This is a genomic window from Bacillus sp. Root131 (genome assembly GCF_001429475.1).
GTDB classification, from domain to species: Bacteria; Bacillota; Bacilli; order Bacillales; family Bacillaceae_G; genus Bacillus_A; species Bacillus_A thuringiensis_S.
The window spans coordinates 1-115343 of sequence record NZ_LMJQ01000044.1 but is presented as its reverse complement, the minus strand read 5'-3'; the positions used below and the strand labels follow the sequence as shown (position 1 = coordinate 115343).

The window sequence follows — 115343 nt, the reverse complement described above, 5'->3', positions numbered from 1 at the left end:
AATTATTGCGATAGGAGTAGGTAGTATCTTTATTTCGCGTCTAAATATCTCTCTAGGAGAAAAGTGGGCATGGTTACATACATATATTTTATCTATTCTAATCCCCTCACTATATATATGGTTAATTAAAGATATTAACATAGTAGGATTATATTTAATTTCTAGTATTATTACAGGCTACATAACATTCATAAGTGCAAATTACGTTTTACAATCCAATGAGTTATTCCAAACGATGAAGCAATACGCAACGGTAGACGCATTGACAGGTCTAGGAAACGTAAGACAGTTTGATTTAGAGATGAATCGTCATATTAGTAATAAGAACATGAAAAATGATTCGCTTTGTTTACTACTTATAGATATTGACCACTTTAAGTATGTAAATGATACGTACGGGCATCCTGCAGGGGACGAAGTGTTAAAACAAGTAGGATGTATTTTACGAGAAACTTCACAATTTCCAGATTTGGCTTTTCGAAAGGGTGGAGAGGAGTTTGCGCTTTTGATACCGAATAAGGGATTAGCTTACGGAATTCGTATGGGCGAGCAAATTCGTATAGCTGTTGAAAGTCACCCATTTCAATTGTTAGATGGAACAAAAATAAAAATTACGGTTTCGGTAGGGGTTTCAGAGTATGAAGGGTCATCAGAGCAATTTATTCAAGCGGCGGATGATGCGTTATACTACTCGAAACGAAATGGTAGAAATAAGGTCAGCTCTGCATCTTAAAGATAAGATGACCAGAAGACATAAAGCTTATAAAAAACACTCACAGAGGCAATGTATGAACCTTGTGAGTGTTTTTATTTATATATTAGACAAGTTCTTTTGATACAACGAATTTACGATATGCACCATGGTGAGTTGGACCTACGTATTCGTTAATTTTGAATGAGTAACGAATAGCAGCTGTGATGAATTCTTTAGCAGTTTTTACTGCTTCTTTCACAGGTTTTCCTTTTGCAAGTTCTGCTGTAATTGCAGCAGAATATGTACAACCTGCACCGTGTGTATTGGTTGTATCGATTTTTTCTGATTCTAGAAGATCGAATGTTTCTCCATCATATAGGACGTCGATTGCAGTTTCCGTACCAAGTTTGCTTCCACCTTTAATTAGTACGTATTTGGCACCTAAAGCGTGGATTTTCTTCGCTGCTTCTTTCATGTCCTCAAGAGAATTAATTTTCACACCGCTTAATTGGTAAGCTTCAAATAAGTTTGGTGTTACAACTAATGCCTTTGGCACAAGAACGTCACGTAAGCAATCGTTCGTTTCAGGATGTAATGCTTCATCTGCACCTTTACATACCATAACAGGGTCAACTACTACATTTTTGAAATTGTGCTTTTCGATTGTTTCTGCAACCATTTCAATAATTTCTACTGATCCAAGCATACCTGTTTTTAAAGCGTCTACGCCAACACCTTCAATTGTTGTTTCTAATTGTGGTTTTAATGTAGAAGCTGGGATTGGAAATACGTTATGTGCCCAACCGTTATGTGGATCCATCGTTACGATTGTTGTAAGAGATGTCATTCCGTATACGCCAAGTTCTTGGAATGTTTTTAAATCTGCTTGTATACCAGCACCGCCACTTGTGTCAGAACCAGCGATAGTAAGTGCTTTATTTAATGTCATTATGAAAGCCCCCTCAAGTGATATAATGAAAACTATGTTTTCACCATTATATCAATGTTACGAATAAGTACAAAGTGAAAAGTAGATGATTTATTTTAAGAGCTATTTAAAATCTTGTATGCAGGAGACTGAGTATGTTTCGAGATAATCGTACAAATGAATTAGTTATATTAAAGGAAATTGCAGAAACATTAAATACATCAAATGATACATATCATGTATTGCAAGCAGTACTAGAAAAATTGCTCAGTGTAACAGGTTTAACGACAGGCTGGATTTTTCTTGCGGATGAAAATGGGAAGTATACGAAGGTGATCGATTACCAGTTACCAGAGGCACTTAAATATGAAAATAAACGCCCGATGTGTGAAGGTGAGTGTTGGTGTTTACGCGGCTTCGTAGATGGGAAATTAGAGAGAGCCGTTAATATTATTGAATGTAAAAGAATTAATAATGCAATTGAATATAATTGGGGAGATACAGAAGGAATTCTTCATCATGCTACGGTTCCTTTAAAGGCTGGAGGAGAGAAATTTGGTGTTTTAAATGTAGCTAGCCCAGGTAAAACACATTTTTCGGAAGAAGAATTAGTATTGCTCCAATCAGTTGCTTTCCAAATCGGGACGGCTTTAAAGCGAACAAAATTATATGAAAATGAAAAGCGAAGAGCACATTACTATGTGAAATTGGAGCGGTTTATTCAAGCTTTAAAAACGATTCATAAGTTTAATGTATTATCTGAAAAGGTGGTAAATCACGTAGGTGAAGTATTTCAGTGGAATCAAGTGGCGTTTTTTATTAGGGAAGAAATAGAGTTATCTTTGCGAGCTTCTTATGGGCAGGAAGAGTTACAAGAGGATGTAAAAGAAGCGGCAAAGAAGGCGTTAGAACAAGGTGAGCTAGCTCTATTAAAACGTGTAAATGGAGTTGTTATTGCTACGCCAATACATATTCAAAATCATATATTTGGTGTTTTATGTGTTAGTTTAAATAATGGAGAATTTGATGTTAATACAATAGATATAATTCAAGCATTATCGAATCACGTTTCATTAATAATAGAGAATCTAAGGTTAAACGAACAGCGCCGTGAACTCGTACGACTGGAAGAAAGAAACCGATTAGCAAGGGATTTACATGATTCTGTTTCGCAAAAATTATTTTCATTAACCTTTATGACAAAAGGGGCTGAGGCCGTTTTAAAAGGTCAAAATGAAAAGGTTGACCAATCTTTGCATGAGATGCGGGAACTAGCGCAAGGAGCTTTAAAGGAAATGAGAACATTAATTTGGCAGCTTCGTCCGGCAGGATTAGAAAAAGGTTTATTACCAGCTTTAAAGCAGTACGGTGAAAACTTGGGACTGAAAATTCGGGAACAAGTTACAGGTGTTCGTGATTTACCGCGTGTAGTAGAGGAAGCGTTATGGAGAATTGGACAAGAAGCTTTGAATAACGTAAGTAAACATGCGAATGTCAGAGAATCAACGATTTATTTCAAAGTGACAGAGAAGAATGTATCATTAGAAATAGTCGATCAAGGAAACGGCTTTGTAGAAAAGGATATAAAAGAGAAGAAATCACTCGGCATGACTACGATGCGTGAAAGAGTAGAATTAGTTGGTGGAACAATTAAAATTGTAAGTAGTAAGAAGCGAACGAGCGTAAAAGTAAATGTACCATTATGATGTGAAAATGAGGGAAGTTTGTGAAAATAAAAGTATTGTTAGTCGATGATCATACAGTCGTTTTAAAAGGATTAGCATTTTTCTTAAGTACACAGGAAGATTTAACGTTAGTTGGAGAAGCAAATAATGGGAAAGAAGCGTTAGTGAAAGTAGGGGAGACGAATCCAGATGTTGTATTAATGGATTTATATATGCCCGAAATGGATGGTGTCGAGGCGACGGCGTGCATCAAAAAAGAATATCCGAATGTGAAAGTAATTGTATTAACTAGCTTTTCTGATCAGGCGCATGTTTTACCAGCGTTAAGGGCGGGGGCAAGTGGGTATATTTTAAAAGATGTAGAACCGGATCAGCTTGTTGAAGCTATTCGAAGCGCATATAAAGGTAATATTCAATTACATCCGGATATAGCAAATACTCTTCTCTCTCAAACACTACCTGTGGAAGAAAAGGAAGAAGAACCTTCTATTCAAGTGGATGTGCTAACGGCGAGAGAAAATGAAGTGCTGCAGCTATTAGCGAAAGGGATGAGTAATAAAGAGATCGCTTCTGTTTTAGTTATTACAGAAAAAACGGTAAAAGCTCATGTAAGTAGTATTTTGAGTAAGTTGAATTTATCTGATCGCACGCAAGCGGCGTTATATGCAGTGAAAAATGGAATTGTATAAGACAAAAGTCGTAAGACCTAGTTCGCCTTTAGAAGGTGGACTTTTTTTATGGAAAAATACGTCTATGTGAGGACGAAAATGTATTGATATAAAGATAAAATATGTTTGTAAGCAACAAAACAACAATTACAAGGGATACCTTTTTTGAAAGCATATAACAACATAAGAGTGAGTACTAGGAGGAAGAAATAATGGCAACAGTTTTATTTGTTAAAGCAAACAACCGTCCAGCGGAACAAGCAGTTAGTGTAAAATTATATGAGGCATTTTTAGCGAACTATAAAGAAGCACACCCAAATGATACAGTAGTAGAACTTGATTTATATAAAGAAGAATTACCATATGTAGGTGTAGACATGATCAATGGTACATTTAAGGCAGGTAAAGGATTTGATTTAACAGAAGAAGAGGCAAAAGCAGTAGCAGTTGCTGATAAGTATTTAAATCAATTTCTAGAAGCTGATAAAATTGTTTTCGGCTTCCCATTATGGAACTTAACGATTCCAGCAGTGTTACACACATATATTGATTATTTAAACCGTGCTGGTAAAACGTTCAAATATACACCAGAAGGTCCAGTTGGTTTAATTGGAGATAAGAAGATTGCATTATTAAACGCGCGCGGCGGCGTATATTCAGAAGGTCCAGCAGCTGAGGTAGAAATGGCTGTTAAATATGTAGCAAGCATGATGGGCTTCTTCGGTGCAACAAACATGGAAACAGTAGTTATTGAAGGACATAACCAATTCCCAGATAAAGCAGAAGAAATCATTGCTGCAGGTCTTGAAGAAGCAGCTAAAGTAGCAAGTAAATTTTAATTTAAATTATAATCGTCACTCAAAGAAACAGCATTAACGTTTATGTTAATGCTGTTTCTTTATATTTTCAGCTCGTCAGCAAGCTTTTCTAATGTATTTCGATCTTGTATATAATATGTTCGGCCTTCTTTTTTTAAATAATTTTGTTGGCAAAACTGGTTTAATACATATAAAAGATGACGATAGCTGACATTTAAGTATTCTGCAGCCTCAGTATGCTTTTCTATATAACAATTATTTTGTTCTGTTAATAAAATAAAAGCAGCTAATCGATTTTCGAAAGGATAACTATAGTTTTTTGCGTAATTTTCAGTGCGAGTAATTGTCTTTTCTCCAATAAATTTGCATAAGTGCTGTAAAAACGTTGCATCTTGTAATACAAGTTGCTGACAATCTTTAAGAGGAAGTGCTAAACAAACACAATCTTCTAGTACTTCAACGGACTTGGTGATATTTTCTACTCCTATTAATCCTAATTCCCCGATAAAAGATGGTGCTTGAATAAAATTAATTAATGAAACTTTCCCGTTTTTATGATTCATATATATTTTTGCTTTCCCAGAAATTAAGTAATAGAGATAAGGGAGGGCGTTTCCTTCGCTACATATCATCTCTTTCGTTTGAAAAGAATGCAGCTCTACATATGGCAAGACATGAAATGAAAATAGGGTATGGAATTGATGGATTCGCATGTATTGATAAATTTCTTCTTCATTTTTGCTGATTTTCATATTTTCACCCCTATTTATAGTATGAGATATCTCCTATTATCTTTACAAGAAGGAATGATACGATTTATGTAAATTTGTTTTTGTAGAAAAGAGAGTGTGATGAATTTATGAAAAAATATAAAACATTACTATTTGATGTAGATGATACATTATTAGATTTCCAAAAGGCTGAAAAAGTAGCTTTACAGGTGCTTTTTGAAGAGAAGGGAATCCCTTTAACAGAGGAGATAGAGGCTCGTTATAAAAAAATAAATAAAGGTCTTTGGAATGCTTTTGAAAAAGGTGAACTATCACGTAATGAAGTTGTAAATAAACGATTCTCTATGTTGTTTAAAGAGTATGGAGAAGAAGTAGACGGTATATTATTCGAAAATAATTATCGTAGCTACTTAGAAGAAGGAAATCAACTCATGCAAGGTGCGTTTGAATTTATAAATCAAATTCAAGGGGAGTATGAGTTGTATATAGTGACAAATGGTGTTTCTAAGACGCAAGATAAACGTTTGCGTAATGCAGGGTTACATTCATTATTTAAAGATGTTTTTGTTTCGGAAGATACAGGTTTTCAAAAGCCGATGAAAGAGTATTTTGATTATGTTTTTGAACGGATTCCTAACTTTGCACCTGAAGAAGGGCTGATTATTGGGGATTCATTAAGTGCCGATATTAAAGGTGGATATGTAGCGGGAATTGATACTTGTTGGTTTAATCCAGAAAGGAAATTAAATGATAGTGGGATTATACCGACATATGAAGTGCATAATTTTGAAGAATTATACGCTCTATTAAAACAGTTTGTTTAATGAAAATAGATGATTGGGGTTTATTTTACATGAATCATTTTTTCTAAAGGTCTTTTTCGAGTTAGTATGGAATATATTTCTTTTGTTGCTTTATATGAAATTGTTAATGTTTATTTTAGAACATTCAGAAAAAACTGTTTGACATTAGGAAATTATTGCTATAAAATCAACGGTAATTGCATAGTCTTATCAAGAAAAGGTGGAGGGACAGGCCCGATGAAACCTTGGCAACAGCCGTATAACGGAATTGTGCCAAATCCTGCAGGTAGTAATCCTGAGAGATAAGAAAGAGCCTTTAGAGCGTGTTTTCAAACTGCTCCTTTCTTGTTTTCAGGAAAGGGGCAGTTTTTTATTTTGTATAAAAGAAAGGAGAATGAGAGATGGGAGAATCATGGGGAAAAGGAACGATTTGTGTGCAAGGTGGCTATACGCCAAAGAATGGTGAACCACGTGTTTTACCACTTTATCAAAGTACAACGTATAAATACGATACTTCGGATGATTTAGCAGCCCTATTTAACTTAGAGGCAGAAGGATATATTTATACGCGTATTGGAAACCCTACTCTAGCTGCATTTGAGCAGAAGTTATCAGATTTAGAAGGCGGGGTAGGAGCTGTTGCAACGGCTTCTGGGCAAGCGGCTATTATGCTCGCAGTTTTAAATATTTGTAGTAGTGGAGACCATTTACTTTGCTCTTCAACTGTTTACGGGGGAACGTTTAATTTATTTGGGGTGAGTTTACGTAAGCTTGGCATTGATGTTACGTTCTTTAATCCCAATTTAACGGCAGATGAAATTGCGGCACTTGCTAACGATAAGACGAAGCTCATTTATGCAGAATCATTAGGAAATCCAGCGATGAACGTTTTGAATTTTAAAGAATTTTCAGATGCAGCGAAAGAGTTAGAAGTGCCTTTTATCGTGGATAATACATTAGCAACTCCTTATTTATGCCAAGCATTTGAGCACGGAGCAAATATTATCGTTCATTCTACGACGAAATATATTGATGGTCATGCAAGCTCTTTAGGCGGCATTGTCATTGACGGAGGGAACTTCGATTGGACAAATGGGAAATATCCTGAACTTGTTGAACCGGATCCAAGTTATCACGGCGTAAGTTACGTTCAAAATTTTGGTGCAGCAGCTTATATTGTGAAGGCGCGTGTTCAATTATTAAGGGACTACGGAAACTGTATGAGCCCATTCAATGCGTATATTAGCAATATCGGCTTAGAAACGCTGCATTTAAGAATGGAGCGTCATAGTGAAAATGCTCTCGTAGTTGCTAAGTGGCTTGCTAACCATGAACGTATTGAATGGGTGAATTATCCTGGATTAGATAGCAATGAAAATTACTCGTTAGCACAAACGTATTTGAAAAAAGGTGCTAGTGGTGTTTTAACATTCGGCATTAAGGGCGGATTAGAAGCGGCGAAAGAATTTATCGCAAATGTAAAACTAGCAACTCTTGTAACGCATGTAGCGGATGCACGAACTTGCGTTATACATCCTGCTAGCACAACGCATAGACAATTAAGTGCTGAAGATCAGCGTCTAGCTGGCGTTACATCAGATTTAATTCGTTTATCTGTTGGCATAGAAGATGTTTCTGATATTATTGCAGATTTAGAAGCGGCGCTAGTCGGAGGCAAAGAACATGCCGATCATAATTGATAAAGATTTACCAGCTCGCAAAGTGTTGCAGAAGGAAAATATATTTGTAATGACGAAGGAGCGAGCAGAAACACAAGATATTCGGGCATTGAAAATTGCTATCTTAAATTTAATGCCTACAAAGCAAGAAACAGAAGCGCAATTACTTCGTTTAATTGGCAACACACCGTTGCAATTAGATGTTCATTTGCTTCATATGGAATCACATTTCTCTCGCAATGTAGCGCAGGACCATTTAATGAGCTTTTATAAAACATTTCGTGATATTGAAAATGAAAAATTTGACGGGCTCATTATAACAGGAGCACCAGTTGAAACTCTTTCTTTTGAAGAGGTAGATTATTGGGAAGAGCTTAAACGTATTATGGAGTATTCAAAAACGAATGTAACATCTACGCTCCATATTTGCTGGGGGGCACAGGCTGGCTTGTATTATCATTATGGTGTTCCAAAGTATCCTCTTAAGGAAAAAATGTTCGGTGTATTTGAACATGAAGTTTGCGAGCAACATGTGAAATTGTTACAAGGGTTTGATGAATTGTTTTTTGCTCCCCATTCTCGTCATACAGAAGTACGAGAGAGTGATATTAGAGAGGTGACAGACTTAACATTATTAGCAAATTCTGAGGAAGCGGGTGTTCACCTTGTCATTGGGCAAGAAGGAAGGCAAGTTTTTGCCCTTGGGCATAGTGAATATAGTTGTGATACGTTAAAGCAAGAATACGAACGAGATCGTGACAAGGGATTAAATATTGATGTGCCAAAAAACTATTTTAAACATAATAATCCAGATGAAAAGCCCCTTGTTAGGTGGAGGAGTCATGGGAATTTATTGTTTTCTAATTGGTTGAATTATTACGTGTATCAAGAAACCCCTTATATATTGTAAAGAAAGATTGTGTAACACGTGGCAACGTTTTCCTTGTAAAGATTAACCTTTATTTTTCCGAATGTTCGAAATACATTGTTTTTCAGATTTTTTATTCATATAATTTCATCTAAACACAATTTTTGAGGGGTGGACAGTACTATGAAAGAAATTCAAGTTGGTTTATTAGGTCTTGGGACAGTTGGGAGTGGTGTAGTTCGTATTATTACGGATCATCAAGAAAGACTCATACACCAAGTAGGTTGTCCAGTGAAGGTAACGAAAGTATTAGTGCAAAACATTGAGAAAGAGAGAGAAGTAGAGGTACCTTCTACTCTATTAACACAAGATGCAAATGAAATTTTAGATAATCCAAATATTGATGTTGTCATCGAAGTAATGGGTGGCATTGATGATGCAAAATTATATATTTTACAAGCTTTAAAAAGCGGAAAGCATGTTGTAACTGCAAATAAAGACTTAATGGCATTACATGGAGCTGAATTATTAGCGACAGCAAAAGATAATAAAACTGATCTCTTCTATGAAGCGAGTGTGGCAGGGGGAATTCCAATTCTACGCAGTATTGTAGAAGGACTCTCTTCAGATCTTATTACGAAAGTCATGGGAATTGTAAATGGAACGACAAATTTTATTTTGACGAAAATGTCAGACGAAGGGAGAGCATATAACGACGTGTTAAAAGAAGCCCAACAACTTGGATTTGCAGAAGCAGATCCAACATCAGATGTAGAAGGTTTAGATGCAGCAAGAAAAATGACGATTTTAGCTACTCTCGGTTTCTCTACAAATGTAGAGCTTGGAGATGTGAACGTAAAAGGAATTACCTCTATTACAGAGGAAGATATTGAATACAGTAAGAGCTTAGGTTATACAATTAAATTAATCGGTCTTGCAAAACGAGATGGTGAAAAATTGGAGGTTACGGTTGAACCAACTTTACTTCCAAATACACACCCTCTTGCGGCAGTACAAAATGAATATAACGCTGTGTATGTGTACGGTGAAGCAGTTGGGGAAACGATGTTTTATGGACCAGGGGCAGGAAGTTTACCGACAGCGACAGCTGTTGTTTCGGATTTAGTTGCTGTAATGCAAAATATTAGATTAGGGGTAACAGGAAATAGTGCTGTAGTCCCACAGTATCAAAAAGTATTAAAAGAGCCAGACGAAATAGTCGTGAAAAAGTTTTTAAGACTGCATGTAAAAGACGAAATTGGTGTATTTGCAAAAATTACTTCATTGTTCTCTGAGCGCGGAGTTAGCTTTGAGAAAATTATTCAAATGCCGCTTGAAGAGAAAGGAAAGGCTGAAATTGTAATTGTAACGCATCGTGCGTCTCTTGCTGATTATGATTATATTCTACATACGTTGCAAGGGTATGAAGAAATAGATTGTTTGAAAGCGAACTATCGAATTGAAGGGGATGCTAAGTAGTATCTCTTACCATAAAACAGAAAGAGCCTATTAAGCAGCTTGCTTAATAGGTTCTTTTCTATTTAAAATCTGTGTACCAACTTGAATAAATGCTTGGATAATCCAGCCTGTTGTAAAGGATAAGATGATGGTTCCAAAATAGATAGGTCCATCTAATAAAAAGCTTAAAGTTAAAAATAAAAAGGCTAATGAAATCTCTGTTCTTCTAAACGTCCATTTTTTCTTCTCAGCAACGGTTAAAACGAAAGCTTCTTGAGGCGCTGCGCAAAGGTTTGTAGAGACGTAAAGACCAATTCCAGCTCCAACGAATAGATTTCCGCAAATAAGTGTTATATATTTTGGAAGAGAGCGGATAGCGTCCATAATAGTTATAATGGAACCAATCCAATCAACAAAAAGAGAAATAAGAATCATCGTTACAATTGTACCGATTGTAATTTGTTTTTTATTCCAAAAGAGTACGATAAGTGTAAAGGCAAAGTTAATCATGAAAATCCAAAAACCAATACTTATCCCAAAATTTTGATATAGTGCAATAAAGAAGGAATCATAAGGGCTAAGTCCAAAGGAAGTAATTGTCGTCATCATATTAATACCGATGGCAAGAATGAGTAAACCGCCAATGAAAAATATATATTCTAATTTGAATCGAAGCATAGTTGTATATCCTTTCTAAATGTATTTGCTAGGAAAGGATATATTGTGGAAAGCTTACCAGGTCAAGAGAGAATTTTTGTGAGAAGGGGAAAGTGAGATGACAAATATAAGAAAGATTGCTGAACTTGCTGGAGTATCTGTTTCAACTGTTTCACGTGTACTAAATAATCATCCGTACGTAAATGAACAGAAACGAAAAGAAATTTTAGCGATTATAGAAGAATTAAATTACACGCAAAACGTGAATGCAATTCATTTAGTGAAAGGAAAAACGAATGTAATTGGCGTTTTATTGCCACACGTAAATGATCAATATTATAGCGCTATTATTGAGGGGATATCAAAAGAAACGGCAAAGAATAATTATAATATGATGCTTTGCCAGACAAATTATAGCGAAGAAAGAGAACTAGAAATTTTAAATATGTTAAAAATGAAAAAGCTTGATGGGGTTATTATTTGTTCTCGGGCAAATAGTAAGGAGAAGCTTGAAGAATATACGAAATTCGGCCCGATTGTTATGTGTGAAGAAATAGATTCAAAATGCATTTCAAGTGTCCATATTGATTACTACAAAGTATTTTCACGTGGGATGAAAAGCTTAATAGATGCCGGTCATACAAGTATTGGATATTGTATTGGAAGAAGTAATAGCGTTAATAGCCAAAGACGAAAGAGGGCGTATGAAGATTCGCTTCAACAGAGTATCGTAACACCGTTAGAGACCTGGAAATTTGAGGGGTGTTTTACAGTGGAAGATGGACGCAATGTAATTAGAGAATGGGCTCATATGTCAGTAAAACCGACGGCGTTCCTTGTATCTTGTAACCATATTGCAGCGGGGATGGTTACAGAAGCAAAAAAACAAGGAATTCGTATTCCAGAGGATATTACGATTATTGGGTGTGATGATCAAGAGGTGGCAGATATATTGGGTATAACGACGATTTCGCATTCTAGTAAAAACGTTGGATTGAAAGCGTTTGAATTATTATATGAAAAGATTAATGAAGAGAAATTAGATGTGAAGCATATAGAGTTATTACCAGAGTTAGTAGATAGAGAAACGACATAATTGAGAAGGTGTGAAAATCGCTTTTCAAAATTTCGTTTGGTATAATTATGGACAATCTATGAGGGCTAAAAGGGGTTTTGATATGAGATCAAAAGTAGTAAAAGTAATTCTACTCATTACAATTGCATCTTTCTGTTTATTTGCATATGGCTTTGTTTCAGGTGTAAATGATGTATTAAATCCGAAAGCTTCAAATTTAATTAAAAAGACCGATGTAGTGGCAAAAGAGAAAAAGAAAACGGGAACGTTACAAATCGTTAGTTTAGGTGATTCATTAACGCGTGGCGTTGGTGATAAAGAAGGAATTGGCTATGTTGGGCGAATGAAAGAGGATTTACAAAAAGATTATAAGCAAAAAATTGCATTAACAAATTTAGCAGTTAGTGGTGCAAAAATGCCCGATTTATTAAAACAAATTGAAAGTAATGGCGCTCAATATTCAATTAAGCAAGCAGATGTAATCGTGTTAACGATTGGTGGGAATGATTTGTTCCCAGGCTGGGAATCGCTTGGGAAGATAGATTTAGATACGTATCGTCCTGACACAGAAACGTTTCAAAATGAAGCAAAGAAAATTATAGAAGAAATTCGTAAATTAAATACAGATAGTCCGATTTTTTGGCTTGGTTTATACAATCCTTTTGAAGATGTAGAAGATTTAAAAGGGTCTTCAAACATTGTTGTGGACTGGAATGCATCTTTAGAGAAGTTAGCGCTAAACGATAAAAATGTGTATATTACACCGACATTTGATTTATTCCAAAACCGCGGAAAAGATTTATTATACTCTGATCATTTTCATCCGAACGAAGTAGGTTATACGTATATGGCAGAACGTTTAGTTCAAAATGTTGTAAGTAAATTAAAACTAGAACAAGGAGGGGTAAAATGACGACGATACTTTCCGTACGAGACTTGAAGAAGGTAATTGGAAAGAAGACTCTTGTAGAGGACATTTCCTTTGATGTAAAGAAAGGAGAAGTGTTCGGGTTCTTAGGACCAAATGGTGCTGGAAAGACGACTACCATTCGAATGTTAGTCGGATTGATTACGGCGACAGAAGGTACGATTTCTATCGGTGGTTATTCGATTAAGGACAATTTCAGAGAGGCGATGCGTCAAATTGGGAGTATCGTTGAAAACCCAGAGTTGTATACATATTTAACAGGATGGGAAAATTTAAAGCAATTTGCTCGTATGTTAGGTGATATATCAGATGAACGTATTATTGAAATTGCTGAAATGGTTCATTTAGATGAAAGAATTCATGACAAGGTAAAAACGTACTCACTTGGTATGAAACAACGCCTTGGAATTGCGCAGGCGCTCCTTGGGAATCCAAAATTGCTCATATTAGATGAGCCAACGAATGGTTTAGATCCAGCAGGGATTAGAGAACTTAGGGAATTTATACATAAGCTTGTAAAAGAAGAAAATATGAGCGTGTTTATTTCAAGTCACTTGCTAAGTGAAGTGCAAATGATATGCGATCGCGTTGCTATTATTCATAAAGGAAAGATGATAACAGTTGCCAAGGTTGAAGAATTAATTAAAACAGCAAGTGATCGTGTAGAATGGATTGTTACACCAATTTCTAAGGCGAAAGATATGTTAGAAGCAGCCGAAGAAGTAAGAGAAGTGAGTGTAGAAGGCGAGCGATTATTATGCCGCATGGATATTGCATCTATAAGTAGTTGGAATAAACACTTGGTAGAAAATGAAATAGATGTACATAGTGTTAAGGAGCTTGTATTTACGCTAGAAGATTTATTTATTGAACTCACAAGGGGTGAGCAGCATGCGTGAATTTGCGAATCTAGTTTTAAATGAATCAGAAAAGATTTACCGTAAGAAACGTATTTTTGTTGTTATGCTTATTTTAGCAATCTTAATCCCGCTTTTTGTGTATGCGCAGTATCGCGAAATAGAAACGACACAAAAAAGACTCGGTACAACTGATTGGAAGGTTTCATTGCAACAGCAAATTGTTGATTCTCAGAACCGGTTGAATAATTCTAGATTGCCAGAAGAATGGCGTGATTGGTTAAAGGTAAGAGTTGAACAACAACAATATTATTTAGATCATGATATTAATCCGATGGCGCCAGGTGCACCGACTTTTGTCAGAGCATTTATTGAACAAGGAATTACATTGTTTATTCCGCTTCTCGTAATGATTGTCGCCATTGATATCGTTTCTGGAGAACGAAGTGATGGGACGATGAAGATGTTACTTACGCGGCCGATTCGGCGCTGGAAAATACTCCTTAGTAAATACGTGACGATGTTATTTTTCATTTCGCTCATACTGCTCCTTGTAGGTTTGTTTGCTTACATATTATCAGGGCTTGTATTTGGATACTCGGGATGGAATTTACCTGTTTTAACAGGATTCGTCATTGATAAGGAAACGTTAAATACGAACTTTGTGCACCTTATTCCGCAGTGGCAATACATCTTAATGGCGTATGGACTAGCCTGGTTTGTTGCTATCGTTGTCGGAACTATATCATTTATGGTCTCTGTTTTAATTCGTAATACACCAGCTGGTATGGGCGTTATGCTAGCTGCATTAATTGCAGGCGGTATCTTAAGCTCATTCGCAACATCTTGGGAAGGCGCGAAATATATTTTTAGCGTGAATTTATCATTAACGGATTATTTATCAGGAAAATTACCTGCATTACAAGGCTTATCAATGGGATTTTCTTTGATGAATTTAACTGTTTGGGCAGTTGTTTCTCTTATTATTTCGTTCTTAGTATTTACAAAACAGGATATGTTGAATTAATTGGACAGGAAGTGAAAGCATGGAAAATGTTTTAAGAAATGATTGGGGACCATTACTGGCACCAGAATTTGAGAAAGAGTATTATCTTACTCTATCCAGTTTTTTGACAGAAGAATACAGCACGCATGTTGTTTATCCGAAGGTGGAAGATATTTTTAACGCTCTTCAGTATACAAGTTATGAAAATACAAAGGTTGTTATTTTAGGACAAGATCCGTATCATGGACCGAATCAAGCGCATGGTTTAAGCTTTTCTGTACAACCTGGTGTTAAAACACCACCATCATTGTTAAACATGTATAAAGAGCTTCGAGATGAATATGGTTATGAAATTCCGAATAACGGTTATTTAGTAAAATGGGCGGAGCAAGGAGTATTACTACTAAATACCGTATTAACAGTTCGTCAAAGTGAAGCAAATTCTCATAAGGGAAAAGGATGGGAGCACTTCACAGATCGTGTGATTCAACTGTTGAATGAACGTGAAAAGCCAGTTATTTTCATATTGTGGGGGCGCCATGCGCAGGCGAAGAAGAAGTTAATTACGAATCCGAATCATCATATTATCGAGTCTGTACATCCAAGTCCATTATCAGCAAGACGTGGTTTCTTTGGTAGTAAGCCATACTCTAAAGTAAATACGATTTTAGCTAATATGGGCGAAAGAGAAATTGATTGGGAAATTCCAAATTTATAAATAGAAAAGGTAGTTAACAGTCGTTAACTACCTTTTTATTATTATTGCTCGTTCTTTAATTTTGCATCTAGTACAAAAGTACCAAATGGGATAACTGATGAAACGAATGCTCCAAGTGCCCATAAAATAGATTTACGGTGTACGATTGTTACTTGAATTACTGCAAAGATGAATAGAATAAATAGAACACCATGAGCCATGCCTGTAATTTTAACAGCTGTTGCAAATCCTGCGAAATATTTCAATGGCATTGCTACAAATAATAGTAATAGGAAAGAAATACCCTCAACTAGTCCAATTGCTCTTAATCGTCCGATTGGTGTAGATAACATAAAGTAGCCTCCTTTAACGTATGCTTGTATATAGTAAATTTGTATTCTTTTTCAAAATAAAATAGTCTATTTTGTTTCATTATATACAAAAAGAAAGTTTACACTACGAGAATAGTGCAAAGTTCAAAATATAGTCACAAAAGCATGAGAATTTAAATAAAAACCTATTTGAAGTATTTGACTTCAAATAGGTTTTGTGAATGAAAATATTAAACAAGTACATCCGTTTTTAAAACAAATTTCTCTACAACTTTTGCAACACCATCGTTCATATTTGTATCTGTTACGTAATTTGCAATTTCTTTAATATCATCAGGTGCATTGCCCATTGCAACGCCAAGACCAGCAAATTCAATCATTGCTTGGTCGTTATAGCTATCGCCCATTGCGATAACTTCTTCACGCTTAATGCCAAGCTTTTGAATCAGTTTGTTTAAGCTCGTTCCTTTTGTAACACCGGCTTCAGTAAATTCTAAGAAGAATGGTTTCGAACGCATCACGCTTAATTGGCCTTCTAGTTGTTTTTGTAGTTTCTTTTCAACTTCAACAAGGCGTTCAGCTTCTTTATTCATTAATACTTTTACTACAGGCTCTTTAACTGCGGCTTTAAAGTCATCTACTACAACAATTGGCATACCAGTAATATCGCCCTCAATTTCAGTATAAGGATTATTTTCTTCCGTTACGATATCATCGCCCATATAAGTATGAATCCATACATCTTCAGTTTTACTAATTTCAAATAGGTTGTGAACGATTTCAGGAGATAGTGTACTACTAAAGATTTCTTCGTTTGTTTTACAGTTAATAATTTTTGCGCCATTAAAAGATAGAATGAAACTGCCGTATTCTTCTAAGCGAAGTTCTTTGGCTACATTGCGCATACCAAACGTTGGACGTCCAGAAGCAAGTACAACCTTTACCCCTTGCTCTTGTGCAGTCATTAACGCTTCTTTCGTACGAGGTGAAATAGTATGGTCATCACGTAATAAAGTATCATCTAAATCTAAAACAATCATTTTATAAGTCATATAGAAAATTCCTTTCTTTAATTGAAATCAAAATACATGTTCATGAAGATGTTGAGGAATAATAGTAAGACATCAAACCTCTTTGAAAAGAAGTAGATAAATCATTATGAGTGTGTTGCTCATAATATCGGTTAATAATCATTGGGGATGGATAAAACCCCAATGATTCAAGTTTGATTTTATCGTAACAACTCTAAAGGTAGAGTGCAATAATGGAAGTTTTCCAATTTACGATATTTGTTTTGCTGTGGAACGAGAAAATAGTATTTCTAGCAAAATGGCCATTACAGATCCAAGAACGAGACCGTTACTTAAAAACGATGCTAGAAATGGTGGAAGTGTGGAATATGCTCCTGCTGGAACAAACATAACTCCGACTCCTGTGAAGATTGAAAGACCGGCTACTTTAAATAATCGTTCTTTATCCTGGACAGTTTCGTATTCTCGAAAGGCAAGGCCAATCATGCTTGCGAATACAGGATAAATAGCGGCATAACCAACTGCAACAGGGATTGCTGCAAAGAATGAAGTGATCTTTGGAAATATACTAACGACAATAATAAAGCTTGACCCTAATATAAACGGGAGACGTTTATAAATATTAGTCGTTGCAATAAAACCTGCTGATCCAGAAATAGCGACAGGCCCAATAGCTGAAAATAGGCCGCCTAGCAATTGGTTGATTCCTGTTATAATGCCAGCTTGTTTAAAACGATCTGGTGCTGCATTCTTTTCATACTTAGAGACAATCCTTTGCACAACACGAATACTTGCTAACATATTTGTTAGAAGTAATAGTGTAACGAAAACGACCGTAATTGCCATGTTCCATTCAATACGAGGCATTCCGAAAACAAATAGAGACGGAAAACGGATTATATCTGTCACAGGCGTTACTGGATTTGATAACCCGAAGCATGCGAATAATATCCAGCCGCATACGATACTGAAAAGAACAGAATATTGTCCAATAATAGGTAGCTTCATGATGAAAAAGGATAGTAAAATAACAATGAGTGAAAGAATAAATACGTTAGGTTGTACTTCTGTATGTTTTCCATCAAGGCCAAACATTCCCTTTAAGAAGGAGCCACTAAGCTGCGCAACAAGAAGAAATAAATATGTTCCAATGACTGTCGGTGTAAAATAGCGAACGAGTTTATCAATAAGTCCAAAAGCGCTAAGAATAATACAAATAATACCGCTTAATAGGAAAGCATATTGAAGAACTTTAAGTGTCTCATTGTTTGATCCAAATAATACGACGCCTAAACTTGCGTAAAGGGAGAAAATTCCCCACCAAAGTCCAGCAGGACCTTCTTGAATAGGAAGTTTATGCCCAAATATAGCTTGCAAGAGACCAGCAAAGCCTAGAACAAATAATGTTCTTTGTACGAATGCGATAGCTTCAGCGCCATCAAGACCATAACTAGTTGCGACACTAATTGGTACAATAAGGCTTCCAGCTAAAATAAATAGTGCCCATTGTAAGGCGGAAAGAAATGTCTTCATTATATCAACCTCTTTCATAGATTCCGTATCTAGTATATACGTATTTTATTTCCACTGGCAAAGATTGTAGATAGAGAAAAGAGTTGAAATACGGTATGAATGCACGTAAGCAATTATGGATCGCAGTTATATGTATGACTTTTGTTGTAATTCTAGGAACGATAGGATTTATGACAATTGAAGAGATTAGTTTGTTTCAAGCATTTTGGATGACGATGATTACTGTATTGACTGTTGGATACGGAGATGCTGTTCCTGTAACGCAAGCGGGGAAAGTATTTGCGCTCCTTATTATTCCTGTTGGCGTAGGTATTGTTACGTATGCAATTGGGGTAGTGGCAGCTATGATTATTGAAGGGAATTTATTTCATGCAGTGCGGAGGGAGAAGATGGATAAACAAATAGCGCAGTTGAAAAATCATATTATAGTATGTGGTTGCGGTAGAGTGGGGCTTCAAGTTGTACATGAATTGCAAGAAAAGAAAATTCCATTTGTTGTTGTCGATAAAGATGAAAGTGTATTAGAGAAGGGAAAGCTTTTGTATATACATGGAGATGCGACGGAGGATCAAGTTTTACATCATGCTGGAATTTCAAAAGCGGCTGGTTTAGTTGCTATCGTAGCAAATGATGCTGAAAATGTATTTATTACATTAACAGCAAGAGGATTAAACGATGCAATTAAAATTGTGGCGAGATCTGAAAAGCCAGAAACTGAAGAGAAATTAAGGCGTGCGGGTGCAAATAAAGTTATTAATCCATCCAGTATGGCAGGAATTCATATTGCAAAAGGTATTGCGAATCCATTAACAGTTCATTATATTGATACAGTGCTGTATGGGATAGAACAGTCATTTGTCATTGAAGAAATTTTAGTTGGAAAAGATTCAATATTAGTTGGTAAATCGTTACTAGAGAGTGATGTGAGGAATCAGTTTGATGTAACGATATTAGCGATTTTGAGAAATGGGGATATTATACATAATCCAACGGGGCAGGAAAAACTGCAAGAACATGATATGATAATAGTATTTGGTTTAGTAGAGAAGCTGAAGCAATTTGAGAAAGAACTACAAAGTACGAGGTGATAAGGAATGCAAATATCGAGCGATAAGATTTTAAATAAAATGGCGAATGAAATTGCAAAGGCAAAAAGTAGTGAAGGACAAAAATCAAAAGATCATTTATTAGTTGTGCGTGCTTTATGCGATTTACTATTAGATGAACAGGTTGAATCTTCTACGTATAGGGAGCCGCAAATTCAATCGCAAGTAATTGGATCGCAGCCTATAAAGACAGTTCAACCAGTTATGCCAGTTTCTGGAGAACCTGTGTATATTAAAGAAGAAGGTGCAAATGGTAATTCTTTATTTGATTTTTAAGGATTAAATCGTTTGGCTTATATGAAAAAATTGCTTATGATAAAAGTAAAAAAGGGGAATTAAGATGAAAATTTTCTTTTTACTAGGTTGTATTGCAGCGGGGCTATCTGTTGCGTTAGGAGCCTTTGGAGCACACGGTTTAGAAAATAAAATTTCTGCGAAAATGTTAGAAGTTTGGAAAACAGGTGTTACATATCAAATGTTTCATGCAGGTGGACTATTCGTAGTTTCTTTATTGATGGATAAGGTTCAATCATCACTTTTAACTACTGCTGGTTGGCTTATGGTAGCTGGGATTATTATGTTTTCAGGCAGTTTGTATGCATTAAGTACGACAGGTATTAAGTTCTTTGGCCCAATTACGCCTCTTGGTGGCGTAGCGTTTATTGTAGCATGGATTTTAGTCGGAACTGCAGTTGTAAAAGGCTTATAAAAAAACAAAAGCTGGCATATGCCAGCTTTTTTTATGGTCTTGGAGCATAAGTTGCTTGTTGACTAGGTAAGTACGTAATTTCTTCGGGGAATTCCACATAATCTAAGTAAATCATTAATAGTAAAAAACGTTTCCCTGATTGTGGCTCACTAATTACAATATGATCGCGACCAGCTGCTTCGATAATACCTGTATACGATTGGGTACCGAGTGAGCTACCACGTTCATAAGTCATTACAACCGTAGCTTGCTTACCCTTGTTTAAACGAAGGATATTTTCAATATAGGATTGTTCTAATGGTAACATGCCTTGAGAAACGGCATATTGAGCTTGCGCCGCTTGTTGTTGCATTGCTTGCTGTTGTTGTGGAGTCATTTGCTGCGGTTGTACATAAGTTCCAGATGGTTGATAAAATCCAGTTCCGTAATACGGGTTTTGTTGCTGTGCCATTCAAAAATCCCTCCTTATTATCAATCCTTAATAAACGCTAGGACAATCTTCGCCAGATGGCTGGAAGAAGCAGTGCTTTTTGAAGCGACCAGAGTTTTGTTGATTATACCAAGTTGACGGACAAGGGCCTTCAGGTCTAAAAAACCATAAGGCAAAATTTGCAGGCCAAAAGCGTTGTCCCTGAATCGTTCGCCTTGCTAAAGCAATATCTTGTTCCCTTGCACGTTGATAAAAATACCCTTTTTGTGTTGCCTCAAAACCACCAGGATTTTGATACACCATTTGACGTAAATTACGTATTTTTTTAAAATCTAAACAATTTCCACGGACACGATTTACCCCAACGTTCCCGACCATCAACATCCCCTGTTGTCCTTCTCCTTCGGCTTCAGCACGCATCAGTCTAGCTAATAACTTTACATCTTCTTCGTTATAAGCAATAACGCCCATTATGTGTCACCTCTCTTTTTGGAATACCTTGTGGAAAGAGGTTTATCCCGCATTAACGGGCAGTAAGACTCCCACCTTAAAATTGGGCTGGAGCAAAGAAGGTGGGTGGGAGATCAAACTGCCCGTAAAAGCCCGATTAGTTCAACTAATAATCAGTGGGGATGAACAAAACCCCCACTGATTAAAGTTTCACTTTATCTCTAGATGAAGTGTGTAACAATTACTAGTTCATACGTATGAGGAAAAGGACTCAGATATGACAACCAAACGAAGTTTTACATGGAGAGAAGAAAATAAAAAAAGCTAGCGTGAGCTAGCTTTTCATCATTATTAAAATACTTTAGACCATAAGTTTGAGAAGAAATCTCCAATAGAGCGCATTGATAATACAAACCAATTTGCTTTTTCAACTTCTTCTGTCGTTTTTGCAGTAGCTTTCATACTTTTACTACCGTCTAAGAAACCATATTTATCAGTTGATTCTAAAGTAATTGAGCCTACTTTGGTATCTTTCTTAACAGGAGCAACTAAATGTCCATCTTCAGCAAGGGATTTATCTAATTCAGTCCCAATTTTATAAGGCTCTTTGCTACCTTTTTTCGCAATTACTGTTATTTCTTTTTCGGGTGCAACAGTTACTTGGTCTTCTTTCCCTTTTACTACAGAGATTGTATTGTTTTTATTAACTTTTAATTTTTGTTTTTCAAAGTTATTAAATCCATGTTCGATTAATTCACGAGATTCTGTGAAGCGTTCATCCATTGATTTTGTTTTAATAATAACCGAGATAAGACGAACATCACCACGTTTCGCTGTAATAGTGAACCCATATCCAGCGGTATCAGAACTACCAGTTTTTAAACCGTCCGTTCCATCATAAGAGAAGGCAGCGCCTGGTAACATCCAGTTCCAGTTTTCCATACGAATTGGTTTTGGATGATTGTCTGGGAAGTTTCTAAATCTTTGTTTTGTATCCTCTAGCATTTCTGGATACTTTGTAATAATCGTTTTTGCAAGAATACCCATATCGCGAGCTGACATGGAGTTTTCTCCGGTCGGATCTGTTCCTTCAGGATGTTTTCCTTTTAAATCAGCATTATTTAACCCGGTAGAGTTTACAAATTTATATTTCTTTAACCCTACCTTTTTTGCATGTTCATTTGCAAGATTTAAGAAGTTTTTCTCACTTCCTGCAAGAAGTTCTGCTAAAGCAATACTAGATCCATTTGCAGAGAATATAACAATAGAATGATATAATTCTCTTACAGTATATTGACGTCCTTTTTCGAACGGTACATTAGAGAATTCATTATTACGAGAGACTTCATAAGCGTAATCAGAAATATTTACTTTCGTATCCCAAGTGATTTTTCCTTCTTTAATTGCTTCTAAAACAGCGTAAACAACAATTAATTTTGACATACTAGCAATAGCTAGCAATTCATCTGGATTTTGCTCGTGAAGTATTTTTCCTGTATCTGCATCAAATAAAAGTGCAGCAGCAGCCTCAATATGTATTTTTTCTTCCGCATGGGATGTTGTTACTACTAAGGAAGGAATTGACAATACAAGCAATAGTAAAATAGACAAGATTTTTTTCATATAGATTATCACCTTCGCATCGTTATTTAGCATATAGCTCGTATCATTTTAGCATAAATTTGGATATAGAAAGGTTACAATTTTGTAAGGTATTTGAAAGAGATTTGTCGATTTTTGTTCAAATTTGCGGAGAAAAGCAGTTTTTTGAGGAGAAATATGGAGGGTAATAAAAAAAGGAACGAATTTCGTTCCTTTTTCACGATTTATATGTGTAAAAATTTCTCTACCTTTTCGTCTGGTAAAATGTTTCCAACGAAAAATGTTCCGAATTCACCATAACGAGCACTTACTTCATCGAAGCGCATTTCATATATAAGTTTTTTAAATTGAAGAACATCGTCAGCGAATAATGTTACGCCCCACTCAAAATCGTCGAATCCAACTGACCCTGAAATAACTTGGCGTACCTTACCTGCGTACTGGCGACCAATTTTACTATGACTGTACATCATTTTCTTACGTTCTTCCATAGGAAGCATGTACCAGTTGTCATCACCTTGGCGACGCTTGTCCATTGGGTAGAAGCAAATGTGATTTGCTTTTGGTAGTTCTGGATATAAGCGAGCTAAGATTTGTGGGTTTTGATATGGATCTTCATCAGCTGGAAGGTAGTTGCTTAGTTCAACAACAGATACGTAAGAGTATGCAGGAACCATATATTCAGCTAATGTTGTTTTATTCAATTCTGTCTCAATTTCATTTAACTCTTCCATTGTTGGACGTAAAATCATAAGCATAATATCAGCTTTTTGGCCAACAACTGTATACATTGCATGACTACCTTTTTTCGCAGTAGATACTTCGTTCCATTTTTCAACGACATTTAAAAATTCAGACACAGCTTGTCCGCGTTCGTCGCTAGATAATGTTTTCCATGCAGCCCAATCAATAGAACGTAAATCATGTAAACAATACCAGCCATCTAACGTTGTTGTTGCTTCACTCATTCTATTCACCTCAGTTAATGATAGTTTTACACGTTAACTATAGCATATATAGTTTTAAAATCATCTATATAAAGCTTTGGCGCATAAAATTGTCACATTTAAATTTACTTGAAAATAGGAGGAGATAAGGATTAAAGGGGATTTATTTTTAGGCTGAATTTTATGAAAATATAATCATTTTCATTTTATCTATTTTTTGGGAGCTATAAGTTTAAAATATAGAAGAAAAGCAGTATTCTTAAAGATAGAGTTTTTTAACATATGTAGGAGGGTTTATTCGTGAGCAACTTATTTACAACAGTAAAAGAAAAAGTTCAAGGAAAAGGCATTTCTATCGTACTTCCTGAAGGAACTGATGAAAGAATTTTAGGCGCTGCAGAGCGTTTAGCAAAAGAAGAGTTAGTAAAACCAATCTTAGTTGGTAATAAGGAAGAAATTAGCGCAAAAGCTGCTAGCATGAATTTAACATTAGCAGGCGTTGATATTTATGACCCAGCTACATATGAAGAAATGGATGCAATGGTAGCATCTTTCGTTGAACGCCGTAAAGGTAAAGCAACTGAAGAAGACGCTCGCAAAATCCTTAAAGACGAAAACTACTTCGGTACAATGCTTGTATACATGGGCAAAGCACACGGTTTAGTAAGTGGTGCAGCTCACTCTACAGCTGATACAGTTCGTCCAGCACTTCAAATCATTAAAACAAAACCAGGCGTTACAAAAACTTCTGGCGTATTCATCATGGTACGTGAAGAAGAGAAATATGTATTCGCTGATTGCGCAATTAACATTGCACCAAACAGCCAAGATTTAGCTGAAATTGGTATCGAGAGTGCAAAAACTGCTGAATTATTCGGTATTGACCCACGCGTTGCTATGTTAAGCTTCTCTACAAAAGGTTCTGCGAAATCTCCAGAAACAGAAAAAGTTGTAGAAGCAACTCGCATTGCAAAAGAAATGGCTCCTGAATTAACTTTAGATGGAGAATTCCAATTCGATGCTGCATTCGTACCATCTGTAGCTGAGAAAAAAGCTCCAGGTTCTACAATTAAAGGTGATGCTAACGTATTCGTATTCCCAAGCTTAGAAGCTGGTAATATCGGTTACAAAATCGCTCAACGTTTAGGTAACTTCGAAGCAGTAGGACCAATCTTACAAGGTTTAAACATGCCTGTAAATGACCTATCTCGTGGATGTAACGAAGAAGAAGTGTACAAGTTAGCTTTAATTACAGCAGCTCAAGCACTTTAATTCTATAATGAATTGAAATAAAGACCGTCGCTATAATAGCGACGGTCTTTATTTTTCTAAGCCAAGTGCTTTATTGTTACGATCAATAATCCGTTGTAAATTCGTCTCATATAAAGGGATTTCATCTATTGTTAATTGAGATGGTGTTAACTTCGGAGCGAATTGCTGCAATGTTTTTAAAAGGCGCATCATTAAATCTTGTACTGTAATGGTTTCGCCAAGTAATTCTGAAAGTGAAGCCATTGTACTCGGTACAATTTCAGGATACGTAAAGCGTGTTTCTTCTCCTTGAATGGCTAGGTTATAGAAATCACGAACGAGTGCGGCACGCTCAGAGCCACTTCCTGTAGCACAAAGATAAATTTGGACAGCGACACCCCCGCGAATACGGCGCTGTGAAATGCCAGCGAATTTTTGATCGCGAATACTTAAGTCATAGCTACCAGGACAGTAAGAACCTACAATTTCTTTTGCCTCGATAGTAACGTCGTAATCCTTTAACATCTCCTTAATTAAATGCCACATCGTATCGTATCCAAGATCAATATCGATACCTTTTTCTGTTTCTTGGAATAAAAGTGATACGTTTAAAACACCTTCATCAAGCACGACTGCAAGCCCGCCAGAATTACGAACAATAACATTGAAGTTGTTCTTTTTTAACAAGGAAATGCCTTCTTCTAAGTGTGGTAGGCGTGAATCTTGAATGCCAAGAACAATTGTATTGTGATGAACCCAAGAACGCATTGTTGCAGCTGATTGACCATTTCCAATGCTTGTGCACAGTGTGTCATCCATTGCGAATGACTGCAATGCATGGAATGTTGGTCCCAAACTAGATTGATCTACAATACGCCACTCTGGCTGAGATAAAATGGAACGGGAATTGCTCATATAACTAACCCCTTATCTTTAAAATGACAATCTCTATTATAGCAAAAAAATGAAGAATAGAGTTTTCTCATATATAAAGGGGAAGTTTAGATGTGAAAGAATAAAAAGGATGCATTATATGCATCCTTTTTATTCTGCAATTTTTTCTAAATTACCGTTTCGATCCATTCGGAAAGATGTTTGAGAACGTTCTTCGTCATCCATGATTGCCAACTTACGAGCTCGGTTCATAATGTTCATAAGTGTTTCGTAATCTTCTTGTACAGTATGAGATTGCTTTTCTAATTTTTCTAGTTTCTTTTCTAGTTCTTCATTTCGAAGGATTTGTGCTTTAATTTCTTGTTTCAATCTCGTATTCTCGTTTTCAAGAGCTGTTACTTTTATATTTGAGGATCCAACTGTTTGTAAGAAATAAATAACATCTTGCATTGTCATAGAGCTTTTTGCAACAGGAACGGTAGATTCTTGATATGGAATAGCTTCTTTATATTGTACAATTGATTCCTCTTGTACGAATTCTTCATAATCAGTTATCGAATCTGAAGCTGGTGGTGTATAAAGTAAACGTTTTTTCGCTTGCTCACCGCTTGCAGCGCGCATTTTATCTTTACGATGTTTTTTTGCTAGTTGAAGAGCTTGTTCATAGCTATAGCGAACGACAGCATTCCAGCGGAAACCACAAGCAGCGGATGTACGATTTAACTGATCCCCTACTTCCTCAAATGCATTTAATTGCGTACTTCCTTCTCGAACATGACGAAGTACCGTTTCAGCAAGTAATAAATCATCCTCATCTGTCCAAGCATCTTGTCTTACTTTCATAGATTCAACTCCCTTTCTTTTTATGAACTTCCTATTTTTATAATGGGCAAAAAAATAAACTTTTATACAAAGCTTTTAAAAATATGGTAGATTTCGATGAAAGGTAAAAATTTTCCCATGAATGGTGAGCGCTTCTGTAGGAGAGCATATAAATATGTAGCATTATGTAGAGAATAGGCCCTGTAGGGAAACTTGCAACGAGCTTCAAAGAACGGTAAAATACCATTTAGTGTTTATTTTTAAATGTACTTGAGAAAAGTTTAAAATAGAGGAAGTGTTATATAATGGGAAACGAATTTCGCGTGTGCGATGACTGTCAGGCAACGAACGTTAAAACGTTAGTTCCGAAGTTAAAAAAAGTAGATTCATGTGCAACGATTGAAGTTGGATGTCAGTCTTACTGTGGTCCTGGTCGTAAAAAATCATTCGCATTTGTAAATAACCGTCCAGTTGCGGCTCCAACAGAAGATGAGTTAATCGTAAAAATTGAAGCAAAGTTAAATAAGTAAGAAAAAGAAGAGTGAAAAGATTACTCTTCTTTTTTATGCCCATAAGAGGAACGATTTATTCTGCGAAAGTGCTCTTGTGTGGACGAACGTTTTCTAAAGGATGGATATAACTTTTGTATTAAAGTTCTAATTTATATAAATTTGTATTTCAAAATAATGGTTGACAGTCTTTTAAAGCGATAGGTAGAATAGAAGTGTCTGATTCTGAGAATCATTATCAGGAAAATAACAATTCACCTAATTTTTTTATTACTATTTGAGAATAAATTTCATTTTAATAAATATATGTTGTTGGTTAGGATGGTTGAGGGATGGAAGCGAGCGCAAGCAGTATAGAACAGCAAGAAGAGAATGTTAAAGAGATTAAGAGCAGACCGCTCATTGCTTCTATTATTTTAGTAGCGGGTACAGTTTTGTTAGCTTTAAGCATGGCAGTTTCTATTTCTTTTGGGGCTGCAGATATTAGTTTAAAGACTGTATGGCAAGCTGTATTTCAGTTTGATGGATCTATTACACATCATAACGTAATTCAAGAGCTTCGCATGCCTAGAGCAATAGGGGGCGTAGTTGCAGGTGCCTTTTTAGCGGTATCAGGAGCAATTATGCAAGGCATGACGCGAAATCCACTTGCTTCACCATCGTTAATGGGGATTACAGATGGTGCAGTATTTGGAATTGCAATTATGTATGCATTTTTTCCTAATTCACCTTATTTGATGTTTGTTATTGCATCTTTTATTGGAGCTGCGTTTGGTGCAAGCATTGTATATGGAATTGGGTCTTCTTCACCAGGTGGATTAACACCTGTGAAATTAGCTTTAGCAGGTGCAGCTATTAGTGCTTTATTAGGGGCAATTTCATCTGGAATTGCATTGTATTTTAATCTTGCTCAAGAGGTGAGCATGTGGAATGCAGGCGGAGTTGCTGGAGTGAAATGGCAAAGTATTAATATGTTAGTGCCAATTGGCCTTGTTTGTCTTTTTATCGCAATTATGATGTCGAGATATATTACAATTTTGAGCTTCGGTGAAGAAATTGCGATTGGACTTGGTCAAAATACGACATTAATTAAATTTATCGGAACAGTACTTGTTCTTGTTTTAACGGGTTCCGCAGTTTCCATGGCAGGATCAGTTGGATTTGTTGGTCTTGTAATCCCGCATATGACTCGTTTCCTTGTAGGCTCGGACTATAGATGGGTTATTCCATGTTCTGCGGTCTTAGGCGGGCTGTTAATTGAATGTGCAGATATGTTATCTCGCGTTATTAACCCGCCATTTGAAACGCCAATTGGAGCAATTACAGCGCTAATTGGGGTTCCATTCTTCCTCTACTTAGCACGTAATGAAGGGAGAGGAAAGATGTGAGGACGAGTGTCTTAACAAAAAAGAACATTTCTATATTAACGATTTTAGTAGGACTAATCGTTTCTATATTTCTTATTAGTTTAAATACAGGAACTTTTAAAATACCGCCAATGGACGTATTAAAGTCATTGGTTGGAATAGGGGCTGAAGATCAGTCTGTTATTTTATTTGAATTCCGCATGCCGCGTATGGTGATTGCTATACTAGTCGGATCTGCTTTAGCGATGTCAGGTGCGATTTTGCAAGGATTATCACGAAATCCACTTGCTGATCCAGGTATTATCGGTATTAACGCTGGAGCGGGATTAACAGTTGTTATATTCGTCTACTTTTTCTTTGGAAAAGTTGGGACTGGTACATTTTTATCTGTATTTATCCTTCCATTCTTCGCGTTGGTTGGTGCAATATTAGCGGCGGTTATTATTTATTTACTATCATGGAAAGACGGCGTTTCATCAACGAGATTAATACTAGTTGGTATCGCTGTTGCAGCCGGGTTTGGTGCTGTTAGTTTAATTTTTTCTATGAAGATGACATCTAACGATTTTCGTTTTGCTACGATTTGGTTAGCAGGAAGTCTATGGGGCACAGATTGGAAGTTCGTGCTAAGTGTACTTCCATGGATGGTTATTTTCTTGCCACTTGCTATTAGTAAGGCGCACATATTAAATGTAATGAACCTAGGCGATTCTACAGCAGTTGGTCTTGGTTTAAATGTAGAAAAGGAAAGACGTAAATTATTATTTATTGCAGTTTGCTTAGCTGGTGCATCTGTCGCTGTTGCCGGAGGAATTGGTTTTATCGGTTTAATGGCTCCGCATTTAGCGAGGCGCCTTGTTGGTGGTAAACATCAAATTATGCTGCCTACTGCTGCACTAATAGGGACGTTTTTACTCTTATTCGCAGACGTAATTTCAAGAAGCGTGTTAACAACTTCAGAAATACCGGTCGGTCTTGTTATTTCTGTAATTGGTGCACCATATTTCATATACTTACTTATGAGGACAAAATAAAGGGAGGCTTTTTGTATGGCAACTTTAGCAGTTGATGCGGTATCTGTTGGCTATAATGAAGGGTTAATTATTGATGGATTAACAGTTGAAATTCCGGAAGGGAAAATTACAACAATTATTGGACCAAATGGTTGTGGGAAGTCCACATTATTAAAAACGGCTTCTCGTATTTTGAAGGCGAAAAAAGGTACTGTTTATCTTGACGGAAAAGCAATCGAGAAACAACCAACAAAAGAAATCGCAAAGAAAATGGCGATTTTACCACAGACTGCAGAAGTGCCAACTGGCCTTACTGTGTTTGAACTTGTTTCATATGGACGTTTTCCTCATCAAAAAGGATTTGGAACGTTGAAAGAAGAGGATTATCGTTACATTCATTGGGCACTTGAAGTGACGGGAATGACAGAATTCGCAAATCGTTCAGCAGAGGCGTTATCAGGCGGGCAACGTCAACGTGTATGGATTGCGATGGCCCTTGCACAAGGAACAGAATTACTTGTATTGGATGAACCAACAACGTACTTAGATATGGCTCATCAATTAGAAGTATTAAACTTATTGAAAAAATTAAATGAAGAAGAAGGTAGAACGATTGTTATGGTTATCCATGACTTAAACCACGCTTCTCGTTTCTCAGATCATATGATTGCATTAAAAGCAGGTAAGTTAATGAAACAAGGAACGCCAGATGAAGTTATGACAAGTGAAACACTTCGCAGTGTATTTGAGATTGAAGCTCAAATCGTTCCTTGTCCAGTAAACTGTAAGCCAATTTGTTTAACATATGATTTAGCGATGATTAGTAATCAATTGCGTAAAAAAGCATAAGTAGAACCCCCTCGTGAAGAGGGGGGACTTCTAATGGACGTTGAGCTTCTTATATAAGAATGGGAAGTTGAACGCCCGTTAGAATGGGTTATTAACAACAATTAATAAATATATATAAATTAATTGTTATATTTGTTTCTTATAGTTCATTGTAACTTATAAGATAAATACAGCTAGAAGGAGTGGGAACATGAAGAATTTTAAAATGGCACTATTAGCAATGGTACTAGTTGTGACTTCTGTACTATTTGCAGCTTGTTCTAACAAAGAAGAAGAAAAGAAAGCAGATGCAAAGACTGAAGAGCGCACTGTAAAACATGCAAAAGGGGAAATTAAAATTCCTGCAAATCCAAAGAAAATTGCTGACCTTAGTGGTTCAACAGAAGAATTATTAATTTTCGGTATGAAACCGGTTATTACTGCTAATACATCTCAAGAAAAAATTGATGCACATATTGAAAAGAAACTAAAAGACGTTAAACCAGTTGGTTCTGCTTGGGGCGATAAAATTAACATCGAAGCAGTAGCTGCTGCAAAACCAGATTTAATTCTTGTAAATAATCGTCAAGAAAAGATTTATGATCAATTATCTAAAATTGCACCAACAGTTATGTTAAACACTCCATTAGATCAATGGCGTCCAAAATTCCAAGAAGTAGGTCAAATCTTCGGTAAAGAAAAAGAAACAAAAGAATGGTTCAAAAAGTATGATGAAAAAGCAAGCAAATTACATGACAAAATCGTCGCTAAAACTGGTGAAGCAACATTTATGAAAATGGCTGCATATCCAAATGCTTTCCGCGTATACGGTGACTACGGTTACGGTAGCGTAATCTTTAATGATTTAAAACTACCAGCAGTTAAAGGTACACCAACTGATAAACCGTTAGTACAAGTACAAAAAGAAGCTTTAATCGATTACAACCCAGATTACTTATTCGTATTTACAACTGGTGACGGTTCTCAGCGCTTAAAAGAATTCCAAGAAGAATCAATTTGGAAAAACATGAACGCTGTTAAAAACAACCACGTATTTACAATTAAAAATGAAGACTTAAACAAAGGTTACTTCCCACTAGGGAAAGATATGATCTTAGACGAAGTTGCTGAATTCGTTTTAGGTAAATAATGTATAAAGGAAATCACTTTTACTTCGGTAAAGGTGATTTTTTCTTTTTATAAAGGGAATTAATACAGTCTTTCATTTCTTTCTGTTTCTCATTTCGTTTATAATATAAAGTAAGAATGTAGTAAAGAAAGGGGGATGTCGGAAAGTGGTATATTTAAACGACAAACTCAGCGAAACAAAAGTGTTTAAAGACCCAGTACATAAATATGTGCACGTGCGTGATCGTGTTATTTGGGATTTAATCGGAACGAAAGAATTTCAACGCTTGCGCCGTATTAAGCAGCTTGGAACGACATTTTTTACATTTCACGGTGCAGAGCATAGTCGCTTTACTCATTCGTTAGGTGTATACGAAATTATTCGTCGTATGATTGATGATGTGTTTGATGGCAGACCAAATTGGAATGCTGAAGATAGATTGTTATGTTTATGTGCGGCATTACTTCATGATGTCGGCCACGGCCCATTTTCTCACTCGTTTGAAAAAGTATTTTCATTAGATCATGAGAAATTTACGCAAAAGATTATCGTTGGCAATACGGAGATTAATGATGTATTAAGTCGTGTTGATAAGGAGTTTCCACAAAAGGTAGCAGATGTAATTGCAAAAACGTCTACTAATAAATTAGCGATTAGTATGATTTCGAGTCAAATTGATGCGGATCGTATGGATTATTTATTAAGAGATGCTTATTTTACAGGCGTAAAGTACGGAAACTTCGATATGGAACGTATACTGCGTGTAATGCGTCCGTATGGGAATCAAGTAGTCATTAAAAATAGTGGTATGCATGCTGTTGAGCATTACATTATGAGTCGTTATCAAATGTATTGGCAAGTATATTTCCATCCGGTAACGCGAAGTGCAGAAGTTATTTTAACGAAGATTTTACACCGTGCGAAATCACTGCACGAGAAGTATTACACATTTAAAAATCATCCTGTTCATTTCTATTCTTTATTTGAAGAAGAAGTAACAGTAGAGGATTATTTAAAGTTAGACGAGAACGTTATGTATTACTACTTCCAAGTATGGCAGGAAGAAGAAGATCCAATTTTAAGCGATTTATGTCGCCGTTTTATGAATCGAAATCTATTTAAATATGTAGAGTTTACAGATAAACACGGTTTAGATAATTGGATGGAGTTAAGTAGTTTATTTAAAAAGATTGGACTTGATCCGGAGTATTATTTAGTAGTTGATTCAACATCGGACTTACCGTATGACTTTTATCGTGCAGGAGAAGAAGAAGAGCGTCTGCCAATCCTGCTTCTTATGCCAAACGGAGAGCTTAGAGAGCTTTCACGTGAATCGGATATTGTTGAGGCGATTACAGGTAAGAAAAGAACGGATCAAAAGTTATTCTATCCACATGATTTAATCTATGAAGATGGAAGAAAAGGAAAATATAAAGAGAGAATTATTGAGTTGTTAGAAGGAAAGAAATAAGAAGCAGCTAATGGCTACTTCTTATGAAAAAACTTGAAATTATTTGTCGCTTAAGCGTTTTCCGCCAACTGCATAATGGTTTTTAGACATTTCTTCGATGAAAACAACGATGTTTTCTTCAGGAGCACCAGTTGTTTCGCTTACTGCTGCTGTTACTTTCTCAGCAAGAGCTTTCTTTTGTTCTTCTGTGCGTCCTTCTAGCATTTTCACTGTTACGTATGGCATGTACAATCGCTCCTTTTATGTAAGTTACACTCTTATTATAGCGGATTATGGGGAAGAACAATCGAAAAAACAAATAATTTCTTTTTTTGACATATGGAAGAGGAGATGAAGTATGGATCAGTTATTTAGATATCCATTGCACGAAATTCCGTTGGTAGCAATGGCGATTATTATTGCATTATCCGTTCATGAATTTGCACATGCATATGTTGCATATAAATTTGGGGACGATACAGCAAAGAGACAAGGGCGTTTAACGTTATCACCGATGGCTCATTTAGACCCTATCGGTTTGATTGCAGTATTAATTCTTGGATTCGGTTGGGCAAGACCGGTTCCTGTTAACCCATATAACTTTAAAAGACCGCGTCTTGCAGGCATATTAGTTTCAATTGCAGGGCCGATTAGTAACTTAATTTTAAGTGCAATTGGTTTAATTATTTGGTATAGCTTATTAAAATTTGGTGTATTATACTCAATTCCATCTGCAGTAGCAGATACGTTAGCTCAATTTTTCCAGATTTTTATTATGCTGAATATCGTTTTACTTGTATTTAACTTATTACCGATCCCACCACTTGATGGGTATCGCGTAGTGGAAGATTTAGCACCAGCAAATATTCGCGCGAAAATGACACAGTATGAAAAATACGGGGCAATTGCGTTATTAATTCTCGTTATTACACCGCTTAGTAATTACACAATTCAACCTATTTTTCAGGTAGTTATTCCGCATGTATTTGTATTTTTAGATAGCATCATTGCGCCTATTTTTGGCCTTTTATAATTTTTAAGTGAGGAGGATTTTACATATGACAGAGAAAAAGAAAAAAATCGGTTTTAATATCGTGAAAAATGATTCAACAGATGGACATGGTGGATTTGGTGTTGGGGCATTAAGCTTAGAAAACATTTCACCTGTATTTGTTGATGTACTAGAGAAGACTGCATTCGTTGATATCGGTGCGATGCATGCGCGTAGTACAGTAGAAAAAGGTATTAAGTTTTTAACAAATAAAGATGAAGTTCCAAACGGAAAACCATTTTGGCTTGTTTGGGTAACGATTGAAAGAACTGCGACAGGTGCGTATTACGCAGGTGTAACAGCTTGTGAAATGACAGTTGACCGTGAGATTCGCCGCGGATATAAATCACTTCCAGAACACGTAAACAAAATGGATAAATCAATGAAGCGTCACATTATGGTTGACCATATGGATGAATCATCTAAAAAAGTACTTGGTACGTTCTTGAAAGAACATAATGAAGCGATTTGGAACGAATCTGGTGAAGAATTGCGCCGTGCATTATTAAGTGAATAAAAAATAGCTGACGGATGCCCGTCAGCTATTTTTTTTACCAAGGAAGATATTTTTTCCACCAACTTGTTTTTTTCTTTTCTTCAGTCGTTTTTTCAAATTCTTCTTTATCATCGACGTGATCCATACAATATTCAGTCGGTTCGGTACCTTTAGCGAAGTACATTTTCACAGAAATAGGACAATTTTTTGTAGCAATTTTACCGTTCTCTGGGTTGATATTAACCGCTACGACGTCACCTGGTTGTTTAAATTCTTTTTTTGGCTGTCCATCTAAGCCTTTCTCCATCGTATCAGTCCATATTTTCTTCGCATATCCTTGTTCTGCTACGTTTGAAATAGATTTAGGTTGATCGTATCCGACCCATACACCAGTTACGATTTGCGGAGTAAATCCGATCATCCAACTATCCGTTTCAGTAGAACCAGATTTTCCGGCATATGTTCTTGATAATTTTGATAACATCGATTGGCCAGTTACAGCAGCATAACTGCTTAGTTTCTTATTAAACATACCAGTCATCATTTCTTCCATTACAAACGCTTTGCTCTTGTCGAGAACTTGTTTACTCTCTAAATGAGCATCGTATAATATATTTCCTTCATGATCCATAATGCGGCGAATGAAAGTAGGTTTTACTTCTTTTCCACCGTTTGCGAACATGCTATAAGCGTTGACCATTTCAATTGGTTTTACTGGTGATGTACCGAGAGCTAGAGAAGGCACATCTTTTAATGCACTTGTAATTCCAAATTGTTTCGCTGTTTTTGCAAGCGCGTCATCTCCTAAAAATAAATTCGTTTTCACAGCATATATGTTATCAGAGACTGCGAGAGCTTGTGCCATCGTTACGAAATCATCGGCATAATAATCTTTATAGTTCTTCGGTTTATACTTTGAAACACCGTCACCTAAGGTGAATACAGTATATTCGCTTTTTAAGCGCGTAGCAGGTGTGAATCCTCGTTCTAATGCCGCATAATATAGAAATGGCTTAAATGTAGAACCAGGCTGACGGATGGCTTGTGTAGCCCTGTTAAATTGACTCGTAGTATAATCAGTTCCGCCAACAAGAGCAGCCACTTCACCTGTCGTTGGATTCATAGAGACGAGAGCAGTTTGTATGTTTGTTGTGTCAGGTATATGATATTTTACAGCTTGTTCTGCTACAGCTTGTAGTTTAGGGTCTAGCGTTGTATAAATTCGCAAGCCACCTCGTTGTAAAGCTTGTTCGTCTAATCCAACATCACGAAGAAGTGAAGCTTGTACAGCATCTTGGAAATATGGTGCGACCTCTGCTACTTTTTTCGTATCTAATGAGGCAAAAGTTAGTGGCTCTTTCTTCGCTAAGGCTGCTTGTTGCTTCGTAATATATCCTTGTTCTACCATTTCATCTAATATGAGGGCTTGTCGTCCTTTAGCACGATCCTCTTTCAAAAAGGGAGAATAGACACTTGGTCCTTTTGGGATACCTGCGAGCATACTAGCTTCTGCTAATGTTAACTCTTTTGCTGTTTTATCGAAATATAGACGGGACGCAGCTTCGATGCCATAAGCGCCATGTCCGTAATAAATTGTATTTAAATATCCTTCTAAAATATGATTTTTATTATAGTTTACTTCAAGGCGGACAGTGTACATTGCCTCTAATAATTTCCGTTTCCACGTTTTATCATGATCTAAATACAGATTACGCGCGTATTGTTGTGTAATTGTACTAGCTCCTTGTACCTTTGCCATTGCTTTTAAATCAGCAACAATTGCACCTGCAATCCGTTTTAAATCGAAGCCGTGATGTTTATAAAATCTTTGATCTTCAATAGAAAGGGTCGCTTCTTTTACATAAGGTGAAATTTCATTAAGAGAGACATTGTAACGTTTTTGAATTTCGTTACTTTGTCCAATAACGGTATCATCGTTTGCGTAAAAGACGCTTGTTTGCGGGACCGCAACAGGAGGAGGTCCCATAATTTTTGCAACTATAATAATAACAAAAAAAGAAAAAACGAAGAAAAGGACGCAAGAAAACATTGCGGTGAAGAAAAGACGTTTATATTTTTTAAGTTTTGGATTCATAGTTTGATCCATCTTTTTTCAGCCCCTCATTAATACAAGCGTTATTGTATTAGTATTGAGGGTTTTCGTTTATTTTAAACAATGAAATTTCGAAAATAAAAAAGCCCCTTCCATTAAGAAAGGAGCTCAAAGGCACGTGCTGGCCAATCGGTAATGATGACATCTACACCATAATCAATCATAGTTTGTAAATCTTTGTATTCGTTAATTGTATATGGACGGAAAACATATCCTTGCTCTTGTGCTAACTGCACAAATTCTTTCGTTAATAGCTGGAAGTTTGGATGTAATCCACTTGCTTCTCTATGTTTTGCTTCGGCAATTGGATCAGCAATCGGTGTATCATATAAAATTGCTCTTGGAATTTCAGGAGCAATTTCTGCTAATAATGAAACAGAGTCATGGTTAAATGATGAAAATACAATTTGATTTGAAAGATGATATTCACGCACAAGTGCAACAACTTTTTCCTCAATATTTGGGTAATGAATAACATCTGTTTTTAATTCGATATTTAGTTGTAAGTTCGTTGTGGAAAGCCAAATGAAAACCTCGCGCAACGTTGGAATTTTTGCTTCTTGGAAAGAAGGGGCTTTATTGCTACCAGCGTCCAATGATTGTAATTCCTCTACCGTTTTTTCAGAAACAAGTCCAACGCCATTTGTTGTACGATCGACGGTTTCATCGTGAATTACGACAAGTTCACCATCTTTTGATAGGTGGACATCGAGTTCAATTCCGTGAGCGCCAATGCGTTCAGCTTCTTGGAAGGCAATCATCGTATTTTCGGGATGTGTTCCTTTTACTCCGCGGTGAGCAAAAATAAGTGGTTTACTCATATGAAAATCTCCTTATTATCTCTTTTCTTTCATTATGAAACTGCTTTAGGGAAAATACAATTGAATATGACAAACATTTACAAAAGTCTAACAGTTGCAGAAAAGTTAACGTTAACGTAAAATGTAATAATTGAGTGAAGGGAGGAATAAACATGTATAAAATTGATGAAGTAACAAAGCAAGTCGGTTTAACAAAACGTACACTTCGTTATTATGAGGAAATTGGTTTAATTCATCCCCCAGAACGTAGTGAGGGGAATATTCGTCTGTATACGGATGAGGATATTGCCAGAATTAAAAGAATTGTAGAAGCGAAAGAAGTGCTAGGAATCACACTTCAAGAAATGCAACATTTCTTATCACTAAAAGAAAGAATGGAGCAAAGAAGAAATAGCGAGAACCCTCGTGATCGTGAAGTGATTCAAGAAATTAAAGATATGCTTGAAAAACAAGTGCAAACGTTAGACGAAAAAATGGAGCAAATGCAACGTGTAAAGGCAGAACTCGAAGATAGTTTACATCGTGCAGTAACATTTTTAGAGAGCACAAAAGGAGAGTAATCAAAATGGAGAGCAAACAAAAACTAGGGAGATTGATTACAGTGGTAGCTACCTTTCTTGCCTTTTCGGGTATAGGGGTAGTTGACCCAATCTTGCCGATTATTGCTGAGAAAATTGGTGCAACGCATTGGCAAGTTGAAATGTTATTTACCGCTTATATTTTAACGATGGCAATCATGATGTTACCAGCTGGTATATTTGCATCGAGATTTGGTGATAAACGAATGATGACAATCGGTCTTGCGATTGTGACTGTATTTGCGTTTATATGCGGTATATCGCAAACGATTGCTCAATTATCTCTTTTCCGTGCTGGATGGGGATTAGGAAATGCGATGTTTTTTGCGACAGCAATGACACTGTTAATAGCATTAAGTAAAGAAGTTCATGAAGCAGTAGGATTATACGAAGCAGCTATCGGCTTAGGTATGGCTGGGGGGCCGTTATTGGGTGGAATACTAGGTGGACATTCTTGGCGTTATCCGTTTTTCGCGACGAGTATTTTAATTTTCTTAGCATTTATTTTAGTATTCTTTTTTGTAAAAGAACCAGAGCGAAAGGTGAAGCGTAAGGCTGCTGGCGTAGGGGAATTACTTAACTTGGTGAAGTATAAACCATTTATGCAAGGTGCTATTTCAGGGATGCTATACTACTACGGATTTTTTGTTGTGTTAGCATATTCACCACTTATTATGCATTTATCAGCTATTCAATTAGGCTTTGTATTTTGCGGATGGGGACTGGCGTTAGCTTACGGTTCTGCAATTTTAGCACATAAACTAGAAGGGAAATATGAACCAAAAACATTATTGAAGGGGAGTTTACTCGTATTTGCGATTTTCTTAATTGCACTATTCTTTGTGAAAATTATGTGGTTACAAATTACTCTTATCGTTTTATCAGGATTGGCATCTGGCTTAAACAATGCATTATATACAAGTTATGTAATGGATATTTCACCTTATGAAAGATCTGTTACGTCAGGTGTTTATAACTTTGTTCGTTGGTTAGGTGGTGCGATTGCTCCAATTTTATCAGGAGTTATCGGGCACACAGTTTCACCACAAAGCCCATTTTTAGTTGGGGGAATTGTTGTGTTAGTTGGTTGTATTATGATCTTAATTCCAATTCGTAAACCAGTAGAACTAGAGACGAAAACCCTTTCTTAAGAAAGGGTTTTCTTTATACACATATGTTAGAACCCTCTGACTAAAATATATTTTCGGTATTTTTGTACTTTTAACTATACATTTTGGATGTTTTGTTTTATTTTTGTTAGGGGACATTAATGATGTCCCTATTATAAATTTGCATTGAAAGGCGTGATTGTACGATGGAACTATGGTTCACTGAAAAACAAACAAAACATTTTGGGATTACGGCGCGTATTAACCGCACATTACATACGGAGCAAACAGAATTCCAGAAACTTGATATGGTTGAAACGGAAGAGTTCGGAAACATGCTTATTTTAGACGGCATGGTTATGACAACAGAAAAGGACGAGTTCGTTTATCACGAAATGGTAGCGCACGTACCTTTATTTACACATCCAAACCCTGAAAACGTATTAGTTGTTGGCGGCGGCGATGGCGGTGTTATTCGCGAAGTGTTAAAACACCCAAGTGTAAAGAAAGCAACTCTTGTTGAAATCGATGGAAAAGTAATTGAGTACTCTAAACAATACTTACCATCAATTGCAGGCGCATTAGATAATGAGCGTGTAGAAGTAAAAGTAGGAGACGGTTTCCTACACATCGCAGAAAGCGAAAATGAATACGACGTAATTATGGTAGATTCTACTGAGCCAGTAGGCCCAGCAGTAAACTTATTTACGAAAGGTTTCTACGCTGGAATCTCTAAAGCGTTAAAAGAAGATGGTATTTTCGTTGCACAAACGGACAACCCTTGGTTCACACCAGAACTAATTACAACTGTGTTTAAAGACGTAAAAGAGATTTTCCCAATTACTCGTTTATACACAGCGAACATCCCAACTTACCCAAGTGGTCTTTGGACGTTCACAATTGGATCTAAAAAACATGATCCATTAGAAGTAAGTGAAGAGCGTTTCCACGAAATCGAAACGAAATACTACACAAAAGAATTACACAATGCAGCATTCGCATTACCGAAATTTGTTGGCGATTTAATTAAGTAAGAAATCGAGTTTGAACAAATAAAGTGTAGGTAGCTCATTTAAGGTGTTTGTCCAGAAGACTTGAACATGCTAGCTACTTACACTCCTGTAAAGAAAATCGTCTTCTTATTGTTAAAAAAGAAGACACCGGTAAATCGAGAAAGAGGAGCAGTTCGCTCCAAATTTGAGAAATAATGAAAGGTTGGGATACCTTAAGTTCCACATAAGGAGGAAAAGAATATGCGTTTTGATGAAGCTTATTCAGGTAAAGTATTTATTAAAAGTCATCCAAGTTTTGAAGAGTCAAAGGTAGTTATTTACGGGATGCCTATGGATTGGACAGTAAGTTACCGTCCAGGTTCTCGCTTTGGTCCTGCACGTATTCGTGAAGTATCAATCGGTCTTGAAGAATATAGCCCATATTTAGATCGTGAATTAGAAGAGGTAAAATATTTTGATGCGGGTGATATCCCATTACCATTCGGAAACGCACAACGCAGTTTAGACATGATTGAAGAGTATGTATCAAAACTTTTAGATGCCGATAAGTTTCCACTAGGTCTCGGCGGTGAGCACCTAGTGTCTTGGCCAATTTTTAAGGCAATGGCAAAAAAATATCCGGATTTAGCAATCATCCACATGGATGCTCATACTGATTTACGTGAATCGTATGAAGGGGAGCCTTTATCCCACTCTACACCAATTCGTAAAGTGTGTGATTTAATTGGTCCGGAAAACGTATATTCTTTCGGAATTCGTTCTGGAATGAAGGAAGAATTTGAATGGGCGAAAGAAGTAGGTATGAACTTATATAAATTTGACGTATTAGAACCGTTAAAAGAAGTATTACCGAAACTTGCTGGACGCCCAGTCTATGTCACAATCGACATTGATGTATTAGACCCAGCTCACGCTCCAGGAACAGGAACGTTAGAAGCTGGCGGTATTACATCTAAAGAATTATTAGATTCCATCGTAGCAATTGCAAATTCAAATATAAATGTAGTTGGAGCAGACTTAGTAGAAGTAGCTCCGGTCTACGACCATAGTGATCAAACACCAGTCGCAGCAAGCAAATTCGTGCGGGAAATGCTGCTCGGTTGGGTGAAGTAAAAGTGAAGCCGACTGTTTAGACCCGGTGAATAAGGTTCTTCCCTGCAAAAGGTGCTTTTTACCTTTTAGCAGGGAAGGTTCTTAGACGCAAGGGTCTAGGAGGCGTAACTGGATAGAAATAAAAGCGGAAGCGGCTCGCTCAGAATGTGTCGGTAAGTCGATATATAAAAAAATCGTCGATATAATCTTATTTACCATGGCAAGACATGAAAAAAAGAGTTATTCTCAAAAGGTGAGAATAACTCTTTTTCTTATGCAACTTTCTCTTCCGAATTAACGCCGCGAATTTCATCAGCAGAGCGGATCGGATATTTGCGGAACACAATAGATCCGATGTATCCGATAATAGTGGTAACGATTCCACATAGTACAGCAGCAATCGTTACTTTTATAACGTCATTAAATCCGAATAGGACGAGAAGACCTGGAATTGGTGATGCTGTTCCTGGTGCATTATTAACAAGCTGGAATAGCGATGTAATAATACCGGCAAGTGCACCGCCAACGAAATTTGTCATATAAATTGGAATTGGATTTGCTGAGACAACATCGGCTTGTGTTAAAGGCTCGATTGCTACAGCAATTGTATCTTTCTTTGAACAAATTTTTAATCGTTTAAAGAAAATAAAGTTCATCGGGGCTGAAGCTGCTACGGCAAGACTACCAATTGCCATTGGTAAACCTGTTAATCCAAGCATTGCAGTTAGTGCCATAGAACTCAGTGGAGAGGTAGAAATAACTGTTATTAATCCACCAAGCATAATACCCATAATGATAGGACTCTCTGTAGTTGCAACTGAAATCATAGAACCGATTTTACCAAGTGTTGCGTTAACGAGCGGATCCATAAGCATTGCCATTCCACGTGAGATTGGTGCAGCGATGAATAGGATTGCTAAAAATTCCACACCAGCTGGTAATTTCTTTTCGAGAAATTTCACGACGAAGGCACAAACGTATCCAGCGAAAAATCCTGGTAAAATACCGAATCCACTAGTAGCGATACCAATTAAAACAGCGTATACGGGGGAAACACCGATTGCTAATGCGACTAAAATCGCTGCTGCAACACCGCTCATACTACCAGAAGCTTCTCCTACTGATTGTAAAAAGTCATTGTGAAACATTTCTCCACCTATATAACGGTGAAATGCTTCAATAAGAAAACTTGCGATTGCTGCATTAGCTAAAGCACCCATCGCCTTCATTCCGTAAGGCGCACGGTAACTGAAAAGTGTAAATAGACAAAGTACAACAAGTAATAGTGCTAAACCTTGCAAGATAGCCATTTGAAAACTGTCTCCTTTGATTTTTGTAATAAAAATTCGTATCATTCAATAATAATATAAAAGTGTATGAAACGGAAAAATTTTTTCTTGGGAACTTGCTGTAAGAAAAAATCCCTTACAATAATGTAAGGATTGTGTAAGACTTTTCGATAGAGTATAGTATACCCTTTTCCGTATAATACAGGTATAGACATAACATTAGTGAGAAAGAAGTGTAAAACAGGAGGCGCATGTATGAAATTGGTCATTAAAGTTTTAGCTGTATTCGCCATTATTTTAGGGGGAACAGCGTATTATTTGAATACAAAAACAGAAGGTGTACATGCTTTTGTAGACAACTTCTTTTCAAATAAAGAAATACAAGATTATTATGCGGTTGTAGATAAAGGTGAGAAAAAAGACGGTGAGTATTTGTATACATTTAAAGGGTATACAGAGGACGGAAATCAACAAATTATTAAAAGAATGGTAAATCGTGAATTGCATGCAGGTGCTTTTATAAAAATTTATGCAAAAGGTATGCAAGGAAAAGGATGGGCTGAAATAACGAAAGAGTCAATCCCGCAAAAAGCGTTGCAAAAAATAGAAAAACCATAAAAGGAGCGACTCATTCGCTCCTTTTTTAGTACGCTAAAATAGTGATAGATGTCTTTTCTTTGTTAGAAATAATTTTTGCACGTCCACCAATTGGGAAAGTGAAAATCGGGGTTGTATGCCCGAAACTTGCGTTTGCAATAATAGGAATATGTGCAAGTTCAGGTTTTGAAGCAATCATTTCTTGAATGTCCGCTATCGTACATTCTGCTTCTTTTTGCATTCTTCCTATTACAATACCTGTTATATGTTCAAAATTAGGTTGCTGCATAAGGGAATGTAGATAGCGATCCAAAGTTTTAAGTGTCGATTTTCCTGTTAAACTGTCTTCTTCAAGGAATAAAATTTTGCCCTTTAAGTTTGGCATATATGGTGTGCCTTGTAGTAAATTAAGTGTGCTCATATTGCCACCGATAATTTCTCCTGTCGCTTCCCCCTCTTGAATTGGAACATACCCTTCATTTTTTATAAATTCTCGATTTTCCTGATCCATATACCAAGAATCATCGCTCCACGTTTCCGCCGGAATGATTTCAATAGGCTCATTAGTGGTTAAGCATTGTAAAAAGTAATCGTTTGTATACTCGAGCCCTTTCTCCATTCCAAATGAAGAGAAGTGGGGACCCGAATATGTAACAAGCCCTGTTTTTGTGTAAATTGCATTATTTAAGGCAGTAATATCAGAATAACCACAGAAAAATTTCGGGTTTTTACGAATTAGATCATAATCGAGATGTTTCAATAAACCATTGGAGTTGTATCCGCCAAGTGTCGTCAAAATAGCTTTTACATTAGGGTCTCCAAATGCTTCATGGAGGTCTTGAATGCGGGAAGAAATAGAAGAGGAAGCAAATTGATCTATCTCATCGGCATATTTTGAGAATGTAACTTGAAAGCCCATGTCAGTTAATCTTTTTATAGCAAGTTTTCTATTTTCATTTGAAACAATACTTAAACTACAGGATGGTGAAATTACGCGTATTTCATCACCCTTTTTTAACTTTGTTGGTATCACTGAATTCACCTCTATAATTAAAAGAATATTTAGATTTAAAAAATATTTTATCACATGAAATAAAGTAGAAGTGAATTATTTTTTGAAATGGAGTTTTCCTGATTTTTCAGCAGACAGACAGCGTCTTTTTTTGATATGATAGGAAAAGTGATTTATTATAAGTAGTATTTAATATCTATAACATTTGAAAGGTGTGCAAGACGTGAAGAAACAACTTGCAGGCTTGCCGGTACACGTTCATTTCGTAACAGAAATCCGTGAAGGGGCGAGGAAGGAAACCGTTGCTTTTGAAGCAAATGGTCAATACTATGTAAAAGGTCAAGGTACATATGTAACATTCCAGGAGCCGAACGAACAAGGCGAAGTGAAAACAATTATTAAAATTCAAGATGAACAAGTTCTCATTATGCGTTCAGGTGCTATTTCTATGCGTCAGACGCATGTGAAAGGTGAATGGACAACGGGTACGTATACGAGTGAACTTGGTACGTTTGCACTGCAAACGAAAACTGATAACGTTCTTTTTAAATGGTCGGATGAAAAGAAAAAAGGACAACTCTTCTTAACGTACGCATTGCTTCTAAGTGAACAAGAAGCTGGCAGATATACAATTACAATTAATTTGAAGGAGGCAAAATAATGAATTCCTTAGAACAGGTAAAAGGATTGATTAAAGAAGAAATTCAAGCTGCTGTATTAAAGGCAGAATTAGCGACAGAAGAACAGATTCCAAACGTTGTATTAGAATCTCCAAAAGATAAAACAAATGGTGACTTCTCTACAAACATGGCAATGCAACTTGCACGCGTTGCGAAAAAAGCACCTCGTATGATTGCAGAAGAACTAGTTGCAAACTTCGATAAAGCAAAAGCTTCTATTGAAAAAATCGAAATCGCTGGTCCTGGTTTTATTAACTTCTATATGGATAATAGCTACTTAACAGATTTAATTCCAACAATCGTAAACGCTGGTGAAGCTTACGGTGAAACGAACACTGGTAAAGGTGAAAAAGTACAAGTTGAGTTCGTATCTGCGAATCCAACAGGTGACCTTCACTTAGGACATGCACGTGGTGCGGCAGTGGGTGACACTTTATGTAACGTATTAGCAAAAGCAGGATACGATGTATCTCGTGAGTACTACATTAATGATGCCGGTAACCAAATTCATAATTTAGCTCTTTCTGTTGAAGCTCGTTACATGCAAGCTTTAGGTTTAGATAAAGAAATGCCAGAAGACGGTTACCATGGTGCGGATATCATTGGAATCGGTAAACGTTTAGCTGAAGAGTTTGGCGATCGTTACGCAAAAGCTGATGCTGAAGAAAGCTATGAATTCTACCGTTCATACGGTTTGAAATATGAGTTAGCAAAACTTCAAAAAGACTTAGAGAGCTTCCGTGTTAAATTTGATGTATGGTTCTCAGAAACATCATTATACAAAAACGGAAAAATCGATGCTGCACTTACTGTATTAAAAGAGCGTGACGAAATCTTTGAAGAAGGCGGAGCAACTTGGTTCCGTTCAATGACTTACGGTGATGACAAAAACCGTGTATTAATTAAAAATGACGGTTCTTACACATACTTAACGCCAGATATTGCTTACCATCGCGATAAATTAGAGCGTGGTTTCGATAAGCTAATCAACATTTGGGGTGCTGACCACCACGGTTACATTCCTCGTATGAAAGCTGCTATTCAAGCGCTAGGTTACGATAAAGAAACACTTGAAGTAGAAATCATCCAAATGGTACAACTATACCAAAATGGTGAAAAAATGAAAATGAGTAAGCGTACAGGTAAAGCAGTTACACTTCGTGAGCTTATGGAAGAAGTAGGCGTGGACGCAATGCGATACTTCTTCGCAATGCGTAGTGGTGATTCTCATTTGGACTTCGATATGGACTTAGCTGTATCAAAATCTAATGAAAACCCAGTATACTATGCACAATATGCTCATGCTCGTGTATGCAGTATCCTTCGTCAAGGTGAAGAGTTAGGATTAGCTGCAGATGGAGACGTGAATTACAAACTTGTTACTTCTGAGAAAGAAGTAGAGTTACTGAAAAAGCTTGGTGAATTCCCAGCTGTAGTTGCGGATGCAGCACAAAAACGTCTGCCACACCGCATTACAAGCTATGCATTTGAATTAGCAGCAGCATTACACAGCTTCTACAATGCAGAAAAAGTATTAAACCAAGATAACTTAGAATTAAGTAAAGCTCGTTACGAGTTAATGAAAGCAGTACGCACTACGCTTCAAAATGCATTAGCAATCGTAGGAGTATCTGCACCAGAAAAAATGTAATGAAGAAAAGCGGAGCCGACTGTTTAGTCCCGAAGGCTAAGGTTCTTTCCCACAGAAGATGCATTTTATCTTCTCGTGGGGAAGGTTCTTAGACAGAAGGGGCTAGGAGGCAGAGCTGGACATAAAGAAAAGCGGAAGCGGCTCGTTCAGAATAGGAGGAGGATGGAGCTCCTGACAGAGAGGCGTACTTTGCCTCGGAGGAAGGCGCGAAGCCACCGAGTATTCTAGCCGCTGGAGCTAGACAATAAAGAAAAGCGGAAGCGGACTTTCGTTTTTAAATAAAAGGCAATCACATGATGTTGTGATTGCCTTTTTGTATGGAGATAATAAAAAAATAAAATTTTATCAAACAAAAGGATAATTTGCGTCGTCTTATATAAATGACAGGAGGCTTATGATGGAAGAAAAGGTAGAAGAATTAATTGATATATATAAGCAGCAAATATATTCCTTATGCTATAAGTTAGCGAAAACGAAAGAAGATGCGGAAGATATTTTTCAAGAGACGTGGATAAAGGTTTTTTCATCAAGGCATCAACTTTCCTATGTGGATAATTATAAAAAATGGATTGCTACAATTTGTGTTCGTACGTTTTATGATTTTTATCGTAAGAAAAAAAGGTGGAAAGATCGAATATTGGATTTGTTTCATAAAGAAGATGGTGGAGAAATAGATTTCGCAGATGAAGTAAATATATCAGAAGAATGTATTCAAAAAGTGGAAGCGGAAATGATACGGGAAGTTATACAGTTATTGAATGAAAAGTATAAAACTGTGCTCGTACTCTACTATTATGAACAATATTCTTATAAAGAAATGAGTGAAATATTAAATATACCGATTGGTACAGTGAAATACCGCCTTAATTATGCGAAGAAGCAAATTCGAGAACATTTGGAGGGGTTCGTTTATGACGGAAGATAAGTTTGATCAGAAGATAAAAAGTAGCTTAGCGGGAGAGATGGTTCCTAACGAAGAGCTAATAAACCATACGAAACAGAGCGTGCGAAATGCTCGAAAATTAGAAAAGAGATGGGTTGTTTTCATTCATGCTATTTGGATGATTGTATTAACAGTCACCCTAGAGCAGTTTGTTAGTCATTTGGATCATAAAATATCTGTCATTATAACGATAGTTATTATGATGCACATATACATTCCTATATATGTTGTCATACAGGCATTTTTAAAGAAGGAGTATAAATTACATGATAGGGTTCGCTAATCCATTTGTAGTATTTGAGATAGCTGGGATTACAATGTTTTTGGCTTTTATAGCACTTTTAGTATGTGTAGCATCATGGGTGTATACAGATGCGAAAACGCGTGGAATAAGTAAGTGGTGGAGTGTTATAGCGATTATATTGCCATTTTTTATTGGAGTTTTGTTATATATGACACGCAGAAATAGCCGGAAAGTAGAAGGAGAATATACGATGAAGGGTATGAAAAAGCAAAAGGTAACATTAGTTGTTATATTTGCAAGTGCGATGTTTGTATTACTTAGCGGCTTTGCTTTCGTTCAAACGTTAGATGATATGTGGAGAGCTGGTGATATATATTTAGAAAATGAGAAGAAAGGGGAGACAAGTTACGAGGCAAAATTCTCATCATGGGATATTGCTGGGAAAGATATTGAACTGGAGTATGCAAAAGATACAGAAGTAACATTTTCTTATGAAACAGATGCAAAGCGTGGTAACTTATGCTTTAGCTTGTATGAAAGACAAGGAGAAGGGATAAAGGAATTAAAGGAGATTTGTGAATCGAAAAAAGGTACTTTTAAAGCTACATTAAAAGCAAATGAAAAGTATGTATTCAATATAAGTGGTTTAATGGTGAAAGATGGTTTTGTAAAAGTGAATTGGGAAGCAAAATAAAGGGCCCCTGAGAAAGGCCCCTTATTTTATTGGATTGTATAAGTAACAGAAAAACTAACAGGACTATAGTAAACGTAAGGTGCATGAAATTGAACATACATATTTCCATCTGTTTTTGCAGTGAAAATTCGGCCGTAACCATCAGAATAACGCCCAATAAGGTTATGATTTGAGTCATAAACACTGTAACTAGGAGTTTTGCTGTTAGGATGAATTGTTAGTTCTTGTCCTTTTTGAAGGAAAATAGGTTCTTGTTCAGAACTACCTCCAGTTTGCAAAGAATAAAATTTTGTAAAGCTTTGTTCTTGAGCGGCAGCAGCGACTTTTGTTTCAGGAATAAACGCGGTAGCTCCGGTAATTCCTGCTAAAGTTAACGCACCTACTAAAATCATTTTTTTCATAATAGAAAAAGCCTCCTTATTAGTTGTAATCGGTGTTGTTACAGTTAATATTGTATACGATAATGAGTAGGATAAAATATGCTTTTATGCATATATATTTTTTCTCAATAAAAGACCACTGATAAAAATCAGTGGTCTTTTATTGATTAAGCAGCTTTCTGCTCAGTTTGAGTAATAGGTTTTTGAAGCGAGTTATAAACTCCTGTTCCGATAACGTCTAATGCCATTTTCATTCGTTCAGGTGAAATGTTTTCTAATACGTTATCTTGGGGTGTATGGTATACCTTCTCGATATGATAGATTAATGGATTCCAACTATCGACACCCATCCAAATAAATAGAGCAGCAGGAATACCAGCTTCAGCAAACGGTACGTGATCACTGGAGCCAAATTTCCCTTGAAGAACGAGGTCATTATTTAATTGTTTACCTGCTTGCAAGGCAGCATCTGTTACAAAGTTTGTAGAGCCATCAGGTGTCATAGCGTATAAATTCTTTGCTTTATCATAATTTGTTGCAACCATATCAGCATTAAAGACGCCTAAAATACGGTCACGTTCTTTTTGGGATAGACTATTAACGTAATAATCCGAACCAAGTAATCCAGTTTCTTCAGAACCAAAGGTAATAAAGCGAATTTCTTTATCAGTTTCTACATTTTGAAAAGCACGAGCTAGTTCTAATACTAATCCAGTTCCAGAAGCATTATCATTTGCGCCAGGTGCTCCAACAACACTATCATAGTGCGAGCTTACAACGACTGCTTTTTCATTACCTGTACTCTTTTTTGGTTTCTTTTTTGCGATAACATTTAGAGATGTTAATTTAGATTCATGTCTCGCTTTTAGGGAAAGAATTGTTGTCTCTTTTTTAGTGATTTCTTCTTTAAATGCATTTCCTTGCGCATAAGCAAGACCAAAGACAGGGATAGATTGCTTTTTCGTTAGGCGGGGATTGAAGGTTTGTCCATAATTTCCGCGTCCGCCAATTAAACTGTATAAAAGAACACCTTTTGCACCTTTGCTAACAGCATTTTCAACTTGTTTATTATAATCTGTAACTGTCGTTCCTCTTTCAAATAAAACAATTTTACCTTTTACTTCATTTGGAATATCTTCTAATTTTGTCCCACCTTGAACAAAGATAAGGGGAGCTGTAATAGCTTCTGTAGATATTAGTGCATTAGGAGCAGCACCAGCTTGCCAATTACGTTTTGTTGATAGTGGTGATTCAATGAATCCAACGTATTGATCGGGCACCTGAAATGGCTGATATTCTACGTCATAACCCATTGATTTAAGCTGCATACCAATGTAACGAGAAGCCCATTCTTCGGATTTTGTTCCACCGGGTCGAGGCCCAATTGTTTCAGATAAGAAACGAACATGTTCAATGGCGCGGTTTGGATCAATTTGTTTTGTAATAGATGGAGTTTGTGGAACTTCTGAAGTGGAATCCGCTTTTGCTTGCCCAATTGGAGCTAAGCTAACAGCAAGTGATATAGCAAGCAAAGAGCTTACTATTTTTTGTTTCAATGATTTGCTCATTTTTTCCTCTCCTATTCTTCTATTCTCTCTGACTGACAAAAGAAGACGGATAATGACTTTATTTTACCTTTGTGTCTTTTATTTTTCAATATTCTGACATTGAGAAATAAAAACAATATATGCATATTTGCATATTTTTGTGGGAGATATGTATGCTATCATTTTAAACGAAGGTTCGCTTTCTACTCTGAAAGCCCCTACATTGCATGAATCTAGTGTACCCAAACTTTAGATTATGTAGAGGAATGGAACCACTGTAGGGTTTCATTCCTCATGTTTGAATCAGTTGATGGTAATTATGTTTCCGCATTTCATAATTATTATCAGTGATATATGTAAGGCATCCATATGAAAATACGAGGCTGTTCAAAGGTTTTCCGTACTTTTGGGCAGCCTCACCCCGTTAAAAGGACGATACTTTATGTATCGTCCTTTTTGTATAAAAAAACACCCAATCAATTGAGAGATTGATTGGGTGTGAAAAAATTATTAATAATTTTTTTTGCGTTTTTTAGCTAAAATACTTAATAATCCAGCTAGTAGAAGAACGATACCTACTGTTTGTGTAGGATCTTCTTTATGACCTGTATTTGGAAGGTGCTTATCCGTATTTCGATCATCTTGCTGTTTGTTATCTGTTTCATTTGATGTTTCTTCGGAAGTTCCGTTTTTGTGTTTCTCAGATGTTTCATTGCCTTTGTTTTCTTCTTTATTTGGAGGAGTAACTGGCTTGTCATCTCCACCTGACGAAGATTCAATCTTTTTATTTGAAACTGTAATTTGTAGTGGTGTAGCTTGGGCTTTATCAATTGTAAAGTTTATTGGTGATGCATCTAATTGATAGCCTTTAGGAGCCTGTGTTTCTACTAATTGATAATTACCAGGTTTCAAATCATTTACGATTACTTTTCCGTGTTGGTCTGTTTTTAAACCTTCTCGGATGATTTTTCCATCTTGGTCTAAAATATTGAAAATGGCACCTTCAAGTGTTCCATGGTGATCAATATCAACTTTAGTTAACTCAATTGAACCTGTTGTTAAACTATTTAAAGCTGTAACAGAGGTAATCTGAGATTGTCCTTTCGTAATTGTGAAAGGAATTGGTTTAATGTTTAAATCATAGCCAGTTGGAGCTTTCGTTTCAATGAACTGATAATCTCCTGGACGTAAATCAGAAACAGAAATCTTACCATCTTTATCAGTAGTTAAATCAGAATGAACATCCTTACCGTTCATATCTACAATTTTAAAGATAGCCTCTGCAAGAGTAGTACCATCGATGTCATCAACTTTAGTTAATTCAACTGCGCCTTTAGTTAAGCTGTTAGTAGCAGTAACAGAAGCTTTAGCAGTTTGACTCTTTTCAATAGTAAACTTGATAGGATTTTGATTTAAGTCATAATGCTTAGGAGCTTTCGTTTCAATGAACTGATAATCTCCCGGACGTAAATCAGAAACAGAAATCTTCCCATCTTTATCAGTAGTTAAATCAGAACGAACATCCTTGCCGTCCATATCTACAATTTTAAAGATTGCTCCTTCAAGAGTAGTACCATCGATGTCATCAACTTTAGTTAATTCAACTGCGCCTTTAGTTAAGCTATTCGTAGCAGTAACAGAGGCGATTTTTTCTTGGCCTTTTTTAACTGTGAACTTAATAGGTGTTTTGTTTAAGTCATAGTGTTCAGGAGCTTTTGTTTCGATAAACTCATAGTCTCCTGGCGGTAATTCATCCACAACTAAACGGCCGTTTTTATCAGTAGTTAAATCGGTACGAACATCGTGTCCATCCTTATTAACAATTTTAAATACTGCACCTTCAAGTGTTGTGTTTTGCTTGGCATCATCAACTTTAATTAACTCAACACTACCTTTCGTTAAGCTATTAATAGCTGTAACGAAGACATGCTTTGTTTGACTTCTTTCGATTGTGAACTTAATTGGTTCTTCATTTAAGTCGTAATGTTTAGGAGCTTTTGTTTCAATAAATTGATAGTCTCCTGGTTGTAAGTCTTTAGCGATGATTTTTCCATCTTTATTGGTAACTAAATTCGTACGAATGTCGTTACCGTTCAGATCAGTAATTTTAAATACCGCACCTTCTAGCATTTCTTTCTTATCTATAGAGTCAACTTTCGTTAATTCCACGCCACCTTTTGTTAGGCCATTCTTAGCAGTAACAGAAGCGTGAGTTAGTTGACTTTTTTCGATAGTGAAGCTAATAGGTGTTTTATTTAAATCGTAATGCTTAGGAGCTTTCATTTCAATGAATTGATAGTCTCCTGGGCGTAAGTTCGTAGCAGTAATCTTACCATCTTTATCAGTAGTTAAATCAGTGCGAACAATTTTACCTTTCGCATCGATGATGTTAAACACTGCATCAGAAAGTTTTGTATCTGGATTTATATCATCCACTTTTATTAATTCTACAGCACCCTCAGTTAAGCTATTTGTAGTAGTAACTTGGAGCTTTTCTTTTTGGCTTTTCTTAATTGTAAACTTAATAGGTGTACTATCTAATTTATAGTGTTCAGGAGCTTTCGTTTCAACAAACTGATAGTCCCCAGGACGTAAATCAGAAACAGAAATTTTTCCATGTACATCTGTTGTAAGCTCAGTGCGAATGTCATTACCATTCATATCAGTAATTTTAAATATCGCATCTTTAAGAGCGGTACCATCAACATCATCCACTTTAGAAAGCTCCACAGTGCCTTTCGTTAAGCTATTTGTAGCTGTAACAGAGACAGGCTCAGCTTGGCTCTGTGTGATTGTGAATGGAATTGGCTCTTTGTTTAAATTGTAGTGTTTCGGAGCCGTTGTCTCGATGAATTGATAATCACCAGGACGTAGGTCAGAAACGCTAATTTTACCTTGTTGATTCGTAACAAGATCTTTGCGAATTACAGTACCATTCATATCTGCAATTTTAAATACTGCGCCTTCAAGAGTAGTGCCATCAACGTCATCTACTTTAGAAAGTTCCACGCCGCCTTTTGTTAAACTATTTTTCATAGTAACGGTAGCGATATCTTTTTGGCTTTTTTCAATTGTAAATATAATTGGTTTTTTGTCTAAATCATAGTGTTCAGGAGCCGTTGTTTCAACGAATTGATACGTACCAGGACGTAAGTTTTCGACAACGATTTTACCTTCACTGTTTGTTTTTAAATCTGTTTTAAGTACCTTGCCATTTTGATCTAGTAAATTAAATACCGCATCGGCAAGTTTTGTTTGATCGTTTAAATCATCAACTTTAAGTAATTCGATACTACCTTGTTTTAAGCTATTTGTAGCAGTTAAAGAAATAGATTTCTTCTGTCCTTTTTCAATAGTGAATTTGATTGGTGTTTCATTTAAAACATAATCCTTAGGAGCTTTCGTTTCGATGAATTGGTAATCACCAGGACGTAGGTCGTTAATTTCGATTAGTCCTTGTTCATTTGTAACAAGGTCTTTATGAACTACATCACCGTTCATATTAACAATTTTAAATACTGCATCTTTAAGAACAGTGGCATCAACATCATCTACTTTAGAAAGTTTAACAGCACCCTTTGTTAAAGCATTTGTAGCAGTGACATGAAGAGCTTCAGTTTGGCTCTTTTTAATTGTAAATACGATAGGTTTTTTATCTAAAACGTAATGTTCAGGAGCAATTGTTTCAACGAATTGATACGTACCAGGACGTAGATTTTCAACAACAATTTTACCTTCATCATTTGTTTTTAAGCCTTCTTCAACTAGCTCTCCGTCTGCATCTAATAAATTAAATACGGCGTTAGCAAGTTTTGTATTTATATCAATATCGTCAATCTTTGTTAGTTCAACGCTACCTTTTTTCAAAGCATTTTTACCTGTAACATTGATCTCTTTCGTTTGACTTCTTTCAATTGTAAACGGAATTTGTGTTTCTTCTAATACATAGTGCTCAGGAGCTTTTGTTTCAATGAACTGATAGTCTCCAGGGCGTAAATCAGAAACAGAAATTTTTCCGTTTTTATCTGTAACAAGATTCGTATGAACTTCCTTACCGTTCATATCAACAATCTTAAAGATTGCACCTTCGAGCATCGTACGATCGATGTCATCGATTTTTGTTAATGTTACTGCACCTTTCTTTAAACTGTTAGTAGCAGTAACAGTAATATTCTCTTTTTGACTTTTTTCGATAGTGAACGGAATAGGCTCTTTGCTTAAGGTATAGTCTTTTGGAGCTTTTACTTCAACAAATTGATAGTCTCCAGGACGTAAATCAGAAGCAGTAATTTTACCGTTTTTATCAGTCGTTAAACCTTTGCGAATTACCTTTTTAGTATCATGAGCGTCAACGATTATAAATTCTGCACCTTCAAGAGTAGTGCCATCAACATCATCAACTTTTGTTAAAGTGACGCCACCTGTAAGTAAACTGTTTTTTACAGTAACAGGGATAGGAAGATCTTCCTTACTACCTTTTTTAATTGTGAACTTAATAGGTGTTTGATCTAATTTATAATGTTCAGGAGCTTTCACTTCAATAAATTGATAATCGCCTGGTGCTAAATCAGGGATGACTAATACTCCGTGTGCATCTGTTATTAAATCTTTCATAATTTCTTTGCCAGTTGCGTCTTGTAATGTGAATACAGCGCCAGCAAGAGCTTTCGCGCTCTCCACGTCATCTTCTTTAATTAATTTGACCTTTCCTTTCGTCAAACTATTTTTGAAAGTAATAGGGATGAGTTTTTGTTGACTCTTTTCAATTATAAATTCAATTGGTTCTTCATTTACATCGTAATAAGTAGGAGCCTTCGTCTCGATTAGCTTATAGTTACCAGGACGTAAGTCATCTACAACTAGCATTCCTTTACTATTCGTAACAAGGTCCGTACGAACATCTTCATTAGTATCTCTATTAACGATTTTAAATACTGCACCTTCAAGTGTTTCCTTTTCATCTGCAGCATTCACTTTTGTTAACTCAATACCGCCTTTTGTTAAGCTGTTTTTAGCGGTAACAGTAGCCTGAGTTGTTTGACTTTCTGTAATCGTAAATTTAATTGGTTTTGTATTTTTGTCGTAATACTTCGGTGCTGTTACTTCGATAAATTTATAATCGCCAAGGCGTAAGCCAGTAGCGATAGCTTTACCATCCGCACCAGTTTTTACATTTTCGCGAATAACTTTCTTTTCATCATTTGCATCAACAATTTTAAATACAGCACCTTCAAGAGCTGTACCATCGATATCATCAACTTTTGTTAATTCAACATCTCCTGGTTTTAAAGCATTTTCAGCTTTCACAAGTAGAGTTTCTTTCTGACTTCTATCGATTGTAAATTCAATAGGTTCTGCTCGTAAAACGTAATGTTCAGGAGCAGCTATTTCAATAAATTTATACGTACCAGGACGTAGGTTACTAACTTTAACTTTACCGTGTTTATCAGTAGTTAAGTTAGTGTGAGGGGAAACGTCATTATTATTTGTATCGACAAGTTTGAATACAGCACCTTCTAGTGGTTTTTTCTCACCAAACTCATCAACTTTTAATAATTCAACCTCGCCCGTTTTTAAGCTGTTATTTGCCGTAACAGTAGCAAGAGTTTGTTGGCTTTTATCAATTGTAAACTCGATAGGGTTTGTACTTAACGTATAATCCTTAGGAGCTTCTGTTTCGATAAATTTATAAGCACCAGGCTCTAGATCTTTAACGGTAACTTTTCCATCTGAACCTGTTTTTATATTTTCACGAATTACTTGTTTCTCGTCATTCGCATCGACAATTTTAAATACAGCACCTTCAAGGGCAGTGCCATCGACATCATCGACTTTCGTTAAAGTGACACCACCTTTAATGAGGTGATTTGTCGCTTTAACAGTAAGTGCTTTCTGTTGGCTCTTTTCAACTGTAAATTTAAGCGGTTTTTTATCTATTTCATAATGTTCAGGTGCTTTTTCTTCAACAAATTGGTACTCTCCAGGAAGTAAATTTTTCGCTTCGATTTGTCCGTTACCATTTGTCGTTAATTTGGTATAACCAGGGATTTTTTTGTTATTTCGGTCCCGTACACTAAATACTGCACCTTCTAAAGTATTACCCTCTTTATCAACTTTTTTTAGGATAGCTGAGCCTCTAATTAAGCTGTTTTGGGCCTCTTTATTAATTACTGTTGTTTGATCTTCCTCGATTTTAAATTCAATAAGTCGATCATCTAATTGATAATGCTCAGGAGCCTTTATTTCTTTTAAGTAGTAAGTTCCTGGTTTTAAATTATCTACAGTAATTTGTCCTTTATCATTTGTTATTAATTCTTTATGTTCAGGAATGACATTATGGTTTTGATCAAGCAGAGAGAAAACTGCATTTTTAAGCTTTTCTTTGTTATGAGCATCGGTCTTTGTAAGTACTACTTTTCCAACAAATTTCTCGTTTTTAAGAGTATATGTTGTAGTTTCTTCTGCACCAAGCTTAACAAGTTTACCTGCTTTTAATTCTTTACTAATGACATAGCCATCAAGAGTTTTCATTTCTCTAAGCAGATATTCATCGCGTTTTAAGTTGTTAAAATGAGCGATACCATTGTCGTCTGTTGTAATTGTTCGAATAGCAGTTGTACCTGTGCGATCGAATAAAGTAAATACTACGCCAGATAAAATTTTATTTGGATCTGCATTATCTACTTTTTTAATTTGAAGGTTTCCGCGTCCCTTAGTAGCAGAACCGCCTCCAGATCCAGAAGATACTTTAACTACTATTTCTTCAATTTTTTCAGTTTCTGTTAATTTCAAACTATTACCAGTAATCTTCGCTTTATTGCTTACCTTTTCATTATTGTCTGCATTAATGAGTGAACGGTATTCTAAAATATAAGCTCGATCAATAGTATGAAGAAATTCAATTGTAAATTGTTGTTTCCCCGTATTGTTGTCTGTTGTTATTTTGAGTTTATAGTCTTTTCCTTCTTTTAATTCGTTTGTTGTATCTTTCGTTAAAGTGCCATCCACGGCTACTGTTGTCCCATATAGGTGGAATGACTTTTCATCGAGAATTTGATTGTCTGTCGGATCGTCTGTTACGACAGCATTTTCAATCGTTGATTGACTTGCATTAATAGAAACGCTCCAATCAATGTACTTGTCATTTTGTTTTGCTTTTTTCGTAACGCCGCTACCACCATTTTTGATCTCGAATGCACCATGAATATTGGCGATAGTTTCCGATCCATCTTTTAATTTGGCGTAATTATCATAGCGCTTATTAATTTCTTCACCTGCAAGTGAAGTTTTAAAGCTGATATGGTACGCTGTTTTAATTTCATTTTTAAAATGAATCGTTAATGTATTTTTATTATCTTTCGTTGCATTTTCTACCGTATATTCGTCAGGGGAAACAAGTGCCCCTAATTTATAACCGTCTGCACCACCAGTTAATTCCATATGATGAATCTCAATGGAGTCTGGTATAAGTTTTTGATTGTTTTCTAGTACGTCAACGATAGAAGGGTCTTTAATAGTCCTGTTATTATAGTTAAACCCTATGTCCCATTTGATTTCTTTCGTTTGGGCATTGTAAGAACCGTATTTAAATCCGTTTCCTTTTGTATAGCCGTCAGGATTGAATCTATCATGAGATTTACTATTTTTATCGTTCCCATTTATATCTTTCCATGATAACTCAGCTGTATTTTTGAATGATTTATTATCATCCTTTTTAGATAGAGTCTCGTAATTAAAGTCTGTTGTGTACGTGATGGTTAAAGTTTTATCCATATTAGACTTATAAATACCAGCTAGTGTTACTTTGAATCCGTCAGCTGTTACATCAAGTGTGTAATCAGAGTCTAATTTCAGTTCAGTTGATCCATCAGTAATTTTGAAACTATCTTTTTGTAATGTAAGTCCACTATAGTCAAACGTATCAGTGATAACAGCATCATTTAACACGTAATTGTTATCATTTACAATAATTGTCCATTTCGTTGTTTTCTTATTGTAATCTGTATCGTTTGCATTTTTATTATGTTTCTTTATGATGTTTTGTTGTTGTAATGTAACTTTGTTTGTTTTACTCCATTTTCCATCTGCAATAATTGTATTTTCGATTTCGCCATCTTGTATAACATCATTCTTGGCTTTCGATGTATAAGTAATCACATAGGCACTATTAATATCTTCATTAAATTGTAAATCAAATCCCTCATCGGTTTCTTTTACAGTAAAGTTTGTAGCGTTGTCACCTGTAACAAGTTTTCCGTTATTATCATAAGAAGCATTTTTAACCACGATAGAACTTGCATCAACTTTATGAGATTTGTCCAAGATGTCTTTTAAAAGCGCATCAGATTGTTTAATCTCTCTCTGGTCACCGTTGAAAGTAATTGTCCATTCAATTGTTTGTGTTTTTGGATTATATTTACTAGTTTTCTCTAGATGTGTACCGCGTGAAACAGTTACAGTTGCATTTGCGGATACATCTCCTTGATTCTTGCTGGATACTTTTGCTTCATTTTTGAAACTAGTAACACTTTCGTCAGTAATTTTTGTCGCATATTCAATTTGATATGCTTTTTTCGTTTCATTTTTAAAAGCGATATTTAATTTATCGGAGGATGAAGTGAGTGTATATTCTTCTTTACTAACTTTGGCTCCACGAGTCGTTTTCCCGTTAATATCTACTTCTAACTCATAAACCTTAATAGAATCTTCATTGAGATTGGCTCCATTTGGAATATTGTCTTGGAAGACAGCGTTTGTAAGAATGTCTTTTGTTTTGTTCATTTCGACTGTCCAATTGATTTGATTCGTATTAATCGGTCTATCAGGTATACCTTTTTTATTCATAGATTTCTTTACATTAGGTTTGAAATCAAGCTCGATAATAACGTCTTGTTCTTTAATTGGGAAAGGAATTTTTTGTTCCGTAGTCCCTTTAATTTTTGTTTTATTGAATTCCGTACCAACTTTTAAATGACCATCTATATTAGGATTGTCTTCAACGTACTCGTTAAAAGTCATAGTTACTTTTCCGTTTAAGTCAACAACGAACGTCCCAATTTCATGTCTAGTTCCATCAACTAAAGGCTGTGTAATGGTGTTGTGGACGATAAAATATTCCGGTAGTTGGAAAATATAGTAATCTCCCTTTTTTACTTTTAATGATTCTAAAACTTCCCATGTAAAATCGATATTGGCAGCAGAATCAGGATTTGGACGATTATCTGTATCATTAAATGGTTTTCCGTCTTTATCTGTTAATTTTACGCTTGTTAAAATATTTTCTTTAATTTGCTTAGGTGATGGGTCTGGATTTTCAACAGGTTGCCCTGTTGTGTTATCACCAGGGTTCTCAGTAGGTTGCTGTGTCCCGCCATCTTTTGGCTGTTCCGTAGGCTGCTGAGGATTCCCGTTTTTCGGCTGTTCCGCAGGTTGCTGAGTGTTCCCGTCTTTTGGTTGTTCCGCAGGTTTCTGCTGTGTCTCACCATCTTTTGAATGTTTCGCAGGCTGCTGAGGATTCCCGTCTTTTGGTTGTTCCGCAGGTTTCTGCTGTGTTTCACCATCTTTTGGCTGTTCAGTAGGTTGCTGTGCGTCACCGTTCTTTTGCTCTTTGGTAGTCTGCTTAGCATCATCACTATTAATAGTAGGTGAAGTAGGGTTATCTACTTGAACAGGAACTGAGATAGTCTTAGCTACTGTACCTAGAGGGAAAGTGAGTGGGACGGCTTTTATGCCAGGTTTTAAATCTGGATTGAATACAGTGTCAAATTTAATTTTTCCCTTAACACCTTTTGAATCTTTTACTGAATCGTTAAAGACTATTTTCATTTTGTTATCGTTTGCCGTAACAAAATATTGACCAATAATTTGTTGATCTGCCATCAAGTTTCCTTGTTGGTCATTTTTTACTTTTAATGCGTTAGGTATTTGAAGAACTGTTGAATCTTTTTCTTGTGCAACTTGTTGATCCTTTATTGACCAAGCGTATTCTACTTGAATGGTTGATCCTATCTTTATTAAGTTGTTAGGATTTTTTGCTTCGTCAATAATATGATTCGTTGCATCTTTCATTTCAACAGTGTCAAATAAGGAATCTCCTGTTAAGGTTTCCGCTTTTACTTGATTGTATGGAAAACTAGCAAGCTGCGAAAATAGTACGAATACAATTAAACATACATTGAAAAGTTTTTTCATTTTTCCTCCTCTGAACATTCATTTGTCCATTGGGGACTTATTCCACATGAACAAATGGAATATTAAAAGTATTTGTTATAAGCTATTTGTTTTTGCTATCCCTCCGTTTCTATACGCGTTCTCAGACAAACTGGGTTATGTTCAAAGTAATATTATTTAACGTAAAACAAAATGTATATTTACACAGTTATTTGGAAATATACACAATTCGACAAAAAATGTCGAAAAAAATACTGATATAAAGAATGATATCAGACCTTTATATGTGAGATAGTTTTCATGTATATCTAGTAAAAAAGAATGGTTATAAAGGTAAGTTTTACGATACATACTAACCAAGGTAGTGTATCCCCTTGTGAAGGCTTATTTTTGCCTTAAAGTTATGTGGAAATAAAAATCTAGATAGGGTTGTTTTTGGTCAGAATGAAGACAATATGTACTTTGAAAATAGTCATCTATTTTGTCTAAAGAGAGTTGTACGATTAGTGGACCGAAGTTGAAAGACGATAGTTTCTTACATTGTTAGAGGAATATAAGGATTACAGAATATTCGACTAACCCGTTACTACGGTCATTTTTGAGACTGTTTAAACAATAAAAAAGAAGGTGTTTTCCTCCTTAGCTACAATATCTTTTTAGTAAAGATAAGCTTAAGTAACCTCCGCTAAAGATTATATACTTAAATGATAAAGAGTTCAACAATAGTTCACATATTTTCCCAAAATTAAAAAACGGCTGTTTTATGTGGAATAAATCTACAAAACAGCCGTTTTTTTATATTAGATTTCTGTTAAGATTATTGGTTCGCCGCGTGTTACGACAACGGTATGTTCACATTGTGCAACAAGACTTTTATCAGGTGTAATGAATGTCCAACCGTCGTCACCACGCTCAATAATATGATCAGCTTTCATAGATATGAACGGTTCTACAGCGATAACAAGACCGTCTTTTAGAAGCGTATTATCCATTGGATCATAGTAGCTTAAAATGTGATTTGGTGCTTCATGTAAGCTAAGACCAATGCCGTGACCAGTTAAGTTTTGAATAACATTGTATCCACTTTTATGTGCGAAGTTTGAAACAGCACGACCAATTTGATTTTGTTTTGAGCCAGCTTTAACCTTTTTCATTGCTGCCCAAAATGCATCAACCGCTGCTTGGCAAAGCTTTTCTTTTGCCTCGTCTTCTCCAAGTACAAATGAAATACCTGTATCAGCATAATAGCCATCAAGTGCAGCAGATACATCGACGTTTACTAAATCGCCTTCTTTTAATACACGATCTCCTGGAATACCATGAGCAACTTCTTCATTTACACTAATGCAAGTTACACCTGGAAAATCATATTCTTTTTCAGGTGCAGAAATAGCACCATGCTCATCTAATACTTTTTTACCGATCAAATCAAGCTCTTTCGTTGTCATACCTGGCTTCGCTTGTTTTTTCATTTCTTCACGTGCAAGCGCAACGATGCGGCCGATTTTTCGTAAGCCTTCTAAATCTTGTTCATTACGAATAATCATGAAAACCACTGTCCTTCCTCGAATATATATCTTATCCGATTGTATCATGTTTATTTTCGTCCTGCTACTTGCTTGCGGTATGCGGGCTGATTCCTCTCACAAGGAATATATGACAATTGTCATATCGATGTCATGACGTATCATACTGTTTCCTAAGTTTTCCAGGTAATACAATGTAAATATAAGAAACAGTGGGGGTGGAGAGATGGAAAAGATTATTGAAGTAAATGGTGTTTCTAAAACATTTAAACATAAAAAAGCAGTAAATAACGTTTCATTTCACGTGGATAAAGGAGAAATAGTAGCATTACTTGGACCAAATGGTGCGGGGAAGACGACGATAATTTCGATGATGCTTGGATTAAAAGATCCTACAGAAGGTACGGTTTCTATATTTGGAAAGAGTCCAAAGCAGAGAGGCGTTCGTAATAATCTTGGGGCAATGTTACAAGAAGTAAGTGTGATTGATAGCATTACAGTGGAAGAGGCAATAGAGCTATTCCGCAGTTATTATAAGAATCCTGTAGCGAAAGAAACGTTACTGCAGTTATCAAATTTAGAATCAGAGCGAAAGCAAAGATGTGAGAAATTATCAGGTGGGCAAAAAAGAAGGTTAAACTTTGCGCTTGCACTTGCGGGAAATCCGGATTTGTTATTTTTAGATGAGCCGACAGTCGGAATGGATATTACGTCTCGAAGAACGTTTTGGGAAACGATTCGAAAGTTAGCAAGTGAAGGGAAAACGATTATTTTAACGACGCATTATTTAGAAGAAGCAGATGCTTTAGCAAATCGTATCTTATTATTTGCGAACGGAAAGATTATCGCAGATGGTACACCAGACGAAATGAAAGCAACGATTTCGAGAAAAACAATCACATTTTATTCGAAGGAAAGCATTCCTACAAAATTACTAAAGGAATTACCAAATGTAACAGAAGTAAAGTCAAACGAAGGACGCTTCATTTTAACAACGGAGGATACGGATGCAACTTTAAAAGCCATTTATCAAAGGAATTTACCTGTAATAGATGTTTCAGTTGAACGTGGAAGCCTTGATGAAGCATTTGAACAGTTTGTCGCAAATCAGAAGGAGGAAATCGCATGAGAGCGTTATGGATGCAATGCAAAATAGAAATTTTACGTACATTCCGCAATAAATTATTTATTTTTTTCTCATTATTAATGCCTGTTATGTTTTACTACATTTTTACAAATGTTGTTCAAGTACCACAAAACGGAGATGCGTGGAAGGCACACTATTTAATTTCGATGGCAACTTTCAGCATTGTAGGGACTGCACTCTTTAGTTTCGGTGTGAGACTTTCTCAGGAAAGAGGGCAAGGGTGGACACATCTTCTAAAAATTACACCGCTTCCAGAGGGAGCATATTTAACAGCAAAAATTATCGCTCAAACAGTAGTAAATGCTTTTTCAATATTAGTTATCTTTATTGCAGGGATACTAATTAATCATGTTGAGTTAACGGTAGGGCAATGGATTGGTGCGGGGCTATGGTTATTGTTAGGGGTAACACCATTTTTAGCATTAGGAACAGTAATAGGTTCCATTAAGAAGGCGGACGCAGCTGCTGGCTTAGCAAATATTTTAAATATGAGTTTAGCTATAGTTGGCGGGTTATGGATGCCGATTGAAGTATTCCCCAAAATATTAAGAACGATTGGTGAGTGGACACCGACATACCATTTCGGAAGTGGTGCGTGGGATATTGTAGCTGGAAAATCAATTGGATGGGAAAATATCGCGGTATTAGGAGGTTATTTCCTTATATTTGTTGTAGTATCAATATATATAAGAAAAAGACAGGAAGCGGTATAAATGATAGAGAAAAAGAGGATTGAGGTTTTTCCGAAACATATGGGGTTCTTTCCGTATATGTGGTTTGTTTATCTATTATTTCCAATTTATCACTTAGCGCAGGCATCAGGATGGAAGCTTGTAATAGGAAGCGGTATGTTGATAATTTTTATCGTCACATACCGTCAGCTTTATTTTGTTCAGAGAACGTTTGTTTTTTGGGCTTGTATTCAAATGGTACTCATCTTTTTATTTGCTTTATTTTATAATCCTTTTATGATATTTTTTGGCTTTTTCACAGCAAGTGCGATGGGATTTGCGCCAAATAAGAAAGTATTTCGAGTGCTGTTATGTTCGTTAGTTATAATGCTTGGAGCATTTTTATTTGTAAATATGAATCAACTAACAACTACAAGTTTAGTAAATATCGTTCCGATGTTTATTTTAATGCTTCTTACGCCATTTGGTATGCGCAATTTTAATCAGAAAAAGATGTTAAAGAACCAACTGAATGAAGCAAACGAGCAAATTAAAGACTTAGTAAAGCGTGAAGAACGGCAGCGGATTGCGAGAGATCTTCATGACACATTAGGGCATACGTTATCTCTTATTACTTTGAAAAGCCAGCTTGTAGAGAAGTTAATTGTGAAAAATCCAGAGCGTGCAAGTGTGGAAGCGAAGGAAATTACACAAACGTCTCGTACAGCCTTAAAGCAGCTGAGAGAATTAATTTCTGATATGCGTATGATTACGGTAGAAGAAGAGCTAGAGCAAATAAAGGCAATCTTACAAGCAGCTAATATTGAATTAGAAGTGAGGCAAGAAGCAAGCTCGAGCTCGTTATCACCAATTGAACAAAATATTGTCGGGATGTGTTTACGTGAGGCCGTTACAAATGTTGTAAAACATAGTAAGGCAAAGCGGTGTGCAGTTTCTGTATTAGAATCGCAAGGTGAGCTGATTTTGAAAGTAGAAGATAACGGAATTGGTTTAACAGATCAAAATCATGATGGAAATGGTATCCGCGGCATGAAAGAACGAATTGCTCTTATTGATGGATTTGTTGAACTAGGTACAATCAATCCAGGGACGTTGTTAACAGTAAAAGTTCCAGTTGTTATTAGAACAGGAAAAGATGAGGTGAGGGCATGATTCGAATTATTATTGCAGAAGATCAACGGATGCTTCGTGGTGCATTAGGTGCCTTACTTGATCTAGAAGATGATATCGAAGTAATTGGGCAAGCGGCAAACGGGGAAGAGGCGCTAAAATTAATTGAATCGTTAAAACCGGATATCAGTATTATGGATATTGAAATGCCAATTCAAAGTGGATTAGATGTTGCTGAAGCGTTAAAGAAAGAAAAATCACCATGTAAAGTTATGATTTTAACAACATTTGCACGGCCAGGATATTTTGAAAGAGCAATGAAAGCTGGCGTGCACGGCTATTTATTAAAAGATAGCCCAAGTGAAGATTTAGCAGCAGCAATTCGTAATGTAATGAAGGGGAAACGAGAGGTCTCCCAAGAGTTAATGTTCGGTCTATGGCAGGAGCAAAATCCGTTGTCAGATCGCGAAAAGGAAGTATTGTTGCTTGCGAAAGAAGGAAAGACGGCAAACGAAATTGCGAAGGCACTTTATCTTTCACCGGGTACAGTACGTAATTATATTTCTGAAGTATTAACGAAGCTCGATGCGAAAAATAGAATTGAGGCAATTACAATTGCGGAAGAAAAGGGTTGGATATAAGAAGAAGTTTACCTAAGAGGAGTAAACTTCTTCTTCTTTGTTATTGTACTTCTATTACCTTATTTACTTTTTGTAACGACTTGTAACCATGTGCTTCAAATGCCTTTGCAAATTCATTTGATACGGCAGTGCCATATAAATCTTTTGCAGCTTGTACGATGTGAGATTGAAGTGATTCAAAGTCTTCAGCGGAAGTTGCATAATTTTGCAATGCACGCATAACAACTTTGCTTACTTTTTCATTGCCTTGTTTTTGAACAGCAACACCGTTATATGTTTTACCTTCAGCTAATTGATATAATACGTGACTGATAATACCAGAATTCACGTGTGATTCTTGATTATTACCATCATTATAGAAATCTTTTAAATTTGTATATAATTTATGACCGCCGTCACCAATTTCCCTTGGGATATCACGAATTGTTAGGCCACCTAATGTATCGCCCATAATCCAGTTTCCTTTATCTTTCTTTACGTAATATTCGATTTGTGTACCCCAGAAATCCGCTAATCCCTCGTTTAGTGCAGATGTTTCAGCGCTTGGATATCTCACGACTTTATTTTTCGTCGTGCCACTGAATACAGCATGTCCAAATTCATGAGCTGTTACATCAAGAGCTGATGTTAGTTTGCCGTCTAAACCATCACCAAATACCATTTGGTTCCAAGCGGGATGCCAAAACGCATTTACATAGTCTTCTTTTATACCATCACTAACTTCAGTAGAATCAAAACCGTGTACACTAGCAACAACTTTTGAATCTTTATTATCGTAACTTTTTAGATTATGTTCTTTCTTAAAGTAATCATAAATATCACTCATGTTCTTCATAGCGCCCGCGGCTTCTTTATCTGCAAAATTAGGAGTGCTACTTGAAATTAGTGTCCCTGGATAACCAGCTTGACTATATCCCCCGAGGGAATCGGCGTAGTTTGCATTATAAATATAAATACCATTTCCGCGTGATAAATCCGCTAAATAAAATTTCCCATCAGTTCCTTTGGCAATATTGAAAGAGATGTTTTCTTGAAGTGCATTTTTCCCAGTTCCTTGCTCACTTGCAGTGGATAATCTAGGTGATGTTACTTGATTTATAGTCTTATTCTCTTTGTTTTTAATGAATTTTTCTTGGAAAAGTACTTCACCAGTTTTTAGATCAACGATAGCATTGCCATTTATAATTTGTTCATTGTTTTCATAAGTAAATGTAATAACAGTTGCGAATGTATAATAGCCATCTTTTTTCTTATAAACAACGGTTTCGCTAGAGAATTCTGTCTCAACCGCATCACTTGGAATTTGAACTATATCGCGTAATTTAGATTTCACTTCATTTTTCGACAAAAAATTTGTTATAGTAAGATTAGGTTGTTGATTTAAATTTTGAACAACTTTACCACTAACAGTTGTGATCACTCCATTTTTATCTACTTTTACAATGAGATCTTGGCCATATACTTTATAGTTTTTATATGTTTGTGCAAGGCGAACTTCGGTTTGATTTTCTTTGGTTTCTTTATTTGTAGGTTGGAAATCTACATTTTTTTCAGTAGTGACTTGTTCTTGTTGAGCTTTAGCCCCATCTACCTCACCTTTTAAATACTTTTTAGCAATATTTTCTTTCGTATCATTTTGAGGTTGTGTTAATTTCCCGATTGTTAAACCAGGCTGAGCAATTTCAACTTTGACTGCACTTTTGTCTAATTCTTGAGCATGAATAGCTTCTGTTGATAAAGGGTAAAGAAGACCGAATGTAACGAAAGCACTGGCAAGTTTTCTATAATTCATCTATAACACTCCTAATCTATTATTGTATGTGAGATGAATTGTATGAAAAATTTGCCGAATTTTATATATATTATGCATTATTTCATATCAAAAATTGTCGAATGCACATTATTGTAGTGGTATGACAACTTAAAAAATTAGATTGTTATAATGGGATGGTGAGTAAGTATGCAAGCAGAGAAATTAGGAAGTGAAATTAAGAAAATTAGAGTGTTAAGAGGACTAACACAAAAACAGTTATCCGAGAACATATGTCATCAATCGGAAGTAAGCAGAATTGAATCGGGTGCAGTATACCCAAGTATGGATATATTGCAAGGTATTGCAGCGAAATTACAAATTCCCATTATTCATTTTTATGAGGTACTCATTTATTCGGATATTGAAAGAAAAAAACAGTTTAAAGATCAAGTCATTATGCTTTGTAAGCAAAAAAGATATAAAGAAATTTATAATAAAGTATGGAATGAACTGAAAAAGGAAGAATATCATCCTGAATTCCAGCAATTTCTTCAATGGCAATATTATGTAGCTGCTTACGTGTTGAAAAAAGTCGATTACGAATATTGTATTTTAGAATTAAAGAAATTGCTCAATCAACAATTGACAGGAATTGATGTATATCAGAATCTTTATATTGAAAACGCAATTGCAAACATTTATGCTGAAAATGGCTATTTGAAGAAGGGTATTGATTTATTTGAACAAATATTAAAACAATTAGAGGCATTGCATGATAATGAAGAATTTGACGTGAAGGTAAGGTATAATCATGCAAAAGCATTATACTTAGATAGTCGATATGAAGAATCACTTTATCAAGTAAATAAAGCGATTGAAATATCATGCCGAATTAATAGTATGGCATTAATTGGACAGCTATATTATCAAAGAGGTGAATGCCTAAGGAAGTTGGAGTATGAAGAGGCAGAGATTGAAGATGCATATAAGAAGGCAAGTTTCTTTTTTGATATATTAGAAATGCATGCATATAAAGAAGCGCTCGTAAATAAAATCAGCAGATAAACAACCTAAAAAGTGGATATGCATAATTGCATACAATGTGAATAAATTTTCATGATATATTAAAAGTAAAAAATGTGGGTGATGGAATATGAAGAAATTACTTATTGGTAGTTTATTAACGTTAGCAATGGCATGGGGTATTTCATTAGGTGATACAACATTAGAGAAAAGTCAAATAATTTCTCATAATGATCAAGAGGTACAAGTAGCTGCAGATTTACCTTTTGAGTTTTAAAAAACAACCGCCTTATTTAGACGGTTGTTTTTTTATGGAGTAACATCCAAACGTCTTTACTAGAAACAGGTTTGCTAATAAAGAATCCTTGAATGTGATCACAATTTTGTCTATGTAAAAATTCCCATTCTTCTTCCGTTTCTACACCTTCTGCAATCACTTCTAAATTTAGTTCTTTTGATAGTGTAATAATGGAAGAGACAATTGCTTCTTCTAAAGGACTATTTGTAATTCCACAAATAAACTCTCGAGCAATTTTTAATGTGTTGATTGGATATTTTGTTAAATAAGCTAAAGAACTATAACCAGTTCCAAAGTCATCGATTGAAATTTGAATGCCGAGATTTTGAAGCTGTTCTAGTTTTGCAACTACAGATTGATTTTGATTAATTGCGATGCTTTCCGTAATTTCAATATCTAGTGCTTCTGGTTTCAGTTCTGTTTCTTCTAACACCTTTGAAATAGTTGGGATTAAATCAGCATGGTTAAATTGAACAACAGATAAATTCACACCAACTTTTAAGTGAGAAAAACCTTGATTATGCCATCTTTTTGCCTCTAAACAGGCAGTACGTAAAATCCAATTACCAAGTTCAATAATAAAACCAGTTTCCTCTGCTAGAGGAATAAATTGGGCAGGAGATACGATACCGAGTTTTGGATGCTTCCAACGTATTAATGCTTCAAAACCGATAATTTCTTTTGTTTTTGTGCTTACTTGTGGTTGGTATTCAAGGAAAAATTCATTTTGTTGTAATGCTTTTGAAAGTTCACCTTCTAAGAATTGAATTTCATTTTGAGCGATACTCATTTCTTTTGAGAAGAAAACAAATCTGTTTTTTCCATTTGCCTTCGCACGGTACATAGCCATATCAGCATTTTTCATTAACTCATTTACATCAGTTCCATAATCAGGATACATCGCAATTCCGATACTCGGTGTAATAGAGAGTTCTTCGCCTTGAATGAAGAATGGTTTGTTTAAAATAGTTAAAATCTGTTCAGCTATAAAAATTGCACTTTTTTCTGAGTACATTTCTGGTAATAGAATGGTAAACTCATCTCCACCTTGGCGAGCGACGACATCTTTTGAACGCAAGCAACCGCGTAGTCTGTTTGCTACTTCAATTAATAATAAATCTCCGACGTCATGACCAAGTCTATCGTTAATTTTTTTAAATCGATCTAAATCAAGGAACATGACGGCGACATCATTTGCGTTAGTTTGGGCTGTATTCAAAATGGCTTTTAAATCTTTTTCGAACTTTCGGCGATTTGGTAATCCAGTAAGTGCATCGTGAAAGGCTAAATGTTCTACTTGTTTTTGTTTTTCATATAAAGTGGTAATATCACGCGCTATCCCAAACATTCCGACCACTTCTTTGTTTATAAAAGTAGGGATAAGTGTAATATGGAGATAATAATAATAGCCTTCTTGTTCTTTTGTACGAACTTCTAACGTTTGTGGCTTACCTTCCTTTGTAATTTGTAAAGCCTTCTTAAGTAGTTCGTGGTCTTTTGAATCAATGAAGTGTACCAGAGAATAGCTTGCCACTTCGCAATAATAGGCAGTAAATAAGCTTTCGCATGCCTTATTAGATTGTTGAAAAATGCCATTCATATTTAAAGAGAAAACGGCATCGGGATGATCTTCGAATAAAGATTTATAGCGTTGTTCACTTTTTGATAATGCAAATGCACCTTCTTCAACTTCGCCCTCTAGTTGTGTAGTCAACTGTTCATATGTATGGATTAGTGCTTGATTATCTTTCCACATGTAAAGTTGCCGCAAGAATAACAAAATAAGTGATAACACGAGGCCGATTAATATGAATTTATCATCCCAAGGTTGAATGATAATAAAAGAAAAAGTAATAATTATACTAAAATAAGGTAGTATAAAACGTATATAATCGAATCGATAATATTTTGCTTTCGTTTCATGCTGCATTGGTTTATCCAAAATATATAGTATGGAAGAAAGTCCAATTAATAAAATAGAAGCAGTGTGTATTAAATAATTAATTTCAGCGGAAGTTTTCATCCCAAAATTCAATTGAAACAGATGAATATAACCGTATACGAGTATAATAGTGAAACCGATAATTAATGCGATTCTACTAGAAGAATATTGTTCTCTTCTATATAGGCTAATAACGGCGTAAATTACTAATGATTGTGCAATAAAATACCCAATTAAAATCCAAGTGTCCTTTGTTAACATGCGGAAGCTTGAAATATCTAAGATAAAAGTTAAGGTGAAATAAATGTTCATAATAATAATAATAAAGATGCTATCGAATGAGAATTGAGAAAGTCCCTTAATAGAGTAATTTTTTATAAACTTTATAGCAAATCCAACAAAGAGCAAAATATATTGTATGATAAAAAAAGGTAATGCTTTATATGAAAATATAGATTGATTATGCATGGAAATCGAACTAAGAAATAGGGTTATCTCCATAACTAATCCACATAGGCAAGTGCATAGTAATAAAATCCAAAATAGTTTATCACTGCGTTTCATTTTTTTAATAGCTTTATATAAACAGTGGCAAGAAAAAAGTGCAGCAAAACAGAATAAGAAAAGAATCCCAATTTCCTTTATATGCGACTCATTTGGAATAAAGAGTATCCAAAGAGCAAATATAGATATGTATATTATGACAAATTGTACATACTTTTTTTGATTAATCATATTATGACTCCGTTTCAATAAAGTTGAATCTCGGGGGAATGCTAATTTAAATAATAGCATATAAAATAGGATGTTTTTTACTATAAAAATTACTTTTTTGAAAAAATGGTGCAAAGTTACAATTTACCACTGTAACATTGCACCACTTATTCTTTTAATGCCTCTTATAGCAGAAAGTTCATCTATTAATCGGAATAGTGCTAAGTCTTTTTGTTTACTTTCAATCATAATATCGAAATTATGATTGTTTTTTTTTGCAACGTGTAAGAAGGGCTTAATAAACTCTAAATCGATATATTCAGCATGAGCCCTAAATTCTTTTTCCGATCTTGGGGAGGAAATGTGAACTTTAGGAGAGATATTTGTATGTGACCAAGTTTCAAAAATTGCAGGAAGCAACTCTTCTAGTGGTTGCTCGCAAAGATTGGCCATATGATGATGATAATCAAATACAAATGGGATATTTTCTTTTTGGCAAATTGATAAAGTTTCAGAAGTTGTATACGTTTTATCATCGTTTTCAAGGGTCATTTGTTTTTTTATATGTGCAGGAAGTTTTTTTATGTTTTCATGGAAGCGCTCAATTGCCTTTTCTTTATTTCCATAGGCTCCACCTACATGAATATTAATGTAAGAAGAATCTGCAATGCCTATAGCATCCAATATTTTATAATGATAAGTCATATCCGTAATAGCGTTAGTAGTAATATGTGGCTTGTCACTTGTAAATAAAGTAAATTGATTTGGATGAAAACTTATTCGTAAATTGTGTTCTTTAATTAAAGCCCCTATTTTACGCCAAAGTGGTGTGAATACCCCAATATAGTCAAACTCGACTTCGGGATGTGTTGCAAGTGGGACGATGGAAGACGATAGGCGATATAGCGGGATTTCATGCGCTATATTGTAATGAAGGATACGTATTGTGTGCTCTAAATTTTGCCTTATAACATGGTACAATTTGTCTTCTCGCTCTTGTTTGCTGAGTTTCTTAAAGCTTGTAAACGTCATTGTTTTGGCAGGAGAACAGTCCCAGAGTGCCATTGCATGTGAGACATATCCAAACCGCATAATCATATGAGATACACCTCTTTTATTCATTGTCTTTCCTATAAAAAGAAAGCAAGCATTGTTCCAATCCATTCTTTTCCTCTATCGATAAGAGAAGGTGGGTTTACATCGCTATAGGAAAGTACGGATGCATTCTCTAGATCTTCATGGAATTTATTTTTTACTGTTCGAATGAAATGTTTATTATATAACAGGCAGTTTATTTCATGGTTAATATATAAACTTCTCATATCAAAGTTTGCTGTTCCAATATCACAAATATCATCATCCACTATAATAATTTTGGCGTGAAAAAAACCTTGTTGAAATGCGTAAATATTGCAACCAGCCTGTATTAATTTTCGGCAGTACGGGAATTTTGCTTCTCGAACGAGAGGGTGATCAGCTTTTTCTGGAACGAGAATTGTGATTTGAACCCCTCTCTCTCTTGCTTTTAATAAGGCATTCATAATTTTTTTTCCAGGAATGAAATATGGTGTACCAATACAGATTTCTTTTTTTGCTCCGTTAATTAAATGTAAAAAAGTATGCTGTAAATAAGCACCATCAGTCGGAATAAATTGATGCATTATGGTACCTGGGTTTTGTTTTGGAAAATAAAGAGAAACATCCAATAAATTCTGTTTCGTATCATCAAACCAGTCATGCAAAAATTGCTTTTGTAAATCTTGAACCCCTTCTCCTGTAAGACGTAAATGATAGTCTCGCCATAATCCTAAATATTCATTATGCCCTAGATACTCTTCGCCGATATTAAAGCCCCCGATATAGCCAGTTTTCCCATCAATCACTGTAATTTTTCTATGATTTCTTTGATTGGCAGAAAAGAAAAGTAGAGGAAATTTTATCTTATGACAAAATGAAAAAGATACACCATGTTTTCGCAGGGAGCGAATAGCTTCGTTTGATAAATAATGGCTGCCAAATCGATCAAGTAAAAGTCGTACTTCAATTCCTTCCTGAGCCTTATCAATCAGCAACTTTAAAAATTCACGACTGATTTTATCGTTTTTTACAATGAAGAATAAAATATGAATGTGGTGCTGTGCTTGTTTTATATCAGTAAATAAGGCGTCATACAAATCTTTCCCGTATGTATAAAGGTGAAAATCACTTTGACGTAAAGGGAAAGTGCGAGAGCTTACCCGCTTTAAATGAAGAAGTCTCCCGTATGAAAGGTCAATTGTAATCCAAAGAGCAACGGATATTAACAAAAGAGATAAGTAGAGCATCAGTGAATTCCCTCCTTCGCATTCTTTTCACCTTCAGTGTGTTACAAATGATACGGGTAGCACGGTTGTTATTATAAATTTCATCAGAGGATAGTATGTTGCACTGATTAAAGTTTCACTTTATCCCGCTTTAACGGGCAGTAAGCTTCCTGCTTCAAAAATTGATGAATAAGTAGAAATTAGTTTGGAAATCAACTGCCCGTAAAAGCCCGATTGGTTCAACTAATAATCAGTGGGGGATGAACCACCCCTATTGATTAAAGTTTCACTTTATCCCGCTTTAACGGGTAGTAAGCTTCCTACTTCAAAAACTGATGAATAAGTAGAAGTTAGTTTGGAAATCAACTGCCCGTAAAAGCCCGATTGGTTCAACTAATAATCAGTGGGGGATGAACCACCCCTACAGATTAAAGTTTCACTTTATAGTTGTCTGACGACAAAATTTAGGGTAGTAAAGAATTAACTAAATATCTTGTTTTTGGTGGGATACTTAGTTTTACAACTTGCCTAATTTGTGTCGCAACCTGAAGACAGCCTTTTGGTAAGTTATCTACGATATGACAGAATTTTGGCATGATAGCCACAAGAATAACTCGACCATGAAGAGCAGTATTTATAATTTGAACAAAAGTATATAAAGCCATTCTATAGATTGGGGTATTTTTTATATTTGAACCACATGTAGAAGAAGAGTGGCAGGGAACTTTATAAATAATATCGAAAATATAGAGGGAATAAGGTAGAAAGAGGTGAAATTCCCTTGTATTCGCCGGTTACTATGTCACGAAACATGTATTATGGCAGTAATTTTTGGAGTGCATACAGTCACAAATTAAAACGAGATGTTCGCTTCTATAGTGATTTAGAGTATGAACATTGGTTATTAGTTGAAACCAATTCTGATATTGCTGTTTTTTGTGAACAGCCATTGAAAATAGCATATGAATTTGAAGGGAAAAATACACATACGATTTTTGACATGTGGGTACAAGAACGAAGTGGAAAAGAATACTTTGTGGAAGTGAAATATTCACAAGAGATGCGTAAGGGAAACAAAAAATACAATCGAACAATGAAACAATTAGAAATTCAAAGAGCTTGGTGTGAGGAAAACAAAAAGGAATATAGAATTATGACGGAAAAGGAAATTCGTGAACCGCGTATACATTTAGATAATATGAGGTTACTTGTATCTCTTACTAATCACTTCATTGAAGTGAATCCGTATCAAGAAGAAAAGATATTAAACTTAATCAATAATGGCTGTTTCTCTGTTAGTGACCTCTGCAGTTCTTACCCATCTATTCCATTGCGAGATATTTACATTATTCTAAGTAAAAATATCTTTGAGGGAAGGATACAGGCAAATCTAGACAATTTAGATTTTGGATATAAAACGGAGGTATGGAGTGATGGTTAGAAGAAGGCTACTAGAGGAATTAAGTGTTGAAGAATGGATGCTGGACTTGAAAAATTGGCCTAAAGTAGATATTACATTATTAAGTAAAGAACATCAGGGAATGTATTTAAAACGTAAGCAGGCTATGGATTTATATTTTATGTCTGAAAGGTCTGTGACAGATATTATTCAACAAACAGGCATTACATATAAGCGAATCAGTTATTTTGTAAAGCGTTGTCTATATCCTAATAATAATGGGTCAATTTTTGGCTACACAGCTCTTATTCCATATAAAAGAATAGACAAAAATCAATTTCCTTCGGCTCCTCCAAATTATATCGATACAGGAAAAGCTGGTTCTTTTACAGTTTTATTAAATACACATCCTCAGTTAAGAGTTTTTTTAGAAGACATGGTCTTGCCTAAGAAAAAAAATGAAATAGTAGAAAAAGGTATGATGATAAAAGTATTGCATAAGAAATTTTTACAATTATGTAAAGAAATCGGAATCCAATCCCATCAGTATCCCTTCACAACAAAGGATTTTGCAAAACGTTCTTTAGAAAGGTATATTGTCAAATTAAAAAAAGAACATCTTATTGTATATACATTCCAAGAAAATAAAGAGTTAGGAAGTTATATGGCTCATAATGGAGTAGGAGTAAAAAATCATCCTCTCATTGCTCGTCCATATCGTAGGGTGCAATTTGATGCACATAAAATTGATATTTTGATTTCAATTACATTTTTAACACCAGAAGGTGATGAAGTAACTAAAATTTTAGATCGTATTTGGATATTAAACATAATTGATGAAGCAACTCGATGTGTCTTAGGCTATCATCTTTGTTTAAATAAAGAATATTCTTCTTGGGATGTTTTGAAATGTTTGCATAATGCAGTAAAACCACAGGTGGATCCGGAATTTTCTATTCCAGGTTTGAAGCTGTCTGAGAATGCAGGTTTTCCTTCTCAAAAGTTTGAAACGTGTAAGTGGGCATTATGGGATGAATTTTTAATTGATAACGCTAAAGCAAATGATGCACAACTAGTAACGGAGAAGTTAAAACATGTTATTGGATGTTCTATCAATCAAGGACCTGTAAGTATGCCAGAAAGGCGACCTATAATTGAGCGCTTTTTTGGTTTGTTAGAAGAGAATGGTTTTCATCGTCTTCCAAATACAACTGGAAGTGATCCGACAGATACGAAACGAAATAAACCAGAAGAATATGCAATTAAATATAGAATATCCGAATGGGAGATAGAAGAATTAACAACAGCGCTAATTGCAGAATACAATGCTACACCTCACAGTGGATTAGGTTATTTATCTCCATTGGAGGCTATGGAGCAACGCATTCAAAGATATTTTGTTCGAACTTTGGGAGAGGAAGAACGAGAAAATCTTTCTTTTTTTGTATTACGTGCAAAGAGAACCATTCGAGGAAAGGATCGAAGACCATATATTCAATATAAGGCGGTGGAATATAGGAATGATATTATAGCAAACTTACCGGATCTTGTAGGGACAGAATTAGAATTATTAATAGATATTGATGACTTGCGTTCTATTCGTGCATTTTTTCGAGATGGTAGCGAACTAGGTTTACTATATGCAACAGGAAAATGGGGGATTAGCAAGCATTCCTTAAAAACAAGAGAGGCGATTATTAGCTTGCGAAATAAAAAGCTAATTCATTTTACAGAGTTTGAAGATCCAATTGAAGTATTTCAGCGTTACCTAGAAAAGAAAGGAACAAGGTATAAGACAGCTCGAAATCAATTAGCAAATCTAAAAAAAGAAAGAGAAAAAGAAGTTCCTTCTTCAATCCCTGCTTTCGAGAGTGAAGAATCATCCTTAATACAAAAAGAATTTATTGAAATAGGTTCTAAAAATAAGAAACGCCGATTTACTAAAACATTGGGCTATTAGGGAGGGGGAAATTTGTGAGTGAAGATTTTTATGTTGCAGGTCGTAAAAAATTAGCGAAGCGAGGTAACTTGCATCCAGTACAAACAGGAAGGTACATTTTAGCGACGAATGAGATTGAAAGATTATATGATACTGTACATCGTTGGATTACAAATCGTACTCCAGGTGGAATTGTATATGGAAGACCGCGCTTAGGAAAAACAAGGGCGATTCGATTTTTACAATATGCTTTGCGAGAAGATTTTAAAGATCTCCCTATATTTGTTATAAAGTGTAATCATCATAAACAAGCTACTGAAAGAGTATTTTTTGAAGAATTATTGCGTAATGTAGGGCATGGAGACTCTAAGTCAGGGACACTAAATTCAAAAAGGGAGCGTTTATATCGTTTTTTGTTAGAATCAGCTTATAAGTCTTTAGAACAAAAGATTGTTTTTATTATGGATGAGGCTCAGGAGTTACAAGATAATCATTATCAATGGCTTAAGGATATCTATAATGAATTAGATAATTGTGAAGTTAGTTTAACATGTATTTTAGTAGGGCAAGAAGAACTCTTACGTCAGCGTGCAGCGTTTATTCAAGTGAAAAAACAACAAATAGTAGGTCGTTTTATGGTACATGATTTTAAATTTATGGGAATCAGGACGCTAGATGATTTACAAACATGTCTTCGAGGTTATGATGATGAATCAGAATACCCTTTAGGAAGTGATATTACTTATACACAACATTTCTTCTTAGAAGCATATGAAAAAGGATTTCGTTTATATCAGTATGCGGAAGAGATGATGGAAGCATTCCGTAGGGAACGAGAAAAAGCAAATTTATCTGCAACAGCTGAAATTCCTATGCAATATATTACTAGTACTATTGAGTATTTACTTTTGCAATATGGAAGGTATGGAGCAAATGTTTATCAAATATCTAAAAATATGATTGAAGAAGCTATTTGGTACTCGGGTTATATTGAAGCGGAGGTTTGTAAAAAAGGGATATGAAAATTTTAAATATGGTGAATCGAAAAGAAAGTATAAAGTATACTTGGGATGAAAGATGGGTACAACCGTATGAATCGCCATTTAGTATTTTTCAAAAGTTAATGTATGCTAACGTATGGTCTTTTAAAGAGCTATACAGGGAGCTAGGTTCTTCAGAGTTTAAAAGTAGAAAAACGCCATTAATAAGTTATAAATTTGGAAGTTTATATACGTTAGAAGGTTTTGATCTCAAGGAAATATCTTGTAGGTTAGGGGTTGATATGCAAAGTAATTATTTAAATGTTTTGTCAGAGTTAATGGATTGTTTAGGTGTGAAATTGTGTAGATATGAAGAAGAATTGCAGTATTGTGCAGTTTGTCTAAAACAAGGATACCATAGTATATTCCATCAATTTCATTACATTAATCAATGTTTTATTCATGGTACACCTTTACATAAAAGTTGTCCCAAATGTCATTTAGAATTTATGTATAATTTACGTAACTTGCAATTACAAAAACCTTTTCAATGTTTATGTAGTTATAATTTTTTAGCTGAAAATAGTGAAAGAAAGTTTTTCAAGAATTGGTCAGTTCCGATTTCAGTAGATAATAATCAGTTTATTCATAATATTTTTTCGTTATCAAAATCAGTCACTGAACAAATAAAGCGAATGTACATAACAGAAGTACCTCAAAAAGAAAGGGCAAATATAGATATAGTATCAGTTGCTCTTAATTATCCCCAGAAACCCGATCATCTCACATCCCAAAAGCTAATTTATACTAGAACTAGAGATCGTGTATGTTATCTCAAAACAGAAATGAAGCTTAAAACAAAAACTACCAAATATAATTATCTTTCTGATTATGATGGGGAAGAAATGTTTTGGACTATGCAAAAAATATATAAAGCAATATCTCGAAAAATTCGTAAGTGTTTATTAAAAAAGCATAAGAAATGTTGGAAGTATTATCAGCATAGAACTGCATTCTATAATAAGCCACTTTGTCCATATGTATATGCTTACGTGCATTGGCAAGGAGAAATTCAAGGTCGCAAGGAGTGTTGTTCGATATATAATTCATATTCAAGATTTTATTTTGAAGAATTTGAAACATATTCAAAATCAGATTGGAATTATATGTATAGTATATATGAGTTTATAAGAAATAATGTGATTGTAAAGGATCCTTTATATCACGACAACACTAAATCTATGAGTCAAGTTACTCCGAATTTCTTTGTTACGAAATGGATATTAGCAAAAATATATGCGCTTATTTTACTAGCAAAATTCCATTGTTGGTTTGAAATCGCATTGGAGTATGCTCCAAGGGATAAATTGTTTTTTCAGGCTCCTTCTAAGTTTCACATATACAAAAAAAGGTACTATCCGTTTTATTTGTTTTATCTTCCAGATAGGGATAGAGATTTTGCAGAGTTTATTTTTAAAGTGCAGCATGAACCTACAATGGAGATAAATCCAATTGGACATTGTCCAACTATTAATAATGAGATAAGAAATATATAGATGTTTATCGATTTGATTTTTGATATATAACTCAAAATATTGCGGATATAGTATCTCATAGTGATAGAAAAGAGGGTTTTCCAAATAACGGAAAATCTTCTTTTGGTTTTGGGATAGAATTTTTAAATGCTCCTTTCTATTAAAAGGTCGTTATTTCAATAATAACAATTGTTATGAAATTAATCCTTATGGTAAAATAAGTTAACCTATAATGAACAGTCAAAGGCTTTTTTGAATAAATAAGAAAGGCTGCGATAAGAAAATAAAGAGGTATAGTCAGAAAGAAATCTTTATTAGTTAACTTCTTTCTTTATGAAACAGTGTTTTAGATTATTGCTCATAGAGCAGGTAGAAAAAGATAAGAAGATATGCATAAAATCGCTATATATGCATATAAAGTATATGTTTAGTGTCATGAATATAAATTAAGTAAATAGAGGGGAAAGGGAACTATATGGATGTAAATTTAGAAAAACTTAGAAAAGATTATCAAGATGATAAGATAGTACCTTTTATTGGAGCTGGATTGTCGGTACCTTTCAATGTTCCAAATTGGAAAATGTTAATAAATAATATTACCGAAAAATATGTTGCGCAGGAGAAAGCTTTTATTAAGGAAGTTGTTAAAGAAGAATTGAGAAATAATGATTATTGGGGAGCTATTGATGCATTAATGAAATATGTACCAATGATCGATCAAGACATACAGGAAGAAGTAGTAGAAATAATTAAAGAAAAACAAACTAAATTGCATGATGATAGTTTACATAATTATTCTGATATTGGAGAAATGAATTTTAAACTTCATTTAACAACAAACTATGAAAATTTACTAGATGATTACTTGAAATGTGATAATCGTCCTATTTTACTTAAAGATATTCAATTTAGTACGCAACGATTATTTGATGAAAAAAGGGTATGTCATCTCCATGGATTTACATCGAATTCGGGAACGATTGTTCTTAGTAGGGAGAGCTATTCAAATCTATATATGGAGAATAAATATGAGAATTTATTAAAAGTAGTTACAGGAAATAAGAAACTTCTATTTATGGGTTTTTCTTTTGACGATCAATTTGTAAGTACGTTAATTAAAGATCATAAAAAATATTTTAACGGGACTCATTATATTCTTTTAGATAATCCTACTAGCGAAAAAGTAAGAGAGTTACGAACAAAATATGGTTTACTGACTATTCCTTATCAAAGTGAGAGTTCTTCGCATACAGAGGAAATAAGAAAGATATTAAAATACATATCCGAACCTATTACAGTGGAAGTGGGGAACGCAAATTCAAATGTATCTAGTGGAGAAACTGCCAGCCCAATTATTATAGGTGCAGGATTAAATGATATGGATCAAAATGTGGAAAATAATCTCTTCTATAAAAAATTAAAACTCGAAAATATAGATCCTTTAATGATTAAATTAAGTTCCATTTTTTATATTTCTGCAGAAATATATATACGTGAGTTAAGAAAGGTAGGTATATCGATAGAGGTTATTGATGCAATGTTAGGTAAAGTTTTCGTGAAGTATATGGAAAGGTATGCTGATACATATAATAGGTATGGAGATAGTCAAAAGTTTCTAGAAGTTGTCCATAAAAGTTTAGAGGGGATTGAATTTGGGAGATATGCTGAATTATTTAAGGGTAATAAATCTGATGAAAATGAAAATAGAGGTTTGATACACATTTTAGCTGAAGAGGAGGAAAAGGGAGTATGGTGGGGAGGTCGACGTTTAAATGAGTAAATTGAAAAGAAAAAACATGTCAGTTCCTCTATCTATTGAACTTTTATTTGATAATGAAAAATTAGATTTGATAAAAACTATGGGGCTTTTATATGCGTGTTTTTTACAAAACAAGAAGAAATATCGAAAAATCTCAGAACTTGTATTTTATTATAGTTTAGTTAATTTTGATCTGATTAAATTATTTGAGACTGGAGAAGAGAATAGAAGTAAAATATCCCCCAACTTGTATTTTAGGTTTCAGAATAAAATAAATCAAATACTACTGAACCTGTCTGATTTGAATTTTATAGAGATAAAAGGCAATCTATCTTTTAAGACAGGAGACTTAGCGGCAAAATTAACTAAAGGTGGATTAGAATTTTATGAAGAAATGGATTCAGAATACTTTTCTAAGTTAGTAGAAGATTACATTTATGCAATGAATCAAGTAGATTATACAGCTAATAATCTGAAGGTATTGAGGGGGATATCGTAATGAATCGTATTATAATTACCAAGTTAATTCTTCAAGGAACAGCATACAAACGAACATTAAGGTTTAAAGACGGACTAAACATAATTAGTGGAGATAAAACATCAGGAAAGTCATTAGTTCTTAGCTTAATTGATTATTGTCTAGGGAAGAGCAAAAAAATTGATTTAAATGTTCAAAAGCAATTAGATAAGTATTGTGATCAAATTTTTCTTGAGATACAAGTTAACAAAGAAACTGTTACTTTAAATCGCTTACTAAAACAAAAACAGGGAAAAATAAGCATTTATTATTGTGGATTTAATGACTTGGAGGGGTATACACCTAAGACAGTAGAGCTTAAAGAGGTATTACACTTTCTAATGAGAAAGCTAAACATCAATGAATATAAGCTTATTAAACATAAAAAACATAGCACAAAACAGGAATTAGAGAAAATATCATTTAGAGATATATTTAGATACTCTTATATTCATCAACATGAATTGGGGACTCATGATTTTTTAGAAAACAAATCTACATTTAAAAGGTATAAAAACCCTTATGCTTTTGAATTAATGTTTAATTTAGTTGAAGCGGATAAAGATCATTTGCAGGAACAGTTGGTAAAAGTAAGGAATGAAATTGAGGATACAAATAAAGAGATAACAGGTTTGAAATCATATTTAAAAGATAAAGATGCAGAGGATTTTAATGAATTGTCTAGTAAAGCAACTAGATTTAAAAATGAAATCGAACAACGTAAACTAGAAAAAAAATCAATTATAGAAAATAGTAAAGCCAATAGCAATAATGAAAACAAGATGTATATTAGATTGAAAAAGGATTTGACGGAAATTGCAAATCAAATATTTGATTTGCAAAAACAAAAGAACGAATTACAGAATTCTGTAAGAGCAAAAAGATTATTGATAGAAGAGTATAATCTTGAAAAGGAAGAAATAAATGCTACGTTAGAGGTTAATTATAAATTGGCAATTTCAGAGCAAAATATTGAATGTCCACTTTGTAATTCGACCGTTGCAAATCAAATTCAAGAAATAACTAAAGATAGTGTTACTCCAGAAAAGACATTATTGAAAATTAAGAAAGAGATTAACAATAAAATTAATTTGGTAAATAATTTGATTAGTGGTGACAATAAAGATATTGAAGATATAGATATAAAAATAGAAAAGCTAGAAAAGAAACAGGAGATTTTAAATAGAGCTATTACAGAATTCGCAAAATCCACAGATGTTCCGTTTCTTTCGCAATTAGATTCTATCAATAGCATAATAAATAAATTAACTAAAAATCAAGAAATAGTAAAGGAATGTATTAGAATACACCGTAAAATTGATGAGAAGTGTAAACTAATTGATGATTTAAATAAAGAAGTGAAACGATTAGAAAAAGATATTGCAGCTTTAAAAGTTAGTCGGGATGTTAGAAAACAAATTTTCAATTTCCTAAATACTGAATATAAGGGATTTATGAAAAGATTAAAATACGATATAAATAATGAAACGTATGTTGATTCTGAGAGTTATATTCCTTACCATGAGGGGGCAAGTGTTTACGAACATGAGAGTGGTGGTCTATTAGAATGTATGCAACTATCTTATTTAGCGGCAATTCTATCAAGTAAAAAAGAAGGTTATGCAGTGGGGCATCCAGGCTTTTTAATGCTGGATACTTTAAGTAAGTATCTGGGTACAATTCAAGTAGAATCCATAGAACAAGCGGAAATTAAAGAAGAAGAACGTATAAATGATCCCGAAGTTTATGAGGAAATTTATAAAATTTTAATTGAACTAAGCAATAAATATCAAATCATTATTGTTGATAACACGCCGCCAGAAAAGGTGAGTGGGTATACAAATTATACTTTCTTCTCAGGTGAAAAAGGTTTAATTAATATTAATATTAATGAATTTAAAGAAGAAGACTAAGTATAAATTAAGAAGAAAAGATTATTTAATGCTATAAAAATATGTAAGATGAAAAATGTGGAAAATAGATCCTTTTGTTTTTGTTCTTAAGTTAATGGGCATGAGGTCACCATATAATTTGAGGGAAATTGTACGTTTAGACACAAAATAACCGATTCCCTGGACATAAAGGAATCGGTTATTCATTTAGCTTTATTTAGCTTTTACTTTCTCGAACCATTGTTTAAATTCACTTTTGCTGTTCATACCCATAATTCTGTCTTGCTCTTTTCCATTACTAAAATGAATTATAGTAGGAGTACCCACTATATGATATTTTTCCCAACCTTCTTCATATTCCAAAAGGTTAAATTGTTTTAATTCGACGCCCATTTCATGAGTTATTGGGGTTACAATCGGTGTTACTTTCTTGCAATGTTCACAAGTTGGGCTGTAAAAGTATACAGTAATATTTTTTGAGTTAGCTATCTCTTTATCTAATTGTTTAGGTAAAATAATATTTTGATACAATGGATCGTTTAATTGTTTACGTGTTTCAGCATGAATATCTTTTTTTTGATATGGATTATTATCATCGTTATTAAAAGTAATCATTAAATACATACCTATAAAACCGGTAGTAATAACAAACAATGTAATAATAATTTTCTTCAATGTTGTTCACCTGATTTCTTAAAATATATAAATAATGCACATAAGAAAATGATTACAAATGCGGTTAATGCAAGGAATGGAATTGTAATAAAGTCAAACCAATTAATATATTGTCCAACACATGGTATTCTCCCGCAAAAATGATCACTTTCTATATTTATTATCCCTTTTTGAATTCCATAGTGATAACTAGAAATAAATATACCTAATATAGATAAAGGAAGTACATAAATTACATAATTATAATCCTTTCTAATAACAGCTATTGCCCCAGTTACTGCAATAGGATACATTAAAATTCTTTGAATCCAACATAATTTACATGGCTCATATTTTAATATTTCTGAGAAAAACAGGCTGCCCATAGTTGCAATTAATGCAACGACCCAAATTAAAAACAATAGATGATTAATATTTTTTTTATTTATCAAAACAAAGCACCTCTATAGTAATAATTAATTCTTCTTAGATAAACTATCTATTATTTTTTTTACATTTATAATTTTAATATCTTGATCTTTTTGCTTACCTACATCTGAATTATTAATCAGAATATCCTCTACATTTTCAGCTGTAATTTCAGGATAATTAGATAATAAATAAGCAACAATACTAGTAACCACTGGAGTAGCAGCTGAATTACCTCCAAACAAACCTTTATGATTCTTTTGATCAGTTCGAGTAGTTAATAATTCTTCCCCTGGAGCAAATATGTCTACTTTTCCAATATCTGAGATGTTTATAGGTTTTCTATCTTTATTAATCGCTCCAACACTAATAACTCCTTTATAAGAAGCTGGATAATATAACTTGTTTTTAGAGTCATTACCATTAGAAGCAATAATAACAACACCTTTAGATAAAGCTTCATTAACGGATTTTTCTAATACCTCATTCTGTTTAGTGGTTCCTGAACTAATATTAATAACTTTAGCTCCTTTTTTTACGGACAAATCAATGGCTTTTGCTAAGTCATTTGAAGTCATGCCCATATCTGTTCCAGATTGAATTGATAATACTTGGCTTTTAGGTATTAATCCACCTGGATTTGTATAACCATCTCCATTTGATATTAAAATTCCAGCAACCATAGTACCATGGTACTGCTGTGATACTTTGGATTTTTCATCTAAATAAAATTGATCTAAATTAGTATCTTTTAAAAAATTATTATTTAAGTCAACACCTGTATCAATAATAGCTATTTTGGGAGTTTTTTCTTTATATGGTAAATAATCTTCAGCATTAATTATTTTTAAAGTTTCACCATACATTCCTTTACTGTAGACATATTTCCACTTATAGAATCCAAATATGGAAACAATCAATATAAATAATAACAATAAAACTACTATTTTCTTTTTCAAAAATAATCACCTCTGATGAATTTATAATGTAAAGTTACCTTTACTGTAAAGGTTGCTTGACAGTAAAGTTAACTTTACATTATAATGATAAGTAACAAAAACATTATATAAAGGAGGATATAAGTTTGAATGCAAAACAAATTAGAAGAAATACGAAAAAAATTTAATTATTCGCAAGAAAAATTAGCTCTAAAATTAAATACAACTAGACAAACAATAATATCTATTGAAAAAGGAAAATATTCTCCATCTCTACCATTAGCAATCAAAATTGCAAGACTTTTCAATATGAAGGTAGAAGATATTTTCTTGTTAGAGGAGGAAAATAATGAATAGTAGAACTTCATTTCTTGGTTTAAGCATATTTTTTATTTTAATAACATTTGGTTTAAGTTTTGTATCGTTTATGGCAGGAAAAACGCTTTTCACTTTAAATGGTTTAACGACATTATCTTTTAGTATACTTTCATTTTCTGTTTGGTATCTTTATGCTGATTTTAGTAATCAAGATGAAAGAGCTAAATATATAAGAAAAAAAACTATAAACTTTTCATATTTTATTTTGGTAGTCTTAATCGTAGTATTTTATGTATTGTCAGTATTAAACGTTATATCATTAGATACGCCAAAACTGTTTCAAATAATTACTTCTACTGCCGTAATTATTTTATCTATATCTTGGATAATAATTACTAAGAAAAATTAATAGCTTTCTGCTTAAAGCAGAAAGCTATTAATTTTTCACTTTTTATTGTCTTAAAGCTTTTCCTAAACAATATCCAATAGTACCACCACTGATACTTGATCCAGCATATAGACATGGTGCACAAGCTGCGCCACCAGTACCTACACAAGCTGCACCACAAACAAATCCTAAAGCTGCAACTGCTGCCCAAGGAACACCTTGAGAACTTAAACAATTTTCAAAATAACTATAAGACCATTGTGGTTGAACATCTGGTTTTTCCATTACTACATCAGTAACTTTTTGACCATTTGACCATGTTTTTAATGCAGCAGTATCTTCATCTAACTGGTTTAAGTTAACTTCAAATACTGATACTAACTCTTTGTTTTGATTAAAGATTACAGAAAAACCGCTAAATGTCTCTGTTGCATTTTCCCCTTTAGTTGATACTTTTACAAAGTAGTCTCCATTTTCAAGAGTGCGTACAACAACATCATCTAAATTTAATTTGCTATTCTCTAAAGATTCAAGCTTGATTTTTCCATCAGCTAGATTTTTTTCTACTAATTTAGTGAAAGTATTTTCTACTTTTTCACTAACAACATTAGTTTTTTCTTCAAAATCTTTTGACATTTGTTCGTATTGCATAGCTGGTCCTTTAGCTGTGTCAGATTGCTCTGCATTTACATTTCCTGCAAAAGAGGAAAATCCTAATGATAAAGCCATTCCGAAAGCTAATACTGATGAAACACATTTCTTAAACATAAAGCCACTCCCTTTTTATTTTATTATGCAAATAAACAATAACATAAAAAAGGGAAAAATAAGCAAAATTTGAGAAATATGCACAATTGCATATTTCTCAAATTTTGCTTATATCAATATAAAATAACATTGATTTAATATTAATTTGTACAGAAAAATCAGTAATATCAATGCTTTCCAGCTATAATCATGTTTGTAAAGTGTGTAAACAAATCAATGTTTAATTAAACTTAATTTTTATCTTTCTGAACATGTATTTATATTTAAAAAGTATTGTAATAATAAGGGGCGAAGTCCGTACTATACAATTTTACCAAAATGATATAGTGGCCTCTTATAGATTCCTAAAAGCTAATGAAATGTAAAAAGTTTGATATAAGTTCAATTTGACTTTAGGAGATAATTTGCGTTGTATTCAAATGATAAATTGCACATAAAAAAGCTTTATTTTGGATGAAAAATACTTCACCGAACAAAAAAATAAGATAAAGTTGTTAAAAAGTCTGACTTGAAGAAAAAACTCTAGACATTTATCCAAAAATAACATTTATAGCATGCTATTGACTAAACGTTACTTTAATCCAAAAAGTTAGCATATAATGACTAGTATGTTTTACAAACTAGTCATTATATGCTACAGTGTTTTTAACTAGTATGTTTTACAAACTAGTTAATGAACGATACCGCATTTCTAACTAATATGTATTACAAATTAGCGAGGTGAGTAAATGAAAGAAACACAACTACTAAAGGGGGTACTTGAAGGTTGCGTGCTATCTATTATTAAACAACAACAAGTATACGGTTATGAACTTGTACAAATAATGCGTGATTATGGGTTTACAACAATAGTAGGTGGAACGATTTATCCTCTACTGCAAAAGTTAGAAAAACAAGGGTTAATTAAAAGTAAGGAGCTCACTTCACCTGATGGACCAAATAGGAAATACTTCTTTATTACACATGAAGGAGAAGAACAACTAGAGGGTTTTGAAGAGCAATGGGGTTCATTGATTGTAAAAGTGAATCGGATTTTGACAAAAGTGGAGAGTGAATTGGATGAAAAATAATACCGCTAAACAATTAGTGGAGCAAAATAACAAGCTTAGAGAACAGCTATCCCCAGAAAATAAAATATATTATGAAGATATTTTATTGTATATGCGTACATTTGGTTTTTTCTATGAAGAATTAGAAACAGAACAACACTTAATGGTAATATTACAAGATATTTTAGAAGCACAAAAACATGGCGAATCGGCAGAAGAGTATTTAGGTAAAAATCCAAAAGAGGTTGTCGATCAACTGACACAGCAATTTGATAAACCTTCATGGAAATCGATTTTTAAAATTAGTGGTTTAATTTTTTTAATTAGTATGTTTTACGATATTGTAGGTAGTTTTACAGCCCCATCATTACAAATAAATGGATTGGTTATATTGTTGAATGGAATATTCTCCATTGCATTCGTTTATGGTGTTTTTAAATTATTACACCTGAGTATTTATATGAAAACGCAATTACCAAGGTTAATTAAATTTTTCGTAGTATGGATAATAGCAATGATTCCGTTTGGGGTATTTTTCCTCATTCGACTTTTTACACCAAAACAAGGAATTTTTAAAATTGGTACCCCATTTGATTGGATTGCCATTCTTGTTATTTTAATCGTGTCTATCGTTTATGTTATATTCAAGAAGAAACGTGAATTCTTTGGGGGTCTTACTTACGTTGTCGCTTTAGGAATATTCGGTTTATTGTTAAGGATACCACAAACGAAAGAATTAGTTCAGGGTGGTAAAAACCAAACTTTTGTCATTCTTTGTATTATTGTGCCTATTGCGCTCTACGCACTAGTCGAATGGTTACTATTTCGAAAAATGGAAGATGAAAATTAGTTATGAATAAATAGTGCTTACAATGTAGAGTTATCATTTTAACACTCTTTAAATGAACGATAATACTTCAAATCGTAACATCCATATATAAGGTAATCCCCGCATTTTTCTCAAATATTTTTAAAAGTGCAGGGATTTTTTTATTAAAAAATCAACATTTTTAGTTTTGATTAAACTTTATTGTCAATTAATATCTTCCTCGAGTTCTTTTTGAATACGATAAACCGTTGGTCTGGTCACGCTGTTCTTTTCAGCAACCTTCTTTATAGGTAATCCTGAATTTAACATTTGTACGATTTGATAATAGACAGCTTGTTTTTGCGGATCTCGCGCACCTGGCCCATAAAGAGTCGACCAAAGCTCATTTAGAATTTTACGATTGGAGAGATAAAGCATCGCATCTTTTTTATAAAAACTGGGACTTTATTTAAAAAAACATCAGAAAAATACGTTTGAAATAAGTTTGATTAGGAATATTGTGCACATCTTTATTTGGAGCGAAGTATAAAGAGTCCATTAAAAAAATAATTAAAATGGATTCTTTCACACCATATCTAAAAATATTAAGAAAGTTTGATTATGCAACCAAATCAAACCTTCCAAAATTTTCAATTTTAACAAATACCTATTTAGATTGCATTTTCATGATGACATCGATTACACAAAAAAAATTGTTGAATTTTTTACCAATACTTTATCTAATACTCCAACTGGCATTTTTGATTTAGTTGGTAGGTTTAATCAAACAATAAACTCTTCTCCTTCAGCTATTTCTTTAGAACAAATAGAACAAACAAGTTTTACTTCGTTGAAAAATGATAACAACCTTCGCACCGCCCTCTATTCATCTTGTAAATCCTGTCTTTGTTTCAATCTTAGTCGATATACATAATACGTTGGTATAGAACCACACATAAGTAAAATGCTTCCTAATAATAGGCCGTCTTTCCATCCATAGTTTGGTGTAATAGAAGTAAGGTAGGAAATAAACACTACAATAGTAGTTAATACTACCAGCCGAATAATAAATGATTTCTGAGGGTTTATTATTGCCCTCTCTTGTTCTACACTAATACTCATTGATAAATAGGCAGATACGATTGATGTTAAAATAAATACCATCCAAAGAGGGTTCTCGCGCATTCTATCAAGTCCCCCCTGAAAAAAGTCATAACCAAGAATGGATAAGATTCCTATGGTCTGAACAATATACGTGATTTTAATATTTTTTAAGTTCCTTAAAATGAGTCTTTCATCTGTAATTTTCTTCATTTAAAATCCTCCCAATCCAACCAAAATATCTCATCTAATTTTGCATTTACGGCATAACAAATTTGTAAACATAACTTTAGTGATGGGTTATATTTACCTTTTTCAATAAGGCTGACAGTTTGCCTTGTAATTCCAACAACATCAGCAAGCTGTTGTTGTGTCAAATTTGCTTTTACACGACCAATTTTCACGTGATTTTTCATATCATACCTCCATAAACGAATGTAACTTATATATTGCTTAATGTAAATTATAAATTACAATGTATTCTAGAAATAGTTCTGTATTCTAAGATATAAGATGTTTTTTTGGCACCTAAAAATAATTATATCCTAATAAAATGTATTACAATAAATATCCTTTAGGATATTAAATCCAAAGGTATAAAACAGTACAATTTTTATAAACAACTATGCTTAAACTTTATTTCAAAGTCGTAATAATCTTGGAGGGTTTCTATTGGGTTATGTGAAATTTAATACTGGGGTATTTTTTCCCATCTCCCGAAGGATGGGCAAAGAAAACCTACTTAAAACCTATGCAATTTATCTCCTAAAGTTACAGTTCAACTCTTTTACTTGCCAATATATTGTCGTCAAACTTCCTAAATTATTGTCGTCCGACAATAGTTTCACCGAAATAAACAGCTTTATGAAAAAATGTGTTGTTCTATAACAAAAAACTGTTGACTGAATGCTCACTCATTATATAATGGGGGTAGGGGATATAATTCAGAAAATTATATATTTTTGAAGATTCTAAAAAGAAAGAGGGCTTACAAAGAGAGGGGTAGCATAAAAATGAATAGCTTACTGATCATTAATTGGCTGGCTGCCATTGCTGTTATTGCTTATGCAGGATATTTGTTTGTATATCTTATACGGACGAGAATAGCCTACATACAATTAGGAAAAAAAATTGAATTTGACCGTCGTTTTAAAGAGCGTTGGGATCTTCTTAAGGTCAATGTTTTCGGTCAGAAAAAGCTGCTGAAAGATAAGAAAAGCGGCATCATTCACGTTATGTTCTTTTACGGATTTATTCTTGTCCAATTTGGAGCAATTGACTTCGTTTGGAAAGGACTCGCACCAGGATCACATCTTCCACTTGGACCACTATACCCTGCATTTACATTCTTCCAGGAAATTGTCACACTTGTTATTTTAATTGCAGTATTTTGGGCTTTTCATAGACGTTATGTAGAAAAGCTTGTTCGTTTAAAACGTAACTTCAAATCAGGTCTTGTTCTTATCTTTATCGGTGGTTTAATGATCTCTGTGCTACTTGGTAACGGTATGGGACTTATATGGCATGGCGAGGAGCTTTCATGGAGTGAACCAATTGCTTCTGCAATCGCTTACGTTTTTAGCGGGATAAATGAAACCGTAGCCATTTCAGTGTTCTATTTCTCTTGGTGGGTGCATTTACTAATTTTGTTAACGTTTTTAGTGTATGTTCCACAATCAAAACATGCGCATTTAATTGCGGGACCAGCTAATGTATTTTTCGGTCGTATTTCAAATCCAGGGAAGCTTGAAAAGATTGATTTTGAAGATGAAACACAAGAAACATTTGGTGTTGGTAAAATTGAAGACTTTAGACAAAATCAACTTATTGACTTATACGCTTGTGTAGAGTGTGGCCGTTGTACAAATATGTGTCCAGCAACAGGCACAGGGAAAATGTTATCGCCGATGGACTTAATATTAAAACTTCGCGATCATTTAACTGATAAAGGGGCTGCGGTAACATCAAAAGCACCGTGGGTTCCAGTAGTTGCCTTCAATAATACACAAGGAAATCAGTTAGCGATGATGGCAGCTGGAAAAGGACAACAAGAATCAGCGGCTACAACGCTCGCTTACGATCCGAGTTTAATCGGAGATGTTATTACAGAAGAAGAGATTTGGGCATGTACAACGTGTCGTAACTGTGAAGATCAATGTCCAGTTATGAATGAGCATGTTGATAAAATTATTGATTTACGTCGATATCTCGTTTTAACAGAAGGAAAAATGGACGCGGAAGCACAACGCGCGATGACAAACATCGAGCGTCAAGGAAATCCGTGGGGTCTGAACCGTAAAGAGCGTGAAACATGGCGCCAAGGTGATGACGAAGTAACAGTTCCAACTGTAAAAGAAAAATCAAAAGCTGGTGAGGAATTCGAGTATTTATTCTGGGTTGGTTCAATGGGATCATACGACAACCGTAGTCAGAAGATTGCAATATCATTTGCGAAGTTAATGAACGAAGCAGGCATTTCATTCGCAATTCTCGGTAATAAAGAAAAGAATTCTGGAGATACACCACGTCGCCTCGGAAATGAATTTGTATTCCAAGAGATGGCGACAAAGAATATCGAAGAATTTGAAAAGGCAGGAGTGAAGAAAATCGTTACGATTGATCCTCATGCTTATAACACATTTAAAAATGAGTATCCGGACTTTGGCTTGCAAGCAGAAGTCTATCATCATACAGAATTGTTAGCCCAGTGGGTGAAAGAAGGGCGTTTAAAGCCTGTTCATGCTATTGAAGAAACAGTTACGTACCATGATTCCTGTTATTTAGGAAGATACAACGAAGTGTACGAAGCGCCACGTGACATTTTGAAAGCGATTCCTGGAGTGAATCTTGTAGAAATGGCACGTAACCGTGAGACTGGAATGTGTTGTGGCGCAGGTGGTGGCTTAATGTGGATGGAAGAAACAACAGGCTCTCGTATTAACGTTGCTCGTACAGAACAAGCATTAGCTGTACAGCCATCCATTATCGGTACAGGTTGTCCATATTGCTTAACGATGATCAGTGATGGCACGAAAGCGAAAGAGGTAGAAGAAAAAGTTCAAACTCTTGATGTGACAGAGATTTTAGAACGATCTGTTATCGGACAGAAAAAAGAAGCGATGTAGTTTATAAGAATGTATACAACTTTAGAAAGAGGTGCAATGATTGCACCTCTTCTCAACGTAGGGATACCGAGCGAGCGCTCAGTGTTAAAAAATGAAATGGGGGAAAGAAACATGAGTAAAACAGTTATTTTAAGTGCTGCAAGAACACCAGTTGGAAAATTCGGAGGATCTTTAAAAGATGTAAAAGCGACGGAACTTGGAGGAATTGCAATTAAAGCAGCGCTTGAAAGAGCAAATGTTGCAGCTAGTGATGTTGAAGAAGTTATATTTGGAACGGTTATTCAAGGTGGACAGGGACAAATTCCATCGCGCCAAGCTGCAAGGGCTGCAGGAATCCCTTGGGAAGTGCAGACGGAAACAGTCAATAAAGTTTGTGCATCAGGCCTTCGTGCGGTTACGTTAGCGGATCAGATTATTCGTACTGGCGATCAATCACTGATTGTAGCTGGTGGTATGGAGTCGATGAGTAACAGTCCTTACATTTTACGCGGAGCAAGATGGGGATACAGAATGGGCAACAACGAAGTTATTGATTTAAACGTTGCTGACGGTTTAACATGCGCATTTTCAGGTACACACATGGGTGTTTATGGCGGAGAAGTTGCGAAGGAAGATGGAATTTCTCGCGAAGCGCAAGATGAATGGGCATATCGTAGCCATCAGCGTGCGGTTTCAGCGCATAAAGAAGGACGTTTTGAAGAGGAGATCGTTCCAGTAACGATCCCGCAAAGAAAAGGCGATTCTATTGTCGTTGCAAAGGATGAGGCGCCACGTGAAGATACAACGATTGAAAAGTTAGCAAAGTTAAAACCTGTATTTGATAAGACAGCGGCGGTGACAGCTGGTAATGCGCCAGGCTTGAACGATGGTGGTGCCGCACTTGTATTAATGAGCGAAGACAGAGCGAAGCAAGAAGGAAGAAAGCCATTAGCGACAATTTTGGCGCATACAGCAATTGCAGTGGAATCTAAAGATTTCCCAAGAACGCCAGGTTATGCAATTAACGCATTGCTTGAAAAAACAGGCAAGACAATTGAAGATATCGATTTATTCGAGATTAATGAAGCATTTGCAGCGGTAGCAATTGCAAGTACAGAAATCGCAGGAATTGATCCAGAAAAATTGAATGTAAATGGCGGCGCAGTAGCGATGGGACATCCAATTGGAGCAAGCGGAGCGCGCATTATCGTTACACTAATCCATGCGCTTAAGCAGCGCGGCGGCGGAATTGGAATTGCTTCGATTTGTAGCGGTGGCGGTCAAGGGGACGCAGTGATGATTGAAGTTCACTAATTAAAGTTCGAGGGTATAAAATTTATTAACAATTAAGGGGGAAGAAAAAATGGGTGTACAAAACATTGTTGTAATTGGTGCAGGGCAAATGGGATCAGGAATTGCACAAGTATGTGCAATGGCAGGATATGACGTGAAGGTACAAGATTTAAAACAAGAGCAATTAGATAGAGGTTTGGCTATCATTACGAAAAACTTAGCGCGTCAAGTAGAAAAAGGACGCATGAAGGAAGAAGAGAAGGAAGCGACATTAAATCGTCTTACAGTAACGCTTGATTTAGATTGTGTGAAAGAAGCGGATCTTATTATTGAAGCAGCTGTTGAGAAAATGGATATTAAAAAGAAAATCTTTGCGAATCTAGATGAAATTGCTCCAGAACACGCAATTTTAGCGACGAATACGTCATCTCTGCCAATTACAGAAATTGCAGCGGTAACGAAGCGTCCGGAAAAAGTAATCGGTATGCACTTTATGAATCCAGTTCCAGTTATGAAGCTTGTTGAGATTATTCGTGGTTTGGCTACAGATGATGCGGTATATGAAGCAATTGAAGATATTACGAAAAAAATTGGGAAAGTACCAGTTGAAGTAAATGATTTCCCAGGTTTTGTATCAAACCGCATTTTGTTACCGATGATTAACGAAGCAATTTATACGTTATATGAAGGTGTAGCGACGAAAGAAGCAATTGATGAAGTAATGAAGCTGGGTATGAACCATCCGATGGGGCCTTTGACGCTCGCTGATTTTATCGGTTTAGATACGTGTTTATACATTATGGAAGTGTTGCATGAAGGATTAGGAGATAGTAAATATCGCCCATGTCCGTTATTACGTAAGTATGTGAATGCAGGATGGTTAGGTCGTAAAACAGGTCGTGGATTCTACGTTTACGAATAAATTCCCCCTTTGTTACAAAATAGTGGTCTTACCAAATTGTTAAAAGGATATATAGCAAATGGAGGCGGAGTATATGAACTTTCGTTTTAATGAAGAGCAGCAAATGATGAGGAAAATGGTTCGGGATTTTGCACAGAAGGAAATAGCTCCCTTTGTTCCTAGTATGGAACAAGGGGTGTTCCCAAAAGAGGTTTTACAAAAGATGGGTAATCTTGGATTAATGGGGATTCCAGCGCCTGCAAAATACGGCGGGGCAGAAATGGATTTTATTTCTTACATTCTAGCAATTGAGGAAATCTCAAAGGTAAGTGCAACAGTTGGTGTAATTTTAGCTGTACATACGTCAGTTGGAATGAATCCGATTTTATATTTCGGAACAGAAGAACAGAAGAAAAAATATGTTTCTAAACTTGCAACCGGGGAATATTTAGGCGCATTTGCTTTAACAGAGCCAAATGCAGGATCGGATGCAGGGAGTTTGAAATCAAGAGCTGTAAAAAAAGGCGATCATTATATTATTAATGGATCGAAAGTGTTTATTACAAATGGTGGTGAAGCAAGTACGTACATTGTATTCGCTTCTACAAATCCAGATGCAGGAAAAAGTGGTATTTCTGCATTTATAGTAGAGAAAGATACACCTGGTTTAATCATCGGAAAAGATGAACATAAGATGGGGCTTCTCGGTTCTCGTACGGTACAACTTACTTTTGAAGATATGAAAGTGCCAGCTGAGAATTTACTTGGGGAAGAAGGACAAGGATTCAAGGTGGCAATGGCGAATTTAGATGTTGGGCGAATTGGAATCGGTGCACAGGCGTTAGGAATTGCTGAAGCGGCGCTTGCATGTGCGATTGATTATGCAAAAGAACGAGAGCAATTTGGGAAACCAATTGCGGCGCAGCAAGGGATTGGCTTCAAACTTGCAGATATGGCAACAAGTGTCGAAGCAGCAAGGTTACTCGTATATAGAGCGGCGTCTCTTAGGGCACAAGGATTACCATGCGGTAAAGAAGCATCTATTGCGAAATTATTTGCTTCTAAGACAGCGGTTGAAGTCGCGATTGAGGCGGTGCAAGTATTTGGTGGTTACGGTTATACGAAAGACTATCCAGTAGAACGATTTTTCCGTGATGCGAAAATCACGCAAATATATGAAGGAACAAGTGAAATACAGAAACTTGTTATTAGCCGTGCTTTATAAAAGGGCGAGGGGGAGACGGAGATGCATTTTAAACTATCAGAAGAACATGAAATGATAAGAAAAATGGTTCGAGATTTTGCTAAAAATGAAGTAGCACCAACAGCAGCTGAGCGTGATGAGGAAGAGAGATTTGATCGAGAGTTATTTGATCAAATGGCAGAGCTTGGTTTAACTGGTATTCCGTGGCCTGAAGAATACGGAGGAATTGGAAGCGATTACTTAGCATACGTAATTGCTATTGAAGAATTATCTCGAGTTTGTGCTTCAACAGGTGTAACACTATCTGCACATACTTCACTTGCGGGATGGCCAATTTTTAAATTTGGGACAGAAGAACAAAAGCAAAAGTTTTTACGACCGATGGCTGAAGGGAAGAAAATTGGTGCATACGGCTTAACGGAGCCAGGATCTGGATCGGATGCTGGTGGAATGAAGACAATCGCAAAGAGAGATGGCGACCATTATATTTTAAATGGATCAAAAATTTTCATTACAAATGGCGGTATTGCTGATATTTATGTTGTTTTTGCGCTAACTAATCCTGAATCGAAGCAGCGCGGTACGAGTGCATTTATTGTAGAAAGTGATACACCGGGATTTTCAGTTGGGAAGAAGGAGAGCAAGCTAGGGATTCGCTCTTCACCAACGACTGAAATTATGTTTGAAGATTGCCGTATTCCTGTAGAGAATCTACTTGGAGAAGAGGGGCAAGGATTTAAAGTTGCGATGCAAACATTAGATGGAGGTCGTAACGGTATTGCGGCGCAAGCTGTTGGTATTGCACAAGGGGCTTTAGATGCTTCTGTAGAATATGCAAGGGAGCGCCATCAATTTGGAAAGCCAATTGCGGCGCAGCAAGGGATTGGCTTTAAACTTGCGGATATGGCAACAGATGTAGAAGCGGCACGCCTTTTAACATATCAAGCGGCTTGGCTTGAATCAGAAGGGCTTCCGTATGGAAAAGAATCAGCGATGTCAAAAGTATTTGCGGGGGATACAGCGATGAAGGTGACGACTGAAGCGGTGCAAGTATTTGGTGGTTACGGTTATACGAAAGATTATCCAGTAGAGCGTTATATGCGAGATGCAAAGATTACACAAATATATGAAGGAACACAAGAGATTCAGAGGCTTGTAATTTCTCGTATGTTAACGAAGTAGGAACGAAAGCGTAGGTATTTTCCTACGCTTTTTCCTTCCAAAAAATAATAGAGAGAGGTGAAGGTAATGGTTAAACATAATGTACATGCATCGGTGAAAGATGAAAAATTAGTTGCGTTAAGACGTGAACAAATGATTAAAGGTGCGGTGCAACTGTTTAAACAAAAAGGATTTCCGCGTACAACAACGAGAGAGATTGCAAAAGCGGCGGGATTTAGTATAGGGACACTTTATGAGTACATTCGTACAAAAGATGATGTTTTGTATTTAGTTTGTGATAGTATATATGAACATGTAAAAGAACGATTAGAGGAAGTAGTATGTACAGAAAAAGGGAGTATAGAAAGTTTAAAGATAGCGATAACGAATTACTTTAAAGTGATGGACGAATTACAAGAAGAAGTATTAATTATGTATCAAGAAGTACGTTTTTTACCGAAAGAATCTCTCCCATATGTATTAGAAAAAGAGTTTCAAATGGTAGGAATGTTTGAGGATATTTTAGAACAGTGTACGGAAAATGGAACGTTTATATTAAATAAAAAAGAAATACAGCTTCTTGCACATAATATTTTTATACAAGGACAAATGTGGGGGTTTAGACGCTGGGCGCTGCAAAAACTGTATACGCTTGAAGAATACACAGAAATGCAAATTAGGTATGTGTTGCAAGGTGCCCATATGCTTCCGAAATAAGGAACAGACAAATTATTAATTTTATTACCATATAAAAGTTTCCCGTTTTTTTTGTAGCATATTTGTGCGACTTTTGTTTATAATGAATAGTATGGATTTTTTTAAGCAGACCGTTATATATAAGGTTATATTTGATGAAAGGAAGTGCCGCATAAGTGAATTTTAAGCAATATTCACCAGAAGAGCTAAAAGAATGTTCAATGATTGAAGTTGTACATAGCGTTTTAGGGGATAAAAGACAAGCAACGACATTCAACGAGTTGGTTCAAGAAATCGCTCAAGTGCTGGGACTATCTCAAGAGCAAGTTAATGCGAAACTCGCACAATTTTATACAGACTTAAACATCGATGGACGTTTCATTAATTTAGGAGAAAATCGTTGGGGACTACGCAGCTGGTACCCATATGAGCAAATTGATGAAGAAATCTTACCGCAGCCAAAACCGAAGAAGAAACGTAAAGTTGAAGAAGACGGTTTTGACGACTACATTGAAGAAGATGAAGATGACTTTGACGATGCAGACGGAAATGCAGACGAAGAAGATGATGTAGAAGATTTGGACAAGGTTCTTGAAGAAGAAGACGGAGATGACGACGATCTTGATGATTTAGAAGAAGATGAAGAAGACGACTTCGCTGAAGAAGAACTTGAGTATGATGAAACTGAAGAAGAAGAGGAAGAACTGTAGTTCTTGACTTTTCATTATCGTCCATGTAGAATCATTTTTGGGCTCTTTAAAAAAGGACGATAATACTTTTAAAGTGTAAATATAAAAGAAAATTGCTCCCTACTTATTACTTTATGTGATGAGGGGAGCAATTTTCTTTTTTGTTTTTTGTTTAGAAAATAAAAAGAGTCTAACAATAAGATGGATACAGTGTTATCTACATACGTTGCGCTTTGCAACGGTGATTATATAACAGCAAAATAGAAGGGAGCTTTTTCATGACTAAGTATATTTTTGTAACAGGCGGTGTAGTATCGTCTTTAGGAAAAGGTATTACAGCAGCATCTCTTGGAAGACTTTTAAAAAATCGTGGTTTAAATGTAACGATTCAAAAGTTTGATCCATACATTAACGTAGACCCAGGGACTATGAGCCCATACCAACACGGTGAGGTATTCGTAACAGATGATGGCGCAGAAACTGACTTAGACCTTGGTCACTATGAGCGTTTTATCGACATTAACTTAAACAAATACAGCAACGTAACAACAGGTAAAATTTACTCTTCAGTTCTTCAAAAAGAGCGTCGCGGTGAATATTTAGGAGGAACAGTTCAAGTTATTCCTCACATTACTAACGAAATTAAAGAGCGCGTATATCGTTCTGGCCGTGAAACAAATGCGGATGTTGTTATTACAGAAATCGGTGGAACTGTTGGTGATATCGAGTCTCTACCATTCTTAGAAGCAATCCGTCAAATTAAGAGCGACATCGGTCGTGACAATGTAATGTACATTCACTGTACGTTAATCCCGTACTTAAAAGCAGCGGGTGAAATGAAAACAAAACCAACACAACATAGTGTTAAAGAACTTCGTAGCTTAGGTATTCAACCAAATATTATCGTTGTTCGTACAGAACTTCCTGTTTCTCAAGATATGAAAGACAAGCTTGCATTATTCTGTGACATCGATACAAAAGCAGTTATCGAAGCTCGCGATGCAGATACTTTATATGCGGTTCCATTATCTCTTCAAGAACAAAACATGGACCAAATCGTTTGTGATCACTTAAAATTAGACAATCCAGCTGCAGATATGACAGAGTGGACTGCGCTAGTTAACAAGGTACGTAACCTTTCTAAGAAAACAAAAATCGCTCTTGTTGGTAAATATGTAGAACTTCAAGATGCATATATTTCTGTTGTAGAAGCACTTCGTCATGCTGGTTACTCATTCGATACAGATGTAGAAGTAAAATGGGTAAATGCTGAGCACGTAACAGCAGAAAATGTACAAGAATTAGTAGGAGACACAGATGGTATCCTTGTACCAGGTGGCTTCGGCGATCGTGGTGTAGAAGGTAAAATCGTTGCGATTCAATATGCTCGTGAAAACAAAGTTCCATTCTTAGGAATTTGCTTAGGTATGCAACTTGCATCAATCGAATTCGCACGTAATGTATTAGGTTTAGAAGGTGCTAACTCTTCTGAAATTAACCCTGATACACCATACGCAATCATTGACCTATTACCAGAACAAAAAGATGTAGAGGACCTAGGTGGTACACTTCGTCTTGGTCTATACCCATGTAAGCTTTCTGAAGAAACAAATGCTTACAATGCTTATAATGAGCCGGTTGTATATGAGCGTCATCGTCATCGTTATGAGTTCAACAACCAGTTCCGTCCGGATATGGAAAAAGAAGGATTCGTATTCTCTGGTACAAGCCCAGACGGTCGTCTAGTTGAAATCATTGAATTAAAAGACCACCCTTGGTTCGTAGCAGCACAGTTCCACCCAGAACTTGTTTCTCGTCCAAACCGTCCACAACCATTGTTCCATGACTTCGTAAGAGCTTCTATTACGAATAAAGAGAGCAAGTAATAAAAAAAGCGCCGTCACTTTAAAGTGACGGCGCTTTTTTTTAATATTCGTTTAACATTTCATCGATTGTAAATTTGATTCCGTGATAAGCAAATAAAGCTACTATTAAGCTTGGGAACCCGTAGCGATTACCTTCATCGTCTGGAATAAGGCCTTTTAACAGTTTTGTATCAATATGTACGTCTGTATATTGTTCCAGTGATTTCGTACCTTCTTGAAGAGCAGAAATGCCGACAATAGAGTGTCCCTCTTCTTGTAGTTTTTTTGCAATTTCTACAACTGCTTCATCTGTTGAAAAACGGCTAATAAGAAGTACACGATCCGCAGAGGTTACTTCTGCTTCTTTACCATTTTCAAATAAGCGTTTTGCTTGCTTCATTGGTTCAGCACCGAATAGTGCTTCGGTAACAACACCATCCATTTCATTTGTACCATATAAATAAATGAAACCATCGCCAATTAGTGCTTGAGCAAGTAAACGAGCGCTATCTTCTATATTCATTTCTTCTTTTTGAGAAACTCTGGAGAAATAACCACTTAATTGAGTTGAAAAAATTTTTAACATAATGTTACTCCCTTCGTACGTGTTTGCCGGCTTTCATTATAGTTTATTTTTTTAGAAAGGTGAAATCGTAGGGTAGCATAACAAAATAGGAAACGGTAAAATAAGAAAGAATAGGAAGGAATTTGCCAAAGAATAGCGAAAATAAATCGTTAAGATATAAGAAGCTTTAAATCTTGTACTTACACAGAAAGGTTGGGAATTATGGAAGGTAAAATTTTAATCGTTGATGATCAATATGGGATTCGTGTGTTATTACATGAAGTGTTCCAAAAAGAAGGTTATCAGACATTCCAAGCAGCGAATGGATTTCAAGCTTTAGATATCGTGAAAAAAGATAATCCGGATTTAGTAGTATTAGATATGAAAATTCCAGGCATGGATGGTATAGAGATTTTAAAGCATGTAAAAGAAATTGATGAGAGTATTAAAGTCATTTTAATGACTGCTTATGGAGAGCTTGATATGATCCAAGAAGCAAAAGATTTAGGTGCTTTAATGCATTTTGCTAAACCATTTGATATTGATGAAATTCGTCAAGCTGTGAGAAATGAGCTCGCTGTAGAGGCGTAAAAATGAATTTTTTATAAAAAATATGGAAAAAAGCGTTTACATGGACTATTGTGCAGGTGAATACGGTTGAGTTTTTGAGTACAAGTTGTTATCCTATTGAGTGTAGAAAAAAGTCCGGTATGTAGATATACATATTTTACCTTATTCTGGTCATACTACCAGCGATAAGAACTTATCGGATACAAAAAACGTTTTTTAGGAGGATTCACCATGCCTTTAGTTTCTATGAAAGAAATGCTAAACAAAGCACTAGAAGGAAAATACGCAGTTGGTCAATTCAACATGAACAACTTAGAGTGGACTCAAGCTATCTTAGCTGCTGCGGAAGAAGAAAAATCTCCTGTAATCCTAGGTGTATCTGAGGGTGCAGCTCGTCATATGACTGGTTTCAAAACAGTTGTAGCTATGGTTAAAGCTTTAATCGAAGAAATGAACATCACTGTTCCTGTAGCGATTCACCTTGACCATGGTTCAAGCTTCGAAAAATGTAAAGAAGCAATTGATGCAGGTTTCACATCTGTAATGATCGACGCTTCTCACCACCCATTCGAAGAAAACGTTGAAACTACTAAACAAGTAGTAGAATACGCACACGCTCGTAACGTATCTGTTGAAGCTGAGCTTGGAACAGTTGGCGGACAAGAAGACGACGTAATCGCTGAAGGCGTAATTTACGCTGATCCAGCAGAGTGTAAGCACCTTGTTGAAGCAACAGGTATCGATTGCCTAGCTCCAGCTTTAGGTTCTGTACACGGTCCTTACAAAGGTGAGCCTAACTTAGGATTCGCTGAAATGGAACAAGTTCGTGACTTCACTGGCGTACCTTTAGTATTACACGGTGGTACTGGTATCCCAACTGCTGATATCGTAAAAGCTATCTCTTTAGGTACTTCAAAAATCAACGTAAACACTGAGAACCAAATCGAGTTTACAAAAGCTGTTCGTGAAGTATTAAACAAAGACCAAGAAGTTTACGATCCTCGTAAATTTATCGGACCTGGCCGCGACGCTATTAAAGCAACTGTTGCTGGTAAAATGCGTGAGTTCGGTTCTAACGGTAAAGCGTAAGAATAAAATTCCGTTTTGGAAACCGTCTAGTCTTTTAGACGGTTTCCTTTCGTTGTATAATGAAAGCGTGAACAAGTCGAAAGATTTTATCATTTTTGGTTTTTAAATAGAAAATAATGTGCATAGTCCTATTAATAAATGTGATAACGTATCTAAATTGATAAAGTGAATTCGATGAATAGTTGATCTTTATCTATTCGTGCTACAGGAGAAATGAAGATAATGGTTTCCTATTTATCCCGCATTAAAGGGCAGTAAGACCCCCACCTCAAAATTTAGTGGAAGCAAAAAAGTTAGGTGGGGGTCAACTGCCCGTAAAAGCCCGATTGGTTCAACTAATAACCAGTGGGGGATAAACACCCCCGACTAATTAAAGTTTCACTTTATTGAGTTTTGGGATGGAAAGAGTAATTGAGATTCTTAAGGGGAGCTTTCTATAAAAATATAGAAAGTAAATACATTCACAAGAAGGGAGCTCAATATGGAAAAATTGCTAATTGAAGGCGGAAGAGCTTTAAATGGAACAATTCGAGTAAGCGGTGCAAAGAACAGTGCCGTTGCATTAATTCCAGCGACAATTTTAGCAGATACTCCAGTAACTATTGGTGGTGTCCCTAATATTTCGGACGTGAAAATGTTAGGAGACTTACTAGAGGAAATTGGAGGGAAAGTAACTTATGGACAGGAGGAAGAGATGGTAGTCGATCCTTCTAACATGGTTGCAATGCCTTTGCCAAATGGAAAAGTGAAAAAGTTGCGCGCTTCTTATTATTTAATGGGTGCGATGCTTGGCCGTTTTAAAAAAGCTGTTATTGGGCTTCCGGGTGGATGTCATTTAGGACCGAGGCCAATTGATCAGCATATTAAAGGGTTTGAAGCGCTGGGTGCACATGTTACAAATGAACAAGGTGCCATCTATTTAAGGGCAGATGAACTACATGGAGCACGTATTTATTTAGATGTTGTTAGTGTGGGAGCTACGATTAATATTATGCTAGCAGCTGTACGAGCGAAAGGTAGAACTGTTATTGAAAATGCAGCGAAAGAGCCCGAGATTATTGATGTAGCTACATTGTTAACAAGCATGGGAGCACGTATTAAAGGTGCTGGTACAGATGTAATCCGAATAGATGGTGTGGACTCTTTACATGGTTGTCACCATACTATCATCCCAGATCGTATCGAAGCTGGTACGTATATGATTCTAGGAGCTGCATCAGGAGGAGAAGTAACGGTTGATAACGTTATTCCTCAGCACTTAGAATCAGTTACTGCAAAGCTAAGAGAAGCTGGTGTTCAAGTTGAAACGAACGATGATCAAATTACGGTGAACGGTAATAGAAAGTTAAAAGTAGTTGATATCAAAACGCTTGTATATCCAGGTTTTCCAACAGATTTACAACAGCCGTTTACGACGCTTTTAACAAAAGCGCACGGGACGGGAGTTGTAACAGATACAATTTACGGTGCCCGTTTCAAACACATTGATGAATTACGTCGTATGAATGCTCAAATTAAAGTAGAAGGTCGTTCGGCAATTGTAACTGGTCCTGTGTTACTGCAAGGTGCAAAAGTGAAGGCGAGTGATTTACGAGCGGGAGCGGCACTTGTTATTGCAGGGTTAATGGCAGATGGAATTACAGAAGTAACAGGACTTGAGCATATTGATCGAGGTTATGAGAATATAGTGGACAAGCTTAAAGGGCTTGGAGCAAACATTTGGCGAGAACAAATGACAAAACAAGAAATTGAAGAGATGAAGAACGCATAAGTGATACTTCCGCAAGGGGGAAGCGAAGGATCACTACTTGCGGAAGTACACTTTATAGAAAAACACGGTTCACAAAATACGGCAGAAATATAAAGACTTAAAGGAGAGGGATTATTGTGGAAAGAAGTTTATCTATGGAGTTAGTACGTGTAACAGAGGCTGCAGCATTATCATCAGCGCGTTGGATGGGGCGCGGGAAAAAAGATGAAGCAGACGGTGCAGCAACATCAGCTATGCGTGATGTATTTGATACAATTCCGATGAAAGGTACAGTTGTAATTGGTGAAGGTGAGATGGATGAAGCACCAATGCTATATATCGGAGAGAAATTAGGTACAGGATATGGACCACGTGTAGACGTTGCAGTTGATCCTTTAGAAGGGACAAACATCGTAGCAGCTGGTGGCTGGAATGCTCTTGCTGTTATTGCAATTGCAGACCATGGTAATTTGTTACATGCTCCTGACATGTACATGGATAAAATCGCGGTTGGCCCAGAAGCAGTTGGGGCGGTCGACATTGATGCGCCTATTATTGATAACTTACGTGCAGTTGCGAAAGCGAAAAATAAAGATATTGAAGATGTTGTAGCGACAGTTTTAAATCGCCCACGTCATCAAGAAATTATCGAAGAAATTCGTAAAGCTGGTGCTCGTATTAAATTAATTAATGATGGAGATGTAGCTGGAGCGATTAATACAGCGTTTGATCGTACAGGTGTAGATATTTTATTTGGATCTGGTGGAGCACCTGAAGGTGTATTAGCAGCAGTTGCTTTAAAATGTTTAGGTGGAGAAATTCACGGAAAACTATTGCCACAAAACGAAGCTGAATTAGCGCGTTGTAAAAAAATGGGCATAGAAGACATTAATCGTATCCTTCGTATGGAGGACTTAGTAAAAGGTGACGATGCAATCTTTGCAGCAACAGGTGTAACAGATGGAGAACTATTACGCGGTGTTCAATTTAAAGGTAGCGTAGGAACAACGCAATCTCTTGTTATGCGTGCGAAATCAGGCACAGTTCGCTTCGTAGATGGTCGTCATAGCTTAAATAAAAAACCGAACTTGGTTATTAAGTAAAAGGTGGAAGCGGCTCGCTCAGAATCGCAGGACATTGGAACTCTCGACCTTGAAGCGCTCTTTGCTTCGAGTGAGAGAGTGAAATGACCGGAGATTCTAGCCGCTGGAACTGGATTTAAGTAAAAAGCGTAAGCAGCTTGCTCAGAAGGGGAAGGCATTGGAACTCCTGACGAAGAGGCGTTTTGTGCCTCGCAGGAACGGGTGAAATGACTGACCCTTCTAGCCACCGGAGCTGGATTAAATAAAAAGCGTAAGCGGCTCGTTCAGAAAGGTTAAAATGGTCGATCTTTTTAACTATCGGAGCTGGAACTAAACTAAATAAGAAGCGAAGACAAATTTTCTTGTCTTCGCTTCTTGTATTTGTGTTCCAACGTATTGATTAAAACTAGATAAAAGGGTTACAATAGTGAATATTATCCTACTTGAACTTATTGCCTTTCATTATTAATTATTTGCCTTCCGTATTTTTCCTTTTACCCATGAAAAAAGAGAATAACGTTAAAGTGTGGTGTCTGAATGAATTTGTCAATTGCAGCATTAGAAAACATGAAATTAAAAGAGTTATACGAGCTTGCGAAAGAATTTAAGATTTCGTATTATAGCAAGTTAACGAAAAAAGAGTTAATCTTTTCTATTTTGAAAGCTCGAGCAGAAAAAGAAGGTTTCTTTTTCATGGAAGGCGTATTAGAAATTATTCAATCAGAAGGATTTGGATTCCTACGTCCTATCAACTATTCTCCAAGCTCAGAAGATATTTATATCTCAGCTTCGCAAATTCGTCGTTTCGATTTACGTAATGGAGACAAAGTTTCTGGTAAAGTACGACCTCCGAAAGAAAATGAACGCTATTTTGGGTTATTACAAGTTGAAGCTGTAAACGGAGATGATCCAGATTCAGCAAAAGAGCGTGTGCATTTCCCTGCATTAACACCATTATACCCAGATCGCCAAATGAAATTGGAAACGGAACCGAAAAAGTTACCGACACGTATCATGGATTTAATCGCACCAGTTGGATTTGGACAACGTGGTTTAATTGTTGCGCCTCCAAAGGCTGGTAAAACAAGTCTATTAAAAGAAATTGCACACAGTGTTACAACAAATCATCCAGAAGCAGAATTAATTGTTCTTTTAATTGATGAGCGTCCAGAGGAAGTAACAGACATTGAACGTTCTGTTAAGGGTGACGTTGTAAGTTCTACTTTTGATGAAGTACCAGAAAATCATATTAAAGTAGCTGAACTTGTGTTAGAACGTGCAATGCGTCTTGTAGAGCACAAAAAAGATGTTATCATTTTAATGGATAGTATTACCCGTTTAGCGCGAGCTTACAACCTCGTTATTCCGCCAAGTGGTAGAACATTATCGGGTGGTATCGACCCAGCGGCTTTCCATAGACCGAAGCGTTTCTTTGGAGCTGCACGTAATATTGAAGAAGGCGGTAGCTTAACGATTTTAGCAACAGCCCTTGTTGATACAGGATCTCGTATGGACGATGTTATTTACGAGGAATTTAAAGGAACTGGAAATATGGAACTTCACTTAGATCGTTCGTTAGCTGAACGTCGTATCTTCCCAGCGATTGATATTCGTCGTTCTGGTACACGTAAAGAAGATCTATTAATTCCAAAAGAGCATTTAGACAAGTTATGGGGCATTCGTAAAACAATGCGTGATACACCAGACTTTGTTGAAAGTTTCTTACGTAAGCTTCGTCAAACGAAGACAAACGAAGAATTTTTACAAAACATTGTTGCAGACTCTAAAAGGTATGTAACAACTAAGTAAAGGGAAAAGATTGGGACTCGCTTATTTTATAGTAAGCGAGTTTTCTTATGCCTTTTAGGTGATATTAAAGAGAGAAATAAGTGGGAGAACCTTAGCTGGTCAGAGCTGATCGAGCCCAAGCCACTTTAAATTTCAAAAGACAAAAACAGGTAGTTGCAAAATGAAGTTAGCCTTGTTATAATTTCATCATATGTGTTTCATCAATATAGTTGTGTATGCAGCTGAAGATGAAAAACTCTGTTTCGAAAATGATTCAGGGCGGAAGGAGATGAAAAGAATGAAAGCAGGAATTCACCCAGATTACAAGAAAGTTGTATTCATGGACACAAACACAGGCTTCAAATTCTTAAGCGGGTCTACTAAAGGCTCTAGCGAAACTGTTGAGTGGGAAGATGGTAACACTTATCCATTACTAAAAGTTGAGATCAGTTCTGATTCTCACCCATTCTACACTGGACGTCAGAAGTTTGCTACTGCAGACGGACGCGTTGATCGCTTCAATAAGAAATACGGTATCAAGTAATAAAAACATAAAACAGGCAAGTGTATGTATTCGCTTGTCTGTTTTTTTTGTGAAAATATTATACCTTTACCCTACTTTTAACTAAAAAGTAGATGAAAGGAGAGCTTCATGTACTTAATAAATCAAAATGGCTGGATTGAAGTGATTTGCGGTAGTATGTTTTCTGGTAAATCAGAAGAGTTAATCCGCCGTGTGCGCCGTACGCAATTTGCAAAACAACATGCAATTGTATTTAAACCATGTATTGATAATCGCTATAGTGAAGAAGACGTTGTATCACATAACGGATTAAAGGTAAAAGCAGTTCCTGTTTCAGCTTCAAAAGATATATTTGAACATATCACTGAAGATATGGATGTAATTGCAATCGATGAGGTACAATTCTTTGATGGGGACATTGTGGAAGTGGTGCAAGTATTGGCAAATCGTGGCTATCGTGTCATTGTAGCTGGTTTAGACCAAGATTTCCGTGGTCTACCATTTGGACAAGTTCCTCAGCTGATGGCAATTGCTGAACATGTAACAAAGCTACAAGCAGTATGTTCTGCATGTGGATCTCCGGCAAGTCGTACACAACGATTAATTGATGGAGAACCAGCGGCATTTGATGATCCGATTATTTTAGTTGGGGCTTCAGAATCGTATGAACCACGATGTCGTCATTGTCATGCAGTTCCTACAAACAAAGACAAGTAAAACTCGCTGCGCAAGGCGGGTTTTTTTCAGAATGGAGAGTGTGGGTGGTGTGAGCCGCTTACGCTTTTAAATATTATCTAGCTTCAGCGGCTAGAATCTCCGGCCATTTCACTCTCTCGCTTGAAGCAAAAAGCGCTTCAAGGTCGAGAGCTCCAATGGCCTGCGATTCTGAGCAAGCCGCTTACGCTTTTAAATATAATTTGCGTTTTTTTGAGTAAGTACCATATACTATTTGTATTAGATACTAGGATGTAGAGGTGAATGATGTGTTAGATCGTTTGCAAGCTGTAGAAAATCGTTATGAGAAGTTAAATGAATTGTTAAGTGACCCAGAGGTTATTAGCGATACAAATAAGCTTCGTGAATATTCAAAGGAACAGTCTGATATACAGGAAACGGTAGAGGTGTATCGTGAGTATAAGGATGTTCGTGAGCAATTAAAAGATGCGAAAGCAATGTTAGAAGAGAAGTTAGACGCTGAAATGCGTGACATGGTAAAAGAAGAGGTTTCTGAGTTAGAATCACAAGAAAAAACGTTATCAGAACGTCTGAAAATTTTACTAGTTCCAAAGGACCCTAATGATGATAAGAACGTTATCGTTGAGGTTCGTGGGGCTGCTGGTGGCGATGAGGCCGCTTTATTTGCTGGTGACTTATACCGCATGTATAGCCGTTATGCTGAGGTTCAAGGTTGGAAAACAGAAATTATCGAGGCTAGCTATACAGAGTTAGGTGGATATAAAGAGATTATCTTTATGATTAACGGTAAAGGTGCTTTCGCGAAGCTGAAATTCGAGAATGGTGCTCACCGTGTACAACGTGTTCCTGAAACGGAATCTGGTGGACGTATTCATACATCTACAGCAACTGTAGCTGTATTACCAGAGGCAGAAGAAGTAGAAATCGACATTCACGAGAAAGATGTTCGTGTTGATACATTCGCTTCTAGTGGTCCTGGTGGACAAAGTGTTAATACAACGATGTCAGCGGTACGTTTAACACATTTACCGACTGGTGTAGTTGTATCTTGTCAGGATGAGAAATCACAAATTAAGAATAAAGAAAAAGCGATGAAAGTATTACGCGCACGTGTTTATGATAAGTTTAGACAAGAAGCACAAGCTGAATATGATCAAAACCGTAAACAAGCTGTTGGTACGGGCGATCGTTCAGAGCGTATTCGTACGTATAACTTCCCGCAAAACCGTGTTACAGACCATCGAATCGGTTTAACGATTCAAAAGCTAGATCAAATCTTACAAGGTAAGTTAGATGATTTCATCAATGCCTTAGTGATGGAAGATCAGGCTCAAAGGATGGAGGCAGCTGAGTAATGCGTGTCTATGAAGCCCTGAAATGGGCTTCTTCTTTTTTACAGGAAAATGGACGAGATGAAAATGCGGGAGAAATTGTCCTTTGTCATGTATTAAAGATGAACAGAACAGGATTACTTATGAATATGCGTGAAGAAATAAATGAGGAACAAGAGGCAAGCTTTACGGAGTTTATCCACAAGCATGTAGAAGGTATTCCTATTCAATATATGATTGGTTATGAAATGTTTTATGGCCGGTCGTTCTTTGTGAATGAAGAAGTATTAATACCAAGACCGGAAACAGAAGAACTTATAGTAGGAGTATTAGAAAGAATTGAGCGCCATTTTGGTGACAAGGAACTACATGTAGCAGATATAGGCACAGGTAGTGGAGCGATTTCTATTACGCTTGCTTTAGAAAATAAAAATCTTCACGTGTATACAGTAGATATTGCACAAGAGTCGATTGAAGTTGCAAAAGAAAATGCAAAAGCTTTAGGTGCAGAAGTAACGTTCTATCACGGTGATTTATTGTCACCATTTGATAAAACGGGTCAAAAGCTAGATGTTGTTGTTTCAAATCCTCCATATATACCGGAAGAGGATTGGCGTGGTCTTTCTCCTGTTGTGAAAGAGCATGAGCCGAAGAGAGCACTTGTTGGTGGAGAAGACGGATTAGATTTTTATCGCCGTTTTATGGAAGAATTGCCGAATGTGTTGCAGGAGAAAGCAATTGTAGCGTTTGAAATTGGAGTAGGACAGGGTGAGGATGTAAAAAGATTGTTACAACAAGCTTTTCCACATGCTCATGTTGAGGTTGTTTTTGATATTAACGGAAAAGATCGTATGGTATTTGCAGAGATGGAGTAAGGTTCACACCTTACTCTATTTTTTTGTGGGAAAATTCATATAGATTTTGAATTTAATAGTTTAGAAATATGAAAGTCTGTCCACACTGTTTGTAGAAGGGACGGTGGAGGAAATGAAAAAACAAGTTATTGCTTATCTTCTTATATTATTAATTGGTGCACAGTTACTTGTGCAGTTTGGATATATGAAAGCTGATGCAAAAGGGCCTTCAGTTATTCCGAAAGAGGCCGTTCGATTACGAATTTTAGCAAATAGCGATTCAGATCAAGACCAGGCATTAAAGCGTAAAGTGCGTGATGAAGTAAAAGCGCAAATTGATGGATGGGTAGCGGATTTAACTTCATTTGAAGAGGCACGCAAAGTAATTCAAAGTCATATTCCAGAAATCGAGAAAACGGTGGAAAATACGTTAAAAAGGGAAGGAAGTAAAGAATCATTTCAAGTGAAATTTAGTAAGAATGTAAAGTTTCCTACAAAGGTATATGGGAATTTTATTTATCCAGCAGGAGAATATGAAGCAGTATTGATCACAATTGGAGAAGGTGAAGGGGCGAACTGGTGGTGTGTATTATTTCCACCAATGTGTTTCTTAGATTTTTCGAGTGGGACAGCTGTAAGAAAAGAAGAGCACGTTGTGAAGGCGGAATCTCCTGAAGAGGAACAGGTGAAACAACTAGATGAAGAAGTAGTAGATACAGAAGAGAAGAAAGTGGATAAGGTTAAAGAAACGAAAGCTGTAAAACAGGAAGTAGTAAAAGAAGTAACAGCTTCTGAAAAGAAAGTAGTAAAAAATGAAACAAAAGTCGAAGAGCAGCCTGTAAGTGAAGAAGAAACAAAAACTGTGGAAAAAGTGGAGAAACCTGTGGAGAAAAAACAAGAAAAGCAAAATGAGTATGTAAAAGTAGAAGAGGAAGAAGAAAAGCCAGAAGTTAAATTGTTTATTGTAGAAGCTTTTACATCTTTATTCTCTAAATAGTACTATTAATAAATCCCTCCTCATATATAAAAATGAGGAGGGATTTATTATGAAGAAAGTGTATTTTGCTACGAAAGCAGATGTGGAAAGATTACATTCTTTTTTCGGACAAGCTAATAAAAAAGATGATAAAATAAATGAGTTGTACGCACAATTTATGATTTTGGAAGAGGCGGAAGAAATACGAGCTGTAATTGGTTATGAACAAAGTGGGGAAGATGTACTTATTCGTTCTTGTTTATTCACACCTCATGTGGATAAACAGACTTTCTTATATTTTTTTGAAATGTTTTTGCAGTATATGAAAGAAAAAAGTGTTCAACAATTGTACTTACTAACAAACCATCCACAATCTGTACCGATCTTTCAGTTCTTTGACTTTTTTACTATAGAAAAGGATGAGGTTCCAGAGGGAATTCAACAGTTAGAACATTTTTGTAAAAATATAAAAGAGCAGAATGCAATAATACTAAATTGTCAGCTATTCACAAAGTTATCCACGGATTAATTAGGTTTATCCACATTTTGTGGATAAACCTTGTTTGTCTTTTGGATAATTCTCATAGTAAACTAAAAATAGACAAGTATTTAAGGGTAGAAAAGGACGTGGAAAAAAATGCATACAAATATGTGGGTTGTGGATAATGCTGTGGAAAGAAAAAAAAATTATCCACAGTTACAAGAAGCAGCAAAATTATTAAGAGAAAATGAGGCGGTTGCTTTCCCTACGGAAACAGTATATGGGTTAGGTGCAAACGCGATGGATGATGAAGCAATCGCGAAAATTTTCGAAGCGAAAGGAAGACCGAGTGATAATCCACTCATTGTCCACATAGGTACAAAATCTCAGTTAGATGGGATTGTGAAAGAAATTCCACCAGTTGCAGAGAAGTTAATGGCGCATTTTTGGCCAGGACCATTAACAATTATTTTGCCGAGAAAAGAAGGGATTTCAGAGAGGGTGACGGCGGGACTTAATACGGTTGGGGTAAGAATGCCTGATCATCCAGTTGCACTTGCTCTTATTGAAGAGGCGAATGTACCTGTTGCGGCACCAAGTGCGAATCGTTCAGGGCGTCCAAGTCCAACACTAGCTTCTCACGTATATGAAGATTTGAATGGGAAGATTGCAGGTATTGTTGATGGTGGTGCAACTGGAGTAGGCGTTGAATCAACTGTAATTGATTGTACAAGCACGGTTCCAACAATATTACGTCCAGGTGGGATTACGAAAGAACAATTAGAAGCGGTGATAGGTACCGTTTCTTTAGATCCAGCTTTAAAGGATGAGAAGGAAAAACCGAAATCACCTGGAATGAAATACACACATTATGCGCCGAAAGCACCACTTAGTATTGTTGAGGGCTCACGTGAGTTTATTCAGCAACTTGTGGATGAGAAAAAGGAAGAAGGATTTAAAGTAGGCGTATTAACGACGGAAGAGTATCAGCATGTATATAACGCAGATGTTATATTGTCTTGTGGTGTTAGAAGTGACTTAGCTAGCGTTGCGACTAAATTATATGATGTACTTAGAACATTTGATGCAAGTGAAGTGGATGTTATTTTTAGTGAGTCGTTCCCTAATGAAGGAATAGGAAATGCTATTATGAATCGTTTAACAAAAGCGGCAGGACATCATATTATTATTGAATGATAAGGTAAGGTTAGCAAACAGAATATTTCTCCTTGGATAAGCATATTGTGAAGTAGCACGTCCAAGGAGGGGCATGAATGACGTTTGAACAGCTAATACCTTTAATAATTATGGCATTCGCCTTAGGGATGGATGCGTTCTCGGTGAGTCTTGGTATGGGGATGATGCCCCTAAAGTTAAGACAAATCCTGTATATTGGTATGACGATAGGGATATTTCATATTATTATGCCATTTATAGGGATGGTACTAGGTCGTTTTTTATCAGAGAAGTATGGAGATATTGCACATTTTGCGGGTGCTATTTTATTAATCGGACTAGGTTTTTATATCGTATATTCGACCATTTTACAAAATGGAGAGACTAGAACTGTCCCTATTGGAATTAGCTTATTCGTATTTGCATTTGGCGTTAGTATAGATAGTTTCTCAGTAGGGCTTAGTCTTGGTATTTATGGGGCACAAACAATCATTACGATATTACTTTTTGGATTTGTTAGCATGTTGTTAGCGTGGATTGGTTTATTAATTGGTAGACATGCGAAAGATATGCTCGGTACATATGGCGAGATAGTAGGTGGCATCATTCTAGTTGGATTTGGATTATATATCCTTTTTCCTATATAATTTTATGTAGGAGGGAATTATGAACAAGCTATTGGAATGGTATGTTAAGTTTTTAACCTTCTTTCCTCGATGGCTAAGAAGGCTTATAATTTGGGGTATTATTTTGCAAATTGCAATTTTAGGTTGGATTAAGTTAATTCGCGAATAGTAAGATAGCTCCTTTCTGTGCATAGTTTTGTTTGTACTATATTGATTGCGCTAAAAAATTACACATATAGAAAGGATGAGATGAATGACAAGATTGAAGCAAGTTTTTGGTATTATTATTAGTTTTTTTGTTTTTTGGTTTAGTATGCTCGGTGTACAAATGTTTGCTGAGTTTTTAGATATTGAGTCATTGAAATTTGTTGCGGGAAAGACTGAGGCGGCGCGTGCTTTTTACTCTCCGTACCCGTTTTTAATTGTTTTTCTTATTACGCTGCTTTCCCTATACTTCTTCGTAATTAAGCTAGGGAAACCGAAAAAAGAAAAACTCCCTACTTTAGAGGAAAAGAAGGAAGAATTACAATGATAAAATCCCCTGCTAAATGAAGTGAACCCGAATAGTGGTACATGAAAAAAACACCTCCTGAATTCGCATACTAAGTATGCAAATTCATTGGAGGTGTTTTTCGTTTGAAGACAAGAGTTCATTACCCAGAAGAAGTAAAGTGGAAAGTGATTGAAATGAAAAAGGATGGATATTCCAATCGGACAATTATGGAGAAGCTTGGAATTAAAAATGTTTCCCAAATTAAGACGTGGATGAAGTGGTATCGTACCGATCAAACGTACCGTTTTCAACAACCTGTAGGAAAACAATATTCTTATGGAAAAGGACCAAAAGAGCTCAGTGAATTAGAAC

General features: G+C 35.6%; 109 protein-coding genes and 1 riboswitch (1 of these 110 running past the window's edge). Of the genes, 76 read left to right on the top strand and 33 right to left on the bottom strand.

All coding sequences use genetic code 11. The features are described from left to right. Positions 1-733 carry the 3' portion of a diguanylate cyclase gene (locus ASE54_RS32165; RefSeq protein WP_000942921.1) on the top strand. It extends 326 nt beyond the left edge of the window, so only the last 733 of its 1059 coding nucleotides appear in the window; its start codon lies off the left edge, out of view; the stop codon is at positions 731-733. Between the two features lie 85 nt (positions 734-818). On the opposite strand, the gene pdxK is transcribed toward ASE54_RS32165, so the two are convergent. Beyond that, positions 819-1643, bottom strand: coding sequence for a pyridoxine/pyridoxal/pyridoxamine kinase (pdxK, locus tag ASE54_RS32160; protein WP_000174252.1), 825 nt, complete (start codon positions 1641-1643; stop codon positions 819-821). Positions 1644-1777: 134 nt separating this feature from the next. Between pdxK and ASE54_RS32155 the strand changes: the two genes are divergently transcribed. From ASE54_RS32155 to ASE54_RS32145, 3 genes are all read left to right on the top strand, one after another. Further along, positions 1778-3328 carry a GAF domain-containing protein gene (locus ASE54_RS32155; RefSeq protein WP_000488150.1) on the top strand — a complete coding sequence of 517 codons (1551 nt, stop codon included), beginning with the start codon at positions 1778-1780 and terminating at the stop codon, positions 3326-3328. Between the two features lie 20 nt (positions 3329-3348). Continuing rightward, positions 3349-3996 (top strand): response regulator transcription factor, encoded by a 648-nt coding sequence (locus tag ASE54_RS32150; RefSeq protein WP_000695816.1) that lies wholly within the window; start codon positions 3349-3351, stop codon positions 3994-3996. Between the two features lie 191 nt (positions 3997-4187). Further along, the gene (locus tag ASE54_RS32145) at positions 4188-4814 is read left to right on the top strand and encodes an FMN-dependent NADH-azoreductase (RefSeq protein ID WP_000246718.1); all 627 of its coding nucleotides are present in this window, start codon (positions 4188-4190) and stop codon (positions 4812-4814) included. A gap of 59 nt (positions 4815-4873) precedes the next feature. Here the strand turns inward: ASE54_RS32145 and ASE54_RS32140 are convergent, their stop codons facing one another. After that, positions 4874-5545 (bottom strand): transcriptional regulator YeiL, encoded by a 672-nt coding sequence (locus ASE54_RS32140; protein WP_000703317.1) that lies wholly within the window; start codon positions 5543-5545, stop codon positions 4874-4876. 107 nt (positions 5546-5652) lie between these two features. On the opposite strand from ASE54_RS32140, the gene ASE54_RS32135 reads away from it, so the two are divergent. The 4 genes from ASE54_RS32135 (at position 5653) to ASE54_RS32115 (ending at position 10353) form a co-directional block, all read left to right on the top strand. Next, the gene (locus ASE54_RS32135) at positions 5653-6348 is read left to right on the top strand and encodes a YjjG family noncanonical pyrimidine nucleotidase (RefSeq protein WP_000760176.1); all 696 of its coding nucleotides are present in this window, start codon (positions 5653-5655) and stop codon (positions 6346-6348) included. A gap of 183 nt (positions 6349-6531) precedes the next feature. Continuing rightward, positions 6532-6636, top strand: a riboswitch (SAM riboswitch). Between the two features lie 92 nt (positions 6637-6728). Next, positions 6729-8027: a bifunctional O-acetylhomoserine aminocarboxypropyltransferase/cysteine synthase gene (locus tag ASE54_RS32125; RefSeq protein WP_000504772.1), complete on the top strand. Its 1299-nt coding sequence runs from the start codon at positions 6729-6731 to the stop codon at positions 8025-8027. Next, positions 8011-8916, top strand: a complete 906-nt coding sequence (metA, locus tag ASE54_RS32120) for a homoserine O-succinyltransferase (RefSeq protein WP_001121542.1) — start codon at positions 8011-8013, stop codon at positions 8914-8916. The genes ASE54_RS32125 and metA overlap by 17 nt, the downstream gene beginning before the upstream one ends. Before the next feature lie 141 nt (positions 8917-9057). Next, positions 9058-10353: a homoserine dehydrogenase gene (locus ASE54_RS32115; RefSeq protein ID WP_000659105.1), complete on the top strand. Its 1296-nt coding sequence runs from the start codon at positions 9058-9060 to the stop codon at positions 10351-10353. 30 nt (positions 10354-10383) lie between these two features. On the opposite strand, the gene ASE54_RS32110 is transcribed toward ASE54_RS32115, so the two are convergent. Next, entirely contained in the window at positions 10384-11010 is a 627-nt protein-coding gene (locus ASE54_RS32110; protein ID WP_000943406.1) for a YitT family protein, read from the bottom strand. A 97-nt stretch (positions 11011-11107) separates the two neighbouring features. Here ASE54_RS32110 and ASE54_RS32105 point away from each other — a divergent pair, with 97 nt between their 5' ends. Genes ASE54_RS32105 through ASE54_RS32085 form a run of 5 tightly spaced genes read left to right on the top strand, consistent with a single transcriptional unit; the run spans position 11108 to position 15573 of the window. Further along, on the top strand, positions 11108-12085 hold the full coding sequence (locus ASE54_RS32105; protein ID WP_000181963.1) for a LacI family DNA-binding transcriptional regulator: 978 nt from the start codon (positions 11108-11110) through the stop codon (positions 12083-12085). A 10-nt stretch (positions 12086-12095) separates the two neighbouring features. Next, entirely contained in the window at positions 12096-12977 is an 882-nt protein-coding gene (locus ASE54_RS32100; protein WP_002083539.1) for an SGNH/GDSL hydrolase family protein, read from the top strand. After that, entirely contained in the window at positions 12974-13891 is a 918-nt protein-coding gene (locus ASE54_RS32095; RefSeq protein WP_000207705.1) for an ABC transporter ATP-binding protein, read from the top strand. The genes ASE54_RS32100 and ASE54_RS32095 overlap by 4 nt, the downstream gene beginning before the upstream one ends. Further along, the gene (locus tag ASE54_RS32090; RefSeq protein ID WP_001206482.1) at positions 13884-14876 is read left to right on the top strand and encodes an ABC transporter permease subunit; all 993 of its coding nucleotides are present in this window, start codon (positions 13884-13886) and stop codon (positions 14874-14876) included. The genes ASE54_RS32095 and ASE54_RS32090 overlap by 8 nt, the downstream gene beginning before the upstream one ends. 19 nt (positions 14877-14895) lie before the next feature. Beyond that, entirely contained in the window at positions 14896-15573 is a 678-nt protein-coding gene (locus tag ASE54_RS32085) for a uracil-DNA glycosylase (RefSeq protein ID WP_000432545.1), read from the top strand. 41 nt (positions 15574-15614) lie between these two features. Here the strand turns inward: ASE54_RS32085 and ASE54_RS32080 are convergent, their stop codons facing one another. From ASE54_RS32080 to ASE54_RS32070, 3 genes are all read right to left on the bottom strand, one after another. Continuing rightward, positions 15615-15905 (bottom strand): DUF3817 domain-containing protein, encoded by a 291-nt coding sequence (locus tag ASE54_RS32080; RefSeq protein WP_000953395.1) that lies wholly within the window; start codon positions 15903-15905, stop codon positions 15615-15617. Positions 15906-16114: 209 nt separating this feature from the next. Continuing rightward, entirely contained in the window at positions 16115-16936 is an 822-nt protein-coding gene (locus tag ASE54_RS32075; protein WP_000221382.1) for a Cof-type HAD-IIB family hydrolase, read from the bottom strand. 228 nt (positions 16937-17164) lie between these two features. Beyond that, positions 17165-18448 (bottom strand): purine/pyrimidine permease, encoded by a 1284-nt coding sequence (locus ASE54_RS32070; protein ID WP_000847020.1) that lies wholly within the window; start codon positions 18446-18448, stop codon positions 17165-17167. Positions 18449-18543: 95 nt separating this feature from the next. Between ASE54_RS32070 and ASE54_RS32065 the strand changes: the two genes are divergently transcribed. From ASE54_RS32065 to ASE54_RS32055, 3 genes are all read left to right on the top strand, one after another. Then, complete coding sequence (locus ASE54_RS32065) at positions 18544-19536, top strand: potassium channel protein (RefSeq protein WP_000993976.1); 993 nt, start codon at positions 18544-18546, stop codon at positions 19534-19536. Positions 19537-19542: 6 nt separating this feature from the next. Continuing rightward, positions 19543-19830, top strand: a complete 288-nt coding sequence (locus ASE54_RS32060; RefSeq protein WP_001167339.1) for a YwdI family protein — start codon at positions 19543-19545, stop codon at positions 19828-19830. A 64-nt stretch (positions 19831-19894) separates the two neighbouring features. Further along, the gene (locus ASE54_RS32055; protein WP_000688319.1) at positions 19895-20263 is read left to right on the top strand and encodes a DUF423 domain-containing protein; all 369 of its coding nucleotides are present in this window, start codon (positions 19895-19897) and stop codon (positions 20261-20263) included. A gap of 31 nt (positions 20264-20294) precedes the next feature. Here the strand turns inward: ASE54_RS32055 and gerQ are convergent, their stop codons facing one another. From gerQ to hemQ, 4 genes are all read right to left on the bottom strand, one after another. Beyond that, positions 20295-20714, bottom strand: a complete 420-nt coding sequence (gerQ, locus tag ASE54_RS32050; protein ID WP_000068643.1) for a spore coat protein GerQ — start codon at positions 20712-20714, stop codon at positions 20295-20297. Positions 20715-20741: 27 nt separating this feature from the next. Next, entirely contained in the window at positions 20742-21164 is a 423-nt protein-coding gene (gene cwlJ / locus ASE54_RS32045) for a cell wall hydrolase CwlJ (RefSeq protein ID WP_000538161.1), read from the bottom strand. Between the two features lie 330 nt (positions 21165-21494). Next, the gene (locus ASE54_RS32040) at positions 21495-22766 is read right to left on the bottom strand and encodes a serine hydrolase (protein ID WP_000722863.1); all 1272 of its coding nucleotides are present in this window, start codon (positions 22764-22766) and stop codon (positions 21495-21497) included. Between the two features lie 203 nt (positions 22767-22969). Further along, positions 22970-23713 carry a hydrogen peroxide-dependent heme synthase gene (hemQ, locus tag ASE54_RS32035; RefSeq protein ID WP_001287602.1) on the bottom strand — a complete coding sequence of 248 codons (744 nt, stop codon included), beginning with the start codon at positions 23711-23713 and terminating at the stop codon, positions 22970-22972. 279 nt (positions 23714-23992) lie between these two features. Here hemQ and pta point away from each other — a divergent pair, with 279 nt between their 5' ends. Further along, a complete protein-coding gene (pta, locus tag ASE54_RS32030) occupies positions 23993-24964 on the top strand; it encodes a phosphate acetyltransferase (protein WP_000067215.1) in 972 nt (323 codons plus the stop codon). A 48-nt stretch (positions 24965-25012) separates the two neighbouring features. On the opposite strand, the gene ASE54_RS32025 is transcribed toward pta, so the two are convergent. Then, positions 25013-25858, bottom strand: a complete 846-nt coding sequence (locus tag ASE54_RS32025; protein WP_000071959.1) for a biotin/lipoate A/B protein ligase family protein — start codon at positions 25856-25858, stop codon at positions 25013-25015. Between the two features lie 129 nt (positions 25859-25987). After that, on the bottom strand, positions 25988-26680 hold the full coding sequence (locus ASE54_RS32020) for an RsfA family transcriptional regulator (protein WP_000868354.1): 693 nt from the start codon (positions 26678-26680) through the stop codon (positions 25988-25990). Positions 26681-26964: 284 nt separating this feature from the next. On the opposite strand from ASE54_RS32020, the gene ASE54_RS32015 reads away from it, so the two are divergent. The 6 genes from ASE54_RS32015 (at position 26965) to ASE54_RS31990 (ending at position 32976) form a co-directional block, all read left to right on the top strand. Further along, positions 26965-27189, top strand: a complete 225-nt coding sequence (locus ASE54_RS32015) for a DUF1450 domain-containing protein (RefSeq protein WP_000526079.1) — start codon at positions 26965-26967, stop codon at positions 27187-27189. 311 nt (positions 27190-27500) lie between these two features. Then, positions 27501-28556 carry an iron ABC transporter permease gene (locus ASE54_RS32010; protein ID WP_000388296.1) on the top strand — a complete coding sequence of 352 codons (1056 nt, stop codon included), beginning with the start codon at positions 27501-27503 and terminating at the stop codon, positions 28554-28556. Beyond that, on the top strand, positions 28553-29569 hold the full coding sequence (locus ASE54_RS32005; RefSeq protein ID WP_001260754.1) for an iron ABC transporter permease: 1017 nt from the start codon (positions 28553-28555) through the stop codon (positions 29567-29569). Before ASE54_RS32010 ends, ASE54_RS32005 begins: the two co-directional genes overlap by 4 nt. 15 nt (positions 29570-29584) lie before the next feature. Beyond that, positions 29585-30397: an ABC transporter ATP-binding protein gene (locus tag ASE54_RS32000; protein WP_000212066.1), complete on the top strand. Its 813-nt coding sequence runs from the start codon at positions 29585-29587 to the stop codon at positions 30395-30397. 190 nt (positions 30398-30587) lie between these two features. Beyond that, the gene (locus tag ASE54_RS31995) at positions 30588-31526 is read left to right on the top strand and encodes an ABC transporter substrate-binding protein (RefSeq protein ID WP_000787726.1); all 939 of its coding nucleotides are present in this window, start codon (positions 30588-30590) and stop codon (positions 31524-31526) included. A 145-nt stretch (positions 31527-31671) separates the two neighbouring features. Continuing rightward, positions 31672-32976, top strand: coding sequence for an HD domain-containing protein (locus ASE54_RS31990; protein WP_000262742.1), 1305 nt, complete (start codon positions 31672-31674; stop codon positions 32974-32976). Between the two features lie 39 nt (positions 32977-33015). Here ASE54_RS31990 and ASE54_RS31985 read toward each other — a convergent pair whose 3' ends face one another. After that, on the bottom strand, positions 33016-33201 hold the full coding sequence (locus ASE54_RS31985; RefSeq protein ID WP_001147171.1) for a 2-hydroxymuconate tautomerase: 186 nt from the start codon (positions 33199-33201) through the stop codon (positions 33016-33018). Between the two features lie 112 nt (positions 33202-33313). Between ASE54_RS31985 and ASE54_RS31980 the strand changes: the two genes are divergently transcribed. Both ASE54_RS31980 and ASE54_RS31975 read left to right on the top strand, forming a co-directional pair. Next, positions 33314-33988 (top strand): site-2 protease family protein, encoded by a 675-nt coding sequence (locus ASE54_RS31980; RefSeq protein ID WP_000372445.1) that lies wholly within the window; start codon positions 33314-33316, stop codon positions 33986-33988. 25 nt (positions 33989-34013) lie between these two features. Beyond that, positions 34014-34523: a YwhD family protein gene (locus tag ASE54_RS31975; RefSeq protein ID WP_000136681.1), complete on the top strand. Its 510-nt coding sequence runs from the start codon at positions 34014-34016 to the stop codon at positions 34521-34523. A 34-nt stretch (positions 34524-34557) separates the two neighbouring features. On the opposite strand, the gene ASE54_RS31970 is transcribed toward ASE54_RS31975, so the two are convergent. Together ASE54_RS31970 and ASE54_RS31965 are read right to left on the bottom strand one after the other, a co-directional pair. Continuing rightward, positions 34558-36609 (bottom strand): PBP1A family penicillin-binding protein, encoded by a 2052-nt coding sequence (locus ASE54_RS31970; protein ID WP_000372952.1) that lies wholly within the window; start codon positions 36607-36609, stop codon positions 34558-34560. Positions 36610-36710: 101 nt separating this feature from the next. Continuing rightward, entirely contained in the window at positions 36711-37436 is a 726-nt protein-coding gene (locus ASE54_RS31965) for a glycerophosphodiester phosphodiesterase (RefSeq protein WP_000042782.1), read from the bottom strand. 152 nt (positions 37437-37588) lie between these two features. Here ASE54_RS31965 and ASE54_RS31960 point away from each other — a divergent pair, with 152 nt between their 5' ends. The 4 genes from ASE54_RS31960 (at position 37589) to speB (ending at position 41249) form a co-directional block, all read left to right on the top strand. Then, complete coding sequence (locus ASE54_RS31960) at positions 37589-37996, top strand: MerR family transcriptional regulator (RefSeq protein WP_000276560.1); 408 nt, start codon at positions 37589-37591, stop codon at positions 37994-37996. A 5-nt stretch (positions 37997-38001) separates the two neighbouring features. Then, positions 38002-39165 carry an MFS transporter gene (locus tag ASE54_RS31955; RefSeq protein ID WP_000444236.1) on the top strand — a complete coding sequence of 388 codons (1164 nt, stop codon included), beginning with the start codon at positions 38002-38004 and terminating at the stop codon, positions 39163-39165. Positions 39166-39329: 164 nt separating this feature from the next. Next, the gene (gene speE, locus ASE54_RS31950; protein WP_000424696.1) at positions 39330-40157 is read left to right on the top strand and encodes a polyamine aminopropyltransferase; all 828 of its coding nucleotides are present in this window, start codon (positions 39330-39332) and stop codon (positions 40155-40157) included. A 219-nt stretch (positions 40158-40376) separates the two neighbouring features. Continuing rightward, on the top strand, positions 40377-41249 hold the full coding sequence (gene speB, locus ASE54_RS31945; RefSeq protein WP_001209831.1) for an agmatinase: 873 nt from the start codon (positions 40377-40379) through the stop codon (positions 41247-41249). A 251-nt stretch (positions 41250-41500) separates the two neighbouring features. On the opposite strand, the gene ASE54_RS31940 is transcribed toward speB, so the two are convergent. Continuing rightward, positions 41501-42538, bottom strand: a complete 1038-nt coding sequence (locus ASE54_RS31940) for a PTS sugar transporter subunit IIC (RefSeq protein ID WP_000996325.1) — start codon at positions 42536-42538, stop codon at positions 41501-41503. Between the two features lie 234 nt (positions 42539-42772). Between ASE54_RS31940 and ASE54_RS31935 the strand changes: the two genes are divergently transcribed. Then, positions 42773-43135, top strand: a complete 363-nt coding sequence (locus tag ASE54_RS31935; protein WP_000779933.1) for a YxeA family protein — start codon at positions 42773-42775, stop codon at positions 43133-43135. A gap of 25 nt (positions 43136-43160) precedes the next feature. Here ASE54_RS31935 and ASE54_RS31930 read toward each other — a convergent pair whose 3' ends face one another. Further along, positions 43161-44147, bottom strand: a complete 987-nt coding sequence (locus ASE54_RS31930) for a S66 peptidase family protein (protein ID WP_000613234.1) — start codon at positions 44145-44147, stop codon at positions 43161-43163. A gap of 202 nt (positions 44148-44349) precedes the next feature. Here ASE54_RS31930 and ASE54_RS31925 point away from each other — a divergent pair, with 202 nt between their 5' ends. The 5 genes from ASE54_RS31925 to ASE54_RS31905 all read left to right on the top strand — a co-directional run bounded on the left by ASE54_RS31925 (position 44350) and on the right by ASE54_RS31905 (position 48338). After that, positions 44350-44787: a DUF1934 domain-containing protein gene (locus ASE54_RS31925; RefSeq protein ID WP_000744343.1), complete on the top strand. Its 438-nt coding sequence runs from the start codon at positions 44350-44352 to the stop codon at positions 44785-44787. After that, positions 44787-46457 carry an arginine--tRNA ligase gene (gene argS, locus ASE54_RS31920; RefSeq protein WP_001086463.1) on the top strand — a complete coding sequence of 557 codons (1671 nt, stop codon included), beginning with the start codon at positions 44787-44789 and terminating at the stop codon, positions 46455-46457. The genes ASE54_RS31925 and argS overlap by 1 nt, the downstream gene beginning before the upstream one ends. Before the next feature lie 397 nt (positions 46458-46854). Beyond that, a complete protein-coding gene (locus ASE54_RS31915; RefSeq protein WP_000391648.1) occupies positions 46855-47382 on the top strand; it encodes an RNA polymerase sigma factor in 528 nt (175 codons plus the stop codon). After that, a complete protein-coding gene (locus ASE54_RS31910; protein WP_000133816.1) occupies positions 47369-47683 on the top strand; it encodes a hypothetical protein in 315 nt (104 codons plus the stop codon). The genes ASE54_RS31915 and ASE54_RS31910 overlap by 14 nt, the downstream gene beginning before the upstream one ends. Next, a complete protein-coding gene (locus ASE54_RS31905) occupies positions 47667-48338 on the top strand; it encodes an ECF-type sigma factor negative effector (protein WP_000578914.1) in 672 nt (223 codons plus the stop codon). Before ASE54_RS31910 ends, ASE54_RS31905 begins: the two co-directional genes overlap by 17 nt. 26 nt (positions 48339-48364) lie before the next feature. Here ASE54_RS31905 and ASE54_RS31900 read toward each other — a convergent pair whose 3' ends face one another. From ASE54_RS31900 to map, 4 genes are all read right to left on the bottom strand, one after another. Further along, on the bottom strand, positions 48365-48739 hold the full coding sequence (locus tag ASE54_RS31900; RefSeq protein ID WP_000738257.1) for a hypothetical protein: 375 nt from the start codon (positions 48737-48739) through the stop codon (positions 48365-48367). A gap of 146 nt (positions 48740-48885) precedes the next feature. After that, the gene (locus tag ASE54_RS31895) at positions 48886-50286 is read right to left on the bottom strand and encodes a M28 family metallopeptidase (RefSeq protein ID WP_000045707.1); all 1401 of its coding nucleotides are present in this window, start codon (positions 50284-50286) and stop codon (positions 48886-48888) included. A 489-nt stretch (positions 50287-50775) separates the two neighbouring features. Further along, a complete protein-coding gene (locus ASE54_RS31890) occupies positions 50776-60456 on the bottom strand; it encodes a SpaA isopeptide-forming pilin-related protein (RefSeq protein ID WP_000732752.1) in 9681 nt (3226 codons plus the stop codon). 779 nt (positions 60457-61235) lie between these two features. After that, a complete protein-coding gene (gene map, locus ASE54_RS31885) occupies positions 61236-62030 on the bottom strand; it encodes a type I methionyl aminopeptidase (RefSeq protein ID WP_002083543.1) in 795 nt (264 codons plus the stop codon). A gap of 157 nt (positions 62031-62187) precedes the next feature. Here map and ASE54_RS31880 point away from each other — a divergent pair, with 157 nt between their 5' ends. The 4 genes from ASE54_RS31880 to ASE54_RS31865 are packed head-to-tail and all read left to right on the top strand — an operon-like array spanning position 62188 to position 65551. Further along, positions 62188-63090: an ABC transporter ATP-binding protein gene (locus ASE54_RS31880; RefSeq protein ID WP_000411117.1), complete on the top strand. Its 903-nt coding sequence runs from the start codon at positions 62188-62190 to the stop codon at positions 63088-63090. Further along, a complete protein-coding gene (locus ASE54_RS31875) occupies positions 63087-63821 on the top strand; it encodes an ABC transporter permease (protein ID WP_001202431.1) in 735 nt (244 codons plus the stop codon). The genes ASE54_RS31880 and ASE54_RS31875 overlap by 4 nt, the downstream gene beginning before the upstream one ends. Further along, positions 63822-64952, top strand: a complete 1131-nt coding sequence (locus ASE54_RS31870) for a sensor histidine kinase (RefSeq protein ID WP_000570631.1) — start codon at positions 63822-63824, stop codon at positions 64950-64952. Beyond that, the gene (locus ASE54_RS31865) at positions 64949-65551 is read left to right on the top strand and encodes a response regulator transcription factor (protein WP_000619243.1); all 603 of its coding nucleotides are present in this window, start codon (positions 64949-64951) and stop codon (positions 65549-65551) included. Before ASE54_RS31870 ends, ASE54_RS31865 begins: the two co-directional genes overlap by 4 nt. 40 nt (positions 65552-65591) lie before the next feature. On the opposite strand, the gene ASE54_RS31860 is transcribed toward ASE54_RS31865, so the two are convergent. Further along, positions 65592-67343 (bottom strand): M4 family metallopeptidase, encoded by a 1752-nt coding sequence (locus tag ASE54_RS31860; RefSeq protein WP_001109525.1) that lies wholly within the window; start codon positions 67341-67343, stop codon positions 65592-65594. Positions 67344-67511: 168 nt separating this feature from the next. Here ASE54_RS31860 and ASE54_RS31855 point away from each other — a divergent pair, with 168 nt between their 5' ends. Both ASE54_RS31855 and ASE54_RS31850 read left to right on the top strand, forming a co-directional pair. After that, entirely contained in the window at positions 67512-68369 is an 858-nt protein-coding gene (locus ASE54_RS31855) for a helix-turn-helix domain-containing protein (RefSeq protein ID WP_001147494.1), read from the top strand. Between the two features lie 88 nt (positions 68370-68457). After that, a complete protein-coding gene (locus tag ASE54_RS31850; protein ID WP_000734733.1) occupies positions 68458-68604 on the top strand; it encodes a quorum-sensing peptide PapR in 147 nt (48 codons plus the stop codon). Between the two features lie 16 nt (positions 68605-68620). Here the strand turns inward: ASE54_RS31850 and ASE54_RS31845 are convergent, their stop codons facing one another. The 3 genes from ASE54_RS31845 to cls form a co-directional block, all read right to left on the bottom strand. Next, positions 68621-71302, bottom strand: coding sequence for a DUF4084 domain-containing protein (locus ASE54_RS31845; protein WP_014895366.1), 2682 nt, complete (start codon positions 71300-71302; stop codon positions 68621-68623). Between the two features lie 123 nt (positions 71303-71425). Continuing rightward, positions 71426-72379 carry a UV DNA damage repair endonuclease UvsE gene (gene uvsE / locus ASE54_RS31840; protein ID WP_014895365.1) on the bottom strand — a complete coding sequence of 318 codons (954 nt, stop codon included), beginning with the start codon at positions 72377-72379 and terminating at the stop codon, positions 71426-71428. Positions 72380-72411: 32 nt separating this feature from the next. Next, a complete protein-coding gene (gene cls, locus ASE54_RS31835; protein ID WP_000966425.1) occupies positions 72412-73605 on the bottom strand; it encodes a cardiolipin synthase in 1194 nt (397 codons plus the stop codon). A 760-nt stretch (positions 73606-74365) separates the two neighbouring features. Between cls and ASE54_RS31830 the strand changes: the two genes are divergently transcribed. The 7 genes from ASE54_RS31830 to ASE54_RS31800 all read left to right on the top strand — a co-directional run bounded on the left by ASE54_RS31830 (position 74366) and on the right by ASE54_RS31800 (position 83626). Beyond that, entirely contained in the window at positions 74366-75025 is a 660-nt protein-coding gene (locus ASE54_RS31830; protein WP_014895364.1) for a TnsA endonuclease N-terminal domain-containing protein, read from the top strand. Continuing rightward, complete coding sequence (locus ASE54_RS31825) at positions 75018-76943, top strand: hypothetical protein (RefSeq protein ID WP_000252419.1); 1926 nt, start codon at positions 75018-75020, stop codon at positions 76941-76943. The genes ASE54_RS31830 and ASE54_RS31825 overlap by 8 nt, the downstream gene beginning before the upstream one ends. A gap of 14 nt (positions 76944-76957) precedes the next feature. Beyond that, on the top strand, positions 76958-77944 hold the full coding sequence (locus tag ASE54_RS31820; protein WP_001994917.1) for an ATP-binding protein: 987 nt from the start codon (positions 76958-76960) through the stop codon (positions 77942-77944). Beyond that, entirely contained in the window at positions 77941-79458 is a 1518-nt protein-coding gene (locus ASE54_RS35515) for a hypothetical protein (protein ID WP_003255271.1), read from the top strand. Before ASE54_RS31820 ends, ASE54_RS35515 begins: the two co-directional genes overlap by 4 nt. Before the next feature lie 454 nt (positions 79459-79912). Then, positions 79913-81217: an SIR2 family protein gene (locus ASE54_RS31810; RefSeq protein WP_000383003.1), complete on the top strand. Its 1305-nt coding sequence runs from the start codon at positions 79913-79915 to the stop codon at positions 81215-81217. After that, entirely contained in the window at positions 81210-81695 is a 486-nt protein-coding gene (locus tag ASE54_RS31805) for a hypothetical protein (protein ID WP_000040281.1), read from the top strand. The genes ASE54_RS31810 and ASE54_RS31805 overlap by 8 nt, the downstream gene beginning before the upstream one ends. Further along, a complete protein-coding gene (locus tag ASE54_RS31800) occupies positions 81695-83626 on the top strand; it encodes a hypothetical protein (RefSeq protein WP_001079794.1) in 1932 nt (643 codons plus the stop codon). The genes ASE54_RS31805 and ASE54_RS31800 overlap by 1 nt, the downstream gene beginning before the upstream one ends. 192 nt (positions 83627-83818) lie before the next feature. Here the strand turns inward: ASE54_RS31800 and ASE54_RS31795 are convergent, their stop codons facing one another. From ASE54_RS31795 to ASE54_RS31785, 3 genes are read right to left on the bottom strand one after another with little or no spacing between them, the layout of a single operon-like run. Further along, positions 83819-84280: a thioredoxin family protein gene (locus tag ASE54_RS31795; protein ID WP_000720267.1), complete on the bottom strand. Its 462-nt coding sequence runs from the start codon at positions 84278-84280 to the stop codon at positions 83819-83821. After that, positions 84277-84711 (bottom strand): disulfide oxidoreductase, encoded by a 435-nt coding sequence (locus ASE54_RS31790; protein ID WP_000608724.1) that lies wholly within the window; start codon positions 84709-84711, stop codon positions 84277-84279. The genes ASE54_RS31795 and ASE54_RS31790 overlap by 4 nt, the downstream gene beginning before the upstream one ends. Before the next feature lie 24 nt (positions 84712-84735). Then, positions 84736-85647 (bottom strand): S8/S53 family peptidase, encoded by a 912-nt coding sequence (locus ASE54_RS31785; RefSeq protein WP_000727301.1) that lies wholly within the window; start codon positions 85645-85647, stop codon positions 84736-84738. 129 nt (positions 85648-85776) lie between these two features. Here ASE54_RS31785 and ASE54_RS31780 point away from each other — a divergent pair, with 129 nt between their 5' ends. Both ASE54_RS31780 and ASE54_RS31775 read left to right on the top strand, forming a co-directional pair. Further along, positions 85777-85983 (top strand): helix-turn-helix transcriptional regulator, encoded by a 207-nt coding sequence (locus ASE54_RS31780; protein ID WP_001180107.1) that lies wholly within the window; start codon positions 85777-85779, stop codon positions 85981-85983. Then, complete coding sequence (locus ASE54_RS31775; RefSeq protein WP_001088673.1) at positions 85976-86353, top strand: hypothetical protein; 378 nt, start codon at positions 85976-85978, stop codon at positions 86351-86353. Before ASE54_RS31780 ends, ASE54_RS31775 begins: the two co-directional genes overlap by 8 nt. A 42-nt stretch (positions 86354-86395) precedes the next feature. Here the strand turns inward: ASE54_RS31775 and ASE54_RS31770 are convergent, their stop codons facing one another. Next, positions 86396-87100: a hypothetical protein gene (locus ASE54_RS31770; protein ID WP_001994911.1), complete on the bottom strand. Its 705-nt coding sequence runs from the start codon at positions 87098-87100 to the stop codon at positions 86396-86398. A gap of 728 nt (positions 87101-87828) precedes the next feature. Here ASE54_RS31770 and ASE54_RS31765 point away from each other — a divergent pair. Next, the gene (locus ASE54_RS31765) at positions 87829-88170 is read left to right on the top strand and encodes a PadR family transcriptional regulator (protein ID WP_000665426.1); all 342 of its coding nucleotides are present in this window, start codon (positions 87829-87831) and stop codon (positions 88168-88170) included. Then, positions 88160-88999 carry a hypothetical protein gene (locus tag ASE54_RS31760; protein WP_000794938.1) on the top strand — a complete coding sequence of 280 codons (840 nt, stop codon included), beginning with the start codon at positions 88160-88162 and terminating at the stop codon, positions 88997-88999. The genes ASE54_RS31765 and ASE54_RS31760 overlap by 11 nt, the downstream gene beginning before the upstream one ends. Positions 89000-89182: 183 nt before the next feature. On the opposite strand, the gene ASE54_RS37480 is transcribed toward ASE54_RS31760, so the two are convergent. The 3 genes from ASE54_RS37480 to ASE54_RS31745 all read right to left on the bottom strand — a co-directional run bounded on the left by ASE54_RS37480 (position 89183) and on the right by ASE54_RS31745 (position 90474). Beyond that, positions 89183-89395: a helix-turn-helix domain-containing protein gene (locus ASE54_RS37480; RefSeq protein WP_000966429.1), complete on the bottom strand. Its 213-nt coding sequence runs from the start codon at positions 89393-89395 to the stop codon at positions 89183-89185. A 444-nt stretch (positions 89396-89839) separates the two neighbouring features. Next, on the bottom strand, positions 89840-90271 hold the full coding sequence (locus ASE54_RS31750; protein ID WP_000724353.1) for a hypothetical protein: 432 nt from the start codon (positions 90269-90271) through the stop codon (positions 89840-89842). Next, positions 90268-90474 (bottom strand): helix-turn-helix transcriptional regulator, encoded by a 207-nt coding sequence (locus tag ASE54_RS31745; protein ID WP_000788735.1) that lies wholly within the window; start codon positions 90472-90474, stop codon positions 90268-90270. Before ASE54_RS31745 ends, ASE54_RS31750 begins: the two co-directional genes overlap by 4 nt. Positions 90475-91071: 597 nt before the next feature. Between ASE54_RS31745 and ASE54_RS31740 the strand changes: the two genes are divergently transcribed. From ASE54_RS31740 to pyrG, 8 genes are all read left to right on the top strand, one after another. Further along, positions 91072-93183, top strand: a complete 2112-nt coding sequence (locus tag ASE54_RS31740; protein ID WP_001086753.1) for a (Fe-S)-binding protein — start codon at positions 91072-91074, stop codon at positions 93181-93183. Between the two features lie 9 nt (positions 93184-93192). Further along, the gene (locus ASE54_RS31735; RefSeq protein ID WP_002083553.1) at positions 93193-94476 is read left to right on the top strand and encodes an acetyl-CoA C-acetyltransferase; all 1284 of its coding nucleotides are present in this window, start codon (positions 93193-93195) and stop codon (positions 94474-94476) included. Positions 94477-94525: 49 nt separating this feature from the next. Further along, positions 94526-95377 (top strand): 3-hydroxybutyryl-CoA dehydrogenase, encoded by an 852-nt coding sequence (locus ASE54_RS31730; RefSeq protein WP_000538874.1) that lies wholly within the window; start codon positions 94526-94528, stop codon positions 95375-95377. A 73-nt stretch (positions 95378-95450) separates the two neighbouring features. Then, a complete protein-coding gene (locus ASE54_RS31725; protein WP_001011191.1) occupies positions 95451-96581 on the top strand; it encodes an acyl-CoA dehydrogenase in 1131 nt (376 codons plus the stop codon). Between the two features lie 21 nt (positions 96582-96602). Continuing rightward, positions 96603-97742, top strand: coding sequence for an acyl-CoA dehydrogenase AcdA (acdA, locus tag ASE54_RS31720; protein WP_000545547.1), 1140 nt, complete (start codon positions 96603-96605; stop codon positions 97740-97742). 66 nt (positions 97743-97808) lie between these two features. Next, positions 97809-98438, top strand: a complete 630-nt coding sequence (locus tag ASE54_RS31715) for a TetR/AcrR family transcriptional regulator (protein WP_000238594.1) — start codon at positions 97809-97811, stop codon at positions 98436-98438. 155 nt (positions 98439-98593) lie between these two features. Continuing rightward, positions 98594-99127, top strand: a complete 534-nt coding sequence (gene rpoE, locus ASE54_RS31710; protein WP_001009774.1) for a DNA-directed RNA polymerase subunit delta — start codon at positions 98594-98596, stop codon at positions 99125-99127. 257 nt (positions 99128-99384) lie between these two features. Next, positions 99385-100992 (top strand): CTP synthase, encoded by a 1608-nt coding sequence (gene pyrG, locus ASE54_RS31705; RefSeq protein ID WP_000170448.1) that lies wholly within the window; start codon positions 99385-99387, stop codon positions 100990-100992. Positions 100993-101032: 40 nt separating this feature from the next. On the opposite strand, the gene ASE54_RS31700 is transcribed toward pyrG, so the two are convergent. Further along, the gene (locus ASE54_RS31700) at positions 101033-101557 is read right to left on the bottom strand and encodes a DUF2529 domain-containing protein (protein ID WP_000912391.1); all 525 of its coding nucleotides are present in this window, start codon (positions 101555-101557) and stop codon (positions 101033-101035) included. 201 nt (positions 101558-101758) lie between these two features. Between ASE54_RS31700 and spo0F the strand changes: the two genes are divergently transcribed. The 16 genes from spo0F to ASE54_RS31625 all read left to right on the top strand — a co-directional run. Then, positions 101759-102127 carry a sporulation initiation phosphotransferase Spo0F gene (spo0F, locus tag ASE54_RS31695; protein WP_000398594.1) on the top strand — a complete coding sequence of 123 codons (369 nt, stop codon included), beginning with the start codon at positions 101759-101761 and terminating at the stop codon, positions 102125-102127. A gap of 210 nt (positions 102128-102337) precedes the next feature. Further along, a complete protein-coding gene (locus ASE54_RS31690; RefSeq protein ID WP_001131856.1) occupies positions 102338-103195 on the top strand; it encodes a class II fructose-bisphosphate aldolase in 858 nt (285 codons plus the stop codon). 481 nt (positions 103196-103676) lie between these two features. Then, entirely contained in the window at positions 103677-104966 is a 1290-nt protein-coding gene (gene murA, locus ASE54_RS31685) for a UDP-N-acetylglucosamine 1-carboxyvinyltransferase (protein ID WP_000413248.1), read from the top strand. Positions 104967-105082: 116 nt separating this feature from the next. After that, complete coding sequence (gene glpX, locus ASE54_RS31680) at positions 105083-106048, top strand: class II fructose-bisphosphatase (protein ID WP_000442340.1); 966 nt, start codon at positions 105083-105085, stop codon at positions 106046-106048. A 516-nt stretch (positions 106049-106564) separates the two neighbouring features. Then, entirely contained in the window at positions 106565-107836 is a 1272-nt protein-coding gene (rho, locus tag ASE54_RS31675) for a transcription termination factor Rho (RefSeq protein WP_001053903.1), read from the top strand. 277 nt (positions 107837-108113) lie between these two features. Further along, on the top strand, positions 108114-108359 hold the full coding sequence (locus tag ASE54_RS31670; protein WP_000643435.1) for a type B 50S ribosomal protein L31: 246 nt from the start codon (positions 108114-108116) through the stop codon (positions 108357-108359). Between the two features lie 108 nt (positions 108360-108467). Then, complete coding sequence (locus ASE54_RS31665) at positions 108468-109055, top strand: thymidine kinase (protein WP_000280851.1); 588 nt, start codon at positions 108468-108470, stop codon at positions 109053-109055. Positions 109056-109321: 266 nt separating this feature from the next. Continuing rightward, a complete protein-coding gene (gene prfA / locus ASE54_RS31660; RefSeq protein ID WP_000887066.1) occupies positions 109322-110389 on the top strand; it encodes a peptide chain release factor 1 in 1068 nt (355 codons plus the stop codon). Next, a complete protein-coding gene (prmC, locus tag ASE54_RS31655) occupies positions 110389-111240 on the top strand; it encodes a peptide chain release factor N(5)-glutamine methyltransferase (RefSeq protein WP_001267022.1) in 852 nt (283 codons plus the stop codon). Before prfA ends, prmC begins: the two co-directional genes overlap by 1 nt. A 112-nt stretch (positions 111241-111352) precedes the next feature. Continuing rightward, positions 111353-112216 carry a stage II sporulation protein R gene (gene spoIIR / locus ASE54_RS31650; protein WP_033795312.1) on the top strand — a complete coding sequence of 288 codons (864 nt, stop codon included), beginning with the start codon at positions 111353-111355 and terminating at the stop codon, positions 112214-112216. Positions 112217-112265: 49 nt separating this feature from the next. Beyond that, positions 112266-112724 (top strand): mechanosensitive ion channel protein, encoded by a 459-nt coding sequence (locus tag ASE54_RS31645; protein WP_000758437.1) that lies wholly within the window; start codon positions 112266-112268, stop codon positions 112722-112724. Between the two features lie 108 nt (positions 112725-112832). Further along, the gene (locus ASE54_RS31640; RefSeq protein ID WP_000557329.1) at positions 112833-113873 is read left to right on the top strand and encodes an L-threonylcarbamoyladenylate synthase; all 1041 of its coding nucleotides are present in this window, start codon (positions 112833-112835) and stop codon (positions 113871-113873) included. A gap of 77 nt (positions 113874-113950) precedes the next feature. Beyond that, positions 113951-114499: a manganese efflux pump MntP family protein gene (locus ASE54_RS31635; RefSeq protein ID WP_000142476.1), complete on the top strand. Its 549-nt coding sequence runs from the start codon at positions 113951-113953 to the stop codon at positions 114497-114499. 19 nt (positions 114500-114518) lie between these two features. Then, positions 114519-114647 carry a hypothetical protein gene (locus ASE54_RS37475; RefSeq protein WP_001037632.1) on the top strand — a complete coding sequence of 43 codons (129 nt, stop codon included), beginning with the start codon at positions 114519-114521 and terminating at the stop codon, positions 114645-114647. An 84-nt stretch (positions 114648-114731) separates the two neighbouring features. Then, positions 114732-115010, top strand: a complete 279-nt coding sequence (locus ASE54_RS31630) for a DUF3935 domain-containing protein (RefSeq protein ID WP_000197471.1) — start codon at positions 114732-114734, stop codon at positions 115008-115010. Between the two features lie 104 nt (positions 115011-115114). Then, a partial coding sequence (locus tag ASE54_RS31625; RefSeq protein WP_057273009.1) for a helix-turn-helix domain-containing protein occupies positions 115115-115343 on the top strand: 229 nt, incomplete at its 3' end.

Excerpts from the sequence above, each read along its gene's own strand:
- ASE54_RS32095 (WP_000207705.1), top strand. The coding sequence starts at position 12,974 with ATGACGACGATACTTTCCGTACGAGACTTGAAGAAGGTAATTGGAAAG.
- ASE54_RS31775 (WP_001088673.1), top strand. The coding sequence starts at position 85,976 with ATGAATAGTAGAACTTCATTTCTTGGTTTAAGCATATTTTTTATTTTA.
- ASE54_RS32025 (WP_000071959.1), bottom strand. The coding sequence starts at position 25,858 with ATGAGCAATTCCCGTTCCATTTTATCTCAGCCAGAGTGGCGTATTGTA.
- prmC (WP_001267022.1), top strand. The coding sequence starts at position 110,389 with ATGCGTGTCTATGAAGCCCTGAAATGGGCTTCTTCTTTTTTACAGGAA.
- ASE54_RS31860 (WP_001109525.1), bottom strand. The coding sequence starts at position 67,343 with ATGAATTATAGAAAACTTGCCAGTGCTTTCGTTACATTCGGTCTTCTT.
- ASE54_RS31905 (WP_000578914.1), top strand. The coding sequence starts at position 47,667 with ATGATAGGGTTCGCTAATCCATTTGTAGTATTTGAGATAGCTGGGATT.
- ASE54_RS31880 (WP_000411117.1), top strand. The coding sequence starts at position 62,188 with ATGGAAAAGATTATTGAAGTAAATGGTGTTTCTAAAACATTTAAACAT.
- ASE54_RS37475 (WP_001037632.1), top strand. The coding sequence starts at position 114,519 with ATGAACAAGCTATTGGAATGGTATGTTAAGTTTTTAACCTTCTTTCCT.
- ASE54_RS31760 (WP_000794938.1), top strand. The coding sequence starts at position 88,160 with ATGAAAAATAATACCGCTAAACAATTAGTGGAGCAAAATAACAAGCTT.
- argS (WP_001086463.1), top strand. The coding sequence starts at position 44,787 with ATGAATTCCTTAGAACAGGTAAAAGGATTGATTAAAGAAGAAATTCAA.
- rho (WP_001053903.1), top strand. The coding sequence starts at position 106,565 with ATGAATTTGTCAATTGCAGCATTAGAAAACATGAAATTAAAAGAGTTA.
- ASE54_RS32055 (WP_000688319.1), top strand. The coding sequence starts at position 19,895 with ATGAAAATTTTCTTTTTACTAGGTTGTATTGCAGCGGGGCTATCTGTT.
- ASE54_RS31630 (WP_000197471.1), top strand. The coding sequence starts at position 114,732 with ATGACAAGATTGAAGCAAGTTTTTGGTATTATTATTAGTTTTTTTGTT.
- ASE54_RS31970 (WP_000372952.1), bottom strand. The coding sequence starts at position 36,609 with ATGGATCAAACTATGAATCCAAAACTTAAAAAATATAAACGTCTTTTC.
- ASE54_RS32135 (WP_000760176.1), top strand. The coding sequence starts at position 5,653 with ATGAAAAAATATAAAACATTACTATTTGATGTAGATGATACATTATTA.
- ASE54_RS31725 (WP_001011191.1), top strand. The coding sequence starts at position 95,451 with ATGAACTTTCGTTTTAATGAAGAGCAGCAAATGATGAGGAAAATGGTT.
- ASE54_RS31670 (WP_000643435.1), top strand. The coding sequence starts at position 108,114 with ATGAAAGCAGGAATTCACCCAGATTACAAGAAAGTTGTATTCATGGAC.
- ASE54_RS32145 (WP_000246718.1), top strand. The coding sequence starts at position 4,188 with ATGGCAACAGTTTTATTTGTTAAAGCAAACAACCGTCCAGCGGAACAA.
- ASE54_RS37480 (WP_000966429.1), bottom strand. The coding sequence starts at position 89,395 with ATGCTTTATCTCTCCAATCGTAAAATTCTAAATGAGCTTTGGTCGACT.
- ASE54_RS32140 (WP_000703317.1), bottom strand. The coding sequence starts at position 5,545 with ATGAAAATCAGCAAAAATGAAGAAGAAATTTATCAATACATGCGAATC.
- metA (WP_001121542.1), top strand. The coding sequence starts at position 8,011 with ATGCCGATCATAATTGATAAAGATTTACCAGCTCGCAAAGTGTTGCAG.
- ASE54_RS31800 (WP_001079794.1), top strand. The coding sequence starts at position 81,695 with ATGAATCGTATTATAATTACCAAGTTAATTCTTCAAGGAACAGCATAC.
- ASE54_RS32075 (WP_000221382.1), bottom strand. The coding sequence starts at position 16,936 with ATGACTTATAAAATGATTGTTTTAGATTTAGATGATACTTTATTACGT.
- murA (WP_000413248.1), top strand. The coding sequence starts at position 103,677 with ATGGAAAAATTGCTAATTGAAGGCGGAAGAGCTTTAAATGGAACAATT.
- spo0F (WP_000398594.1), top strand. The coding sequence starts at position 101,759 with ATGGAAGGTAAAATTTTAATCGTTGATGATCAATATGGGATTCGTGTG.
- ASE54_RS31870 (WP_000570631.1), top strand. The coding sequence starts at position 63,822 with ATGATAGAGAAAAAGAGGATTGAGGTTTTTCCGAAACATATGGGGTTC.
- ASE54_RS31635 (WP_000142476.1), top strand. The coding sequence starts at position 113,951 with ATGACGTTTGAACAGCTAATACCTTTAATAATTATGGCATTCGCCTTA.
- uvsE (WP_014895365.1), bottom strand. The coding sequence starts at position 72,379 with ATGATTATGCGGTTTGGATATGTCTCACATGCAATGGCACTCTGGGAC.
- cwlJ (WP_000538161.1), bottom strand. The coding sequence starts at position 21,164 with ATGGGCGTTATTGCTTATAACGAAGAAGATGTAAAGTTATTAGCTAGA.
- ASE54_RS31915 (WP_000391648.1), top strand. The coding sequence starts at position 46,855 with ATGGAAGAAAAGGTAGAAGAATTAATTGATATATATAAGCAGCAAATA.
- ASE54_RS31865 (WP_000619243.1), top strand. The coding sequence starts at position 64,949 with ATGATTCGAATTATTATTGCAGAAGATCAACGGATGCTTCGTGGTGCA.
- ASE54_RS31850 (WP_000734733.1), top strand. The coding sequence starts at position 68,458 with ATGAAGAAATTACTTATTGGTAGTTTATTAACGTTAGCAATGGCATGG.
- ASE54_RS31995 (WP_000787726.1), top strand. The coding sequence starts at position 30,588 with ATGAAGAATTTTAAAATGGCACTATTAGCAATGGTACTAGTTGTGACT.
- ASE54_RS31855 (WP_001147494.1), top strand. The coding sequence starts at position 67,512 with ATGCAAGCAGAGAAATTAGGAAGTGAAATTAAGAAAATTAGAGTGTTA.
- ASE54_RS31700 (WP_000912391.1), bottom strand. The coding sequence starts at position 101,557 with ATGTTAAAAATTTTTTCAACTCAATTAAGTGGTTATTTCTCCAGAGTT.
- ASE54_RS32125 (WP_000504772.1), top strand. The coding sequence starts at position 6,729 with ATGGGAGAATCATGGGGAAAAGGAACGATTTGTGTGCAAGGTGGCTAT.
- pdxK (WP_000174252.1), bottom strand. The coding sequence starts at position 1,643 with ATGACATTAAATAAAGCACTTACTATCGCTGGTTCTGACACAAGTGGC.
- ASE54_RS31745 (WP_000788735.1), bottom strand. The coding sequence starts at position 90,474 with ATGAAAAATCACGTGAAAATTGGTCGTGTAAAAGCAAATTTGACACAA.
- ASE54_RS32015 (WP_000526079.1), top strand. The coding sequence starts at position 26,965 with ATGGGAAACGAATTTCGCGTGTGCGATGACTGTCAGGCAACGAACGTT.
- cls (WP_000966425.1), bottom strand. The coding sequence starts at position 73,605 with ATGCTCTACTTATCTCTTTTGTTAATATCCGTTGCTCTTTGGATTACA.
- ASE54_RS32110 (WP_000943406.1), bottom strand. The coding sequence starts at position 11,010 with ATGCTTCGATTCAAATTAGAATATATATTTTTCATTGGCGGTTTACTC.
- ASE54_RS32105 (WP_000181963.1), top strand. The coding sequence starts at position 11,108 with ATGACAAATATAAGAAAGATTGCTGAACTTGCTGGAGTATCTGTTTCA.
- hemQ (WP_001287602.1), bottom strand. The coding sequence starts at position 23,713 with ATGAGTGAAGCAACAACAACGTTAGATGGCTGGTATTGTTTACATGAT.
- ASE54_RS31770 (WP_001994911.1), bottom strand. The coding sequence starts at position 87,100 with ATGTTTAAGAAATGTGTTTCATCAGTATTAGCTTTCGGAATGGCTTTA.
- ASE54_RS31965 (WP_000042782.1), bottom strand. The coding sequence starts at position 37,436 with ATGAGTAAACCACTTATTTTTGCTCACCGCGGAGTAAAAGGAACACAT.
- ASE54_RS35515 (WP_003255271.1), top strand. The coding sequence starts at position 77,941 with ATGAAAATTTTAAATATGGTGAATCGAAAAGAAAGTATAAAGTATACT.
- ASE54_RS31975 (WP_000136681.1), top strand. The coding sequence starts at position 34,014 with ATGACAGAGAAAAAGAAAAAAATCGGTTTTAATATCGTGAAAAATGAT.
- pyrG (WP_000170448.1), top strand. The coding sequence starts at position 99,385 with ATGACTAAGTATATTTTTGTAACAGGCGGTGTAGTATCGTCTTTAGGA.
- ASE54_RS32080 (WP_000953395.1), bottom strand. The coding sequence starts at position 15,905 with ATGTTATCTACACCAATCGGACGATTAAGAGCAATTGGACTAGTTGAG.
- speB (WP_001209831.1), top strand. The coding sequence starts at position 40,377 with ATGCGTTTTGATGAAGCTTATTCAGGTAAAGTATTTATTAAAAGTCAT.
- ASE54_RS31940 (WP_000996325.1), bottom strand. The coding sequence starts at position 42,538 with ATGGCTATCTTGCAAGGTTTAGCACTATTACTTGTTGTACTTTGTCTA.
- ASE54_RS32010 (WP_000388296.1), top strand. The coding sequence starts at position 27,501 with ATGGAAGCGAGCGCAAGCAGTATAGAACAGCAAGAAGAGAATGTTAAA.
- ASE54_RS31960 (WP_000276560.1), top strand. The coding sequence starts at position 37,589 with ATGTATAAAATTGATGAAGTAACAAAGCAAGTCGGTTTAACAAAACGT.
- ASE54_RS31765 (WP_000665426.1), top strand. The coding sequence starts at position 87,829 with ATGAAAGAAACACAACTACTAAAGGGGGTACTTGAAGGTTGCGTGCTA.
- ASE54_RS31955 (WP_000444236.1), top strand. The coding sequence starts at position 38,002 with ATGGAGAGCAAACAAAAACTAGGGAGATTGATTACAGTGGTAGCTACC.
- gerQ (WP_000068643.1), bottom strand. The coding sequence starts at position 20,714 with ATGGCACAGCAACAAAACCCGTATTACGGAACTGGATTTTATCAACCA.
- ASE54_RS32115 (WP_000659105.1), top strand. The coding sequence starts at position 9,058 with ATGAAAGAAATTCAAGTTGGTTTATTAGGTCTTGGGACAGTTGGGAGT.
- ASE54_RS31980 (WP_000372445.1), top strand. The coding sequence starts at position 33,314 with ATGGATCAGTTATTTAGATATCCATTGCACGAAATTCCGTTGGTAGCA.
- ASE54_RS32070 (WP_000847020.1), bottom strand. The coding sequence starts at position 18,448 with ATGAAGACATTTCTTTCCGCCTTACAATGGGCACTATTTATTTTAGCT.
- ASE54_RS31750 (WP_000724353.1), bottom strand. The coding sequence starts at position 90,271 with ATGAAGAAAATTACAGATGAAAGACTCATTTTAAGGAACTTAAAAAAT.
- ASE54_RS31645 (WP_000758437.1), top strand. The coding sequence starts at position 112,266 with ATGAAGAAAGTGTATTTTGCTACGAAAGCAGATGTGGAAAGATTACAT.
- ASE54_RS32085 (WP_000432545.1), top strand. The coding sequence starts at position 14,896 with ATGGAAAATGTTTTAAGAAATGATTGGGGACCATTACTGGCACCAGAA.
- spoIIR (WP_033795312.1), top strand. The coding sequence starts at position 111,353 with ATGAAAAAACAAGTTATTGCTTATCTTCTTATATTATTAATTGGTGCA.
- ASE54_RS32155 (WP_000488150.1), top strand. The coding sequence starts at position 1,778 with ATGTTTCGAGATAATCGTACAAATGAATTAGTTATATTAAAGGAAATT.
- ASE54_RS31810 (WP_000383003.1), top strand. The coding sequence starts at position 79,913 with ATGGATGTAAATTTAGAAAAACTTAGAAAAGATTATCAAGATGATAAG.
- ASE54_RS31640 (WP_000557329.1), top strand. The coding sequence starts at position 112,833 with ATGCATACAAATATGTGGGTTGTGGATAATGCTGTGGAAAGAAAAAAA.
- ASE54_RS32000 (WP_000212066.1), top strand. The coding sequence starts at position 29,585 with ATGGCAACTTTAGCAGTTGATGCGGTATCTGTTGGCTATAATGAAGGG.
- ASE54_RS32090 (WP_001206482.1), top strand. The coding sequence starts at position 13,884 with ATGCGTGAATTTGCGAATCTAGTTTTAAATGAATCAGAAAAGATTTAC.
- ASE54_RS31845 (WP_014895366.1), bottom strand. The coding sequence starts at position 71,302 with ATGATTAATCAAAAAAAGTATGTACAATTTGTCATAATATACATATCT.
- ASE54_RS31875 (WP_001202431.1), top strand. The coding sequence starts at position 63,087 with ATGAGAGCGTTATGGATGCAATGCAAAATAGAAATTTTACGTACATTC.
- ASE54_RS31740 (WP_001086753.1), top strand. The coding sequence starts at position 91,072 with ATGAATAGCTTACTGATCATTAATTGGCTGGCTGCCATTGCTGTTATT.
- ASE54_RS32060 (WP_001167339.1), top strand. The coding sequence starts at position 19,543 with ATGCAAATATCGAGCGATAAGATTTTAAATAAAATGGCGAATGAAATT.
- ASE54_RS31735 (WP_002083553.1), top strand. The coding sequence starts at position 93,193 with ATGTATACAACTTTAGAAAGAGGTGCAATGATTGCACCTCTTCTCAAC.
- ASE54_RS31825 (WP_000252419.1), top strand. The coding sequence starts at position 75,018 with ATGGTTAGAAGAAGGCTACTAGAGGAATTAAGTGTTGAAGAATGGATG.
- map (WP_002083543.1), bottom strand. The coding sequence starts at position 62,030 with ATGATACAATCGGATAAGATATATATTCGAGGAAGGACAGTGGTTTTC.
- ASE54_RS31910 (WP_000133816.1), top strand. The coding sequence starts at position 47,369 with ATGACGGAAGATAAGTTTGATCAGAAGATAAAAAGTAGCTTAGCGGGA.
- ASE54_RS31780 (WP_001180107.1), top strand. The coding sequence starts at position 85,777 with ATGCAAAACAAATTAGAAGAAATACGAAAAAAATTTAATTATTCGCAA.
- ASE54_RS32065 (WP_000993976.1), top strand. The coding sequence starts at position 18,544 with ATGAATGCACGTAAGCAATTATGGATCGCAGTTATATGTATGACTTTT.
- acdA (WP_000545547.1), top strand. The coding sequence starts at position 96,603 with ATGCATTTTAAACTATCAGAAGAACATGAAATGATAAGAAAAATGGTT.
- speE (WP_000424696.1), top strand. The coding sequence starts at position 39,330 with ATGGAACTATGGTTCACTGAAAAACAAACAAAACATTTTGGGATTACG.
- ASE54_RS31805 (WP_000040281.1), top strand. The coding sequence starts at position 81,210 with ATGAGTAAATTGAAAAGAAAAAACATGTCAGTTCCTCTATCTATTGAA.
- ASE54_RS31985 (WP_001147171.1), bottom strand. The coding sequence starts at position 33,201 with ATGCCATACGTAACAGTGAAAATGCTAGAAGGACGCACAGAAGAACAA.
- ASE54_RS31665 (WP_000280851.1), top strand. The coding sequence starts at position 108,468 with ATGTACTTAATAAATCAAAATGGCTGGATTGAAGTGATTTGCGGTAGT.
- ASE54_RS32040 (WP_000722863.1), bottom strand. The coding sequence starts at position 22,766 with ATGAAAAAAATCTTGTCTATTTTACTATTGCTTGTATTGTCAATTCCT.
- ASE54_RS31715 (WP_000238594.1), top strand. The coding sequence starts at position 97,809 with ATGGTTAAACATAATGTACATGCATCGGTGAAAGATGAAAAATTAGTT.
- ASE54_RS31730 (WP_000538874.1), top strand. The coding sequence starts at position 94,526 with ATGGGTGTACAAAACATTGTTGTAATTGGTGCAGGGCAAATGGGATCA.
- ASE54_RS31935 (WP_000779933.1), top strand. The coding sequence starts at position 42,773 with ATGAAATTGGTCATTAAAGTTTTAGCTGTATTCGCCATTATTTTAGGG.
- ASE54_RS31895 (WP_000045707.1), bottom strand. The coding sequence starts at position 50,286 with ATGAGCAAATCATTGAAACAAAAAATAGTAAGCTCTTTGCTTGCTATA.
- ASE54_RS32020 (WP_000868354.1), bottom strand. The coding sequence starts at position 26,680 with ATGAAAGTAAGACAAGATGCTTGGACAGATGAGGATGATTTATTACTT.
- ASE54_RS31900 (WP_000738257.1), bottom strand. The coding sequence starts at position 48,739 with ATGAAAAAAATGATTTTAGTAGGTGCGTTAACTTTAGCAGGAATTACC.
- ASE54_RS31690 (WP_001131856.1), top strand. The coding sequence starts at position 102,338 with ATGCCTTTAGTTTCTATGAAAGAAATGCTAAACAAAGCACTAGAAGGA.
- ASE54_RS31890 (WP_000732752.1), bottom strand. The coding sequence starts at position 60,456 with ATGAAAAAACTTTTCAATGTATGTTTAATTGTATTCGTACTATTTTCG.